Below are 112,816 nucleotides of genomic sequence, written 5' to 3'. Positions count from 1 at the left end.
TTGGTCTGGCACATACGCCAGATATCGCCTGCTTCTACCGTGTGGCTAAACACAGTTTGGCCTGAATCGTCGGTGACCACGACAGTCCCGTCGGCAGGCATTTGGAAGGTTTTATCGTGAGAGCCGTACTCTTCGGCTTTCTGCGCCATCAGGCCCACGTTAGGTACGCTGCCCATGGTGGTCGGATCGAACGCGCCGTGCTGCTTGCAGTCTTCGATCACCGCCTGGTAAATGGTGGCGTAGCAGCGGTCAGGGATAACAGCCTTCGCATCTTGCAGCTCGTCATTCGCGTTCCACATCTTGCCGGAATCACGAATCATCGCCGGCATAGAGGCATCGATGATCACGTCGCTGGGCACATGCAGGTTGGTGATGCCTTTATGGGAGTTCACCATCGCCATGGCCGGGCGAGTTTGATAAAGGGCCTCTACATCGCCTTTGATCGCCTCTTGCTGGTCGCTGGGCAGCTTCTCAATAGCGCTGTAAAGGTCGCCGATACCGCTGTTCGGATTGAAGCCAGCGCTCTTCAGCACGTCAGCGTGCTTCTCCAGCACCTCTTTATAGAACTCTTCTACCACGATACCGAACATGATCGGGTCGGAGACCTTCATCATGGTAGCTTTCAAGTGCAGCGAGAACAGCACGCCGCTCTCTTTGGCATCGCTGATTTGGCTGTCAATAAAGCTGCGCAGACGGCGGCTACTCATGCTGGCGGCGTCAATGACTTCGCCTGCTTGTACCGCAAGGCCCTCTTTTAGCACCACGTTGGTGCCATCTTTTTGCTGCAGCTCAATCTTCAGCGTGCCGGCTTTTTCCATCACCGCCGACTGTTCGCTGCCGTAGAAGTCGCCTTCGCTCATATGAGCCACATGGGACTTAGAGTCAGCGCTCCACTCACCCATGCGGTGCGGGTATTTGCGAGCGTAGTTCTTGACCGACTTCGGCGCGCGGCGGTCGGAGTTACCTTCGCGCAGCACCGGGTTTACCGCACTGCCCTTGGCTTTGTCGTAACGCGCTTTAACGGAGGCTTCTTCGTCGTTTTTCGGCTCTTCCGGGTAGTCAGGCAGCGGGTAGCCCTGGCTTTGCAGCTCTTTGATGGTTGCTTTTAGCTGCGGGCCAGAGGCGCTGATATTAGGTAGTTTGATAATATTGGCTTCAGGCGTCTTCGCCAGCTGACCAAGCTCCGCCAAGTCATCGCTCACGCGCTGCTCGTCGCTCAGAATATCCGGGAATTGTGCCAATACGCGGGCAGCAAGAGAAATATCGCGGGTCTCTACTTCGACACCGGCAGAGTCGGTAAAGGCATCAATGATGGGTAACAAAGAGTAGGTAGCGAGCGCAGGAGCTTCATCGGTGAGCGTATAAATGATCTTCGGCGTTTTAGACATTTTTGCGTTAACCTCTTTTTTTTCGGTCGCTGTGATTATAAAGAATCCTGAGCTACGCGGCTCATTCAACGATTAGCCATGCCGCGAAGCGGGTGGAGCATCCTGTATGCGCTGCCCCTTTAGTCAGTCGGTGGTACTACTGGTCACTCGGTGGTTATTGCGGTAACGATGACGACAGATGAAAACGGTGGTCATCACGATGCCAACGGTTCATCTCAAACAGCTGCGCCAGATTATACCAGCGCTGCACTTTAACCGCATGAGCGATTGTCGACAAATCCTCCACCTCTAGTTCTTGGGACAGCTTGTGAGACGATGAGCACCTTATATTTACTGCACAAACCCTACCGTATGCTCTCCCAGTTTACCGATAGCCAGGGCAGAGCCACCTTGGCAGAAGTGATTCGCGCCCCAGAGGTGTACGCCGCTGGCCGCCTTGATTTTGATTCTGAAGGCCTGCTGCTACTGAGTGATGACGGGGGCCTTATTCACCGCATTGCCCACCCCAAACACAAGCAGCCAAAAACCTATTGGGTGCAGCTTGAAGGCCACATTACCGATGAGGCCATCCGCGCGCTCAAAGCAGGCATTACGTTAAAAGATGGCCCGACCCTACCCGCCAAAGCGCGCCGTATAGCGCCGCCTGCTATCGCTGAACGAGACCCGCCGATCGACCCCAAGCGCCACCCTCTCACCAGCTGGCTGGAACTCACCATTAGCGAAGGCCGCAACCGCCAGGTGCGCCGCATGACTGCCCACGTAGGCTTTCCCACGCTACGCCTGATTCGTGCGGCCATTGGCCCCTGGCAGCTTGGCCAACTAGCCCCCGGCGAATGGCGCAAAGAGACGCTGCACGCCCCGCGCCCAGACAATGCCAAGCAGCCTCGCGCCATGCCAAAAAAGGCTAAGCCAAAAAACGCCAAGCCGAAAAGCGCCTCACCAAAAGGCTCAGGTACCAATAAAGCGCGTGCCGCAAAAGCAGCCCCCAAACGAAGCACCAAATCCAGAGGCCCTAAAAAATGAAGACGTCTTCTCCTACTGTTCGGCCAACCATTCGCAGCACGGTGGCCTGTGTGATTCAGCAGGGCGAGCATTTTTTAATGGTGGAAGAGGATAAAGGCGGTGCCCACACGCTCTTTAATCAGCCAGCCGGGCACGTAGAACTTGGCGAAGGGCCGGTAGCCGCCATACAGCGCGAGGTGCAAGAGGAAACGGCGTGGCAGGTATCGCTCACCGGCTATTTAGGGCTGTACGTTTTTCACACCCCAGAGGGAGAAACGTTTCATAGTCATGGATTTACCGGCGTCCCTGAACAGCCGCTCACCACGGCGATTGATCCGGCCATTGTGGCTACCCATTGGTTAACACGTGATGAGATCGTCGCACTCGCGGCCGCGCAGCGGTTAAGAAGCCCGCTGGTGCTGAAACGCATTGACGATGCCCTGAACCACCGTCACTTCCCGCTTTCGGTGATCCAAGAGTGAAGCACTCGAAGCATCGAGCCCCCATCGTGTATAATCGCCGCCCAATTGCACACCACTTCAACTGAGGATGCCAATGACATCCACCGATGGCACAGCCACCCAGGACGCGTCAGACACCTACACCGCTGCCACCGGCAAAGTGATTGTCGGCATGTCTGGCGGCGTCGACTCCTCCGTTTCTGCTCTCCTTCTGCTCCAACAGGGGTACGAGGTCGAGGGCCTGTTTATGAAAAACTGGGATGAAGACGACGGCACCGAATACTGCACGGCGAAGGAGGATCTGGCCGATGCGGAAGCCGTGTGCGCCAAACTGGGCATCAAGCTGCACACGGCTAACTTCGCTGCCGAGTATTGGGACAACGTATTCGAGCACTTCTTGGCAGAGTACAAAGCAGGCCGTACGCCTAATCCTGACATCCTTTGTAACCGGGAGATCAAGTTCAAGGTCTTCTTGGAGTATGCCGAGATGCTGGGTGCCGATAAAATCGCCACCGGTCACTACGTGCGCCAAGGCATCCGCGACGGTCACCCGCGCCTGCTGAAAGGCCTGGATGGCAATAAAGACCAAAGCTACTTCCTGCACGCGGTGCCAGAAGCGGCGATTGCCCGCACGCTGTTCCCGGTCGGTGAGCTTGAAAAACCTGAAGTGCGCGCGCTGGCGGAGCAGCACGACCTCGTCACCGCGAAGAAAAAGGACTCCACTGGTATCTGCTTTATCGGTGAGCGTCGTTTCCGCGACTTCCTGCAGCAGTACCTGCCCGCCCAGCCGGGCACCATCGAGACCCCTGAAGGCGATGAAATTGGCCAGCACATGGGCTTGATGTACTACACCCTGGGGCAGCGTCAAGGGTTAGGTATTGGCGGTTTGGCCAACTACTCCGAAGACCCCTGGTACGTGGCGGCAAAAGATCTCGAGCGCAACGTGCTGATCGTGGTGCAAGGCAAGCATCATCCGCTGCTTTACACCAATGCACTCGCCACCGAGGCGATGGACTGGGTCGCCGGAAAGCCGCCGGTTCAGCAAGGCCGCTTTACCGCCAAAACCCGCTACCGCCAAAGCGACTGCCCCTGCGAAATTGTCGCCCAGGCTGATGGCAGCGTTGAAGTAATTTTTAACGACCCGCAGTGGGCGGTCACGCCCGGCCAGTCGCTGGTGCTTTACGATAACGACATCTGCTTAGGCGGCGGCGTTATTCGCGCCACCTGGAATGCCTCGGAGACCGCTGCATGAGCGCAACCCCTATTCACCGCGCGCCCGATACCCCCGCTGCCCGTCAAGCCCTCGCGCTAGCGGGGGTCTTTCAAGCAGCAAGCCTCGTCGATGAACTCGCCCGTACAGGACAAGTTGATACACGCGCGTGGGAAACGCTGATCAACGCGACGGTAGACACCAACCCGGAAAGTTTTGAAGCCATCTACGGCGGCCACCCCAACAACCTGCGCCGCGGGCTGGATACGCTGGAAGCACTCGTTGGCCGTAAGCAGGCCAACCCGGTGGTATTGCGCTACGGATTTTCGCTGCTGCTGCTAATGAATAAGCTGCGCACCGACCGCCAGATGATGGACGTGTTAGGCCAAAAGCTGACCCATGTTCAAGGGCAAGCAGAGCACTTTGGCACCACCCACGAAAACGTCATTGCCAGCCTTGGTGAAACTTACCAAGAGACCATTTCGACGTTTAAAACGCGCATTGTGGTGCAGGGCGACCCCTCGCTACTGCAAACCCGCATGATGCCGGAACGAGTACGCGCTTGCTTAATGGCCGGTATTCGCTTTGCGCTGTTGTGGCATCAGCAGGGCGGCCGCCGCTGGAAGCTGGTGTTTCAACGCAAGGCGCTACGCCGAGCGCTGGATAACTTTAGCTAGCCGCCAAGATACCTTACTTTCGACCTCCGACTTTGACCACTCTGGAAACCAAGCCATGCAACTCTCTGCTCTGACCGCCCTTTCTCCCGTTGACGGCCGCTACGGCGCCAAAGCCGCCGCGCTACGTGAACACTTCAGCGAATTCGGCCTGATCCGTGCGCGCGTGATCGTGGAAGTGCGCTGGCTGCAGCGCCTTGCTGAGCACGGCCAGATTGTCGAAGTCCCGCCGCTTTCCGCAGAAGCCACCGCGTTTCTAGAGCAGCTTATTCGTGACTTCTCAGTCGATGACGCGGAGCGTATCAAAGAGATTGAGCGCACCACCAATCACGACGTTAAAGCGGTGGAGTACTTCCTAAAAGAGAAGATTGCAGGCCAAGCCGAGCTAAACGCCGTTACCGAATTTATCCACTTCGCCTGCACCAGTGAAGACATCAACAACCTCTCTTACGGCGTGATGCTGGCAGATGGCCTAAAAGCTATGCTGCCAACAATGCACGAAGTCGCCGATGAGATTGCCAAGCTGGCGATTGCCCATGCAGGCCAGCCGATGCTGTCACGCACCCATGGCCAAACGGCTAGCCCCACCACGCTAGGTAAAGAGATGGCTAACGTGGCGTATCGCCTCAAGCGCCAGCTCAAGCAGATCGAAAGCGTGGAGATTCTGGGCAAAATCAACGGTGCGGTCGGCAACTACAACGCCCACCTGACCACCTACCCAGATATCGACTGGGAAGCCAACGCGCGCACCTTTGTTGAAGGCTTGGGCTTAAGCTTTAACCCCTATACCACGCAAATCGAACCCCACGACTACATTGCCGAACTGTTCGATGCGATCTGCCGCTACAACACGATCCTGATCGACTTTGACCGCGACGTATGGGGCTATATTTCCCTGGGCTACTTCAAGCAGCGCACCGTAGAGGGCGAAATTGGCTCTTCCACCATGCCGCACAAGGTCAACCCGATTGACTTTGAAAACTCAGAAGGCAACCTGGGCCTCGCCAACGCGGTGATGAGCCACCTAGCACAGAAACTACCGATTTCTCGCTGGCAGCGCGACCTGACCGACTCCACCGTACTGCGTAACCTAGGCGTTGGCTTGGCCTATGGCCTGATTGGCTACCACGCCAGCCTTAAGGGCATCAGCAAGCTGGAAGCTAACCCGTCGCGCTTGGCAGAAGACCTGGATAACAGCTGGGAAGTACTGGCCGAGCCGATCCAAACCGTGATGCGTCGCTACGGCATTGAAAAGCCCTACGAGAAGCTCAAAGAACTTACTCGCGGCAAGCGTATTGACCAAGCGGGCTTTGCGGCCTTTATTGATACCCTTGAGCTGCCCGAGACGGTGAAAAATGAGCTGAAGGCGCTCTCGCCCGCCAGCTATATTGGTAATGCGAAGGCCCAGGCCGAAGCACTCAACCAGCGGCTTGCTGCACTCTAAACGACGCCCTGCGACACTAACGTAGCGCTCACTTGAACTAGGATAACGCCATGAGTCATCACGATAAGCCACTCACCCTGCTGGGCGATTTAACGCCCGCAGACTTCTTGGCCAACTACTGGCAACAGAAGCCACTGCTGATTCGTGGCGCTATCCCTGATTTCGTCAGCCCCATCGACCCCGACGAGCTGGCAGGTCTTGCCTGCGAACCGGGCGTCGAAGCGCGGCTGGTCGAAGAGAACGGCCCCGACGGCCCCTGGCAGGTCTCGCACGGGCCGTTCGACGACGCCACTTTCGAGCGGCTGTCGGAAGGTCACTGGAGCCTGCTAGTACAAGCGGTCGACCACTATGTGCCCTCTATCGCTGCGCTGATGGATGAGTTTGATTTCCTACCCCGCTGGCGGCTGGACGACATCATGGTGAGCTATGCACCGCCCGGCGGCAGTGTTGGCCCGCATATCGACCAGTATGATGTGTTTTTACTGCAGGCAAGCGGCCACCGTCGTTGGCAGCTTGGCGGCAAGCAGCCAGGTAATGCTCCCATCATTCAGGGCATTGACTTGCGCATTCTGCAGTCTTTCGAGATTGAAGCAGATTCCGACTGGACCCTGGCACCCGGCGACATGTTGTATTTGCCCCCCGGCTGGGCACACCACGGCGTCAGCCAAACCGACGACTGCATGACGATTTCGGTGGGTTTCCGGGCGCCCTCGGCCGACGAAGCCATCACCTCGTATGCCGATTATGTCGGCGAACAAATGTCGGACTCCCAGCGTTATAGCGATGCGGGCATGGCCCCTGCCGAGGAGGTAGGCGAGCTCGACGATGCCGCTGTTGAGCGTATGCGCCAGTTTATTCTCTCCACCCTGGATAACCCTGAACAGGTTGCCCAGTGGTTTGGCCGAGTGATGACCCAGCCAAAATATATCGATCAAGTCGTGGCCCTTGAGGAGCCGATGAGCGAAGCCGACCTTGTTGCTCAACTACAAGACGGTGAGCCACTGTTCCATATGCCGGGTTCTCGCTTTGCATGGCGCAGCGATGCGTCAGGCACCACGCTATTTGTCGATGGCGACGGGCATACCTGCTCAGAGACTCTGGCAAAACGCCTCGCTGACCCAACGCCGATGTACGAAGAGGTGCTGGAAATTGACGGCGCTAAAGCGCTGATTACACAGCTCATCAACAGCGGCAGCCTTGGTTTTATGGGCGAAGGCGACGACGAGGAGTAAGGCGTGGAAGCGGTAACGGTAAAAAGTGGTAGTTGGGCATTACTGGGTGAGCCAGCCTCGCTGATTCGCCGAATCGTCTTTATCGACGAGCAGCAAGTTCCTCAAGAAGAGGAGTGGGATGGCCGCGATACGGAGTGCCTGCACTTTTTAGCCACTCTCAATGGCGAGCCGGTAGGCACCGCGCGACTGCTGCCCGATGGCCACATTGGCCGCGTTGCGGTACTTAGCAGCGCCCGAGGCACGGGCATTGGCTACCAGCTAATGGAGGCGGCCATTAAAGCCGCCCGCGAGGCCGGCCACTCTCATGCAGCGCTTAGCGCCCAGTTACATGCCCTCGCTTTCTATGAACGCCTGGGGTTTGTTGCCCACGGCGACGTGTTTATGGATGCAGGCATTCCCCATCGTGAGATGACGCTGTTTTTGTAGTGATTCAGTGCCAATGTCGCCAAGCGCCACCCCGTGTGGCGCTTTTTTTTGTGTTCGTAGTCAAAGCCATGACGAAAAACGACTACACAAACAGGGCGTTTGGCGTAGTCGCTGTCGTCGGACTACAACGCCGCATGCCCCCAAGTGACAATTGTTGGATCTCCTTGCCTAGTCGATAGTTATTGCACTGCAGCGTTAAGGACTCTCCTCTTCGGAGACACCGACACTGTGAAACGCAAAGCGCCACACCGCGACGTTTTATTAAGAGACGATGGGTGTAGAGACAGCGCCGCGAATTTGAATAATGCTGGAATCTATCTCGCAGGTGCAGCATAAGAACAAGCTAACGTGCGAACGACGACAACTCTGGAGGAATCAGCTCATGACAGGACTGCTCGACGATATCAAAGCCATGGCCCACCTTCGCGAAGCCCAAGGCGGCAAGTGGTCAGCCATCAAACCTGAATATGCTGCCCGTATGCGCGCTCAAAACCGTTTCCATACCGGTTTGGACATCGCTCGCTACACGGCCAAGATCATGCGCGACGACATGGCCGCCTACGATGCCGACACTTCTCAGTACACCCAATCGCTGGGTTGCTGGCACGGCTTCATCGGCCAGCAGAAGCTGATTTCCATCAAGAAGCATTTTGGCACCACCAAGCGTCGCTACCTGTACCTTTCAGGCTGGATGGTGGCCGCGCTGCGCTCCGAGTTCGGCCCGCTTCCCGACCAATCCATGCACGAGAAAACCTCGGTCTCGCACCTGATCGAAGAGCTCTATACCTTCTTGAAGCAAGCGGATGCCTGGGAACTCAACCACCTGTTCCGCGCCCTGGACGACGCCAAGGCGGCAGGCGATAGCGCTAAAGAGCAAGAGCTGATCAGCAAGATCGACAACTACGAAACGCATATCGTGCCGATTATTGCCGATATCGACGCCGGTTTCGGTAACGCCGAAGCCACCTACCTACTGGCCAAAAAATTCATTCAAGCGGGCGCTTGCTGTATCCAGCTCGAAAACCAGGTCTCCGACGAGAAGCAGTGCGGCCACCAGGATGGCAAGGTCACCGTTCCCCACGAAGACTTCCTGGCGAAGATCAACGCCGTGCGCTATGCCTTCTTGGAGCTGGGCGTAGAAGATGGCGTGATTGTAGCCCGCACCGACTCTCTGGGCGCTGGCCTGACCCAGAAGATCGCCGTCACCAACGAGCCGGGCGACCTGGGCGACCAGTACAACAGCTTCTTGGACGGGGACGTCATCGAGAACGCGGCAGACATCAACAACGGTGACGTCGTCATCAAGCAAAACGGCAAGCTGGTCAAGCCCAAGCGTTTAGCCTCGGGTCTCTACCAGTTCAAGCCGGGCACGGGGGAAGATCGCGTGGTGCTGGACTGCATCACCAGCCTGCAAAACGGTGCCGACCTGCTGTGGATCGAGACCGAAAAGCCCCACGTTGGCCAAATTGCTAGCATGGTGAACCGTATCCGCGAAGTGGTGCCGGATGCCAAGCTGGTGTACAACAACTCGCCTTCCTTCAACTGGACGCTGAACTTCCGCCAGCAGGTCTTCGATGCCTGGGAGAAAGAGGGCAAGGACGTGTCGGCTTACCAGCGCGACAAGCTGATGAGCGTGGAGTATGACAACACCGAACTTGGTCAATTGGCTGACGAGTGGACGCGTAACTTCCAGCGCGATAGCTCTCGCGAAGCAGGTATCTTCCACCACCTGATTACACTGCCCACGTACCACACCGCAGCGCTCTCTACCGACAACCTGGCTAAGGGCTACTTTGGCGACGAAGGTATGCTGGCCTATGTGGAAGGTGTGCAGCGTCAAGAGATCCGCCAAGGTATCGCCACTGTTAAGCACCAGGACATGGCAGGTTCTAACATCGGTGACGACCATAAAGAGTTCTTCCATGGCGACGCAGCGCTGAAAGCGGGCGGCAAAGACAACACCATGAATCAGTTCGGTTAATCAACCTTACTCGCAATACCTCCAGGAGGCTTCGGCCTCCTGTTTTTTGCCTTCCGTTTAATACTTTGCAATTAACCCAAACGCGTGCAAAATTTTTGCACACTGCTTTCTTAATGCCTGCCTACACTCTACCTTGTGACCTTTTTTTTCCAAATGGCTGGTCAAAAGCGTACGCTTTGGTTATCTTTTAGCGAACGCCGTTCTATAATGATACGCACGCATTGATCTGCGGGCGTTCACAGCCATATGGGCTGATTCTTACTGGAGGTTTTAATGAAACGTTTACTACCTGTTGCCGCGTTAAGCATTCTCACACTGGCTGGCTGCGCCAACACTGCCCCCTACTCAGGCGATGTCTACCGTGGTAACCAAGCGCAAACGGGGCAAAGCGTCAGCTATGGCACCATCGTGGCCGTCCGCCCCGTCCAAATTCAAGCCGATAGCCGTACTGGCAACCTGCTGGGCGGTGGCGGTGGCGCCGTCATCGGCGGTTTGCTGGGTAGCCAAATCGGCGGTGGCTCTGGTCGCCAGCTCGCGACCGTGGCAGGGGCGCTAGGTGGCGCGGTGGCGGGTACCGCTGCTGAAGATCGCGCTAACCGTGTGAATGCACTGGAAATGGAAATCCGTCGTGATGATGGTACCGATGTAGTGGTAGTGCAAAGTGCTGATCGTCAGTTCCAGGCAGGTCAGCGGGTTCGCCTAATTGGTAGTGGTGCTAATCTGAGCGTAGCGCCGTACTAAATCGCAGCCTACTAAGGTCTAGCTCGTTAAGTAAAAGCACTATCTACGCAGCTGACACTATGACAGTTGCCAAACACACAGCCGCCCGGCCAATTTGGCCGGGCGGCTGTGTGTTTGGAGCAACAAATCGCGTTTAGTGAGCGACTTTACTGCTTGCCCAGTTGGCAAGTTTCATCACTACCAATGCAATCACCGCGAGCAAAATCGCCACCAGCAGCACATCTACAGGGCGAATCAAAGTTGTAGCACCCAATACGGCCAACGCAACCACCCACAAATAGCGGTTGTCGCCATGGCTTTTCAGCACGCTTGGCAGCATTTTATCTAGCCCCTGGCTAACGCCGCTTTCCCAACGCTTATTAGCAAAATAAGCAATCAGTACAAAGGCGATAACCCAAATTAAGAAGATAGTCATAACAGGCTCCGGTGAGTGTTATTTCAAGAGAAAAATTAATTGCTGTAGGGTATCCCTGCACACCCCCCGGCGCAATAGCGCTAAAGGCGTGGAAGTGGAAAAAGCCCGCTTACCCCCTGACAAGCTGGCCCACACGCGTTACCATGTTGGGACATGCACTCACCGAAAGGTTATTCAATGCAAATTGCGCAAAACTCGGTTGTCGCGTTCCACTACACCCTGACCAACGATGCAGGTGAGGTGCTAGACAGTTCTGAAGGCCGCGAGCCGCTGACGTATCTCCACGGCGCTGGCAACATCATTCCGGGCCTGGAAAAAGAGCTTGAAGGTCGTGTTGCTGGGGACAAACTGAACGTTAAAGTTTCCCCTGAAGAGGGTTACGGCGAAGTTCAAGAGCAGCTGCTGCAAGAAGTACCGCGTGATGCCTTCCAAGGTGTTGAAAGCATTGAGCCAGGTATGCAGTTCCAAGCGCAAACCCAAGGCGGCCCGCTCATGGTTACCGTCAAGAAAGTTGAAGGCGACACCGTTGTGGTTGATGGCAACCACCCGCTGGCGGGTCAGCACCTCAACTTTGACGTTGAAATTGCGACCGTACGCGAAGCAAGCCAGGAAGAAGCCGAGCACGGCCACGTTCACGGCGAAGGCGGCGTAGAGCACTAAGCTCTTGCATGCCACAAAGGGCGGCCATTGGAGGCTGTTTTCATACGGCCTCCAATGGGCCGCCCTTTTTATTTTAATGGCCGCTATGTGATGCTGACTCTTCTGGAATCAACACAAGTTGGCCATAACGCACGCTACGCGACGATGTCACCTCATCGGCAAACTGCTTCAGTGCACTCCCCTGCCCCTTTAAGAGTGCGACTTCCAAGCAGCTATCGTGATTGATATGCACATGCAGCGTTGAGAGCGTTAAATCGTGATGGTCATGAGAGTGACGAGTCAGGCGCTTAGAGAGATCTCGCGCCGCGTGGTCATACACATACACCAGCGCTCCCATACACGGCGCATTGGGCGCAACCTCCTCTTTCACCTGCTTTAACCCGTTGCGGGTCAAGTCACGAATGGCCTCTGAGCGATTTTGATAGCCGCGCAGCGCCATCAGCGCATCGACCTCGCTTAACAGCTCCTCATCCAGCGTTACCGTTACCCGCTGCATACCCTCTCCTTCGCCGATCTGATGTTGTGCGTTGCCGCAACTTCCAGCGCTATTAGTATGATGTTATTGTAAAAACATCATACTAATAGCACTGAAAAAGGTGTCCCATGCGTCGCCCTATCATACTGGCTCTCGCAGCCACATGCGTAGCGCTAAGCGCGCCAGCGTTGGCCAAAGACCAGCTAGTGCTTGCCATTGGTGGTGAGCCGGAGCAAGGGTTTGATCCGCTATTGGGCTGGGGTCAGTACGGCAGCCCTCTATTTCAGTCTACGCTGCTTACCCGTGGTCAGGACTTAACCCCGCAATCAGGCCTAGCCACAGCATGGTCCCTTTCTGAAGATCGCCTTACCTGGACTCTCACCTTACGCACGGACGTGCGCTTTTCAGACAACACCCCGCTAACCGCAGAAGACGTTGCCTTTACGTTCACCGCCGCCGCCGAGGCAGGCGGTAGAGCGGATCTCAGCGCATTAGCGAGTGCCCGTGCGGTCGACGGCAACACCGTCGAATTCACCCTCAAAGCACCGCGCATCACTTTTATCGACCAGTTGATGACGCTGGGTATCGTGCCCAACGCCGAGCGAGAAAACGGCTATGGCGACGAGTATGGCAGGCAGCCGCTGGGTTCAGGCCCTTACCGGTTAGTGGAGTGGCAAGAGGGTGAGCAGCTGATTGTTGAGCGGAACCCCTATTTTTACGGCCCCACGCCGGTCTTCGAGCGTCTGGTGTTTCTGTTTACCGATGAAGCCGCCACCCTAAGTGCAGCTCACGCAGGCCAGGTGGATCTCGCTGCGGTGCCACCAGCGCTGGCAGAGAACATCCCTGAGCAGATGCATCGGGTGATTATGAAGAGCGTTGATAACCGAGGCATTCTGTTCCCTATGCAGCCCGCCACGGGCGAAAAAGCTGACAACGGCGCGCCGATTGGTAATAACGTCACTGCCGACCTCGCCATTCGCCAGGCGGTCAATTTAGCCCTTGATCGTGAGACGCTGGTGGACGTTGCGCTAAACGGCTTTGGTCGCCCCGCTTTTGGCCCTGCCGATGGTCTTCCCTGGAGCCATAAGGATGAGAAGCTCGCGACGCCCAACCTTTCCCGCGCTAACGCCCTGCTAGATGAAGCAGGCTGGGTACGCAAAGAAGAGGATGGACTGCGCTATAAAAACGGCCAACCTGCACGCTTTCGTCTCACATACCCCACCAGCGACACCACCCGCCAACAGCTCGCCCAGGTGAGTGCCGAGATGGTGCGCCCACTCGGCATCGAGATGCAGCCCACCGGCCGCCACTGGGACGAGATCCAACGTGAGGCGCTTCACCAAGACGCCATCGTGTTTGGCTTTGGCAGCCAAAGTCCGCAGGAAGTGTACTATCTCTTCCATAGCGAGCATGCCGGGTTCGGTTTTTACAACAGTGGTTACTACGCCAACGAGGCGGTCGACCAACACCTGGATGCCGCCCAAGCGGCGGCTAACACCGAAGAAGCCAATCAGCATTGGCAAGCCGCCCAATGGGACGGCGATACCGGCTATGGGGTACAGGGAGACACCAGCTGGGCCTGGATGGTCAACCTTGCCCACGTGTATGCCACCAACCGCTGCCTCGACCTGGGCGAACTGGGCGTTGCCCCTCACGGCCACGGCTGGCCGGTCACCGCCAACTTGCTTGAGTGGCGCTGGACGTGCGATTAACGGTTTGGCTAGCGAGCCGCCTACTTCGGCTGTTGCTGGTACTGCTAAGTGTCGCAGCGGTCTCTTTTGGGCTAATGATGCTATCTCCCATCGACCCGGTGGATGCCTACCTTGGCCCGCAAATGGCCCAGGTCAGCCCTGAGCAGCGCACGCTGATTGCCGAACGCTGGGGGTTTAACACCCCGGCCAGTGTGCAGTTTCACCACTGGCTGCAACAGTTGCTTAGCGGAGAGCTGGGCTGGAGCCATATCTACAACCAGCCGGTGAGCGACGTCATTAACCAGCGCTTCCAGCGCTCGTTTTTTCTGCTGTTGAGCGCTTGGCTGCTCTCGCTGATACTTGGCGTAGTACTCGGCATCGCCGCAGGAAGCAAAGAGGGCTCCCTGCTGGACCGCTTGATCAGCGGCTATGCTTATATCACTGCTTCGATGCCCACGTTTTGGCTCGCCATGCTGGCGTTGCTACTTTTCTCCGTCACCTTGGGCTGGACCCCCACCTGCTGCGCAGGGCCCACGGGCGTGCTGAGCCAAGAAGTAACGCTGCTCACGCAGCTGCACCATCTTCTTTTACCTACTCTCACCCTCGCTCTGTTAGGCGTTGCCACCATCACGCTACATACCCGGGCCAAGATGGCGGCGTTTATGCGCTCGGATACCGCGTTGCACGCCTTTTCCCAAGGCGCCAGCCGTTTCGATATCGCCTGGCGCCACGGTCTGCGCCACGCCAGCCTGCCAGCGATCACTTTGGCGTTTGCCTCTCTCGGCGAGCTATTTGGCGGCTCCCTTCTGGTTGAGCAAGTCTTTGCTTACCCTGGACTTGGGCAGGCGACCGTCGCCGCTGGCTTGCGAAGCGATGTGCCGCTACTGCTCGCCATAGCGCTATTTACCGCGCTATTTGTGAGTGTTGGCAACCTCATCGCCGATGGCCTTTACCAGTGGGCCGACCCACGTATCGCACGGGACCGCACTAATGAATAGCCAGCCGCGCCTGGTCGCAGCAGGCTATGCAGGTGTGTTTGGCCTGCTGGTATTACTGTTGCTTAGCAGTTCTCTATGGCTGGGAGATAGCCCACTGCACATGCAGTTCGGGGCCCGCCTCATGCCTCCCAGCGCCGAGCACTGGCTGGGCACTGATGCCCTAGGGCGTGAGCTTTGGGCCCGCACGCTGGCGGGGCTTGCCTTGAGTTTTGGGGTAGGGCTGAGCGCGGCACTGTTGGGCACGCTGATTGCTTTAAGCTTGGCGAGTCTCGCCATGCTCTCGCCCATACTGGATGCGCTGGTGAGCTTACTGATTGATACGCTGCTGAGCGTGCCACACCTGATTTTACTATTGCTGATCGCCTTTGCCCTGGGCGGCGGCACCCAGGCTGTCATTATCGCTGTTGCGCTGACCCACTGGCCAAGCCTTGCCCGCTTGCTCAGAGCCGAGCTACTCAGCTTGCGAAACGCCCCTTATGTGGCGATTTCGAAAGGGTTTGGCAAACGCCAAGGATTTATTGTTTGGCACCACTTGCTGCCCCATGTACTGCCTCACTGCTTGGTCGGCGCACTGCTGCTGTTTCCCCACGCCATTTTGCATGAAGCGGCCCTGACCTTTTTAGGCGTTGGCTTAGACCCTACCCAGCCCGCCATCGGCGTATTACTGGCCGACGCCATGCGCTACCTTACCGGCGGCTACTGGTGGCTAGGGGTGTTTCCTGGGCTGGGTTTACTGCTGATGGTACTGGCGATTGAACGCTTCGCCTCGATGCTGCGCAAAGCGCTGTAAAGATCGCGATTTTTAACAAGGAGCTTGCCATGCTGACCATTGACCGGCTAACCCTGCAACTCCCCTACTACCCCCGCTGGTGGCGACGGGAGTGGACCACCTGTATCGAGTCGCTCTCGCTGCACCTTCAGCCGGGCGAAGTGCATGCTGTGGTGGGTGCGTCAGGCGCAGGTAAAAGCCTGCTGGCCTACGCCATTATGGGGCTACTGCCCCAAGCGGCACGGGTCGCAGGAGAGCTGCGCTTCCAGGGGGAGGACTTAACACCAGCGCGCCAGCGGCAGCTGAGGGGGCATCAGTTGGCGCTCATTCCTCAATCGTTGAATGCTCTTGACCCGCTCGCCCGCAGCCAGCATCAGGTACGCTGGGCGGCCCAACGGGCAGGATTTGGTCCCTCAGCCGCCCATCAGCGCGCCGATGAGCTATTGAGCCGCTATCAGCTTAGCCACGCGTCTACCCACTACCCTCACGAGCTGTCAGGCGGCATGGCGCGGCGGGTGCTCATCGCTATGGCCCAGGTGAGCAACGCACGTCTGGTGATTGCCGATGAGCCCAGCGTAGGCCTTGACCCCAACCAGCGCGACCGTGTGCTGGCAGCACTAAAAGCTATCGCCCTAGAGGGCAAAGCGGTGATGCTGATTACCCACGATCTGCGCCATGCTCTTACCATTGCCGACAGGGTTTCCGTGATTCGCCAGGGCCAAGCGCTGGAAACCGCACCGGCCCAGGCTTTCCAAGGCCAGGGCGAGCAGCTTATGAGTTGCTATGCGCGAGACTTGTGGCAGGCGCTACCGGATAACGCGTTCAGCACACACCCCTTCCATCCGACGCATCAGGAGCCAGCGCTTGCTTGAAACCCACCAGCTATCGTTCCACTTTGCGGCAGGCACTCCGCTGTTGGCGGATATCTCCCTACGCCTTGCGCCCGGTGAGTGGTTAGGAATCAGCGGTGACTCTGGATCGGGGAAATCAACGCTTGGCAAGCTATTGTCAGGCCAGCTAACGCCTTCCCAAGGCAGTGTTCAGGTAGATGGTTCGCCGCTGCCCACACGCGGGCGGCGGCCAGTGCAGTGGCTGCCCCAGTCGCCGGAGCTCGCGGTGAACCCGCGCTGGCGGGTAGGAAAGATATTGAGGGAAGCGTGGACACCGCCAAATACGCTGATGGAGGCGTTTGGCATTGAAAATGAATGGCTAAAGCGCTTTCCCAGCGCACTCTCCGGCGGCGAGCTACAACGGGTGTGCGTGCTGCGCGCCCTCGCCCCCGGCGTCCGCTATGTGGTGGCCGATGAGATCTCCACCATGCTGGATCCCATCACTCAGCTGTCGCTGTGGCAGGCGCTTAAAGCGCACGCTGAACACCATCAGCTTGGCGTCATCGTGATTAGTCACGACACAGCACTGCTCAACCGGCTGTGCCATCAACAGTGGCATCTGACAGGTGGCAGCTTACGTATTAGCAGCACGGCGCTCAAAGCGCCATAAGCCAACACCAATGGCCAACGTCACGCACAGCAGCAGCCACGAGCCTATCGCCACACCCTGCCACTGTGTCCAGCGCCAGAAAGGCTCCAGCCAAAAACCGCCAATGCTGGCACCGAGATAGTAAAACACTAGGTAGAGCGCCGAGGCGCTGCCCCGTGCCCCTTGGGCGTAGCGCCCCACCCAGCTAGACGCCAATGAGTGCGCCATAAAGAAGCCGAAGGCGTTAATGGTTAAGCCGAGGATGATGAGCGCCAGCGAGTCCGCCAGGGTGATGGCGGTGCCTAACATGAGAATCACAATGCCCGCACTTATGCAGCGGGCGGGGGAAAAGCGCCCCGCCAACTTGCCCGACACTGTCGAGCCAAAGGTGCCACCTAGGTAGGTGAGAAAGATCAGCCCCAGGCCACTGGCCGCCAGTTGATATGGCGCATCCGCCAAACGGAAAGTAATATAGCTGTACTGATTAATAAAAATCAGAAAGTTAATGCCGCCAAGGAAGTAGGCAGCGAGCAGCACCGGCGAGCGTAAATGGCCGAGCAGGTCCCCCACCGCTTGGCGTAATTGAAAGCGCTTAGGCGTAAAGGCTTGGCTATTGGGCAGTAGCCGCCAAAAAATGATACAGCCCACCACGGTCATGGCACCCACCGCGAGAAACGCAGCGCTAGGCCCACCGATGGCCGCCGCCCCGCCCCCAATAATACGCCCGCTAATACCGCCTAACGAATTGGCCCCAATATAAAGCCCCACGGCACTCAGCAAGGCGGTTTTATCGAACTCGTCGCCCATCCAGGCAATCGCTACGGCGGGCAAGCCGCCGAGCACGAAGCCTTGCAGCAAGCGCAGAAACAATAAACTCTCGAAGGTAGGCGCAAAAGCTAAAGCGAGCGACAAACCACCCGCCAGGAGCAGTGTGATACGCATAATCCCTTCGCGGCCAATGGCATCGGAGAGCGGCCCAAACACCAAAAGCGCCAAGGCCAAAGAGAGCGTAGATACCGACATCAACAGGCTGACGCCTAAGGTGGAAACCCCGTAAGCCTCTTTCAGGCCCGGCAATAACGGTTGCGGCACATACAGGTTAATAAACACCAAAAACGACCCTAAACATAGGGCCGCCGTCGCGCGCCACCAGGCGCGCGTTTTTGCTTCAATCATTGATGGCCTTTCCAATGTTGACCGACGCGCACGGCCGACACTTACGGCGTATAACGACTGCTGAGCTGGGCCAGATTGGTCGGCTCTAGGGCACGACGCGACTGCCAGTAGTAGCGCTGCCAGTAGCTATTATCCAGGCTGGAAATAATCACGCCTTTCGACGTGGACGCATGGAGAAAATAGCCATTGCCTACGTAAATGCCCACGTGGTTGTAGCGTCCGGGTGGGCGGAAGAAGACCAGATCGCCCGCCTGCAGCTCTTGGCGGTCGATCGGGCGTCCCTCATGCACTTGATCTTGGGTAGAACGGGGTAACTCAACGTCAAAGGTATCGCGGAAAACGTTTCTTACCAAGGCAGAGCAGTCGATCCCTCGATCCGTCGTCCCCCCAATCCGATAAGGCGTTCCTGCCCACCGCTGATGCTGCTCTAACAGCGCTTGGCGAACGACCGTTGGCGGGGGCGTCTGCAGGTTACGCAGGTGAGCACTGATAGGATCAACGGGCGACATTTGGGGAGTGACTCCCTCCATACCGGGAAGCGACATCGAGAAATAATCCTCGGGGGCTTCCATGTCCTGGCGTGAGGCAGAGCCTGCACAGCCAGCTAACAAAGCAACGACGACACAAACACTTACAACACGGACAGCGGTCACAGCGGGGTGTGGCGACGCAACCATGCGATTAACCTCGTAACAAAATGGAAATTGAAAAAACCCAAGCATGAGAAAACTCATTTTTTACAACCCCTGGACTATAAGCTAGTTATCCTATGCTTGGCGAGTCTAATGTAAGATTCGTTGATCACCCGGCAGCGTATCGATATGCAGCGGCGCAAAATGCCGCGGCTTGTTACCCGGAAAATCCAGGCTTGCCCAGGGGCCGGCCAGCACTGGCGCGCCGCATAGCCACGCCACTAACGCCTGGCGGAAACCGGCTAAAAAGCTTTCACGCTCAGGGGTTTCGCCCATAAAAAACGAAAAGCCTGCGTACATACCCGCCGCATACTCTTGCCAACCAGAGTAGTGGTCTGCTGCTAGCTGGTAGGCACGATCTAATACTTCTGCAAACGCTGGTTTATCGAGCCAGCCTAACTGCCGTGCCGCAATCGCAAGGTCTACCAACTGGGCAATATCCCAGGCGGCCATGTCGACCTCGTTACAGCCGTCTTCATTGGTGCTGACCCGGCGCAGACGCAACAGGTGATGACGCTCATCCTCGGCGCAGTCACCGGATTCCAAAATAGCGATTTCTGCTGCTAGGCGCTCTGGATTTAGCGTGTAGGGCGCGTAGTTGATCTGATACTCCTGCCGGTCACCTGCTTCCAGCATGAAGGTTAAAAACTCTTGCATATCGTCGGCGCTGGTGAGGTGGTAGTGGCTCTCGACCCATTCGCGAATGTCGGCGCACTCGCGCGGACTTTCCAACTGCGGCTCGCTCCACACTGCACTGTTCAGCGGCCCCACCAGTGACATCGCCGTAAAGTGGCTCAGCGTCGGCCGCTCACCAGGCTCGCACCACGCATCTGGCCGCCAATCTAACCAGTGAAACAGGCTGCCGTGGTCTTCCAGATGCCAGGAAATTTCATTAATGAGCGAGTCGTGCTCTGGCTCCGGCAGGCAGCTCTCCCAGGCAAACCAGGCTTCTAGCAGGCGCTTGGGAGTCGCATAAAAACGGCATAGGCAGCTCCGTAGGGCGCTGGCGTGCTGCATGAGCGGTTCGCGCTCGAACAGGCCGCTATCGAGGGCCATGTGCAGGTAGAAGGCAAACTTCTCGGCCATGTGAATCGTCGCGGCGTGGCGGCTCACGCCTTTTACCGCGTTGCGCTGTTTGAGCTCACCGGGGGTCGGCTGACCAAAGCGCGTCTGCGACGGTGGCAATACGCCATGGGCGGCATCCGCAGCCAGCTGGTTGAGATGGTGCGCCTGGGCGGGTAGCCAATAGCGCGCCAGCACTTGATGGCCTTCATCCGCATGCAGGCCAAGTGAATCCTGTAGGTAGACGGCGGCATCAGCGCGGCGCTGCTCGGCAATCGGGGCCGAGGGATTGAGCTGGCGCAGCATGACATCCGGCTCGCGTACGCCAGCCAGGGCAAGCAGCCAATGGTGCGGCGTGTTGCGCCACGCTTTGATACGCGTACGCGAGGCTTGGCGAGTCGGCTCGTCCAGTAACGCACCCAGCGAGTGCTTCCAGGGGCTATGGGCAGCGTGCATTAACAGCTTATGGCGGGCGCTGGGTGTCATCCCCCGGCGATCAACGCCCTCGAACAGGCTTTGCCCGCGCATGTAGGCTTTCAGTACTGCGTGCCAGCCGTGGTAACGGCGCCCGACGAGGTCAGCCGCATGGGCCGCTAGGTCGTCCGCTTCCGCCTGGCTTAGCCAGCCGCAGCAAGCACCAGCCCAGGCGAGCTCTACTAACCGCAGCCAATCCCAGGCGGCCCACTCCAACGGCTCGCCCTGATTGACGAACGCAGTGAGCACGGGCGCGTAGGGAGCATCGTTCACCGCACCCCGCTGCCACTCTTGGCGCTGGGCGCGATCCATGGTCAGCAGCTCGCGGGCTTCAATATCCCAGCGCTGGCGCTCACCCTGGGCGCTTAGCCATAGCATCACCTCTAATAGTTGCTCGCGGTCATACACTTGCCAGATGTGCCCTAACCACTCGCTGGCATCGGGCCAGTCGGCGGCGCTAGCCGGGTAGCTCACCACTGGGCGAAACAGCGCGCCCAACCGCCAAGGCTGAGCTTCTGGCGCTTGCGGCCATAGCGAAGCCGGTGCAGGGCGTTGCGCTAGCTCAGTATCCAGGGTTTGCCATGTGACACCTTCACCTTCACTCTCTAGATCCGACAACGCTTGGCAGGCATCGATAAAACGGTCATCGGCACCGGTTTCCCAACCTTTGGCCCCTAGCGCACGACGTAGATCCGACAGCCACGCTCGCTGATCGCTGTAGTCAGAAGTGATGCGCCGTGTTAAGTGGTGTGCCCAGTTCGTCGCCTGAGCCTGGCTTAGCCAACCCGCCGCCCCGGCGAGTGCTGCCCACTCCAGCGCGCCCAACAGCTGATCGGCGCTGCCTGACGGTGCGCCGAGTGCAAAAAACAGCTGGTCTGCCAACGCGCCACGATCTGTAATACCCAGTTCTAGCAGGCGTTGCTCCGCCGCGACCGCATCCACCGCCAGTGGGTGCGGTGTAAAAGCCCAATCACACAGCACCAGCTGTTGAGCCCACCAGGCATTTAGTGCGTCGAACAAAAGACACCTCGAAGAAACAGAAAGCGATCAATAAAAGCCATAACCAACCAGAACAGACCAACGAGGCCGCCAAAAGCGGCATAGTGTAACGGAATCTGCTGCCAAGACCGATAGCAGCCGCACAAAACAGCGCTGCCCGGCACAAAGGCCGGGCAGCGATTACCGCAAAGAGCAGCGTGCGCTAAGCGCTTTTGACTTTACTAATGACCCATAGCAAGACCACCGCCCCCACGGTTGCCGTGACCAGCGAGCCGATAAAGCCACCCGCCTGTAAACCCAGCAAACTAAATAAGAAGCCCCCGACGAGCGCGCCAACCACACCCACGCCGATGTTGCCTAAAATACCAAAACCACCGCCACGCATGATGTTGCCAGCAATCCAGCCAGCTAAACCACCAATGATTAACCACGCAATAAAGCCCATACTACCTCCTTGGTTTCACTCAGCTTGGGGTTTTACCTTCCACCTATGCTTGTCCTACCATAGCACACGGCGCTACTGTTCTGCCCATTTGTTGCCTTTTCCCACAAGGATCCTCTTATGATTCCCGACTCCCTTAAACAGCTACTTAGCCATGTTGATGGTCATCAACGCGCCACCTGGGAAGGCCGTGACGTCGCACTCTTCAACATGGCCTGGGGGGAAATGGCGATCAGCCTGCAGGGCGCTCAAGTGCTGCACTTTCAGCCCACCGATGACACCGGCTGGCTATGGGTAACGCCAACGCCGCAGGCGCTGCCGGGCGCGATTCGTGGCGGCATTCCGCTCTGCTGGCCCTGGTTTGCCGACGAGCGCTACGCTGACGAAAGCCCCGAGCGTAACGGCCCCTTCCATGGGCTTGCCCGCCACGCCATGTGGCGTCTGGACGCCGTTGACGACCACGCCGAAGGCATCGAGGTCCATCTCTCGCCGGAAGAGTGTCTGCATAGCCAGCTCACCGCCCGCGTGGTCATTCAAGCCAACGCCCAGCGGCTAAACGTTGAGATCATCAGCGAAAACATTGGCGATGCTCCGATCAAAACCAGCGGCGCACTGCATACCTACCTGGCCGTTAATGAGGTGCATCAATGCCGCTTAGAAGGCCTAGCAGGCGCGCGCTATTTGGATAAGCTGCGTGACTTTGCGGAATCTGAGCAACAGGGCACGCTGGCGATTCGTGGCCCGGTCGACCGTATTTATCACACCAATGAAGCGGTGCTGCTCAACGACGGCCAGCGCACGCTGCGCATCGGTAAGCAGTCCAGCGACTCCACGGTGGTCTGGCACCCGGATAGCGACCTGCCCAGCGACACACCCGCCGACGCCGCCAAACACTTTTTATGCGTTGAAGCCGCCAATACTCGCCTTGACCCCGTTTGGTTAGTACCAGGGGCACAGCACCTGCTAGGGACGACAATAAGCCGCGGTTAATGATCGGTTCATCAAGGCTTTGCTATGATCAAGCCATTGATACACCCCCAAGGAGCGACGATGGATCCACAACAATGGCTGGAAGCAGCCACGCTTGCCTTTAACCTGATCGGTATGGTGGTGTGCTTGGTTGGCTTAACGCTTGCACAAAAAATGCAGCGCCGCTGGCCCGGCTATAGCCTCGCGGTCGTCGGTTTTATCATTGCGACCCTGCCCATGCTCTCTCAACTTGTCTTGATGTGGCAGCGCTAACGTTCCACCACCTCGCCAAGATGCCCCACCCGATGAAGGAAGCGACAGGATGCGCCAGCCGTTAAGCCGCGAATTGAGCAATATGTTAGAGCGAAGCCGAGACCGGCAGCTGCGGCTGGCGGTGACAGGCCTTTCGCAAGCGGGTAAAACGGCGTTTTTAACCTCGCTGGTGAACCAACTACGCCATGCAGGCGTAGAAGCACAGTTAGACCTACTACCGGTTGCCCGTGAAGGTCGACTGTTAGGCGCGCAGCGTTTAAATCAGCCGGACTTAGGCGTGCCACGCTTCCCTTATGACCCCGGCATGGCATCGCTGAGAGATACACCGCCGCGCTGGCCAGAGCCCACTCGTGGCATTAGCGAGCTGCGTTTACAGCTGCGCTACCGCCCTGCCCAGCAGGGCTGGTTCACTCCGGATATCGCTCACCTGACGCTGGATCTGTTCGACTACCCCGGCGAATGGCTGCTGGATTTGCCGCTGCTGCAGCACGACTTCTACAGCTGGAGCCAGAGCCAAGCCCAGCACGAAGGCCCCCATCGCCGAGCGCTGTTTAGCGAATGGCTGACCGAGGCAGAGCAGCTAGACCCTACGACAGAAGCCGATGAAGCGCAGCTCGCCACGCTTGCCGAGGCCTACGCATTGGGCCTGCGTCGCGCCAAGCAGGCGGGCTTCTCTGACCTGCAGCCGGGGCGTTTTTTGCTGCCCGGCGAGCTAGATGGTGCACCGGTGCTGCAGTTCTTCCCGCTGCCCGGATTAGATACGCCCAAAGAACCCCTCGACGCGCTGCCCGAGTCGAGCCTCTACGCCACCCTGGCGGCGCGTTTTCGCTACTACCAGCAGCAGGTGGTGCGCCCTTTCTACCGCGACCACTTCCGCCGCTTTGACCGCCAGATTGTGCTGGTGGACGTGCTGGGCGCGCTCAACGCCGGGCCGGAGCGCTTTGAGGATCTTTCCCGCGCGCTGCAACAGCTGATGAAGAGCTTTGATTACGGCAAGCGCAGCCTGCTGACCCGTCTGTTCGCTCCTAAAATTGACCGCCTCGCCATTGCCGCTACCAAAGCGGACCACGTCACCCCCGACCAGCACACCCACGTGGTGCAGCTGTTAGAAGCGCTGCTGGCGGAGCCATTGAAAGACTTACGCTTTGCCGATATCCCGGTGAAAGCGCTGTCGCTGGCGGCCATTCGCGCCACCGAGGCCCGCGAAGTGCTTCATGATGGCAAGCGAACGCCAGCGCTGAAAGGCACCACGTTAGAAGGTGAAGACGTGCTGGTGTACCCCGGCGATGTGCCCAGCCGCCTGCCCAAAGCCGATTTCTGGCAGCAGCAAGGATTTGATTTCCCCAGCTTCCGCCCGCTGCCCGCCGATAGCGAGGCACTGCCCCACATCCGTATGGACGCCGCGATTGACTGGCTGATTGGAGACAAACTGACATGAGCAACCCTCAGCCCCGCCGCGACTTCCAAACCGAAGCGCCGCCCGAGCCTACCCAGGAAACCCTGCGCCAGCACGAACGCTTTGCAGCGACTGAATCGCACCAGCCGCTGGCGACCCAAGCCGAACTCAAAGCGCTGCCGGAAGAGACTCTAGGCGCGCCTCGCAAGCGCCGCTGGGGGCTGATGTTCGCCTTGGCAGGCGGTGCCACACTCGGCACGGTAGAGCTGGCAACCGGCATTCCTGACGCGCTGTCCCAGTCCCAGTGGATGGCGATGGCGTGGCAGCTATTTGGGATTAGCCTGATTGGCTTGGGCGGCGTATCGCTCCTCAAGGAGCTGGGCCGTTTGCGGCGCTTAAAGCGGCACGATCAGCTACGGGCCAACCTAGCCGAGCTTCCCCAGCGCTCCAGCCAGCAGGCCCAGGCGATGGCCGTTCAGTTAAAACAGCAGCTGGCACTGAGCAACGACGACCCGCACTGGCTGGCCTTTCAGCGGGCGTGCCAGCCGCACCATAGCGGGGAAGAGATTCAAACCCTGCTGCGCTACCACCTGCTCGCCCCCCGTGACCGGGAAGCCCAGCGGTTGATTACCCGGATGTCGGGGGAAACCGCCATCATGGTGGCGGTTTCCCCGCTAACCCTGGTGGATATGGCGCTGGTGGCGTGGCGCAGCCTGGCCATGGTGGATCGGCTGAGCCGTCTGTACGGCCTGGAGCTTGGCTACGCCAGCCGCCTGCGGCTATTTCGCCATGTGTTGCACAACATGGCGTTTGCAGGCGCCAGCGAACTAGCCACCGATGCCAGCATGGACATGCTCTCGCTGGATTTGGCAGGCCGCCTTTCAGCAAGAGCCGGCCAGGGCTTAGCGACGGGGCTGCTGAGCGCCCGCCTGGGTATGCGCGCTCAGCGACTGTGCCGCCCGGTGGCGTTTACCCCAGAAGAGCAGCCCAAACTAGCCGACCTTCGCCAAGACCTCTGGCGGCAGATCAAGCGGCTTGATAAAGAGCCCGCCCCCGCCGCACGCAACAGCGATTAATACCGTTCAGCCGCACATCCTCTTCGCTGAAGTGCTCGGGCCGTAGACCCAGAACCACCGGCTGTAACAGGTCGTTCCAGCCTTCGGCATCCGCCACTTCATTTAAGTCACCTAGCAGGCCAAGCTCGCCCCACTCCTGAAGGTTATTATCGTTTTAGGGGCTAGATGATGGTGGAGCGCTCCGCCTACCGCAAGCGGCTATCGACTAAGGTGGCAGAGCAATAATGACAGCAACAAATGCTAAAGCCCAAAGCGCTGCTTCAGGAATAACGCCACCGCTGCTTCGCCGTGGTGGCCGATCCGCCGGGCTTCTGGCACGCGATCGAACAGCGCCGGATGAGCGTTGGCCATCACCTGGGCCTCGCCTGCCAAGGTGAGCATTTCGGTGTCGTTGAGGTTATCGCCAAAGGCTAGGCAATCGGCGGCAGTGAGCCCAAGCGACTCCAGCAACGCCGCGAGCGCCACGCCTTTATTCACTCCGCCCGCCATGATCTCTAGCGAGTCCACCGTGGAGTAGGTAATGTGCAGCCCATCGCCATGCGCCGCTTGGGCCTGAGCTTCCAGCTCTGCCAGCGCATCCGGGTCGCCCAAATAGAGCACTTTACCTACGCCGTTGACGTCCATCTGCTCCGGTGGCACGACCTCATAGCGAAAGCCCGTCGAGGCGTGCAGTGAAAGCAGGTGTGGCGCTTCGGCGTCCACATGCCAGCCCGCTTCGCGGTAAAGGTTGAGGCGCACCTGTGGCGGCCGGGGTAAATGAATCAGCGCGTGAGCGTGATCCGGGTTAAGGTGCGACGCGCTAACCAAGCCATCGTCTGGGTCGTGGGTGTAAGCCCCGTTGGTGCTAATCAGGTGAGCAGGCACGCCCAGCTCATCGCGGAAGACGCGCATATCGTGGTAGTGGCGGCCCGAGGCCAGCGCCAGGTGGTGCCCCTGCCGAACCAACTCTTGGAGCACCTCAATGGTGCTGTCATGTAACCGGTGGTCGCTGCCTAACAGGGTACCGTCAAGGTCGGAAACGATCAGGCGAGGGGTCATCAAAGCGCTCCTTGTGCGTTAGCAGAGTAACGTTGCAGTTCGCTCAGCTTAACCGATTCAGCCAACCGTAAGTAAGTCATTGACTTGCCGTCGCCGTCGCCACTTCCCCAGGGGCAACGATTGGCGCAGCCAGTGGGAATCCGTATAGTGGCAACCTACTCTCGCCAACTGATTGAACACATGCTTCAAAACAACTCCCTGCTTGCCCAGCTCAAGCAACAGATCCGTGAAACCACCCCGCGCGCTGAAGGGGTGATCAAAGCCACAGAAAAAGGCTTTGGTTTTCTTGAAACTGATAGCGGCGAATCCTATTTCGTGCCGCCCCCCGCCATGAAACAGGTGCTGCACGGCGACCGTGTGGAAGCCGTGATTCACGAGAACGGCGATAAAAAATCGGTTGAGCCTGAAAAGCTTATTGAAGCCGGTTTAGACCGCTTCGTTGCTCGCGTTCAAAAGCGCGAAGGCCGCCTCGCGGTGGTGCCGGATCACCCCTCGATTCGCAACGTTCTAAAAGCACGCATCAAAAATAGCCTGGATGAAGACTCCATTGCCGACGGCGATTGGGTCGTGGCGCGTTTGGTGCGTCACCCGCTAAAAGAGAACGACCGCGGCTTCTTCTCCCAGATCGATGAGTTGGTGGCCAAAGCCGACGACCCCGCCGTGCCGTGGCGCGTGACGCTTGCTCGCCACGCGCTGGAGCAAGAGTGCCCGGATGCCGGCAGCGACTGGCCGCTGCACGATGAAGGCCTCACCCGTGAAGACCTCACCGAGCAGCCGTACTTCACGATCGACGGTGAAAAAACCCGCGATATGGATGACGCGCTGCACGTAGTGGCACGCCCGGAAGGCGGCTGGCAGCTGAGCGTGGCGATTGCCGACCCCACCGCTTATGTGGAAGAGGGCCACGCTGCTGACCTGGAAGCCCGCGTCCGTGCATTTACCGTGTACCTGCCGGGCCAGAACGTGACCATGTTGCCCGAGCAGTTGGCGGATGATCTTTGCTCGCTGCGGGAAGGCCAAGAGCGCCCTGTCCTGGCCTGCACGCTGAACATTAACGCCGACGGCAGCCTGGGCGACTACCGCTTCTTCGCGGCCAACGTGAAGTCCCACGCTAAGCTGGTGTACGAGCGCGTCTCTGATTGGATTGAAGGCCAAGGCGACTGGGCTCCGGCAGATAATATTGCCGAGCAGCTACACGCCCTGCGTGAGCTGACCGAAGCGCGTACCGCGTGGCGCAACGAGCACGCGCTGGTATTTAAAGATCGTCCTGATTACGTGTTTGATCTGGATGAAGCGGGCAACGTGCTGGGGATTCATACCGAAGACCGCCGCATTGCCAACCGTATGATCGAAGAGTCGATGATTGCTGCCAACGCCTGCTGCGCGGATTTCCTGGCTAGCCATATCGGCCACGGCATCTTCAACGTACACCGCGCTTTCGAGCCGGAAAAAGCCGAAGCGGCACAAGAGTTCCTGGCGACTCAGGACATCGAAGTGGCTCAGGAAGCGCTCACCGAGCTTGCCCACTATAAAGAGCTGAAGCGTGCGCTTGAAAGCCGCGACGACGCTTGGCTGGATGCGCGCCTGCGCCGTTTCCAGGGCTTCACCAGCATGTCGGCCCAGCCTGGCCCGCACTTCGGCCTGGGGCTGCCCGCCTACGCCACCTGGACCTCGCCGATTCGTAAGTATGGCGATATGGTCAACCACCGCTTGATCAAGCGCGTGCTGAAGGGTGAGCAGGCTCCGGCAGAAGCCAGCCAGCAGCTCACCGAGCAGCTCACCGAGCGCCGCCGCTTGAACCGTATGGCCGAGCGCGACGTGAAAGATTGGCTTTACGTGCGCTACCTGACCCCGGCGGCGCAGAATCAGGACACCTTCGACGCCGAAATCATGGCAATCAACCGTGGCGGCATGCGGGTTCGCCTGATAGAAAACGGCGCGACGGCGTTCGTGCCTGCCCCCTTGATGCACAGTGACCGCGATAAAGTGGTCATCGATGACAAAGAGGGCCGCATTCAGATCGAAGGCGAAGAGCGCTTCAAGCTGGGCGATAGCCTGCGCGTATCACTCACGGAAGCCCGTGAAGAGACACGCTCGCTGGTCGCCAAACCTGCTGACTAAACGCAGCCAACACGTGTTCGCGCCACGGCTTTGCCGTGGCGTTTTTATTTCTGCTCCACGGTGACGTTGTCGCAGAACTGACTTATTTCTACCCTAAGGTAATTCGATGACACTCATGTGGCTCGGAGGTTACCTTGCATATCGCCGATGTGACCATGTTCCACGCCCCGGCAAGTGGCGGCGTTCGCACCTATTTACAGGCCAAGCACCGCGTCCTCTCGCGCACACCCAACCTCCGTACCAGCCTGCTGGTGCCAGGGGCTGAGCGTGATAGTTTGGGCGACCACCACACGCTACCGGCGCTGCACCTGCCCCTTGGGCAGGGCTATCGATTCCCGCTGCGCCGCCGCCCTTGGCGTGACGCCTTGGTAGACCTCTCCCCCACGTTAATCGAAGCAGGCGACCCTTACGTTACCGCTTGGGCAGCGCTGGAGGCTGGCCAGCGCTTGGGCGTGCCGGTGGTGGGTTTCTACCACTCCGATTTACCCCACTTGATGGGCGACCGCTTTGGCCGCCATGTTCGCCAACGGCTAATTCGCTACGTGGTGGACCTGTACCAGCGCTTTGATAGCGTGCTAGCTCCCTGCCACGCGATGGCCAACCGACTCACCGAGTGGGGCGTGCCCAACGTGCGCGTGCAGTCGTTAGGGGTTGATTTAGAGCAGTTTCACCCTTCACGGCGCGACCCCGGCTTCCGTGCGGCCATGGGTATTCCCGCGGATAAAAAGCTGCTGATCTTTGTCGGCCGTTTCTCGCGAGAAAAGAATATCGACGTGCTACTCGCCACCATGCGGGCGCTTGGCAGCGACTACCACCTGCTGCTGATGGGGCCGGGCATGCCGACTCAAGTGCCTAGCAATGTCACTGTGGTCAACCGCTGCTGCGGTAGCCATGAAGTGGCCCGCGCGCTTGCCAGTAGCGATGCGCTACTGCATGCGGGCACCCGCGAAACCTTTGGGCTGGTGGCCCAGGAAGCGATGGCCAGCGGCCTACCGGTGATTGGCGCGCGGGCAGGCGCGCTGATCGAGAACGTACCGCTGGGCGCGGGCGTGCTCTGCCAGCCGCTTGACCCTGACGCGATGGCGGACGCCTGCTCCGCGCTGTTTAGCAACGATATTGCCGCCAGCGGACGCTACGCGCGCCATTTTGTTGAGCGCCAGTTCAGCTGGGACAGCGTCATTGGCTCGCTGCTCACGCACTATGTCGAACTCTGTGGACTCGAACAGCCTGATGCCCGTGCCGTCCGCCGCTAAACCTCAACGGCTGCTGCGCTTTCGTCCGCTACACGGCGTTCTACTGCTGGCTGCCTTGGTAGCGCCGCTGGTGCTCACATCGCTTGCAGGGGGCAGCAAAGCGTTTGAACATGTGGCGCAGTTTCCCATTGGCCTACTGGTTCTAATGATCGCCATGGCGGCGCTATGCTGGAATTTAAATGCTGCCCGTCTGCGCCTGATGCTGAACGGCCGCGCTGGCCAGCTTGGGCAGCGCGGCGCGCTGGGCATCGAGCTGGCGGCGAAGTGCGCGCTCTGCGCAACGCCAGGCGGTAGCGGCGGCCCGGCCACTCTGCTGTTATTACTTGCCCAGCGGGGATTTTCGCCCTCAAAAGGCACCGCCGTGTTTCTCATCGACCAGGGGTGCGACCTGCTGTTCTTTCTGCTGATGCTGAGCGGTTTGGTGGCGATGTCGGTTTTCGGGGATGCCCAGTGGCCACACCAGGGGCTGGTACAGCTCTCGTTACTGGGATTGGCGCTGTTAGCGGTGGGCGTCTCGCTGATGATGGGGTACTTACCCAAGCTGCTGCGTACTCAACGCCAGTGGCTAGCCTGGATACGCCCTAGCCGCAGGCGCTGGCTGGTTAGGCGACTGTTACGCTGTCGCCATGCGCTGCGTATGACGCTGGCACTACCCAAAGCCACGTTGGCAGCGATGCTGGCACTCACGACCCTACACTGGCTGCTGCGCTACAGCTTGCTGTACCTAGCGGTGATTGGCATCGGGGGGCATGCCGACTGGCTCTGGACGTTTTTAACTCAGATGCTAGCTATGGCCGCCAGCCAATTCAGCTTTCTCCCTGGCGGCGCAGGGGCGGCTGAAGTGGGGGTGGGAAGCCTGTTGCTGCCCTTGATGGGCCGGGAGCAGACCGCGGCCGCCGTGCTGGTCTGGCGGCTGATTAGCTACCACTTGTATCTTGCCGCCGGTGCGCCGCTGCTACTGCTCTACAGCGCGCGACTGCTGCGTCAGCGCTAGCCGCCTCACCGCTTTACTTAACCTCCTCAAACGCAAAAAGGGCACCCAAGGTGCCCTTTTCAGCGTCACGAAGAAAGTGCGCGGCTTACCAGCCGGTTACTTCTTTCAGCGCGTCGCCAATTTGCGCCAAAGAACGAACGGTTTTCACACCGGCGTCTTCAAGAGCCGCAAATTTCTCATCGGCAGTACCTTTACCGCCAGAGATGATGGCGCCCGCGTGGCCCATGCGCTTGCCAGGAGGTGCAGTGACACCGGCAATGTAGGAAACCACCGGCTTGGAAACGTTGGCTTTGATGTAAGCCGCGGCTTCTTCTTCGGCGGTGCCGCCGATTTCGCCGATCATCACGATCGCTTCGGTTTTCGGGTCCTTCTCGAACATTTCCAGGATGTCGATGAAGTTAGAACCCGGAATCGGGTCGCCGCCGATACCGACACAGGTAGACTGACCGAAACCGTGGTCAGTGGTCTGCTTAACGGCTTCGTAAGTCAGGGTACCAGAGCGGGAAACGATACCAACGCGGCCCGGCTGGTGGATGTGACCCGGCATGATACCGATTTTGCACTCACCGGGAGTGATCACGCCCGGGCAGTTCGGGCCGATCAGGCGTACGCCCAGCTCGTCGCATTTTACTTTTGCGTCGAGCATATCGAGGGTCGCGATGCCTTCGGTGATGCACACGATCAGCTTGATGCCAGCGTTCGCAGCTTCAAGGATCGAGTCTTTGCAGAACGGTGCCGGTACGTAGATCACGCTGGCTTCTGCGCCGGTTTTCTCGACCGCTTCTTTCACGGTGTTGAAAACAGGCAGGCCCAGGTGCGTCTGGCCGCCTTTGCCCGGCGTCACACCACCGACCATTTGCGTGCCATAGGCAATCGCCTGCTCGGAGTGGAACGTGCCCTGGCCACCGGTGAAACCTTGGCAGATGACCTTGGTGTTCTTATCGATCAGGATGCTCATTACTTGCCCTCCGCTGCTTTTACAACCTGCTGAGCCGCGTCGGTCAGACTGGTAGCAGCGATGATGTTCAGACCGCTAGACGCCAGTTTTTCAGCGCCCAATTCAGCGTTGTTACCTTCCAGGCGAACGACCACCGGGACGTTAACGCCCACTTGCTCAACGGCACCGATGATGCCTTCAGCAATCATGTCGCAACGAACGATGCCGCCGAAGATGTTCACCAGAACAGCTTTCACGTTGTCGTCAGACAGGATGATCTTGAACGCTTCTGCGACGCGCTCTTTGGTCGCGCCGCCGCCAACGTCCAGGAAGTTAGCGGGTTTGCCGCCACTCAGGTTGACGATGTCCATGGTGCCCATAGCCAGGCCTGCGCCGTTCACCATGCAACCAATGTTACCGTCGAGGGCGACGTAGTTAAGTTCCCACTTCGCCGCGTCGGCTTCACGCTGATCTTCCTGGGAAGGATCGCGCATGGCCTGCAGGTCCGGGTGACGGTACAGGGCGTTGCTATCCAGGCCCAGTTTGGCATCCAAGCAGTGCAGGTTGCCTTCGTCAGTGATGACCAGCGGGTTGATCTCAAGAAGTGCCAAATCTTTGTCATGGAACAGCTTAGACAGACCCAGGAAGATCTTGGTGAACTGCTTCACCTGATCGCCTTCCAGACCCAGCGCAAAGGCCAGCTCGCGAGCTTGGTAGGGCTGTGCGCCGACCAGCGGATCGATTTCAGCTTTTAGAATTTTTTCCGGCGTCTCTTCGGCGACGGTTTCGATCTCAACACCGCCTTCGGTAGAGGCCATGAAGACCACACGGCGGGTAGTACGGTCAACGACCGCGCCCAGGTAGAGCTCGTCGGCGATGTTGGTGCAGGTCTCTACCAGAATCTTGGCAACCGGCTGACCTTTTTCGTCAGTCTGGTAAGTGACCAGGTTCTTGCCCAGCCACTGCTCGGCGAAGGTTTTGGCTTCTGCCGGGTCCTTGATCAGCTTGACGCCGCCCGCTTTACCGCGGCCGCCAGCGTGAACCTGGGCTTTGACGACCCACATGTCGCCGCCGATTTTTTTGCACGCTTCTACTGCTTCTTCGGGAGTGTCCACGGCAAAGCCTTTGGACACTGGCAGACCATAATCAGCAAACAGCTGTTTGCCTTGATACTCGTGAAGGTTCATCGATTCATGCCATTGGTTGCATGTGACTCGAACGATGATCAGTCGCCCTGAAGAACATCTTGCAGGTGCTGGTCATCCCCGTACTTTCATGACGACGAGTTGCCACGCCGCCATGAAAGTGTTGCGCCACCTGACGGTGGCGCTTGGTTGTTGCTTAGCGAATTACTTGCGCTTCTTGCGGTTGGCCATGTGAATGGCATGACCTTCTACCGCCAGAGCAGCTTCGTGCACGGCTTCCGACATAGTCGGGTGCGCGTAGCAGGTCAATGCCAGGTCTTCGGCGCTGGAGCCGAATTCCATGGCGATCACGCCCTGGGCGATCATCTCACCGGCGTGCTGACCCACGATGTGCATACCGAGAATACGGTCGGTTTCCGCATCGGCAATGATCTTGGCGCTGCCTTCGGTGGCGTTGTTGGCCATGGCACGGCCGCTGGCTGCGAAGGGGAAGCTACCGGTCTTGACTTCGATACCCTTGGCCTTGGCGTCCTGCTCGGTCATGCCGACCCAGGCCACTTCCGGGAAGGTATAGATGACGCTGGGGATGGTGTCGTAGTTCATCTCGGCCTTGTGGCCAGCGATGATGTCCGCCACCATGATGCCCTCTTCAGACGCTTTGTGCGCCAGCATCGGACCGCGTACACAGTCACCGATGGCGTAGACGCCCGGCACGTTGGTGCGGCACTGGTCGTCCACGAAGATGAAGCCACGCTCGTCCAGCTCGACGCCCACGCCATCGGCCACAACGCCTTTGGTGTAAGGACGACGGCCGACACATACGATCAGCTTGTCGAAGGTCATCTCTTGATCGCCGTTGGCATCGGTGTACTTGACGACGACTTCGTCACCGTTCGCTTCCGAACCGGTCACACGGGCACCCAATTTGATGTCCAGCCCCTGCTTCTTGAGCAGTTTCTGGGTCTCTTTGGCAATCGCGGTGTCGACCATCGGCAGGAAGGAGTCCATCGCTTCCAGCACGGTGACTTCAGAACCCAGACGGTTCCATACGCTGCCCAGCTCCAGGCCGATGACGCCCGCGCCAATGACACCAAGACGCTTCGGCGTTTCCTGGAATTCCAGGGCGCCGGTGGAATCGACGATTAGGCCTTCGGTCAGCGGCGTGGGCGGGATTTCCACCGGCACGGAACCTGCTGCGATGACGATGTTGTCGGCGTCGTAAGTGGTGGTGTTGCCGTCGAGGTCGGTCACCTCAACCTGCTTGCCAGACACCACTTTACCGGTACCTTCGATGGCGGTCACGCCGTTGGCCTTGAACAGGCCAGAGATGCCGCCGGTCAAGTTCTTAACGATCTTGTCCTTGCGCGCCATCATCTTCTTGACGTCCATGGTCACGTCGCCGGCTTCGATACCCATGTCGTCGAAATCGTGCTTGGCTTCGACGAACTTGTGCGAGGCTTCAAGCAGCGCTTTGGACGGGATACAGCCTACGTTCAAGCAGGTACCGCCGTGAACGACGTTACCTTCTTTACCGATCCATTTTTCAACACAGGCGGCTTTCAAACCCAGCTGCGCAGCGCGGATAGCCGCTACGTAGCCACCAGGGCCTGCACCAATAACGATCACGTCAAACTTGTCAGCCATGTTGGCTCCTTTAGCTTGGTGGCCTCCTCCCGGGTGGATGACAGCGGGTAGGAGGCTGTGTGCGATTAACTCAGCGTGCTCAGCACTAGCGAAGGCGGTTCAGCGCGCTTCGTTATACGTCTAGCAGCAGACGGGCCGGGTCTTCCAGCAGCTCTTTAATCGTAACCAGGAATTGTACCGCGTCTTTGCCGTCGATCATGCGGTGGTCGTAAGAGAGTGCCAGATACATCATCGGGCGAATTTCGACCTTACCGTTCACCGCCATCGGGCGTTCCTGGATCTTGTGCATCCCCAGGATAGCGGTTTGCGGCGGGTTGATGATCGGGGTCGACATCAGCGAGCCAAAGATACCACCATTGGTGATGGTAAAGGTGCCGCCCTGCATTTCGTCGATGCCGAGCTTACCGTCACGCGCACGCTTGCCAAAGTCGACAATCGTCTTCTCGACGTCGGCAATTTTCATGTTGTCAGTGTCACGCAGAACCGGCACCACGAGACCACGATCCGTCGATACGGCAACACCGATGTCCTGGTAACCATGGTAAACGATATCGGTGCCATCGATGGAGGCGTTGACATCCGGGAAACGCTTGAGAGCTTCGGAGGCGGCTTTCACGAAGAAGCCCATGAAACCAAGCTTGGTGTCGTGGGCCTTCAGGAAGGTATCTTTGTACTGGGCACGCAGCGACATCACCGCACCCATGTCCACTTCGTTGTACGTGGTCAGCATGGCAGCGGTCTGCTGTGCCTGAACCAAGCGCTTGGCGATGGTTTGACGCAGACGGCTCATCGGTACGCGCTTCTCGGCACGCTCACCCTCGACCGCTGGCGCAGCAGCGGCTTTGGCGGGTGCAGAGGACTTGGCCGCTTTCTTGGCCGAACCATCCTTGACGGCTTTCTGAACGTCTTCTTTCAGAATGCGACCGCCTTTGCCGGTACCTTCGATCTTGGAAACGTCCAGATCGTGCTCGGCAACCATCTTGCGAGCAGCCGGTGCCAACACTTTGCCACCCACCTTCTCATCGGCGCCTTCATCGTCAGCGTCGCTGGAAGCGCTGCTGGAAGAAGAAGCGCTGGCCTGGTCACTGCCACCGCCCTCTACGAAGGTTGCCAGAATCGCTTCGGACTCAACCTGGCTGCCTTCTTCTGCCTTGATTTCCGCCAGGGCACCATCGGCAGGCGCTACGACTTCCAGCACGACCTTGTCGGTTTCGATGTCGGCCAGCACTTCGTCACGCTTGACCGCTTCGCCTACTTTCTTGTGCCAGGTCGCCACGGTGCCTTCCTGAATGGACTCGGGGAAGCTAGGCGCCTTCACGTCGTGCTGCTTGCCTCCGGCTGGCTTGGCGGCTTCTTTGGACTCGGCCTTCTCGGCGCTGTCATCGCTGGCGGCACTCTCTTTCTTGCTGCCAGCACCGCTCGCTTCGCCGATCTTGCCCAATACCTGCTCGGACTCGACGGTATCGCCTTCTTCGGCCATCACGTCGGTCAGGGTTCCCGCTTCCGGTGCGACGACTTCAAGTACCACTTTATCGGTCTCGATTTCAACGATCAGCTCGTCGCGTTCGACGCTGTCACCCGGCTTTTTGTGCCACGCGGCCACGGTGCCTTCGGCAACGGATTCCGGAAAGGTTGGCGCTTTGATCTCAGTAGCCATGTCGTTTCCCTTATGTGTTCTCTAAACCCGGTGGGCGCTTATAGGTTAAAAGCGTCTTCCACCAGCTGGCGCTGCTGTTCAGTGTGGACGGACATGTAGCCCGCTGCCGGAGCAGCCGAGGCAGGACGCCCTGCGAATTTCAACTCACGTCCAAGGCCATCTTTCAACATATCGGCCACGGTACGCATGTGGTGCTGACTGGAGTACCAGGCGCCTTGGTTCAGCGGCTCTTCCTGACACCATACGATGTCTTCCACATTGGCATACGCCTGGAGCACTTCCAGAAGCTCTTCTTTCGGGAAGGGATAGAGCTGCTCTAGACGAATGATCGCCGTGTCGTCACGCTCGTTTTCAGCGCGCCAGTTAACCAGATCGTAGTAGACCTTGCCTGCGCACATAATGACGCGGGTGACGTTGTCGGCGTCGAGATTCGCTTGATCCGGCAGTACCATGTGGAACTTGCCGTAGGCGAGATCTTCCAAGCTCGACACTGCTTCTTTGTGGCGCAGCAGCGACTTAGGCGACATGACCACTAGCGGTTTACGCAGCGGACGAATCACTTGGCGGCGCAGCAGGTGGAAAATCTGCGCTGGCGTCGTCGGTACGCACACCTGCATGTTGTGCTCGGCGCACAGCTGCAAGAAGCGCTCTAGACGGGCAGAAGAGTGCTCGGGCCCTTGGCCTTCATAGCCATGAGGCAGCAGCATGGTCAAGCCGCACAGGCGACCCCACTTGGTCTCCCCGGAAGAGATGAACTGATCCACTACCACCTGAGCGCCGTTGACGAAGTCACCAAACTGCGCTTCCCAAATAACCAAGTCATTCGGGGCGGTGGTCGAGTAGCCGTATTCGAATGCCAGCACGGCTTCTTCTGATAGGAAGGAGTCGTGGATGGTAAAGCGCGGCTGACCGTCGGCCATATTCTGCAGCGGCACATAGGTCGACCCGTCTTTCTGGTTGTGCACGACCGCGTGACGGTGGGAGAACGTCCCACGCCCCACATCCTGCCCGGTGATGCGGATAGGATGACCTTGGTCGAGCAACGTGGCGTAGGCCAGCGTTTCGGCAAAGCCCCAGTTGAGCCCCATGCCACCCGCCTGCATTTTACGTCGGTCTTCGTAGATTTTGGCGACCTGACGCTGAACATCGACACCGTCGGGGATTTCACACATCTTCGCCGCCAGCTGTTGCAGGCGTTTCATGTCGAAGGTGGTGTCGGCATTGCCGGTCCACTCATGGCCCAGGTAGGGAGCCCAGTCGACGAACAGCGACTTGTTGGGTTCCTGAACCAGCGCGTTGGCCACGTGATTGCCTGCCACGAGATCATCGCGGTAGGTTTCCACCATGGCTTTGGCGTCGTCTTCGGACAGCACGCCCTGCTCGATCAGGCGCTGCGCATACAGCGTGCGTGAGGAGGGGTGATCCTTGATCTTGGCGTACATCAGCGGCTGGGTGCCCGATGGCTCGTCGGCCTCGTTATGGCCGCGACGGCGGTAGCACACCAGGTCGATGACGACGTCTTTCTTGAACTGCTGACGGTAATCCAGGGCCACTTGGGTGGCGTGAATGACCGCGTCCGGATCATCGCCGTTGACGTGGAAGATCGGCGCCTGAACCATCTTGGCAATGTCAGTACAGTATTCGGTGGAGCGTGCATCGGCCGGGTTGGAGGTCGTGAACCCCACCTGGTTGTTGATGACGATGTGTACCGTGCCACCGGTCTTGTAGGCGCGGGTCTGAGACATCTGGAATGTCTCCATGACCACACCCTGTCCCGCGAAGGCGGCATCGCCATGAACATTGATCGGCAGCACTTTGCTTCCGTCAGCGTCATTGCGGCGATCCTGGCGGGCACGTACCGAGCCTTCCACCACCGGCGCGACGATTTCGAGATGCGACGGGTTGAACGACATGGCCAGGTGGACTTCGCCACCAGGCGACATGACGTTGGAGCTGAAGCCCTGGTGGTATTTCACGTCACCAGAACCACGCTCGATGACTTTCTTGCCATCGAACTCGTCGATCAGATCCGCAGGGTTCTTGCCCAGGATGTTGACCAGCAGATTCAAGCGGCCACGGTGGGCCATGCCGATCACGACTTCCTTGGTGCCATAGCCACCGGCGCGCTGAATCAGTTCGTCCATCATCGGTACGAACGACTCGCCACCTTCCAGGCCGAAGCGCTTGGTACCCGGGTACTTGGAGGCCAGGTAATTTTCCAGGCCTTCCGCAGCCGTCAGGCGTTCCAGTACGTGCTTGCGCACGTCATCGCTGAACTTGGGCGCGCTGCGTACCGATTCGAAACGACGCTGCAGCCAGCGCTTCTCTTCGGTATCCACGATGTGCATGATTTCGCAGCCGATGGAGCGGCAGTAGGTCTGCTCCAGCGCATCGACGATCTCGCGCAACGGTGCTTTATCAACACCCAGGAAGAAAGAACCTGTCTGGAACTCGGTATCAAGATCAGCCTTGGATAGCTGATGGAATGACAGGTCGAGGTCGGGGACGGGGGTAGGGTTACGCAGACCAAGCGGGTCGATATTGGCCTTTTGATGGCCACGGAAGCGATACGCGTTAATCAGCTGCAGGACTTTAATCTGCTTTTTGTTTTCACCGCTGTCGGACGCGGCGACTACCCGGCCTGGGCGCCTTTCACGGCCAAGCTGGTAGAACTGATCACGAATGGGGCTTAGTGGAACATCGTGGGAGGCACTGCCTTCAGCACGCGGCAACTGATCGAAATAGCTGCGCCACTCGTCTGAGACAGAATCAGGATCGGCGAGGTACTGCTCGTAAAGCGCTTCCACGTAGTGGACATTGCCACCACTAACGTGAGAGGAACGCCACATCAACTCCATTATGCCTTGTTGCATCTCTCGGTCACCCTGCACTGATGGGGTGGTATCGGCATCGCTGCATGCGTGCAACGACATCGCTATTGCCCTGCCGGCGGGGCGGGACGTTTGCCGGCGGCGCCGACCTGAGGCCGGTAGCCCTTTTTCATACACGTATGATGACGCGTTTCATTACCAGTTCATGCTCAAAAGCCGGTACTCGTCGCACCGGCTTTTAAACTTGGCTGATCCATGGTGCGGCGCGTCGCCGCACCATGACAGCCCCTATGATAACAAGCGAAGCGCCACGATTTAAGTAGCTTTGTGATGCAACTTATGTGGTAGTCGCTTTTTTTCACAGGATTAATGAGTTACGTCGCATCTGCGAGCAACATTTCACGAATTTTACCAATTGCACGGGTCGGATTCAGACCTTTCGGGCATACCGCCACGCAGTTCATGATGCCACGGCAACGGAACACCGAGAACGGGTCTTCCAGGCTGGTCAGACGCTCACGCGTGGCGGTATCGCGACTGTCGGCCAGGAAGCGGTATGACTGCAGCAGACCCGCCGGGCCCACGAACTTGTCCGGGTTCCACCAGAACGACGGGCATGAAGTCGAGCAGCACGCACACAGAATACACTCGTACAGACCATCCAGTTTGTCGCGCTCTTCCGGCGACTGCAGACGCTCAATGGCTGGCGCTGGCGTATCGTTCTGCAGGTACGGCTGAATACGCTCGTACTGCTTATAGAACAGACCCATGTCAACCACCATATCACGGATGACCGGGAGGCCAGGCAGCGGGCGCAGCGTCAGTTTGTTGTTTTTCACAACATCGGACAGCGGCGTGATGCATGCCAAGCCGTTTTTGCCGTTCATGTTCATGCCATCGGAACCGCATACACCTTCACGGCAGCTACGGCGATAGGCTAAACCGCTGTCTTGCTCTTTCATCAGGTGCAAAACATCCAGCACCATCAGATCACGGCCTTTGGTATCGACCTGAAACTCCTGCATATAAGGCGCGGAGTCGGTTTCCGGATTGTAGCGGTATACGGATACCTGAAGATTGGACATGGTGACTCCCTCTCGTCAGTGCGGAGATTAGTAGGTACGAACCTTAGGCTCGAACGTATCAACAGTTTTCGGCTTGAAGTTAACGTCGCGCTTCTTCAGCTCTTTAGTTGCTGGGAAGTAGAGCGAGTGTTTCAGCCAGTTGACATCATCACGGTCTGGGTAGTCGTAGCGCGAGTGGGCACCACGGCTCTCTTTACGCTCAAGGGCAGCAATCGCCGTTGCTTCTGCCACTTCCATCAGGTTGTCCAGCTCCAGCGCCTCAACACGAGCAGTGTTGAATACATTGGATTTGTCCGGCAGGTGCGCATTGGCAATACGGCCACGCAGTTCCGCTAGCTTTTTGACACCTTCCTGCATGTTTTTCTCTTCACGGAATACACCGAAAGAGTTCTGCATGATGTCTTGAAGCTCGGCTTTCAGCTCAGGGATGCTTTCGCCGCCCTCTTCAGACTCGTTCCAGCGCGTAATACGCTTCATGGCGAATTCGATGTCTGACTCGGAAGCGTCCAGATACTCGATACCTTCGTTCAGCGCGCCTTCGATGAACATACCGGCAGCGCGACCAAAGACGACCAAGTCCAGCAGCGAGTTACCGCCCAGGCGGTTAGCACCGTGTACTGATACACATGCCGCTTCACCACAGGCAAACAGACCGTTAACGATATGGTCGTTGCCATTTTCGTCTTGGGTAATTGCTTGGCCATGAATGTTGGTCGGAATACCGCCCATCATATAGTGGCAGGTCGGGACGACTGGAATCGGGTCTTTCGCCGGATCAACGTGGGCGAAGGTTTTAGACAGCTCTACGATACCCGGCAGACGCTTACCAAGAACTTCTTCACCCAGATGATCTAGCTTCAGGAAGACGTGGTCGCCCTTATCACCACAGCCGCGGCCTTCGAGAATTTCCATCACCATGGAGCGCGCAACGACGTCGCGGCCTGCCAGGTCTTTGGCGTTGGGCGCGTAGCGCTCCATGAAACGCTCGCCATCCTTGTTGACCAGGTAGCCACCTTCACCACGGCAACCTTCGGTGACCAGCGTGCCCGCACCGTAAATACCGGTCGGGTGGAACTGCCACATTTCCATGTCCTGCATCGGGAAGCCGGCGCGTAGCGCCATGCCGATACCGTCACCGGTGTTGATCAGGGCGTTAGTGGTCGACGCGTAGATGCGTCCGGCACCGCCGGTCGCCAGCACGGTGGCTTTCGACTTGACGTGCACCACTTCGCCGGTTTCGATACACATGGCGATACAGCCCACCACGTCACCGTTGGCGTTCTTGACCAGATCCACCGCGTACCACTCGTTCAGGAACGTGGTGTTGTTCTTCAGGTTGTTCTGGTAAAGGGTGTGCAGCAGCGCGTGACCGGTACGGTCGGCGGCGGCGCAGGTACGTGCGGCCTGACCACCTTCACCAAAGTTCTTGGACTGACCACCGAACGGACGCTGATAGATGCGGCCATTGTCGAAACGCGAGAACGGTAGGCCCATGTGCTCGAGTTCGAAGACGGCCTTGGGGCCTTCCGAACACATGTACTCGGCAGCGTCTTGGTCAGCGATATAGTCGCCGCCCTTGACGGTGTCATACATGTGCCAGCGCCAGTCGTCGTTCGGGTCGGCGGAGGCAATCGCACAGGTAATACCGCCTTGAGCAGAAACCGTGTGAGAGCGTGTCGGGAACACTTTGGACAGTACGGCTGTCTTCTTACCAGATTTTGCCAGTTCAAGCGCAGCACGCAGGCCAGAGCCACCACCACCGATGATAATGGCGTCGAATGTCAGGCTACGAAGGTTAGACATGTATCAAGCTCCCCACAGAATTTGAATGCCCCACACCAGGTACACGAAGATGGCCAGAATGATCAGCGTCTGGGCACCCACGCGCAGGCGAGTGGACTTGAGGTAATCGGTGGTGACGGTCCACAAACCGATCCAGGCGTGCGCAGCGATAGAGACAAACGCCAGCAGCGAGAAAATGCGCATCCACGTTTGCTCGAACAGCCCGCTCCAGGTGTAGTAGTCCAGGTTCGGATTAAACAGCAGGTAGGCAACAACGAAAACCGTGTAAAGGGCCAGGATGACCGCAGAAACGCGCTGCATCAGCCAGTCGGACAGCCCGCTACGGCCAAAACTTGTGATATTGGTTACCATACCCAAACTCCTGCCAGAATAATCAGAACTGCACTCACTACCACAGTAGCCTGTGCTTTTTTAACGCCACCTTCTAAGGTCACCCCAATATTGGCGTCCATCAGCAGGTGCTTGATGCCTGCCACAAAGTGGAATGCCAAGGCAGACAGCAGCCCCCACGCAACGAGCTTGGCAAAGAAGTTGTTGGCTAAGGCACTGCTGACAGCATCGAAGCCAGCCGGAGATGACAGGGATTTACCCAACGCCCAAAAAGCGAAAATCAGGCCAACGAACAGGATCACACCCGTGATACGGTGTGTAATCGACGTTAGCGCCGGTAGTGGGAAATGTATCGTCGTTAGATCTAGGTTTACGGGTCGTTTGCTATTCACGGCGTTATACACACTCTCTTGGCCCGCTCAGCGACAGGTCGGGCATAGCCCGAGCGGGCAGTGGTTGCTGGAAGGGGCTCGGCCGTTGCCAAGTCGGGCACGACCACCTACCTGCCGGTCGCGCGCCGTGGATTATAAGAACCTTAGCCCCTGCTGACAAACCGAACTCAGACTGAACTCGACCATGGTGCAAGAAAATAGCCAATGGTCTGAGTCGATTTTGCGATGCAGCATGGTTATAGTGACATTAGATGGACGGCTTGATAAGCCTGTTAACGTATCGTCAACCCTCTGTCACTTCGGTACTATAGATCCTAGTTAATCATATACAATTATTATCCAAAACCGCACATCCCGTACAAGCATGTCTAGCATTACGGCTAATTGACAAAATGTCGCACGCTTCTATAGTGGGCAAGCCTTTTCGCCGGCGCGGCATGCGAAACAACGACTTTACGTCCCAAACCGAACTCGAAAGGAGGCCATCATGGCTGACAGGAAAGCGACATTGACGGTAGACGGTCTCGACAAGACGATCGAACTACCCATGTATTCCGGCACACTTGGCCCCGACGTCATCGACGTGCGCGGCCTAGGTGCTGAAGGCCTGTTTACCTACGATCCCGGCTTCATGGCCACCTCTTCCTGCCAGTCCGCAATCACCTATATCGATGGCGGCAAGGGCGTACTGCTGCACCGCGGCTACCCCATTGAACAACTGGCGAAAGAGTCGAACTTTGTAGAAGTTTGTTACACCCTGCTGTTTGGCGAGCTTCCCAATGATGAGCAGTATGCTGATTTCGAATCTCGCATTCGCAATCACACCATGGTGCATGACCAGATCAACAACTTCTTCAAAGGGTTCCGCCGCGATGCGCACCCGATGTCGATTCTGTGTGGTGTGGTAGGCGGCCTTGCCGCTTTCTACCATGATCACATGGACATTACTCAGGAAGAAGATCGGGTGATCAGCGCTATTCGCCTCATTGCTAAAATGCCGACCCTGGCAGCAATGTCGCACAAGTACAACGTTGGCCAACCCTTCAACTACCCGCGCAACGACCTGAGCTATGCAGAGAACTTCCTCTACATGATGTTCAGCAACCCTTGCGAAGAGTACAAGATCAACCCGGTGTACGCGAAAGCCATGGACCGCATCTTTATGCTGCATGCGGACCACGAGCAAAACGCCTCTACCTCGACCGTTCGTCTGGCAGGCTCAACTGGCGCCAACCCGTTTGCCTGTATCAGCGCGGGCATTGCGGCCTTGTGGGGTCCGGCGCATGGCGGTGCCAATGAGGCCGTGCTGAACATGCTCGACGAGATCGGCGACGACTCAGAAGAGAACATTCAGCGCTTCGTCGACAAAGCGAAAGACAAGAACGACCCGTTCAAACTGATGGGCTTCGGTCATCGCGTCTACCGCAACTTCGACCCACGTGCCAAAGTGATGAAAGAGACCTGCGACGAAGTACTGGCCGAACTCGGTATGGCCGATGACCCGCAGCTCAAAATTGCCAAGCGCCTGGAGCAGATCGCCCTGGAAGATGAATACTTCATCGAGCGTAAACTGTACCCGAACGTTGACTTCTATTCAGGCATCATCCTGAAAGCCATGGGTATTCCGACCAATATGTTCACTGTGATCTTTGCAGTATCGCGCACCATTGGCTGGATCTCCCATTGGCACGAAATGCTCAGCGAAAGCTACAAGATCGGTCGTCCACGCCAGCTTTACACTGGTCGTGACCAGCGTGACTACCCCAAGAAGTAATCGGCGGCTTGTACGGCGATAACTGAGCGACACAAAGGCCACCCACGGGTGGCCTTTTGCGTGCAGCCTACCCCTTCATGACACCACTCCCCCATCAACAACAAAGGTGCTTTATGTCTTCTATCACTACCGTTGCCTTTATCGGCCTGGGCGTCATGGGCTATCCCATGGCAGGACACCTGGCCAGGCAGGGCCTGACCACCCGCGTTTATAACCGCACGGCCGCCAAAGCCCAGGCATGGGCCGATCAGTTTGGCGGCACGGCCCACGCCACGCCCGCCGAAGCGGCCCAGGGCGCCGACCTGGTGCTGGTGTGCGTAGGCAATGACGACGACGTGCGCCAAGTCACCACCGGCGAACACGGCGTGCTGCAGGCCATGGCCCCCGGCAGCTATCTGGTGGACCACACCACGGCCTCAGCCGACCTGGCACTGGAGCTGGATGCCGCCTGCCGCCAGCAGAGCCTTCATTTTATCGACGCCCCGGTATCCGGCGGCCAGCAGGGCGCAGAAAACGGCGCGCTGACCATCATGTGCGGCGGTGAACAGGCCCCTTTCGATGCCGTCGCCCCCGTGCTTGACCACTACGCTCGCGCTGTCACGCTCATGGGCCCCGCCAGCAGCGGCCAGCTCACCAAAATGGTCAACCAGATCTGCATCGCCGGCCTGGTACAAGGGTTGGCGGAGGGTCTGCACTTTGCCGAACAGGCAGGACTGGATCAGCATCAAGTGATCGAGGTGATTTCGAAAGGTGCCGCAGGATCCTGGCAGATGGAAAACCGCCACAAGACCATGATCGCCGATGAGTATCAGCACGGCTTTGCCGTCGACTGGATGCGCAAGGATCTGGGTATCTGCCTGGAGCAAGCGCGCAGACTGGACGCCACGCTACCCGTCACCGCACTGGTGGATCAGTTCTATGCCGACGTGCAGCGCATGCAGGGTGGCCGATGGGACACCTCTTCGCTGTTAAAGCGTCTCCGCAAAGGCGAATAGCGCTTGACATTTTGGCGCTGACAGTCGGATCAGGGTTTTCCACACTATCTGTGGATAACCCTGTTCACAACCACTACAAAAACGTCCTCTAATCGCCATGGACAGTGACCCAGCCTTAAATTGGTCATTTTTTGATCTAATATAAGACATTGATTTTAAAGGAATTAAGCCAAGACACTGATTTCTTGGGACGTCTTCACGAGACTGTACACAACCCTTTACCCAGACGAGCAAAAGTGGACAAGTCAAGCACAATATTGACAAAAAAAGCGATAAATTGGCTAAAACGCCAAATAGGAAGCAGCCGAAAAAGCAACGCGACATTGGGTTGCTATCGAGACTTTTTGAAGGGGGAAAATACAAAAAACCAGAAGAAGGTGGCGTCCCATAGGGGGTTCGAACCCCTGTTACCGCCGTGAAAGGGCGGTGTCCTAGACCACTAGACGAATGGGACGTATCTAACCTGGAAGCATCTTTGACAAGGCAACATCAGTGCTACTGATATTGGTGGAGCCTAGCGGGATCGAACCGCTGACCTCAACACTGCCAGTGTTGCGCTCTCCCAGCTGAGCTAAGGCCCCACATGTCGCGAAGACGGAGCGTATATTACTGATTCGCCTGATCTTCGTCAAGCCTATTTCCCGAAGAAAACGCCACGCGTTCATAACTAGACCGCGCGACGCTCTCTCCATTTTCATAGCAGGGGTCAATTACAGATCGCGGTACTCTTTTTCAAACCGCTTCGCCTGCTTTTTGGACACGCCACCCAATACGGCAATCGCATGGCGAAGCCGTGCACGCGTCACGTCAGAGCCAAGAATAGCCATCGCATCCATCACCGAGGTGCTTGAGGTACTGCCTGTAATGGCAATAAACACTGGTGCCAGGAAGGCCTTCATTTTTAGCTCAAAGTGCTCTGCCAGACTTTTGACTTCCTCCAGCAACGCTTCTTTATGCCAAGCAGAGACGCCTTCAAAGCGCCATACCAGGAACTGCAGCAGCTTCACTAGCTCTTCGTTGTCCAGCTTCACGCTGTCAAAATCATCTTTAGTGATTGTGGGCAAGCCAGAGAAAAAGTGGCCCGCCAGCGGAACAACCTGGGAGAGCGTTTCTACCCGAGGGCGGACTTGCGGCAAAATCTGCTTCACGTAGGCATCATTGAACGCCCACTCACGCAGCGCTTGCAGCAGTGCGTCGTCGTCCAAGTCTTCACGGATATAGACACCGTTCAACCACGTCAATTTCTCTAGGTCGAACACGGGCCCGCCGAGTGAGACACGCTGAATATCAAATTCTGCCATCATCTCTGACAAGCTGAATTTTTCACGCTCATCAGGCATCGACCAACCCATACGGCCCAGGTAGTTGGTCACGGCCTGGGGTAAAAAGCCCATGCGGCGATAGTAATTGATCGACGTTGGGTTTTTACGCTTGGAGAGCTTGGACTTATCCGGGTTACGCAGCAGCGGCATATGACAAAGCTGCGGCATTTCCCAACCAAAGTACTCATACAGCAGTTGATGCTTCGGCGCGGAATTGATCCACTCTTCACCACGCAGCACGTGGGTAATGCCCATTAAATGATCGTCCACCACGTTAGCTAAGTGGTACGTAGGCATACCGTCTGATTTCATCAGAATCTGAGCATCAACCTGCGCCCAATCCACTTCAATCGTACCGCGCAGCATATCGCTAACCACGCACACGCCTTCGCTGGGCACGTTCATACGAATCACATAGGGCCAGCTTTCCTGCTCACGACGTGATTGCTCTTCTGCGTCCAGGGCTAAGTCAGTTGGCTTCAATGCCAAATGCAGGCCTGCCTCTTTGCGTGACTCGCGTAGCTCATCAAGCTCTTCGCTGGTGCGGTAACACTTAAAGGCATGCCCGGCGTCTAGCAACTGCTGGGCATACTTCGCATAAATATCGCCCCGCTCGCTTTGCCGATACGGCCCGTGGGGACCACCTACATCCGGGCCTTCATCCCACTCAAGCCCCAACCAACGCAATGAGTCGAGAATCATCTGTTCTGACTCAGGAGTGGAGCGTACTTGATCGGTGTCTTCAATACGCAAAATGAACTGACCGCCGTGCTGGCGAGCAAAGCAGAGATTAAACAGTGCAATATAGGCCGTGCCTACATGAGGGTCTCCAGTAGGAGAAGGCGCGATACGAGTACGTACGGTCATCAACAGTTCCCTTTAGCAGTTAAGCGTGGCGCCATTATACGCACCCTAAGAACAACCAACAGCATTGGAAAGGGAACGAGTTTGACTTAAAAGCGTCTGATCGAAAGCTCTCAGAACATAGATAGGAAGATGCGCGTTAAAGCACAATCGCTTAGTATGTTGTAGTACCTATGATTCGTGTTCATGCATGAGAATGAATCTCACTATCTTCAGCATGTTCAGAGCACCACCTATCAAGGTGGAAGTACATTCAACGAGCTGATTTAGCTCATCGACAGGAAAATGAAATGGAATCGCTAGGCTCACGTATCAAGCAACTGCGACTTCGGGCCAAGCTCAACAAAGCTGCCCTTGCACGTAAAGTTGGCGTGTCAGATGTCACCATTTCTTATTGGGAGTCCGGGGCGATCAAGCAGATCGGTCATGAACGCTTAGTAGCGCTCGCCGATGCCCTTGATTGCTCGCTGGCGACCCTTTTGGAAGGTGACAGTGCGCCTCAACTGTTGACCCTGACCCATACTGGTCCCCTCCCCTGGGAACAGGTTCAGGCAACGACCATTACCGTACCGCATCATCTGCCGTTGAAGATTGACTGGAAAGCACCTTGCGTGATGGCCACCCCTGGCAAAGAAACGGATTTTTCACCAGTAGCCTCTGGTGATTTGCTGTTGCTTGGCCCAACGCATGTGTTTCATAAAGCAGGCCACTATCTCATCCAGCGTGATGGCCGATTTGTCATTGAGCACTTCTCCAAAGCGCCCACTGACACCTCGATTCATGCGGTGTTGTTAGCACACTGGTGTCCTGCCTAAAGCATCTACCTCCCCATCCCTACTTGTCCTCAATAACGTCCACCTGGTCGCGGGTCCGTCTTGGTTCACTGCCTACCAAGAAACGGCGCGAGTAGGTGGCTACCTGCCCTAACCCATGGCGGGACTGGCTGATGAGCTCTCCCGCCAAGTATTCACCCTGGGTACCAATGCGCGCCTGCACGCTTTCTGGCTGAACGGCAGCCTCACCTAACTGCACGGTGACAAGATAATTGCCATCCGGTAAGCCACTGCCAGAGCCTAGTGGGCCAGCTTCAAATTTACCATTCACCACACGTGTACGCTCTTGCCAGCGTACGCGGCTAATTTCTCGCTCTACCACTACTTGTAGCTGGGCATCATTTGGCAGATTGGTTTCGCCTTCCACCATCAAACGCCGGTCTGGACGTAAAAAAGCAGCGGTTGAAATCATTACATTGAGCGGCTCAACCTGTTGTGCAGACGGCTCAGGTTCAGAAGCACGCTCTTCGGCCACTGAGTGTGGCTGGTGCTGTGCGACCTCTTCCTCAGGCCCACTACAGCCGGACAGCAGCAGGGTACCCACTAGCGCCACGCCAACATAACCTAGCGTTTTCCCCATAACGACTCCTCATCTTCTGTAATAGGCGTAATGCTGCCTCTCTCGGGCTCTCACCATACCGCTTTTGACCGCAAAATACGCAATGTGATGCAGGGGTTGTGCAATATCAAATCAGCTTACGCTGGCCTCGAATTAAGCTAGCCACTGCTGCCCCCACTGATATAAAGATGAGCAATTTTATTTCCTAATGCCATTGAGCGAGGCGACGAGTGCCACACCTATGGTTTAGTGGTGTCCGGCTGCCATTCAGCAGGCGACACCTTCGAAAACACCTAGCAAGGATGATGAACACCAGCGATGTCGGAAGGAATTTTTGAGCCTCCCCTTCCCCGTCAACACACTGCATCAAGGCGCAGCGACTTATTTTGTGCTGCCTACCCTTTCTTGCGTACAATTGCCCGCCAACGCGCCCACCACTTCTGATAGGTCACCATGTAGACCATGGTGTTGCTGTTCGTTTAGCGAATAGCCGCGATCAGAGGGCAATAGATGTGTGTACTTACATCGCATACCAAGTATGCAAGTGATTAATATGACGAAACAAAACCCAGCAGAAGCGGCCCGCCGATTTTCTGTAGCTCCGATGATGGATTGGACTACCCGAGACTACCGCGCCTTCGCCCGCACGCTCACCAAGCGGGCGCTGCTATATACCGAGATGGTGACCACCGGTGCGGTGCTGCACGGCTCTCCCCGGGAGCGCTTTTTGGGCTATAGCGAGGTGGAGCATCCGATTGCTTTGCAGTTGGGGGGCAGCGATGCGGGTGAGCTGGCGGAGTGCGCAGCGATTGCGCAGGCGTGGGGCTATGATGAGGTCAACTTAAACGTTGGCTGCCCCAGCGACCGGGTGCAGAACAATATGATTGGCGCGTGCCTGATGGGCCATCCCGAAAAAGTGGCGGCGGCGGTGAAGGCCATGCAGGCGGCGGTGTCGATTCCGGTCACGGTGAAGTGCCGTATTGGTATTGATGACCAGGATGAAGACGCGGATTTAGCGCGGTTTATTGATATTGTGGCCTCAGCAGGCTGTGAAGTATTTACCGTGCACGCCCGAAAGGCGTGGCTTCAGGGGCTATCGCCGAAAGAGAATCGCGATATTCCGCCGCTGAATTACCCAAGAGTGCACCGGCTAAAGCAGAGCCATCCTGAGCTGCATATTGGTATCAACGGCGGGATTAAAACCCTGGCGGAGTGCCAAGCGCAACTTGAGCAGGTGGATAGCGTGATGGTGGGTCGTGAGGCGTACCAAAATCCGTGGTTATTGGCAGGCGTGGATGAGCAGCTCTTTGGCGAGCCGGGCCCGGTGCGTACACGCTTGGAAGCGGCCACGGCGTTTCGCCCATACATTCAGCAGCGGTTGGATGAAGGTGCCAAGCTGAACCATATCACTCGCCACTTGCTGGGGCTTTTTCAGGGCTGCCCTGGCGGGCGTCGGTTCCGTCGTCATCTCTCGGAGCACGCACATAAAGAGGGTGCAGGCTTACGCTTGTTTGATGACGCGCTCGGCTTGGTTCGTGAGCCTGAGTTCGAAGCGGAGCCTCTCGACGAGCAAACAAACCGCCAGCCCGTGACCTAACGACCAACAGGCTGGCGGTTTAACGAACGCCCAGCGATTTTATCGTTGGGCGTTTTCTTTTGGGAGGCTACTGCGCGCGAACGCCTTGCTCAATACGCTCGCCTACTTCTTGATCGATGTTGCGCCAATACTCAAACGCGCGCTCCAACACCGGCTCGGTGACGCCACCGGAAAGGAGCCCCACCACGTTGGAAACCAACCGGTCACGCTGGGCATCGTCCATCACCTCACGCACCAGGGTGTGCGCTTGGCTCCAGTCGTCGTCATCTTTGCGCAGCGTGTACGCGGTGCGTACGAATTGCCCATCCGTCGACCACACCGCATCTTCCGGGTAGCGCTGCCCATCTGCCTTGGGGCCGCCTTTGCTATTGGGCGTGTACACCGGGTCGGTAGAGTGACGAATGCGCATCGCGCCGCCCTGGGTATAGCTATGCACGGGGCTCTTGGGCGTATTAACCGGAATATGCTTGTAGTTCACCCCTAACCGCGCACGGTGGGCATCGGCGTAGGAAATAGAACGAGCCAAGAGCATTTTATCCGGCGACAGCCCGGTGCCGGGCACCATGTTGTTGGGTTCGAACGCGGCCTGCTCGATTTCGCTATGGAAATCGGTAGGGTTACGGTCGAGCGTCAGTTTACCCACTTCGATCAAGGGGTAATCTTTGTGTGACCACACCTTGGTCAGATCGAAGGGATTAACGCGGTAGGTCTTGGCATCCTCAAACGGCATGATCTGCATGTGCAGCGTCCAGGTGGGGTAATCCCCGCGCTTGATCGCCTCAAATAGGTCGCGGCGGTGGTAATCCGCATCGCTGCCGGCCATCTGGTCAGCCTGTTCCTGGGTCATGCACTTGATACCTTGATCGGTTTTAAAGTGATACTTCACCCAAAACCGCTCGCCTTCTGCGTTTACCCACATATAGGTATGGCTGGAGTAGCCGTTCATGTGCCGCCAGGTGGCGGGAACGCCGCGGTCGCCCATAAGCCAAGCCACTTGGTGAGCAGATTCAGGCACCAGCGTCCAAAAATCCCACTGCATGTCGTGGTCGCGCAAGCCATTATCGGCGCGACGCTTTTGGGAATGGATAAAGTGCTGGAACTTCATTGGGTCGCGAACAAAGAACACGGGGGTGTTGTTACCCACCATGTCGAAGTTACCTTCTTCGGTGTAGAACTTGATCGAGAAGCCGCGCGGATCGCGCCATGTATCCGGGCTACCGCTCTCCCCTGCTACAGTGGAAAAGCGAATGAGGACATCGGTCTTCGCGCCTGGCTGCAGAAATTTTGCTTTGGTGTATTGGCTAACGTCTTGAGTGATTTCAAAGTGACCAAAAGCGCCACTGCCTTTCGCATGGGGCTGCCGGTCGGGAATCATTTCCCGGTTAAACGCTGCCATTTGCTCCATCAGGTAGTGATCGTGCATCACGATCGGACCATCCGCGCCTACCGACAGCGAATGCTCATCGCTCGCTACCGGAATACCTGACTCATTAGTGGTGGGATGCTGGCTACCACTGCTCATTGCTCTTCCTCCTTGTCACACTCGACATGGCACGGTCTGCACCACTGGAAATGACCGCTTTTGCAACACTATTTAATGTAAGCTAAAGCGGCCCCCACACAGGTATAGTCAACAAGGAGGTATTGCGCCATCCATGGCACCAGATACTTGGCTATTAGAGCAATAGCTTTTGTTTATTAGCTGCGCTGGATGTTAGTACATCGCATCCGGTGGCGGGGTCAGGCTAGATTGGAAGCTCTCAATGGCCGTTTCAGCTTCTTCAATTTCGTCAAAACGGGCAATGTGATAAAGCGCTTCACCTTCATTAGCCAGCGGTAAACGGCTCATGCCAATCACAATACCGTCCGCCATGGCGAGCACTTCGCCTTCGTCATTACCAAATGGGTCAGCCACTTTGCCAAGCACCTCGCCTTTGGCCACTCGCGCCCCCAAGCGCACCTTGGGGCGCAAGATACCGTCGATGGGTGCGCGCGCCCAGCTTGAGCCATTGGCCAGCTCGGCGGGGGCAGGGGTACGGCGGCGCTGCTCGCCACTCAGCATGCCCAGTCGGCGCATGACCCTGAGGATGCCCTTGACGCCAGGCGCAATCGCCCACTCGTCGAAACGTAATGCCTCACCGGCTTCATAGGTCAGCACGGGAATGCCCAGGTTCTGGGCGTAGTGGCGCAGGCTGCCTTCGCGCAGTTCCGCGTTCAAAATGACCGGCGCGCCAAAAGCGTCGGCCATACGCTCGGTTTCGCTGCCCGCACTCAACTGTGCACGGATTTGCGGCAAGTTAGTGCGGTGAATCGCTCCCGTATGCAAATCGATGATATGAGTGGCATGATCGACGATCTCCTCCCGGAACAGCGCCGCGATACGGCCCCCCAGCGAGCCCTTTTCGCTGCCCGGAAAACAGCGGTTCAAATCCCGGCGATCAGGGAGGTAGCGGGTCTGCTGAAGAAAGCCAAAGACATTCACCACCGGTACTGCAATCAGCGTACCGCGCAGGCTGTTGGTCGCTTTGGATCGCAGCAAGCGGCGGACGATCTCCACACCATTGATCTCATCGCCATGAATCCCGCCGCACACCAGCATCACCGGCCCCTCTTTGCGACCGTGAACCACTTCGACCGGAATATGCAGCGGCGTATGGGTATACAGGCGTGCCACCGGCACGTCGATCTGTAAACGTTGTCCGGGCATCACAGTATGCCCAGCTAGAGAGAAAGGTGCTCGCGCCATTGCCATTCCTTACACGTACGTTGAGACGGAGCCTGACACGCCAAAACACGGTGCCTCAGGGTTTTAAAACAGCGTTTCTAAATCGTTCTTATACGCTTTTCAGCATCAAGTAACGCGCTTGATAACCTACATTATCAACTTAACCCCCTATCCATACAGTTTTGAATGTAAAAAAGCCGTCACATCAGATAAAATAGCGCCATTCTGTGTCGATATTGAGGTAATGGTTTCATGGCAAGAAAAACCAAAGCGGAGGCTGCTGCAACTCGCGAAGCGCTGTTGGATGCTGCTGAAGAGGTGTTTTTCGCAAAAGGCGTTGCACGCACGTCGTTAGAGCAAATCGCTCGCCATGCTGGCCTTACCCGAGGCGCCGTTTATTGGCACTTCAAGAACAAAGGCGACCTGTTCATGGCCCTGGTGCAGCGAGTGCGCATGCCGTTCCAGTCGCTGATGGAAGAGGTCAATAACGCCGACCCAACCGTATCGCCGCTCGATGCCATTCGTCTTGCCTGCCACGCGGGGTTGAACCGTTTGGAGCAGCCCTCCCACCAGCGCATTCTTTCCATTTTGCTGCATCGCTGTGAATTCTTTAGTGATATCAATCCCATCGAAATGCAGGACGAAATTGCGGAAGAGTGCTTCGACGAGATGCTCGTGGTGTTTCAGCTCGCTCAACAGCAACAGCTTTTACGCGACGATGTCACGCCGGAGGTGGCCACGCGGCTCATGCAGTCCACGCTGGGCGGCCTGTTCCACGACTGGCTGCGCAACCCGGATGCCTTTTCGCTTCGCGAACGAGGCGGCGAATTGATCGATGCCCTGATGGCCATGCTACACCGCTGAGCTGACTCTTCCTATTGCGCTGCAGCATAGCGGACTATACTGAGCGTATCCGTTTTGACAGGTACCCCGTATGGATGCGTTAGAGTTTGTTCGCGTGCGCGAACTGGACATTGCCGTTCGTATCTGGAACCCAGATGCACCACGCACGTTGATCGCCTGGCACGGGCTTGCCCGTCACGGCGGCGACTTTGCTGCGCTGGCAAGAGAGCTGGGCAGTGAATGGCGAATCCTCGCGCCCGATACCCCCGGACGAGGGTTATCGAGCTGGTCGCTGTTTCCCGCTCACGACTATCTCTACAGTCACTACCTCACCATCGCGATCGCACTACTGGATCACTATCAGCTCGAACAGGTGGACTGGCTCGGCACGTCGATGGGCGGCCTGTTAGGGATACTCATCGCGGCTAACGAGCAGCATCGCGCGCGTATTTCACGGTTGATCCTCAACGACGTAGGGCCAGAATTGAACATAGAGGGATTGATCGCTCTGTCGAGCTACTTTGGCGTGACGCATCGGTTCAACAACTTTGCCGACTTAAAAGCGGAACTCACCAAGCATTACGCTAGCTTCGGCATTACTCGCGCCGAGGAGTGGCGAGAGCTTGCCCTTCATAGTGCCCGCCGCCTGCCCGATGGCAGTTGGACCTACCACTTCGACCCACGCATCGGCGAGCAGTTTATCCACGACACGCCCAGGGACACCTGGGCGGACTGGGCCAATATACGCTGCCCGATCATGGTGATTCGAGGGGAGACATCGACCCTGCTCGACGCCGAGACGCTTCCCAAGATGGCGGAGGCACAGCCTACGTTGACGACGTTGACCGCAGCGGGCTGTGGTCACGCGCCGATGCTCAATACGCCTGAGCAGGTTACGCCCATTCGCCACTTCCTCAACGAACCGGCACGTGCACATCGCGCAGCGGCCCCCAGCACCGCCGTTTCGTCCTCATTACTGAGTTGGCTGACGAAGCAGTGGCGGCGCTGGTTTCATTAACCCAAACAGAAGTCAGGTAGAGTAGCCGTTAGGGTGATGCTTGTGCTGCAAACGAAGCTTATTGATACGCACGCGCGTGTCCAAGTAGTGCTGCTCTAAAACGCTTCGGTACGCACCCTCCTCAGCAAGATATTTCACCAGCACACGGCGCTCCCCTGGCTGCGGGCAGTCCCCGGCTTTGCAGTGCAATTTGACCGTACTGCTGGGCTCATTGAGCAGCGTAGCGCTGGCAGATTCATCGTTTTGGCGCTCTGCCACCACGACGGTAGCGCCCAGCAGGCAGCGACGTTTGAAGGGTTGATAACGGTGCAGCCCACGCTGCAACACATGGCATACAGCGGCGGCCATGGGAGAAGCCACCGCGAGCGCAGCCCACACCACCAGTACCCCCACCGGCACCCTAAGCATGCCCAGCGCCATCCAGCGCAGGGCCAAAAGCTCAACGGCAAGCGACAGCGCCCCAGCAAAGAGCACTAAGACGCTGAGCGCTAGCGTGGCGGGCACGCCAGCAAACCCTAGCGAAACGAGCGTGCTGGCCATGTGATCATCGCGCAAGCTGTCGCGTTCGAATAGCTCCAACGGCGCTAGCCGAATGAGCACCAGCAGCCAATAGAGCGCAATGAGCGCTAATAAAAAGGTAAAAACGATGGTAGGAAACTGCAGAGCAGCAGAGATAAGCGTTTGCATGGCGTGTTCTCCTCTGAGCGCGTTGCCCAGTCTTGTTTTCGCCTGACCCAAGCTCTATTTATTGGCGTTTATTAGTACAAGCTGAAAACGGTGGTCACTACTAGCGTAGCTCATCTTAATCGCTTATGAAGCGGCAGATTTGACCCGCATCATAACGCTGGCAAAAAAAACGGGCGCCCCGTAAAGGGGGCGCCCGTGGTAGGCCTGGCCAGATAGGTTACGCCTTATCGTGGCCGAGCTCCGCTTGCTCTTGACGCTCCTGGTTCGGATGGCGCTTGCGGTAGAGCCAATCCGATACTGCGGCAATCATGGCGTAGAAACTGGGAATGAACAGACTCCCCAGAATCGCTACGGATGCCATCCCCACGGCGACCGTGGTACCGATATGGTGACTACTTACGTCACTGGCACCGGTCGCCAAGGCCAAGGGCAAAGTACCGAAGACAAACGCCAGCGACGTCATGACGATCGGACGGAAGCGCAGTTCTGCTGCGGTAATCGCCGCTTCGCGAATCGATTTACCCAGCTCTTTACGCTGCAGCTCGGCAAACTCGACGATCAGGATGGCGTTCTTCGCCGCCAGACCGACCACCACTAGCATGCCGATCTGCACATAGACACTGGTATCCAAACCACGCAGCACGATCCCCCCAATACCGCCAAGGAATGCGAAAGGCGTGGCGGTCAGTACCGCCAGCGGCAACGACCAGCTTTCGTACTGCGCCGCTAGGATCAGGAACACCATCAGGATACCGAACACGATCGCAAGCGTTGCCGTATTCCCCAGGTTGGATTCCTGATACGCCGTACCGGTCCAGCCCATGCCCCAGTTATCGCCCAGCGTCTCCTGCACCACTTCTTCCATGGCTTCGATGGCCTGAGCCGAGCTGTAGCCCGGTGCCGGGTTACCCTGGAACTGCGCCCCTGCGTAGACCCCAAAACGCGACACCACCGCAGGCCCCGTCTGGCGTTCGAGGGTGACGAACTCAGAGAGCGGGATACGCTCGCCATTACCGCCGCGCACGTAGACGTTGTTGACATCTTCCGGCGTTTTACGGAACTCGTCTTCGTTCTGCAAGTACACCTGGAAGTTACGGTTTTGGTAGCTGAAGTAGTTCACGAACCCGTTACCAAAGGTGTTCGCCAGCGCCGAATTGATATTCTCAAGCGCGACGCCGTAGCTGAGCGCTTTTTGCTGGTCGATCTCCGCCCGGTACGAGGGCACGTTTACGTTGAACGTCGTGAACACTCGGTTCAATACAGGGTGCTGGTTCGCGGTCTGCATGATTTGCAGCGAGGCTTCATACAGTTCCCGAGTAGACGCCCCGTCGAACGACTGCAGGTAACCGGTGAAACCACCGGTGGTAGACAGTCCCATGATCGGCGGCACGTTGAAGGCCATCGCCGAACCGCCATCGATACTGGCACCCAGCTGCATGATGCGGCCAACCAGCTCATTGGCAGTGAGCTCACGCTCCGCCCATGGCTTCATGTTGATGAACATGATGCCGCGTGCGGTATTCACCGCGCTGGACAGAATGTCATACCCTGCCACCGCCGAGGAGTACTGCACGCCAGGGATATCTTCAATGGCAGCACTTAGCTCGGCCATGTAGTTCTGGGTACGATCCAGCGAAGCGGCGTCCGGCAGCGACACGCTGACCAGCACGATCCCCTGGTCCGTTTCGGGCACCAGCGTGGAGGGCGTATTGGCATACAGCCAATAAGAGCCCGCCCCTACTGCCACAGTCAGCGCCAGCGCCAGCACCCAGAAGCGCACCAGCTTCTTCACGAACCACATGTAGAGCGCCGTGAAGCCTGCGAAGAAACGATCGAACAGGCGCAGCGGCGTGGTAATCGCACGCTTGAAAGCGGACTGACGGGTCTTGTGCAGGTTGTGCTTGATGAAGATCGCGGACAGCGCCGGGGTGAAGGTCAGTGCCATCAGCGCCGACAATGCCACCGAGATCGCCACGGTAATCGCGAACTGCTGGTAGATCTGGCCCGTGAAGCCGCCCATGAAGGCGACCGGCACGAACACCGCCGCCATGATCAACGACGTGGCGATGACCGGCCCACCGACCTCTTTCATGGCGCGAATGGTGGCATCGCGAACGCTGATATCGTCCTCTTCGCTGAGCACCCGCTCGACGTTCTCCACCACCAGAATCGCGTCATCCACCACGATACCGATCGACAGCACCAGCGCGAACAGCGTCAACAGGTTGATCGAGAAATCGAACAGATAGAAGCCCGCAAAGGTACCAATCACCGACACCGGCACCACCGACATCGCGATGACGGTAAAGCGCCAGTTCTGCAGGAAGATAAACAGAATCACGATAACGATCAGAAACGCTTCGATGAACGTCTTGAGCACCGTCTCGACGGACGCATCGATGAACAGCGTCGTATCGTAAGGCGTCACGTACTCGAGCCCCGGCGGGAAGCGTTCAGCCAGATCTTCCATGGTCGCCCGAACCGAGTTGGCCGTCTCCAGCGCGTTGGCCCCCGGCTGCTGGTTGATGATGATCGGCGTCATGGCATCGCCGTTCAAACGCGCATCGACACCATAAAAGGAGGCACCCAGCTCGATCCGTGCGACGTCTTCCAGACGCAGCGATGAGCCATCGGGGTTGGTACGCAGGAAGATTTCGCGGAAGTCGTCAGTGCTCGTGAGACGTCCACCGGCGGTAATCGTATAGGTATAGGCGCGCGGCTCGCTTTGTGGCGTAGCGGCCAAGTTACCGGCGGGGATTTCGGTGTTCTGAGCACGAATGGCACTGGCCACTTCGCTAGGCGTAAGGTCGTACTGCGCTAGCTTGTCAGGGTCCATCCAGATACGCATGGCAAACTCGCCACCGCCAAGTACCTCGGCATTACCCACCCCAGGCACTTGGCGCAGCTCATCGAGAATATTGAGCGTAGCGTAGTTCTGCATATAGATCTTGTCATAATCACCGCTCTGGGAGGTCAAGGCCACCAGCATCAGGATCGAGTCTGACCGCAGCTCGACGGTCACCCCCTGAGACTGGACGGCCTCGGGCAGCTGCGATAGCGCCCCCTGAACACGGTTATTGACGTTGATCGTATTGATGTCGCCATCCGTGCCGATGTTGAACGCCACGCTCAGGCTCATGGTGCCATTATCGGCGCTGTTGGAGGTCATGTAGAGCATGTCCTCCACGCCGTTGATGGCTTCCGCCAGGGGCGCGGCCACGGTTTGTGCCACGGTCTCCGCATCGGCACCGGGGAACTGCGCCTGTACCGAGACCGTAGGCGGCACCACGCTGGGATACTGCTCGATGGGCAATATCCGCATCGCCATCGCGCCTACCAGCGTCAGGATAATCGCCAGCACCGTGGCGAATATCGGACGACTGATAAAGAAGTTAGAGAAATTCATTATTGGGCACCCTCTTCCCCTTCCGCGGGCGCATCACCGGCGCCTTCGGACATCTCGGCAGCCGCTTCGGCCTGCTCCTGCTGCTCCTGCGCTTCGGCTTCTTCCACGTCATCGACCAGCTGTTCTGCATCGCCATCGAAACGCACCGGGTCGATCTCCATGCCCGGCTCGATACCCGCCGGGTCACCTACCACAACGCGCTCGCCAGGCTCCAGGCCATCCAGGATGATCTGCCAGGGACCAGCCACATCGCCCAGTTGAACCGTCCGCTCACGCGCCTTGCTTTCGTCGTCCAGCACGAAGACACGAGGGCCCATCAACCCTTGGGTAACGGCAATTTCAGGCACCGCCATGACGTCGAAGCGCTTCAGGCCTTCAAGGCGTACGCGCACGAACTGGCCCGGCAGTACTTCCCCGTCAGGGTTGTCGAACGTGGCCGATGCTTGCACCGTACTGGTGCCGGTATCCACGCGGGAACCGAGGAAATTCAGGCGGCCCGCCAGCTCACCACCGGCGCTACCCGCTAACCCGGGCACGCTGAGATGGGCGGTAATGGAGGACATGTCACCGGCGCTGTCGGCCAGCTGACGACGCAGCTCGAAGGCATCACGCTGGGGTAGCTGAAAGCGCACTTCCAGCGGATCCAGAGGCGTGATCGTGGCAAGCTCGGTGCCCGACGTCACCAAGTTGCCCACGTTGATCTGGCTCAAGCTGATCATGCCCGACACGGGCGCGGTGACGTTGGAGTATCCCAGGTCCAGATTGGCACTGGTGAGTGCGGCTTCCGCCTGTGCCACGCTGGCCTGCGCAACCCGCTGCTCTGCCAGCGCCTGGTCGTACTGCTGGCGGCTGACCGAGTTCTGGCTCAGCAGCTGCTCGAAACGCTGCGCATCCCGCTGGGCGCGTGCCAGCTCTGCCCGGGCGCTCTGCAGGTCTGCTTCACGCTGGTTCACCGTGGCCTGGTACAAGTCCGGCTCGATGGTATACAGACGGTCGCCCTGCTCGACCATTTGACCAGGTTCGAAGTGGCGCTCTTCCAAAAAGCCGCTGACGCGTGCCACGAGCGTCACTTCAATATCGCTGCGCAACAGCGAGGGGTAGGATTTATCCAGCGGTATGTCCCGACGCGCTATCTCAGTGACCTCCACCGGGTGGGGCGGCGCTTCCTGCTGCTGGCTTTGCTGCTCCTGTGGCTGCTCCTGTCCACATGCCGTGAGCGCTAATGCGGCGATCAGCGTCACTAGACTCGCTCTACCTAAGTGAATCACTCTTTTCATGCGTCGAATTCCCATTCATTTTTCTAAACATTGACTGATCGCCAAGAAGGCATGCACAGCGTACGTCAAGCACCTGGAGTGGGCGGTGCACCAATATCCATTGCACGCTGATACGCGTCGGGCTCATTGCTTTCCGGTAGGATAAAGTGGATGTCCTCGCCCGTGAGCCACGCGTTCACTTCTTCGATGGCCTCGACATCGAGCAGCCCTGCCTGCTGACGCAGCGACAGCAGATTCACGACATAGTCGTAACGCGCCTCGGCATAATTGGCGATGGCGTTATAGAGGCTTTGCTCGGCATTGAGCACATCGACGATATTGCGGGTACCCACCTCGTAGCCGGAGCGAGTCGCTTCCAAGGCGCTGCGGTTGGACACGATCGCTTGGCGCCGCGCCGCCACGGTGGTGACGTCGTTGACGACCTGGGTATAGAGCGAACGCACCTGCTGGGTGGTATCGCGGCGCTGAGCCTCGAAGTCGTACTGACTGGCCTCCAGGCTATAGGTGCTTTGGCGGATCTGCGCGGAGGTGGTACCCCCGGTGTAGAGCGGCATGGAAGCACGCAGCCCCAATTGGCTATTGGAGTCATTGCCGATCAGTTGGTCCTGATCACTTTCGAAATACTGGTAGTTAGCGAAGGCTTCCAGCAGCGGCAGACGCTCGGCACGCGACAGCTCAACCTCGCTATGCGCCACCTCGACCCCGGCGTCGGCCAACAATACCTGAGGGCTATTGTCCATGGCCAGCGCGACCCAGGCGCCGCGCTCCCTGGCCTTGGGCACATCGATGAGCAACTCCCCGGCCAGGCCCTCGATGCTTGCGTAGCGGCGCCCGGTGAGCTGCTCCAGGGCCTCGAAGTTGACCTGCATGGCACTCTCGGCGGCGATACGCTGGGCGCGGGCCAGATCAAACGAGGCCTCCGCCTCGTGAACCTCGGTGATGGCGATCAGGCCTACATTGAAGCGCTCGCGCGCCTGCTCGAACTGGCGACCGATGGCAGCCTCCTGGGCACGCCGTGCCTCCAGGATATCGTAGGCCCGCAGAATCTCGAAGTAGGCCTCGGACACGTCGAACAGCAGTTGCTGGCGGGTCACCTCCAGCGACAGTGTCTGCTGATCGAGCTGACGCCGGGCGCGGTTGAGCCGCGCGCTGCTGGTGGCATCGAACAACGCCTGCGAGGCATCGAGATTCAGCCTGGTGCTACTGTAATTATTGTCGGTGCCGAAGCTGCTAGCACCGATGCTATTACCACCAAAGTTGAAAAGCTGACGGGAATAGATGCGAGTATTGCTGACGCTGGCGTCGGTGTTGACCTGGGGCAGCAGGGCGCCACGCTCGACGTCAGTGCCGGCCTCGGCGGCCAGCAGCTGGGCACGCGCCGCGGCCAGAGTGGCATCGTTTTGCAGCGCATCGCGGGCGATGGTCACAAGATCCGCCGCTTGAGCTGGCAGGATAAAAGAAGACGTGAGCACTGCTAACAACAGGGGGCGAAAGGGGGCATTGACTGCCCAGTGTGCTAGTCGCATGGGATTGCCTCTAGGTGTCAACGTAAGACGGCGCAGCACGGCACCATTATGAAAGAGTGGCATTATAGTTACATTCATGTATGTATGCTAGACTTGAAGTTGCCTGATTTGTGTGTACAACACTGATGTCAAGCAGATCACCATCGACTTCACCATGGAAGTGGACAAAATCGAAGACCCCAAGGGCGACCGCGTGCTGCTCACCTTGAACGGCAAGTTCCTGCCTTATAAATCCTGGTAAGCAGCCTGCATAAAACACGCTAATACACGAACGCCAGCACCCTTCGATGATCAAGGTGCTGGCGTTGTTATTTATAGAGTTATTTCTAAAGCGAGTGGCGCTGCCCTAGCGCGGCCAAATAGCGCTGATAGGCTCCTTCATAGGCGGCCACACGCTCGGCATCAGGCTCCGCTAGCGATGCCGCATCCAGATGCACTAAACGCTCGCAGAGTGATGCCAGGCTAACGCCCTCGGGTTGTAAATCGCACCAGGCCGCTTGAATGGCTGCTCCTAGCGCGGCGGCATCGGTAATCTCGGGGCAAATCACCTGGGTGTTGGTAATATCAGCGACCATTTGCCGCCACACCGGGCTTTTCGCCCCGCCGCCAATCAATCGAATCTGGCTGGTGCCCGCCGCCAGCTCGCCTAGCAGCTCCAGCCCATAGCGTAGGCCAAAGGTCGCACCCTCCATCACGCCTCGGCAGAGGTTGGCCTGGGTCATATTCAGGCTGGTCAACCCGAGAAAATCGCCGGTGGCATCGGGCAGCATGGGCACCCGTTCGCCGTTAAAGAACGGCAGCACGGTGACGCCATCGGCACCAATCGGGGCGCTGGCGACCTGTTCGCCAAAGGTAGCCAAGTCCAACCCAAACAGCTCACGCACGCGAGTCGTTGCCGAGGTCACGTTCATGGTGCAGATCAGCGGCAGCCACCCCCCGTGGCTGGCGCAAAAATTCGCCACCATGGCGCTGTCACACACCACGGAATTAGGTGAGTAAGCACACACCGTGCCGGAAGTGCCCAAACTGAGCGTGACCAGTCCCTGGGTAATATTTCCGGTGCCAATCGCCCCCATCATGTTGTCGCCACCGCCGGAGGAGACCACCACGTTATCGCCTAGCCCCAGCTCCTGAGCCACTAACGGGCGAACGCGGCCAGCGGGTTCATGGGCGTCAATGATCCGAGGCAGTACACGGTCAGGGTCGAGCTCCGGCGCAATGGCGGCAAACACCTCTTTTTGCCAGCACTGGGCGCGGGTATCAAAGTAACCGGTGCCCGAGGCGTCGCCTGCCTCGGTAACCCGTTCGCCGGTCAGCCAGAAATTCAGGTAGTCATGGGGCAGCAAGAGCGTAGCAATACGCTGGTAGGCATCCGGCTGATGCTCGCGTAACCAAGCCACTTTGGAAGCGGTATAGCCCGTTTGCAGCACCAGGCCCAGCTTCTCCAGGCAGCCCGCCTCGCCCCCCAGCGTTTCTACCAACGCGCTATTTTGAGCGCTGGTTTCGGTATCGCACCACAGCTTGGCGGGATACACCGGCACGCCATCGGCATCGAGTGCCACCATGCCGTGCTGCTGGCCAGACACACCAATACCGCGCACCTGCTTGGCATCGATCCCGGCGCGCTCAATCGCTTGAAAGAACGCGCCCTTGAGCGCCGCCAGCCACTCTGCCGGTGCCTGCTCCCGGCGGCCATGCTCCCCTTCATCCAGGCGATGCGGGCGGCTGCCCTCGCCCAGAATGACGCCCCGCTCTACATCCACCACCACGACTTTGGTACTTTGCGTACCGCAATCCACCCCGATATACATCACAACGTTCCTTTGGACGCGACCAGAGCCTCAAGAGTAGCCCGTGCGCCCCGTTCATGCAGCGACTTCAGCGCCTCCAGGTAGGCGTTAAGGAAGCGAGGCTGGTCCGCCAAGTCGCCAAACAGCTCCCGGTTTTCCACGAAGGCCGCTGGATGGGTGCGGTTATTGGTGGCAATGGCCATTAACGGCTCGCGCAAGCGGTCCACGATCTCAATGGTCTGCCCCTGCTCATCGACGCCTTCGGCGTAGCGTGCCCAGCTGGCCACCACGGCGGCGCTGCGCTCAATCTCACCGCCCTGGGCAAGCTGCTGGCGAATCACCGGCACTAACCATTTAGGAATGCGATCCGAGCTTTCGGCGCACAGCCGCGCCAAGGTATCTCTGATTTGTGGGTTCGCAAAGCGCTCGATCAGCGTCAGCCGGTAGGCTTCTAGATCCACCCCCGGCACGGGGGCCAGCGTCGGCGTGCCCTCTTCGCGCATGTAGCCGAGCAAGAACTCGACAAACAGCGGGTCTTGGCACACCTCATGGGCGTAGCGGTAGCCCGCCAGATAGCCAAAGTAGGTCAGCGCTTGGTGGCTGGCATTGAGCAGGCGCAGCTTCATGAGTTCGTACGGTTCGACATCCTCGACAACCTGCACGCCGACCTTCTCGAAGGCCGGGCGGCCCAAGGGGAAGTGATCTTCCAACACCCACTGGGTAAAAGGCTCGCACACCACGGGCCAGGCATCTTCAACGCCAAAGCGCTGGGAGAGCTCTTCGATATCCGTGGGCGCGGTCACTGGCGTGATGCGGTCTACCATGGCGTTGGGGAACGCCACCTCGGCGGCCAGCCAGTCGCCCAGCTCCGCACTGCGGGCGCGGGCGTAGGCGCTGAACATACGCTTGGCGACATCGCCGTTGCCTTGAATGTTATCGCAGGACATCACCGTAAACGGCGCAATACCCCGTGCCCGGCGGCGTACCAGGGCTTCCACCACCAAGCCAAAGCTGGTGGAGGGGCGCTCAGGATGGGCGAGATCGTCGCGCACCTGGGGGGCGTCCAGGTTGAATTCTCCGGACACCGGATGAAAGTTGTAGCCGCCCTCCGTAACGGTGAGCGAGACAATTTTGATGGCGGGGTCGGCCATGGTTTCGATCACCGCCTCGGGGTCTTCCGGGGCAAACAGGTAGTTCACCATGCTGCCAATCACCCGAGGCTGATATTCACCGTTAGGGTGCTTGACCACGAGGGTGTAAAGGTAGTCTTGTGCGGCGAGGGCCTGCTGCATGCGTTTGTCGCCGGGCATGACCCCCACGCCCACAATGCCCCAATCCAGCGCTTCGCCTTGGTTCATCAGCGCATCTACGTACATCGCCTGATGGGCACGATGAAAACCACCGACGCCAATATGGACGATGCCAGGCGTCACGGCCTGACGATCATAGGTCGGCGTCTCAACCGCCGCGCTGAGGGAACCCACATTGTGGTTATTAAGCTGGGTCATCGTCACTCTCCGGGTTATTGGCTGGGCAAGCGCGTCCTAGCGCCAGCGCTGGTCAGGTGGCACGCTGCTGGTTTTTACCAGCGCGGCGTTCAGCATGTCTTTTTGGTGGGTGCGCTCAAGCGCGCCGCTGTGGTCTTGGCCCATACAGAGCCAGCGGTTCACCAACCGCTCTACGAGCACTGCGTCGTCGACGTCGATCATTAGCGTCCAGTCGAACAGCGCGTGCAGTGAACGCCACGGATCTTGGTTCAATAGCAGATAATTGCCTTCCACAATCACAATGCGATGCGCGGGGGTGATTAACCGCCCACCGGCACGGGCAAGGTCCAGCGGCCGATCAAAGACCGGCACGGCCACCGGCTTATCCGCCCGACGGATGCGCATTAAATCGTGATGCAAGCCCTCCACATCGAAGGTGTGGGGCGCACCTTTCACAGGCAGCTGCTCATCGCCCAGTACGGCGTTATCGAAGTGGTAGCCATCCATCGGCACCACCGCCGCGTGCCCTGGGCGCAGTTGATTAATCGCTTCACAGAGCAGCGCGCTGCGGTAGGATTTTCCGGCCCCCGGCGGCCCCGCCAGGGCAACCATAAAGCGCGGCTTGCCTTCGGCGGCATCCAGCAGTTGGTGGCTTAACGAAACAAGATCAGGGCTCATAGGCGTCTTAGCTCATCCAGTTGCCGCCATCGACGTTGAGCGTCTGGGCGACGACGTAATCGCCATCCTGGCTGGCAAGAAACACGGCGGCGCCGGTGTGATCTTCCGGCAGCCCCATACGGCCATAGGGCACCGCCTCGCCCACTAGGCGCTTTTTCTCGCCTAATGGGCGGTTCTCGTAGCGAGCAAACAGCGCATCGACCTCTTCCCACATCGGGGTATCCACCACACCGGGGGCAATGCCGTTGACGTTAATGCGGTGTTTGATCAAATCGAGCCCGCAGGACTGGGTCAGGCTAATCACGGCGGCTTTGCTGGCGCAGTAAACACTCACTAGCGGTTCGCCACGTCGGCCCGCCTGGGAGGCCATATTGATAATTTTGCCTCCCTGACCTTGGGCCACCATGGCGCGGGCCACGGCCTGCAGGGTGAAAAACATGCCTTTGGTGTTCACCGCAAACTGTTTGTCAAAGCTGGCCTGGGTCACTTCCAGCACCGGCGCCATATCGAACACCGCCGCGTTATTGACCAAAATATCAATGCCACCAAAGCGCTCGGTGACGCTCTCCACCATGGCATCGATAGAGCCTTGGTCGCACACGTTCAGCACTACGCCCATAACCCGCTCGGCGCTGGCATCCTGCTGCAGCGTGGTGAGCGCGTCTTCGATGGCCTTGGCATCGATATCGGCCACCACGACACTGGCCCCTTCGGCCAAATAGCGCTGGGCAATGGCGAGTCCGATGCCACGGGCACCACCGGTAATCACGGCACGTTTATTGAGCAGTTTCATTGTTATCTTGTCCTTGCAGATGTAGTTGCCACTCGTCCACTAAGGCGCGGAGCCCGCGCATATGAGGCAAAATTCGCCAAGCACCCGCCGCGAGCAGGCGGTTAGGCTGCTCGTCGTCGATATGGCTGGCGCCCACAAAACCAATCACCCGCATGCCGGCGGCATGGGCAGCGGTAACGCCTGCCACGCTATCCTCAACCACTAGGCAGCGGCTGGGCGGGCAGCCAAGCTCATGCGCCGCCAAGCGGTAAATCGCCGGGTCCGGTTTAGGGTTATCGACCTGCTCGGCCGTGAAAATCGGCACATCGCCCAACGCCTCTTCCAACTGCGTTGTTGCAAGCGATGCCAATACGCGGCAGCGGCGGCTGTTGGAGACCACGGCCTTAGGTAAATCGAGACTACTAACGGCGTCGTGGACCCCTGCAATCGCGGTGAGCTCTCGTGCCAGACGCGCTTCTATGGCGCTATCGACCCGCTCGGAGGCATCAGGCGGCAACTGATGGCGGCTTAACTGCGCCAAGTGCTTAAGGATGTCGGCGGTCGTCATGCCCAGGGCTTGGCTGAGCAGCGTGGGAATATCCAGATCCGGCAGCCACTGCCCAAGGTGAGTTTCCAGGGTCTCTTCAGCCAGGGCTTCGCTATCCACCAGGACGCCGTCACAATCAAAAATTAGCGCTTTCATACCTGCGCCCCTGGCGCAGCAGGCTCGGTAGCCGCACGGTTATCCTGGCGGGTCAGGCTGGCCAGCGGGTGCTGTGACAGGCTCTCTAGCGCCAAGCCTTGGGCATCGAACAGGTGAGCACGCTCGGCGGCAAAGCTAAACTGCACGGTATCGTTCACCCGATAGGCTACATCGCCATCGGCCATAATGGTGATCAGTAGCTCGCCCATCTGCACGTACAGCGAGGTCTGCCCGCCTAAGCGCTCCAACACTTTAATCTGCCCACTCAGCGGGCCGTTTTCATCCAGCTGTAGATGCTCAGGACGAATACCCAGCTCCAGCGCTTCATCGCTGGCGAGCTGTTCGCCCGCCACAGGGATAGTGCAGGGCCGCCCGCCGGGCAGGCGCACGGTGACGCCATCATCGCCAATGGACTGCTGCTCGACGGTGAAGAAATTCATCTTCGGCGAGCCGATAAAGCCTGCCACAAAGCGGTTACGCGGGTGGTGATAGAGCGCCATGGGCGAGCCCACCTGCTCCACCACGCCATCGTGTAGCACGACGATTTTATCGGCCATGGTCATGGCTTCTATCTGGTCGTGGGTCACGTAAATCATCGTGGCATCCAGCTCTTCATGCAGCCGCGCCAGCTCGATACGCATCTGCACCCGCAACGCCGCGTCTAGGTTGGAGAGCGGCTCATCAAACAGGAAGATGCTGGGGTTGCGCACAATCGCTCGGCCAATCGCCACCCGCTGGCGCTGCCCGCCGGACAGCGCTTTGGGCTTGCGATCCAGCAGCGGCTCAAGCTGAAGGATCTTGGCAGCTTCCAGCACCTTGGCGCGGCGCTCCTCTTTGGGCACCCCAGCCAAGCGCATGCTGAAGCCCATGTTGCCCTCAACGGTCATGTGCGGGTAAAGCGCGTAGCTTTGAAACACCATCGCCAAACCGCGGTCGGCGGGGCCCACCTCGTTCATGCGCTTGCCATCGATGAGAATATCGCCGTCGCTGGCGCTCTCCAGGCCCGCGATCATGCGCATCAGCGTGGATTTACCGCAGCCCGAGGGGCCAACGAACACCACGAACTCACGATCATTAACGTCGAGATCAATGCCCTTGATGACCTTGGTGTCGCCAAACTGCTTGGTAATGTTCTTGAGTTGTAAGGTTGCCATGGGGAACTCCTTTACTTGACGGCGCCAAAGGTCAGGCCGCGCACCATTTGTTTTTGGGTCATCCAGCCGAGAATTAGGATGGGGGCGATGGCCATGGTAGAAGCCGCCGACAGCTTGGCCCAGAACAGCCCTTCGGGGCTTGAGAACGAGGCAATGTAGGCGGTCAACGGCGCGGCTTTCGACGAGGTGAGGTTGAGACTCCAGAACGCTTCGTTCCAGCTCAAAATCACCGAGAGCAGCCCGGTCGACGCAATCCCTGGCAGGGTCAGCGGCAGTAGCAGGAAGAACACTTCCTGCAGAGTGGAGGCACCGTCCATCCGGCCCGCTTCGAGAATGTCTTTGGGCATATCTTTAAAGAAGGTGTAGAGCATCCACACCACAATGGGCAGATTCATCAAGGTATAAATAATGATCAGCCCGGTACGGGTATCCAGCAGCCCGACATCTCGGAAAATCAGATAGATAGGCACCAGAACACCCACCGGTGGCAGCATTTTGGTGGAGAGCATCCACAGCAGCGTGCCCTTGGTGCGTTTAGTGGGCAAAAAGGCCATGGCGTAAGCGAGGGAATGGCGATGAGCAGCGCTAACAACGTGGAGCCAAATGCAACGGCAACGCTGTTTAACGCAAAGCGGGCGTAGCCCGAGCGGGCCTGAACAGCTTGATAACTTTCCAGCGTGGGTGAAAAAATAAAGCTGGGATCGGCAATGGCTGCCGTTTCGGTTTTAAATCCCGTCAGCACCATCCACAGGATGGGAAAGAAGATAATCAGCGCGATGGACCAGCCCAACAGAGTTAACACCAGTTGCCGGATGGGCAACGAGCGAGTGTGTGCTGGCGCGCTATTATGATGCGTTGTCATTGAAATACTCCCAAGACGCCCTGGTGCTGGGGTCAGTCTTCTAAGTTCTTAGCGACCATACGGACAAGGAAAATCGCGACGATATTGGCCAGAATGATGGCGATCACCCCACCCGCCGAGGCCATGCCCACATCGAAATCCAGCAGCGCTTGGATGTAGATCAAATAAGCCAAGTTGGTGGTGGCGAGCCCAGGCCCACCGGAGGTAGTGACAAAGATCTCGGCAAAAATCGTCAGCAGGAAGATCATTTCAATCATGATCACCACGCTAATCGCCCGCTTTAGGTGCGGTAGCGTGATAAAGAAGAAAATCGCCAGCGGCCCCGCGCCATCCATCCGTGCGGCTTCCACTTGGTCTTCATCCAGCGATTGCATCGCCGTCAGCAGGATCAGTAGCGCAAACGGCAGCCACTGCCACGAGACGATGATGATGATGGAGGTCAGCGGTAGCGATGAGAACCAGTCCAGCGCAGGAAGCCCCAGCGACTGTGCTAACCACGCCAACACCCCGTTAGAGGGGTGCATCATCATGTTTTTCCATACCAGCGCGCTCACCGTTGGCATGACAAAGAAGGGAGAGATCGCCAACACACGGGCAATCCCCCGCCCTGCGAAATCCTGCTGAAACAGTACCGCCAGTAACGTGCCGCCAATGACCGTAATCGCCAGTACTGACCCGACCAGCAGCAGCGTGTTGCCCATAGCCCGCCACAGTGCGGGGTCAGTTAGCAGATATTCGTAGTTTTCCACCCCGGCAAACCCGGCCATGTCGGGCATTAGCAGGTTGTAGTACTGGAAGGAGAACCATATCGTCATGCCTAACGGCACAATCATCCATAGCAGCAGTAGCGTGACGGCGGGCGCTTGAAGCGAAAGCGTTCTCAGCCCGCCGACCGTACGGCCAGAAGCACGTGTTCTATTCATGGAAATACCTGCAAGAAAACAGACCTGCGAGAACCACCGAAAACGCCTGCCCGTGGCCGGGCAGGCGCAGGAGTACATTAACGTTCGATGTAGCCCGCCCGCTGCATCGTGCGCTCAGTAGCACGCTGGGCGCTATCTAGCGCCTGCTCAACCGACGTATCACCGGTCAGCGCCGCCGCAATGGTTTGGCCTACCTGAGTGCCAATCGATTGGAACTCAGGAATACCCACAAACTGCACGCCCACATAGGGGTTCGGCTCTAAGCTAGAGTCGGTGGGGTCGGCCTCTTTAATGGCGTTAAGTACGAAGCCAGCAAACGGCGCGGCTGAGGTGTACTGCTCATTAGCGTAGGTGGATTCACGAGTGCCCGGCGGTACGCTGGTCCAGCCGTTAGTCTCACCGACAAGCTCGATATACTCTTCAGAAGTGGCCCAGGTAATAAACTCTTGAGCTGCCTCTTTATGCTCAGAGGAGGCTGGGATAGCCAGTGCCCAAGACCACAGCCAGTGGGAACCTTTGGGAGTTTCGGCGATGGGCGCAGGTGCAAAGCCAAGCGTACCGACTACGTCGGATTCGCTCTCATCGTAGAGCTTGCCTGCCGCCGAGGTAGCATCGACCCACATGGCGCAGTTACCGCGTGAGAAGAGCGCTAAGTTCTCGTTAAAGCCGTTGGAGCTGGCGCCAGGCGGGCCGTAGTTGCTGAGCAGGTCTACGTAGAACGAAATCGCGTTATTCCACGCCTCAGAGTTCAGCTCCGGGTTCCACTGCTCATCAAACCAGCGGCCGCCGAAGGTGTTCACCAGCGTCGAGACAAAGGCCATGTTCTCGCCCCAGCCCGGCTTGCCGCGCAAACAGATACCCGCCAGGCCCTCTTCGCTACCGTGGAGCTGTTCGGCCCAGTCGCGCACCTGCGCCCAGGTGGGCTGCTCGGGCATCTCAATGCCTGCCTGCTCAAACAGATCGGTGCGGTAATACATCATCGAGCTTTCCGCATAGAACGGCAGGGCGTGCAGCGTGCCGTCCAGGCTTAAGCCGTCGCGTACCGATGCCAGCAGATCGTCTTCGTTGTAGTCATCGGGCAGGCTGTCCAGCGGCTCAAGCCAGCCGCGTTCCGCCCAAATGGGCACTTCATAAGTACCGATGGTCATCACGTCGAACTGCCCACCGCCGGTGGCAATATCCGTGGTCATGCGCTGACGCAGCACGTTCTCCTCAAGTACCACCCAGTCCAGCGTGATATCCGGGTGCGCTTGCTCAAAGGCATCGGTCAGGCTCTGCATAATGACCATGTCATTATTGTTCACCGTGGCGACGGTGATCTCAGTTTGAGCCTGGGCTTGGCCAGCTACCGCAATAGCAGCTGCTAGGGTCGTGACGGGCAAATGACGCACGAGACGCATACAGCACTCCTCTTGGCAAATATTGGCATTGTTGTTGCCTTGATCTTATTGATCACCAACCGAACAAAAGATCGCACGCAAGCCAAAAAAAAGCAAAGCCTGGAGCGTTAGACTTTACGCTAATTTATTCAATTGCTTGCATGTTGCAACCGCGAAGATAGCGCTCACTCCATCGCCTCGAGGATATGCCGCGCAGCGATCTCGTCGGTGATCAAGCCCTTCAGCCAGCCACCGCGCAGTGCGGCTAAAATGGCAGGCGCTTTATCACGGCCACCGGCAATCCCCACCATGAGGTGCTTCCCAAAACGCTCCAGCGGCAAGCTGGTGACCCGTCGGGTAATCGAGCAATCGATCACCTCTCCACGCCGGTTCAGCGGCCAACCTAGTAGCTCCCCTACCGCTTCGCGGCCCAGCAGCTCATCTAGCTCGCTTTCGCTAATGAAGTGGTCTTGAAAAAGCGTGGCCTGGCGGTCAATACGGCCAATGCCGATAAACGCCGCCTCTGACTCTCGCGCTACATCGGCTATCGCTTTGAACAAGCGCTGGGACAGCATGGCCTCTTTTTCCGCCAGCGACTCCGCCACTACGGGGGCAGGCAATAAAAAGCGCTCGCCGCCGGTTTTATCCGCCAGCACCATCACGGCGTCGTAGCGGTTGGCGGAGCCATCCCGTGCCACGTTGCCCACCAGCGAGACAAAGCGATGCTGCGGCCGCTCCACACGGCTAAGCGCTTCCACTGCCGCACGCACCGAGCGCCCGGTCCCCAGCGAGAGCGTCAGCGGCTCGCTGCGCTCCACCAGCCGCGCAATGCGCTCGGCCCCCGCCACGGCCAGATAGTACGCGCCGCTTTCGGGGGCCTGGGTGTCCACAGGCACCACGTCGCAGTAGGCCAGCTGGAAGCGCTCCCGCAGCGCGCTGCCCAGCGCCATACAGGTGGAAATGGGGTGATCGATATGCACTTTCACCAACCCCTCTTGGCGCGCCAGGGCTAGTAAGCGTTGGACGCCAGGGCGTGAGACGCCAAGCTGAGTGGCAATCTCATCCTGGGTCATGCCGCCCACATAGGACATCCAGGCGGCCCTGGCTGCTTGGTCGAGCTTTACTTCAAACTTATCCATGGGTTGGTTCGCCGCTTATATTGAAAAACGCCATCATACAAAGCCTGCGCCAAGACCAGTAGTGTGCTATCCGCTAACATTGGCAGTACAGCGTTACGTCATTACCCAAGGGAGGCCTCTGATTATGTATAAGCTCGCGTTTTTTGTTCCCATTGAAAGTGCTGAAAGCGTTAAAAACGCCGTATTTGAAACCGGCGCGGGGCGGATTGGCGATTACGAACACACCTGCTTTCAAACGCGTGGTACTGGCCAGTTTCGTCCCCTTGATGGTGCAGAGCCACATATTGGTCAGGTCGGCACGCTAGAAACCGTCGAGGAGTTCAAGGTCGAGCTGGTCTGCGCCGACGAGCATATTCAGGCCGCTATTGCCGCGCTCAAACTGGCGCATCCCTATGAAGAAGTCGCCTACGACGTATGGCAGCTTGCCGACCTATAGAACAAGCTAGGCGCTACCCACATAGCGCTCGCGATCTTCAGGCGTGATTTTGCTGATATGCAGCGGATACGCAGCGTTTTCACGGTCGGCAAAGTAGTGGCGCAGCGTGCGCTCAATAGTAGGAAAAGCCAGCGCATTCCAAGGGATCTCGTGCTCCTCAAACAGCTCCACTTCCAAGCTCTCTGGCCCGGGGCCAAAGTCACCTATCAAGTCGGCAAGAAAAATCATATACACTTGGTTGATATGCGGTAGATCAATCAGCGTGTATAGACCGCCTAAAGTGACCTCGGCAAACGCCTCTTCCCAGGTTTCCCGCGTGGCGGCCTGCTGGGTGGTCTCAGCGTTTTCCATGTACCCCGCCGGTAGCGTCCAGTACCCTTTTCGAGGGGAGATCGCGCGCCTGCAGAGCAGTACTTTGGAGCCGCTCACCGGCAGCGTACCCGCCACGATACGGGGGTTTTGGTAGTGGATCGTGCCGCAGCCGTCGCACAGGTAGCGGGGGCGGTCGTCCCCCTCGGGAACGGCAAACCGGACTTTCTCACCACACTGACTACAAAAGTTCATCGCGTTTTCTCTACGGCTGGTGGGTCGAGGCATCAACGTGCTTGACGATGATCACCGTGGCTGGGTAAAAGAGAGCAAAGTAAAGAGACACCTATGTTAGAGAAACTGCGCAAACAGCTGCAACAGCATACCCCTCAACGGCTAGACCACATAGCGCTGCCGGAGGCGGCCGTGCTTATGCCCATCGTCGAGCGTCCTGCTCCTACCCTGCTGTTCACACGCCGGGCCAGCCACTTGACGACCCACCGAGGTCAGGTCGCTTTTCCAGGCGGCAAACGCGAACCGGACGATGCCGACCTATACGCCACCGCCTTGAGAGAAGCAGAAGAAGAGATTGCGCTGGCGCCTGGCCAAGTGCAACCGCTCGGGCGACTGTCGGATGTGATTTCGCTTCACGGCATTCGCGTGACGCCCTGGGTGGGTATTATTCCACCGGATCTACCGCTGGTGGCAGACCCAGCGGAGCTGGACGCTATTTTTGAAGTCCCGCTCAGCCACTTTTTAGACGACCAGCGCACCCATACCGATGTGATTACCGTCGATGGCGTCGCCCACTATGTGCCCAGCTATCACGTCGATGGTCACGTGATTTGGGGATTATCTGCCATGATGTTGGTGGAGCTGTTGGCCGAGGGTTTTGGAATGGAGATTGACCTTTATCAGCGCCCGCCCGGCGCCCTACGCCACTACCCCGAACGCCACACCCCTACAAGCAGTCGCTCGGCCAAAGCCGAACGCGCGCCCGTTACGAGAATCACGAAATGATCGCTTTATCTGAACTGGACTCTCCCGCCCTTGACCCGCAAGCCCATTTGGAGCTGGTCGACGCGCTGGTGGAACAAGGTTGGTATGTGGGGAAAGGGGTGATCGACTCGGCTCTGTGTCAAGCGCTGCACCGGGAGATTCATCAGCTGGCCGAGCTGGACGCGCTGGATGAGGCTGGCATTGGCCGAGGCCAGCAGCACCACTTACGTAAAGATATCCGGGGTGATGCTATCCATTGGCTAGACCGAGAGAGCGACGCTCAGCGCCGATACCTGGATGCTATGGCAGAGCTACAGCAGTCTCTCAACCAAGCGCTATTTCTTGGCCTGTTTGAGTACGAAGCCCACTTTGCTCACTACCCTGCCGGAGCCTTCTACCAGCGCCACTTGGACAGCTTTCGCGGGCGGGCCAACCGCGTGATTTCCACCGTCGGCTATTTGAACCCCGACTGGCCGAGCGACGGCGGCGGTGAAATGGTGATTTATCACCCGGACGACCCAACCCTGGAAGTGGCCCGCGTGGTGCCCGAAGCCGGTACGTTTGCCTGCTTTTTATCGGAAACCATTCCCCACGAAGTGCTACCCACCCGCCAGCCTCGCGCTAGCATTGCGGGCTGGTTCCGCCGCAACGCATCCATGGGCGGCGTATTAGATCCTGCCCGCTAATTTATGAGCAATAAGAGAGAGGCAACCCTAGCAGCAAAATTGGCCACCTTAGAAGCGCGCAACGCCGCACTCGAGGAGGAAAAGCGCCACTATCAGTGGCTGGCCGAGAGCACCACCGACCTGATCTCCCGCCACGCCCGAGACGGCACGTTTTTGTATGCCTCTCAGGCCGCGCGGGAGCTGCTGGGCTATGAACCCGACGAACTCATCGGCGTCTCCGCGTATCAGCTTTTTCACCCAGCGGATTTGAACGACCTGCTCAACAAGTCACCGCGGGTTTACTACCACGACGGTTTCTATCAGCAAACCTACCGTTTCCGCGCCAAAGCGGGCCATTACGTATGGTTTGAAACCACCAGCCGCACCCGGCGGGATACAGAGACCGGCGAATTGATCGATATCCTGTGCGTCTCCCGAGACGTTGGACGTCGTATTGAGGCTGAAGCCACTCGCGAGCGTTTGGCGCAGGTGGTCGAATCCACCACCGACTACGTGCTGTTTTTAGGGCCAAACCAGCAGGTATTCAGCGCTAACGAAGCCGCTCGCCGCTGCTTTGCCTTGCCCAACGAAGCGTCTACTGCACTCAGTGAGCTATACCAAGCCGACTCGCTGCGCTTATTAAATGAGGTGGTATTTCCCGCCGTGGAGCGTTACGGCTCATGGAGCGGTGAGCTGGAGATGCGCACCGCAAGCGGCAGCGTGCCGGTGCTCAGTGTGGTACTGGCCCACCGCAGCAGGGGGGCAGAGCCTGGTCACTTTGCCTTGGTGAATCGCGATATTAGCGCCCGCAAAGCCGCAGAAGCCCAGGCGCGTCGCCACCAAGAGCAGATTGCCCACGCTAACCGGCTAGCTGCCGCAGGCGAACTTGCCTCCAATATCGCCCACGAGCTGAATCAACCCTTAGGCGCCATTGCCAACTACACCAGCGGCGCGTTGCTAAAGTGCCAGCAGCAACCCACGCCCCTCGCCAGCGAGCTTCAACTACCTCTAGAGCGCATCGACGAGCAGGTACAGCGCCTCGCCCAGCGTCTGCGGCATCTGCGCAGCTTCGTCCGAAAGCGTAGCCATCAAGTACGCCCACTGGTGTTGGCTGACGTAGTGACGGCCGCCTGCGGGCTCTGCGACTGGCAGTACCAACAGGCAGCGGTGGGTCTAACGGTAGAGCTTCCCGCTGGGCTGCCGCGGATCTACGGCGACGCGATTGCCTTGGAACAGGTCATCGTTAATTTATTGCTGAATGCGCTGACTGCCAGCCGTCGAGTGGTTGATGCCAAAACAGTGCGCGTCAGCGCACGGCGAAGCGGCCAGCGACAAATCACGCTAAGCGTGGAGGACGAAGGGCCGGGGGTCGACCCGAGGTATCAGCCCATGATTTTTGACGCTTTTTTTACCACCCGTGATGAAGGGCTTGGCATGGGGCTAGCCATTAGCCGCACACTGGTGGAAAGTATGGGAGGCGCCCTCTCCCTGCGCACCGACAGCGCTAAAGGTGCCTGTTTTGACGTATTTCTACGCACGGAGACCGACGTTTGATGCCCTCGGCTAATGCGCCTACGACTGCCTCTTCGCCCAAGACTAGCGCCATCGCGGTGGTCGATGACGACGACGCGCTTCGGGAATCGCTGGTGTGGCTATTGGAATCGGTAGGGCTCACCTCCCGCGCTTTCGCCAGCGGTGACGCCTTTTTAACCACGGAGCACGAAACCTTTGGCGCGCTACTGCTGGACGTTCGCATGCCGGGTATGAGTGGTCTTCAGGTGCAACAACAGCTCGTTGACCAGGGCAGCCGCCTGCCCCTCATCATGATGACCGGTCACGGCGACGTTCCCATGGCGGTGGCAGCATTGAAGAACGGCGCATTCGACTTTATCGAGAAGCCCTTCAATCATCAGCAGCTCATCGATGTAGTGCAGCAAGCACTCAGCCATACCGAACAGCAGCATCAACAGACCCAGGCACTGGCACGATTACAAACAGAGTTCGACGCCCTGCGCCCCAAAGAGCAGCGCATCGTGCAGCATGTTGCAGAGGGCATGACCAGCCGTGAAATCGCCGATCACATGGGCATCAGCGCCAAAACCGTCGAGGTGTATCGACTGCGGGCGATGAAGGCGATGGGAGCGGCCAATGTGGCCGCCTTAGTGCGTCAGGCGGTAGCGCTCTCGCTGGTCCCCGCGTTGCCGCCTGATGCCGAGTGAACATTGGTTAGCTAAGTGGCACGATCTGGCCGCTGGCTTCTTTCAACACGCGGCTCACCTGCTCGTAGTTGGCACGACCTTCCCCTTTATGCTCTTCGATCAGGCTCACCACGTTCAACAGCGTTTCCATGCCAAAGGCCTGCTCATCGGTCGCCGTGAACGCCTGAATGTAGGCCTCGCCGTCGGCTCCCCACCCCAGCTTGATCGGCGCATCGATGATGTTCACCTGTGTGCCCACTGGCACACGCCAGAAGACTGACTCGATATCCTCGGGGTACATGCGAATACAGCCGCGACTGGCGCGCATACCAATCCCGTCAGGTTGATTGGTGCCATGAATCAGATAACCGGGAATATCCAACAAAATGGCATATTGACCCAGCGGGTTATCCGGTCCAGGCGGTACGACCGCAGGCGGCGGGTCACCACGCTCGGCGGCCTCGCGGCGGATCGACTCAGGCGGGTACCATGCCGGATTTTCCAAGCGCATGGTGGTTTCGGTGATACCCAACGGCGTATTGTAGGCATCGCGGCCAATGCCGATGGGATAGGTTTCGACACGGGGAGCATGGCCATCTTCGGCCTCGGGGTAGTAATACATGCGCAGCTCGGCAACGTTGATCACGATACCAGTGCGAGGCTCGTCAGGAAGGATGAACTGCCCCGGAATGGTGACCTCGGTGCCTTCGCCAGGCACCCACAGACTCACGTCCGGGTTAGCCATGCGGATCTCTTCGTAGCCCACGTTATGCGCTCGGGCAATATCCAGTAGCGTGTCCTCTTCACTCGCAGTGACGGTATACACTTCGCCCACCATATTGCCCGACTCGGGCAGTAAAAAATGGCCTTTCGGCAGCTCAGTATCGTTGGCGATCGCGCTGGCTGTCATCAGCCAAGCGCCTAATGCCACAACACCGCCAGCCAAGCGCTGTTTCAATGGCTGAAACAGCCATGAAGGGTCTGTCAGGGTCATTGGAAAATCTCTCTATGTCGCTATCGCTCTACGGCGATCTTGATGACGATGAAAATGAATATGCACAGCCATAGGCAGCGGGTCAATTCGCCAGACTGTCGCAGCCGTTTAACCTTTATCTAGCATTTTCTTGATAACGATGATCTTCGCACCGAGCTCGACACCGAGATGAACAATAGCGAAGACAACGCTAACGAGATGCGCGACACAGAGCTAAGCAGTACTTTAACGAGTACATAGCAGCCATTGCTCGCAAAAAGGGCCTTGCCATTCGGCAAGGACCTTCTCGTATGTGAGTGGCGACAACGGTATACAACACGCTGCCAAGCGCTGCCCTAAGGCAGTGCCAGATATTAGCCTTTCAACTTGGCAGACATCGTGATATCGGCCTTGAGGACTTTAGATACTGGACAGTTGGCCTTGGCGGTTTCGGCGGCTTCCTGAAAAGCAGCGTCGTCGGCACCGCTCACGCTGGCTTCCACGTCCAGGTGAATGCTGGAGATATCAAAACCGGCATCGCTTTGCGACAGCGTGACTTTTGCCTGGGTATCGATGGCGTCGGCGGTGTAGCCTTTCTCACCAAGGATCATCGATAGGGCCATCGAGAAACAGCTGGCGTGTGCGGCGCCGATCAACTCTTCTGGGTTGGTGCCGGGCTCGCCTTCGAAACGCTGCTTGAAGGAGTAACCTGCATCCAGTACGCCGCTTTCCGTGGCGACTTTGCCTTGGCCATCTTTCAAACCACCTTCCCAATGTGCGCTTGCTTTACTATCCATTCTGTTCTCCTTTCCTAGGGTAGTGTGCTTCTCGCAGGATGAACGCAGGGTTACGTTCGGTGCTCATTCAGCGTAGCTGATTCTTAGCAGTGATTCTATGTGGCTGTCGAAACCTCTAAACCCCGACGATAAAACTGCTGGCGCTCACTGCGGACAATAAAAAGGATTCGCTGGCTTGGCTTACTGGCAAGCGCGGGCGCAACGGCGGCCTCGACGGTGACGTTTCTCGTCCCCGTTAGCGCCCTGCTGTGGGGCTATGTGCTGCTGGAGGAAACGCTGAGCCTACAGGTCATTGCTGGCATGGTGATTACCCTACTGGGCACTGCCATTGCCACGAAAATGCTACGCTTTAGGCCTAGCGGGGCGTTACGGAGACCACTTCCCCCACACGAATGACGCCACCTTCCCCCGCCGTCAACGTGGCGTTTTGGCCAAAGTGCGCGCCCTTCAAGTGGGGTTGGGTATTCAGTGCCAGCAGCGTTTTCAGTGGCTCGGCTTGAGTAGGAATCGTGCCGGTCTGCTGGTCGACGGTGGTGATTTTGCAGCGCTGGCAGGGTTTGCGCAGGGTGAGCTGATAGCTGCCGCTCTCGATCGTCGCCCAACCATCCTCTTGCCAAGCCTCGTCGCAATCCACCACGATATTGGGCCGAAACCGATTCATGGGCACCGGTGTATTGCCGCCCGCCACCAGCGCGTTGTTCAACGCATCCAGCGAACCGGTAGTGGTGATCAAAAAGGGATAACCATCGGCAAAGTAGGTGTGCGCCTCGCCACCGGCCAGAAAATCGTCCTCCACCGCCCGTGTAAAGGTAGTGGCGAAACGCACCAGACTCACACCCTTGGCCGGTTCACCCAATGCCGCCTCTAGCCACTCGGACACTGCCTCGCTCTCCGGCAGCGCTTTGCAGTGATCACTCCACACCGATACCAGCCGCAAGTTGCCCTTGGGCTCTTCCAGTGAAATGGAAATTGGCTCGACGGTGGGGTGAGAGAGCACCAGAGCATCGGAGGTCAACGCCACGGAGATCGTGGCCAGCGCAGGTAGCTGGCGCTGGGTGACGAAGCGTTGCTGGGCATCCACCAGCATCCAACGGCGATCCCAAGCGAGGCCATGGGCATGGATCTCGCTTTGGGACACATCAATCCCCTGCAGGGATTTCACCGGATAAACCGTTAATTGGGTAATCTTCACAGCGGCCTCGCACGCTCGGGCGTAACAGGATAAAACGCTAACCTAACGAGGTTATCGTAAGCAGCCAAACAGTTTTTAGGATGGACGCTATAGCGTTTTACCCGCTTCGATACGATACCCCAAATCCACCACTTTCTGCTCCAGCGCTTCGCCACGGATCCGCGCCAGCAGGGCCTTTGCGGCGGCTTCGCCAATCGCCTTACGGGGCGTGACAACGCTGGCAAGGCGGGGCGTCATTGCCTGACCAACATCGTGGCCGTGAAACCCGGCAATCGCTATGTGTTCGGGCACACCGATGCCTTGGCGTAGACACTCGAAGTAAGCGCCCACGGCCACGTCGTCATTGGTACAAAAAATAGCGTCTGTTTCGGGGTAGTTACGCTGAATTTCCTGCATCAACGCAGCCCCCACGGTATAGGAGGAGCGCTGGCTACTCTGCAGCGTTACGGGGGGTAGCCCATGCTCTTCCATGGCTTGACGATAGCCCAGCTCACGCTGGCGGGTACGTTCATCCAAACGCACGGCCAAGTAGATAACTTGGCGGCGACCACGGCGCATCATCTCACTCACCATATCATAGGCGGCACGGACGTTATCGTAGCCCACTGCCTGCTGCAGCGGCGGGCGGTGGGTATCCATAATCTCCACAATGGGAATGCCAGCGGTTTCTAACATACGCAGGCTGCGCGGCGTGTGATCATGGTCAGAGAGAATCACCCCATCTACATTATACGACAGTAGCGAGGCAAGGCTGCGCTCCTCGAGCTCCTGACTATAGCCGTAGTGGGAGAGCATCAAGTGATAGCCTGCCGGTTCGGTATGGGCTTCGATCCCCACGATGACGTCGGCAAATACTTGGTTGGTCAACGAGGGGACCAGTACGCCTATCGAGTGACTGGTCGCGCGGGAGAGCAGATCCGGGGCGCGATTGGGTATATAACCAAGCTGCTCGGCGATGCCGAAGATGCGCTCTCGAAGCCCTTCCGATACCGTTTCCGGGTCGCGTAAACAGCGGCTAACGGTCATCTTGGTGGCACCAACGCGATCAGCAATATCTTGTAATGTAGGGCGTTTTTTCTTCAATGGCGTCGCTGCCTTGTACAATGGATGGCGCTCGAACCCTACCATAACGAATAGTAGAGCCCGCCGCCTATCCCTTCCTTTAGCCTAATGAGCGGCGCTGTTCGGGCACCAGCGTGGCGCTAAAACGCTCGACGATCACCGCCGGTGTTAGGCTGATGGAGAGCGTCACCGCCTCATCTGCTGCCGGTGGTTCTAGGTCGGCTAGCTGGCTGGCTAACATACTGTCGCCCTTAAAGAAGTGCCCGGCACGAGTTTCTAAGCGCTCGCGCAGCAGCCCATGCGTGCCTTCTAGGTAAAGAATACGCAGCGCGCTATCCCCCTCTCTCAGGCGGTCGCGGTAGCGCCGCTTCAGGCCAGAGCAGGCAATCACCACCGACTCACCCCGCGCCTTATACTCGGCAAATAGCCCAGCCAGGGTTGCTAGCCAGTCGCGACGGTCATCGTCGTTCAGCGGTGTACCGCTGGCCATCTTGGCTACGTTGGCTGGCGAGTGGTGGTCATCGCCATCAATAAAGGTGGCTTCCATACTGGCCGCTAGCTGCTGACCAATATGCGACTTCCCCGAACCTGACACCCCCATGACGAGAATGCGATATGAGCCGTTATGATTTGAATCAGTCGTCACACGCGGCTCCTATCAGTTACCGCGCACGGCGGTGAGGTCGGGCAACCAAGTCACGATGCTTGGGAAGGCGATGAGCAGCACCAGCACCACAAGCAGCGCGGCATAATAAGGCAACATGGCCTTGACCAAAGACTCCATGGAGACTTTACCCACGCCACAGCCCACGTAAAGACAGGTGCCCACCGGCGGCGTGAGTAGCCCAATCCCCAGAATGAAGGCCATCAGTACGCCAAAGTAAGCGGCATCCACGCCGACCGATGTGACGATAGGGGCCAGCATGGGTGCCATGATCACCATGGCCGGCGTGAGGTCCATTACAAAGCCCACCAGCAGCAACAGTGCCGCCACAATCAGCAGCAGAAGGAACGGCTCCTGGGTAATCGCCTGTACCTGACGTACCAACGTTTGCGGAACCATATTGATGGTCAAGAACCACGCAATAACGGTGGCAAAGGCCAACAGCATCATTACCATCCCGGTCAGCCTGGCGGTACGAATCAGCATACCCATGAGTTCGCTGAGCTTGAACTCGCGGTAAACCAGCAGTGAAATCGCCAGCGAGTAAAGCAGTGCCGCGACCGCCGCTTCTGTGGCGGTGAACACGCCGCCAATAATACCGCCAATGACAATCACCGGTAACACCAGGGCCAGCCAGGCGTCTTTAAAGGCTTTCCACAGCACGTCCCAGCGGAACTGGCGCACGCCGCCGCCCTGCTTATTGGCCAGAATATAGGTGGTGACCATCAGGGCAGCGCCAATCAGTAGCCCAGGCACAATGCCGGAAATGAACAGGCGGCTGATGGAGGTTTCGGTGACGATGCCGTACAGAATCAGCGGAATAGAAGGCGGAATAATAATCCCGATCACCGATGAGACCGTATTGATGGCCGTGGCGTTGGCCGCGGTATAGCCCTGCTGCTTCATGGAAGGAATCATCATCGAGCCGGTGGCCGCCGTATCGGCAACGGCAGAGCCGCTGATACCGCCGAAAAACATAGACCCGGTAATGGCCACTTGGCCCAGGCCGCCACGCATAAAGCCGACCAGCGCCCCCGCAAGCTCCATCAAACGACGCGCAATGCCGCCGTTACTCATTACTTCACCGACCAGAATAAAGAACGGAATGGCCAGCAGCGGAAAACTGTTCACTCCACGGATGGACTGCTCAATCATAATCGAGAGCGGAATATCTGAGAGCACCGCCATGACCAGCGCCGCCACTCCCAAACCAAACGCGATGGGCAAGCCGATCACAATCGACACTAATAAAATGGCTAGGAAAATCCACAGCATGGTGATCACTCCCCTTGCGCGTCAGCCGACTGGCCGTGTGGTTGAACAATCACGCGTACGCTCATCCATACCCGCCAAAGCGAGACGGCGGCAATAAAGATGACGCACAGCACTAGGGAAAGACTCACGAGGCTCAAGGGCACGCCCATAATCGCAGAGCGCCCGCTGGAGCGTGACAGCACTTGATAGCCGCCAAACACCATGACCAGCATAAGACCGGCAATAATTAGGTGCTGTAAGCAGTACAGCATATGCGCAAAGCGCAGTGGCAAACGCCGCACCAAGGCATCCACGGCAATGTGCTCATAGCGGGCAAACGCAGCGGCCGCGCCAATAAACACCAGCCAAATAAACAGCATGCGCGCCAGCTCATCGACCCAAGGCAGCGAGTGGTTAAATAGCGAACGGCCCACCACATTGCTGGACACCGCCACAATCAGCGCCACTAAAATGGCGCCGATCAAATACTCCATGCCAAGCGTTAACCAGCGAAACAGCGCGGGGCCTTGACGCGTTTCAGTATCAATTTCCAGCAGCTTGCGATTGGGGTCGTCTAAATAGACCGACGGATCTTCAATCGTAGGCGTTCTCAAAGAGGATTCAGCGTTGGGAGGTGTTGAGGAGGATGTCATAAGAACTCCAGGGGCACTGACAAGTCGGGCAGGCACAATGGCCTGCCCGATGGCGCGCTTAATGGTGCGTATTAGTTGCTAGCATCTTCAACGATCTGTTGAATTTCAGCGATCAGATCTTCGCCAATGCGCGGCGCCCACTCTTCATAAACGGGCTGCACGGCGTCTTGGAACGCGGCCAGTTGCTCATCGCTCAAGCGAGTGATCTGCATACCGCGGGCTTCTAACTGCTCACGGGACCAGTCGTCATACTCAGCAGAGAGTTGAATTTCGTACTCGGCGGATTGACGCGCGGCTTCCAGCACCAGCTCTTGGTACTCGGGTGCCATACGGTCCCAGGTACGCTCGGAAAGCATCATGATGAACGGTGTGTAGACGTGGCGGGTTTCGGTGCCGTAATCCTGAACTTCGTTGAAGTTAGAGGTCAGGATGGTGCTCCAGGGGTTTTCCTGGCCATCGACCACGCCCTGCTCTAGGGCAGAGAACAGCTCACCAAACGCCATCGGCGTGGGGTTAGCACCTAATGCTTCCCAAATCGCCAGGTGCACCGGGTTCTGCATGGTACGTACGCTCAAACCGCGAACATCCTGGCCTGCGACATCTTCTGGCGTTTCAACGGGGCGCGCGCTGTTAGAGAGCTGGCGGTAGCCGTTTTCAGAGAAAGTGAGTGCCTTTAAGCCAGTGCCTTCAAAGCCATCTAGCATCTCTTGGGCAACGTCGCTCTGCATCACTGCAATGGCGGCTTCACGGCTGGGCAGCAGGAACGGTAGGTCGAACGCCGACAGCGCTTGCACATAGCCTGTGGTTGCGGAGCTAGATGGGTACGTCATATCCAGCGTGCCGGTCTGCAGCATTTCCATCATCTGAACATCGTCGCCCAACTGGCTGTTGGGGAACACGTTGACCGTGATACGGCCTTCGGTACGCTGCTCTAGAATCTCGCCAAAGTATTGGCTAGAGAGAAACTGCGGAGAGGTTTCAGAAAGGCCAATGCCCATGCGAAGCGTATGGCTACCGTGGTCCGCCACGACATCCCCTTCAATGGCCGGCGGGTCGGAAAGCTCGGGGCTTTGGGCATGCGCCATGCCAAAAGTAAGGGTGGTTGCACCAACTAAGGTAAGCGTGTTGCGCCAAATCGCTGTCATGACGTTATCTCCAAACATTCATTGTTGTTGAGTGCTGAACTGCTAATTGCTAAGCGGTTATGAACGCTGCCGTGCTATCGCGCCTGTTACGCCGCAGTGTTACCGGTAACATCCAATAAGCGAAGGCTAGTGACCATTCGGCTGGGTGTCAAAGCAAAACTGCCAACTTACGACCAACGTCTAGGGATAGCCACTCACCGCCTAGCGCGCTACATTACCCGATATGCATCCTGTCCTGGAGTCCACATGCCTGCGTTAGACACTTGCAGCGAACTAGAGCTAGACCATCAGCTCTGCTTCGCCCTCTATTCAACATCGTTGATGATGACAAAAGTTTATAAACCGCTTTTGAAAAAGTTAGGGCTTACTTACCCGCAATACCTAGTCATGCTGGTACTTTGGCAAGAAGATGGCATTACTGCAGGGACGCTCAGTAAGCGCTTACTGACAGACCCTGGCTCGCTGACTCCTCTCCTAAAGCGTTTAGAAGCCGACCAGCTATTGCGCCGCCAGCGTAGCGTGCAAGATGAGCGCGTGGTGGAGCTATTTCTGACCGATAAAGGCCGTTCCCTGCGCGAGCAGGCGCGTCATATTCCCAGTTGTATGGTGAATGCCAGCGAGAAGTCTATGGAGGCCTTAACGCAGTTGAAAGAGGATTTGGTTCAACTGCGCGATAGCCTGCAAAAAGCCAAGTAGTGCGACTCTCGTCCGTGGCACTACAAACTTTCTGATCATCTAGCTTGCGCACAAAATAAAGCCGCACTAAATTAATAGCGAATGCGTAATTAACCTGATGTACCAGTCACTATCCAACCATAACGACTGAGCCCCATAAACAGGAGAGACTCAATGTCGATTGAAACGATTGCTTACCGCGCACATGCTCATGCCACGGGTGGCCGTGAAGGTTACGTCCCCATAAAGTAGGGATAACTCAGTAAGCTAGGCTAGGCGATTGCACTGTTTTTTTCTTACCTGATGAACAGCGAGGCTATGATGACCGATACGACCTATACACCACCGAGCGTATGGAAATGGGAGCCGGGCAACGGCGGTAAGTTTGCAAACATCAATCGTCCGGTAGCGGGCGCCACCCATGATAAAGCGCTGCCGGTAGGCAAACATCCGCTACAGCTCTACTCCCTCGCCACGCCCAACGGTGTGAAAGTCACGGTAATGCTAGAAGAGCTGCTGGAAAAAGGTATTGAGGCAGCCGAGTACGATGCGCACCTGATTCAAATCGGCGAAGGCGACCAGTTTGGCAGCGGCTTCGTTGAGGCTAACCCTAACTCCAAGATCCCGGTGCTGGTGGATCACAGTATGAACCCGCCCCAACGGGTGTTTGAGTCAGGGGCTATTTTGCTCTATCTCGCCGAGAAATTCGGTGAATTTCTGCCTACAGACCCGGCCAAACGCACCGAGTGCCTCTCTTGGCTGTTCTGGCAAATGGGCAGCGCTCCCATACTGGGCGGCGGCTTTGGTCACTTCTACGCCTACGCGCCAGAGAAGTACCAGTACCCGATTGACCGCTACACCATGGAAGTCAAACGTCAGCTAGACGTACTGGATCGTCACTTGGCCGACAACCGCTTTATGGCAGGCGATGAGTACACCATTGCCGATATAGCGATTCACCCCTGGTACGGCGCGCTGGTGAAAAACCGCGTGTATGAGGCCGCTGAGTTCCTCGAGGCACACACCTACACCAACGTGCTGCGCTGGACCGAAGAGATTGATGCCCGCCCTGCGGTACAGCGGGGCCGCATGGTAAACCGCACCTGGGGCGAACCCAACGAGCAGCTTCACGAGCGCCACGACGCCAGCGACTTCACCGAGAAAACCGAAGATAAGCGTTAATTCGCGTATTAGGAAAACGTACGATGTTCGATCCGAAATACGCCCAGCTGATATTTTCATGCCTGATGGCACTGTTTATGTCATGCATTATGTCGCTGGTCATAACGCTGTATAACGTGGGACTTGTGGAAGGGATTGTAGTGATTTGGCTCAAGGCGTGGCTGTTTGCCTTTGCCGTCGCGCTGCCGGTGATCAACTTGGTCGCCCCAATCGTGCGGCGTTTGGTGAAGCCACTGGTCAAGCAGCCGCACTAACGCCGCTCACGCATTGAGTCCCATTAACCAAACGGGGCCTGCTCATCGCAGGCCCCGTTTGTTATATCATGATGCGTTAAAACTGATAGCGCACGTTGGCCGTGACGCTGCGACGGTCGCCGTAGCCACAGTCACCGACGTCATAGCGGCACCAGGAGACATACTCTTCATCAGTGGCGTTTTTCAAGTCTACGGAGAAGCCCCACTCACCCAGGGTGTAACCCACCATCGCATCATACAGCGTGCTGGAAGGCACTACCGGCGCGCCGCCAGAGCCAACGTTGTCGCCGACATAACGAACGCCCGCCCCAATACGCCAGTTATTACCAACATACAGGCGGTTCCACCAGGAAGCCTGCTCTTCAGCCACATACGGCAAGCGAATACCGGTACCGTCGTTAGTGGCGTTCAAGTTGGTATACGCGACTTGGGTTTCAAACTGCTGCCAGCGCTTATTTACCTGTAGCTCCCAGCCATCGACCACGGCACCCACTTGCTCGACGCCGCCCGGAGTAACGCCATCGCTAATGCGGTTTTGCTGAGTAATATCAAAGTAGGCCGCGCTCACGGCCAGGGATTGATCTGGAGATACGTACTTAAAGCCAATCTCCTCCTGGTCGCCGGTGGTGGGCTTCAAGGGGCTTGGGTTAGCTGTGCCGTCGTTACCCAGGTTCATGACGAACGCTTCGGAGTAGCTGACATAGGGTGAGAAGCCGTTATCAAAGCGGTACATCAGCCCCAGCCGGCCGGTGGTCTCACCTTCATCACTGACCGTATCTGGGCCAGATAGCGCCAGCGTGCGGTTCTCTGCCCAGTCACGGCGCAGGCCCGCTGAGACGACCACAGGGCCTACTTCGATATGATCCGCCAGATACACGCCGACTTGTTCAATCTCATTATCCGGGCGGTCAGTGGGGTTCAGCGAATCCAGCTGAAGATTGCCATACTGAGGGTTATAGACGTTGAACTGCCCGCCACCACTGGCCACCGAACTATAATTATCCTGAGACCAGCGAGCGTCCTGACGGTCAATACCTGCCACCAGCGTATGTTGGGTATTGCCGAGCGCAAACTCGCCTTCCAGGCGCGCATCCATATTGAGAATGCGCGTTTGAGCATCCGCCATAAAGATGGTCCGATTCACATTGCCGTTAGCATCGGGCACGCTGGGGATATCCACCCAGTGCTCGCGGGTTTCGGTGCTGGAATCGGTATAGCGGGCGGTGGCAGCAAACGCCCAGCTGTCGTTGAGCTGGTGATCAACAAACAGCGTTGTTTCGATCTTTTCCCGGTCGTAGCGGTCCCAACCCGGCTCGCCAACAAATCGCTCCGAGCCAATAAAGCCCAGTGAACCCGACTCTAACGTGCCCGCCTGGGGAAGGAACTGCGCCGATACCTGGCCTTTGTTTTCCTGGCGGTTCAGTAGCAGCGTAATGTTGGTGGCGTCGCTGGGGCGCCACGTAAACGATGGCGCAAACAGGTAGCCATCATCTTCAACGTGATCGACTTGTGTATCGCTATCGCGGGTTAACGCCACTAAGCGATAAAGAAACTCGCCCTCTTCATCGGCCGCCCCGGTCACATCCAACGCCAGCTGCTTGCGGTCATAGGAGCCGTACTGCGCCCAAACCTCACCGCTGCGCTCCTCTTGGGGTAGTTTAGAGACGCCGTTGATGATGCCGCCCAAATCAGCTTGGCCATACAGCATGGAAGATGGCCCGCGTAACACCTCCACACTCTCCAGCGCGTAGACGTTGGTGCGCACGGTGTTGTAGGAGCCATACACTTGGCGCAAACCATCCAAATAGCGGCCTGCATCTAGCCCGCGCACTTTAGCGCTGTCGCCACGAGTGTCGAATCCAAAGTTGCCCGCATACACGCCGGGGGTATACAGCAGCGCATCCTGAATGTTTTTGGCACCGCTCTCCTGAATAAACTCTTGGTCGATCACTGACATGGAGTAAGGCTGTTCGGCCAGCGGCACATCCAGCTTGCCTACTGAGGGCTCCCGCTCAGCATCGCTGTACCCATAAAGACCGGCCGATTCAGCGGTGACTTCAACCGTATCCAGATTGACGCTGCTCTCTTGTGCATAAACTACCGGCACAGCAGCAGCCGAGGCTAAGGCAACCGCGACGCTCAGCGTGCGCAGGCGAAAGGTAGGTACAGGTTTCATCGTGAAAGATCCCAGAGCGAATATTAATGTTAATGATAGTAATTTTTATTCGCGAAAATATAGGAGGCTATACAAAGGATGTCAACGGAGGCGAAAGGTGAGTTGAGTCGGACAGGAAGATGCGTTAATGCAAATATTTCTCAAAAAATGACTGCCTGCCGAAGGTCGGCAGGCAGTACAAGGGGCTCTTCGCTTGCGAGGGGGCTGACATTACTGCAGGCGAGAGTTATTCAACGCGTAGTTCCACACCCGGTAAAAGTAGAAAATATAGCCAAGCCCCAGGGTCAGAAATGAGATCACCATCCACAGAATAATATGGCCAACATTGCTGAAGATATTGATATCGCAAACCATTTTCCGCTCTACGCCGGTTGCGTTATCCACCACGCTGGTGCGGTTGATCACGAAGCGAGCGAAGGAGTAAGGAAAGAAAAACAGCGCAATGCCAAAGGTAATAATGGTGAGCAACACCCAGATGAGCAGGTGGCCAATAATATCTAGAATCGAGAGGTCAGCTTTAATGTTCACAGGTCGCCCTTACGCGTTAAGAAAGGGGCGAAGATTACCACTGTGCTCGCTGCCCGTGAACGGCCAGCAGGTGAAGCCTGCGCTTTAAGGGCCGCCCACCCCTGCTAAGCTGGATTCACCTTTTCCTTCCCCGCGCTTTACCACACTTAGCGAACCGTCGGTTTCCAGCACCACCGCCTGAGCAGCCTCTAAACGTAAAAGCCCGCTGCTGCGTACGGCAGAACGCACTTCATCCTGCGTTACCCTCGCCTTCCTTAGCGACGCTTGCAATAACTCCCCGTCATACAGCAGCAGTATCGGTTCCCCCGTGACGAGCCGCTTTACCCAGCTGACACGCACGCTCAGCCACGTAATGATGAACTGCAGGGAAATCAACAGCCCTAGTGCCAGCGCACCCTCTGCCAACGCCACGTCTTTCGATAGCAGTACGGTGGCAAGCGTAGAACCCAAAGCCACGGTCACAATAAGATCAAAGGCGTTCATTTTGGATAGCGTGCGATTACCCGAGATACGTAAAAACACGATCAGCACCGTGTAGGCAAGTAACCCCACCACCAGGGTACGGGCCAAACTTTCCCAACCGCTAAAAAAGACCATTTCCATTGGCGCTCACCCCTGAGTGACGAAAGACAGATGCCTTCCACCACCCAAGGTAGCAACCATAGTGCCTGGGTGCGATGCTATCCGCTGGATTTAGGCTTCATCAAAAATTAAAATTGCTTGGTAAGCGTCAACGCACCAAATTTATCCTGTTCATCCTGGCCATCGAACTCGCGGGTGCGCTGCACGGCTGCGAAGGTTACCTGCCACTCTTCCCAAGCCAATGCCAGCCCGGTAGAAACATCAGCCACCCACTCGTTACGGTCTACTGAGTGACTATTTCTAAAGGTGTTGCCATCCAGCGTCAGGTTCTGTGCCATGTAATATCCCTCCACGTTTGCGAACAGGTACCACTGCCAGCCACTGCTGCCATTTAGCTGATGGCGGCTGCCAGGATTAGGCGTTAACGTAGGAATACCCTGGGCATCGTCGCCCCAACGAACGCTGTAACCAGCGCTGGCATAGGTATACAGGTTGCCAAGCGCCATCCCGACACCGGGGCCGTGGGAAAACTGTTTACTTGCCAGAGGCGTGTCATACCACCACTGGCGGCGCATGGTCAGGTTGACGATTGCCTCATCGCCCAATTGGTTTTGCCAACCGCGCGGCCGGTCACTATCGGTAACACGGTGAACCTCCCGCTGAATGCTATCCGCCTGGGAGGAAGGGCCTACCAAGCCAACATCCAAATGCAGGTCGGTGGCCTGCTGCCAACGGCCCATCGGCTTATCTTCATAAAGCGACACACCGCCATACACTAACCCCGCGTAAGGGCGGTCATCCTCAATCAGCTCGCGGCGCTCAATCACATTAGGCGTATAAATTTGATGCACTAGGCGGTAGGAGGCGCGATCAGCTTGACTGATGATACTATCCGGCAACGCAGCCGCTAAACGCTGGGGCCAGCTTTGTGGTTCGGGGGTAAACATCCAATTCAACTCGAAGCCACTGGTAAAGTGGCCATCATCACTGCTGGCAAGTCCATCGTTTGCATGCTTAATGGAAAGCGAACTATCGTCGGCGGACGCGATAGCGGGCAGCAGGCTGAACGGTAGTACAAACAGCAGCACGGCTTTACATAAAAAAGCTGCCGGGGCTTGGGTTTTGCGATAGTAAACAGACGGCGTCATGGCTCATTCCTTGAGTTGAGAGCTGGGCAGGTAGACAAAACATACTCGGGGTGGGGAACAAACATTGTTGATTGTATGTAATCATGCAAATAGATAGCAAGCTACTTTCTGTTATGCATGTCACACGCAATGCCTACCCACCCTGAGGTACTTCCTTGTTATAACGAACTGGCAACCAGTCCGTTATTTAACGCTAGCACATGAATACCTATCGCTCCCGTAATAGCCACTGCGGGGTGATTTCATGCTGGCCGTTTTCATCAGTGATAAACAGCGAACCGTCACTAATCATGACGGCCCAGTTAATCGCCCTCGGTAGGTTTGCTGCCACGGTGGCCAGTGCCTCTTGGGGCAATCCAGCGACGTGCACATTTTTCAAGGAAGCGACGGCGGGCAGCACTTTGCTTTCCCAAATATCCACGCGGCCATACGCCAGCAGCGAGACCCGCTCAGCGCGGCGCGAACACCAGGTTAAGCGCTCGGCGTCGGGCAAACCGACCTCTATCCAGTGCAGCACTCGGCCATCCAGGCTTTTTTCCCACAAGGCGGGCTCATCCACATTGGACAGCCCACGCCCGAATGCCAGCGATTCGCTGTACCAGAGAATATAAGCGATCAGCCGCGCGCACAGCCGCTCTTCCGTTTCAGAGGGATGGCGGGCCACCGTGAAACGCAACGTTTCATAGACGTTGCGATCCAGGTCAGTCAGGTTAACGTCGACTTTGTAGGGGGTAGCACTTAGCGCCATAACATGAATCTCAACATTCTCTAATGATATGCGCGCCAGTGTAGCGGATTTGAGTGATCATCGCGCAGCCATCCACGCACTACGCACTAGCCTATCGCGCGTTCGTCGCTCAACAGAGTGGCATACTTCACTGTTTCTGCTTCATGCATCGGCTCACGCCATGTCTCTTTCAACGCAGCGGCATACCAATCTTGCATGGCGGGTAGGTCTAACAGGCGCTGCACATAAGCAAGGGAGACTTCACTCAGCGTCAAGTTGAAGGTTTGTATACGAAACGCCACGGGGGCATAAAACGCATCCACCGCAGTGAAGCGGTCTCCTGCTAGAAACGGGCCGCCAAAACGCGCAAGCCCCTCCTGCCACAGCGCATCTAACCGTGCCATATTGCTTTTCAGCCCTGGGGAAAGCTCGTTCATCGCCACGCGGACGCCACAGTTCATGGAACACTCATCCCGCAACGCACCAAAGCTGCTATGCATCTCGGCACTGGCGGAGCGCGCCCAGGCCCGTGCCTCACGCTCTTGCGGCCATACGTTCGGGTGTGTTTCCGCCACGTACTCTACAATCGCCAGCGAGTCCCACACGGCGACATTGTGATCGTTATCCACTAGGCACGGCACCAAGCCGGACGGCGAAAAGCGCTTGAACGTGGTGTAGCTATCCCCAAAGCCACCTTCAAAGGGCATCAGATGCTCATTAAAGGGAATTTCCAGCGCTTTCAGCAGCACCCAAGGGCGCAGCGACCAGGAAGAGTAGTTCTTATTGGCGATATATAGATCAAACATGCCGCGCTCCTTATGGTGAAAATAAAATTAGCTAGCCCTATCTTGCTGCCTGCACCAGTGTATTACCTCCGAGCCCCATTAATACGCCTCCGCCAATCCGTTGAATCAACCGGGAAGAGCCATGAGACGTTTGCAGCCATGCGCGAAGCGGGCTGGCCAATAGCACCACCACCACATCCGCTGACGAGAACAGCACGTTGGTGGCAATGCCTAACCAAAGCAATTGCCATGCGACCGGCATGGCAATATCGGGCTGCACAAATTGCGGCAGAAACGCCACGAAGAAAAGCGCCGTTTTAGGGTTAAGCACTTCCACCAGAAAGCTATCGCGCAGTACCCGCTTGGTTGAAGCGAGCGGGAGTTCGTCACTGCTCGTGCGAATGCCTTGTTGCCATAAACGCACGCCCATCCAGAGCAAATAGAGTCCACCGATGATTTTCATCGCGAGATAGGCAGGTGGAATGGCCGCAAACAGCAGCGCTAACCCCAGTGCGGCGGCGATAACATGCACATAGCAACCAAGATGCACCCCAGCCACCGCCAACCAGCCCGCCCGTCGGCCACGTCCCAGCGTTTGTGCTGCGGTGTATAACATCGCAGGCCCGGGTAAATAGGCAAACCCCAGCGCGGCAAGAAGAAAGGCGGCCCACTGCATCGCGGTCACTCCGGCATAGTAAGAAATAGTAAGCCTGAGAATAAAATAAGGGGTGACGCGTGCGCCACCCCTCAAATAAGTAAAACTCGAAAAAAGAGAGCTTAGAAAAAAGAGAGCTTAGAAATTGGGTTTGCGCTTCTCGACAAAGGCGCTCATGCCCTCTTTCTGCTCCTGGCCTGCAAAGCAGAAGGCGAACAGGCTGGTTTCCAGCGCCAGGGCGCTATCGAGGTCCTGATCCATGCCGTCATGCACGGCCTGCTTGGCGCCGCGTACCGACTGCGGCCCGTTACCCTTCAGCTGCTTGGTAAGCTCTTCAACATAGCTCTCAAGCTCGGCCTGGGGCATTACCCGGTTGACCAGGCCAATGCGCAGCGCTTCCTGAGCATCGATCTTGCGCCCGGTCGTCACCAGGTCGATGGCCATGGCGGGACCGACTCGGCGCGGCAAACGCTGGGTGCCGCCAAAGCCGGGAATGACGCCTAGCAGGACTTCCGGCTGGCCGAAGATGGCGTTGTCGCTGGCGACGGCCCAGTCGCAGGCCAGCGCCAGTTCGCAGCCGCCGCCAAGGCAAAACCCGTTCACCAGCGCGACCACCGGCACGGGCAGTGTTTCCAGGCGCTTGATGGTACGCAGTGCCTGGCTGGCAAATGCGCGGGCCTCTTCGGGGGTTTTATCACGCATTTCAGTGATGTCTGCCCCGGCCACAAAGGATTTTTCCCCAGCGCCGGTAATCAATACCGCCCGCAGGTTGGGGTGCGCTTCAAGCTCGACTAAATGCGCTTCCAAAGCGCTGAGCACGTCGCTATTCAGCGCGTTCAGGGCTTTGGGGCGATTAATGGTCAGGCGCACTACACCGTCGTTATCAACCTTCTCGATCACTGCGTCGCTCATGATGGCTCCTTGATTGTTATTGCGCTTGTAAGTGATGACCACTCAACCCTAGCGAACGCTTGGTTGGGTGGCAATCACTTCTTTTGTCGCGCTTCAATCCGGTAGTTGGCTACTCGTAGATATAGAACCCACGGCCGCTCTTACGGCCCAGGTAGCCTGCGGCCACCATACGCTTGAGCAGCGGGCAGGGGCGGTACTTGGGATCGCCAAAACCTTCCTGCAGCACCTCCATGATCGCCAAGCACACATCCAGGCCAATCAAATCCGCCAGCGCCAGCGGCCCCATGGGGTGGGCGGCACCTAGTTTCATAGCGTCATCGATGGCTTCCGGCGTGGCGGTGCCTTCCTGCACGATAAACGCGGCCTCATTGATCATCGGCACCAGCAAACGGTTCACGGCAAAGCCCGGCGCATCGCCCACCGGCACTGCGGTTTTGCCCAGCGCTTTGGTCAGCGCTTCGATGCGCTCTACGGTGGCATCCGAGGTCTGCTCGGCGCGGATCACCTCGACCAACTTGAGTACCGGCACCGGGTTGAAGAAGTGCATGCCTACCACCCGCTCAGGGCGCTCGCAGACCGCCGCCAGTCGAGTCAGTGATAGAGACGACGTGTTCGACGCCAGAATAGCGTCGCTGCTCAAATGGCTGAGATCCCGAAACAGCTTCTCTTTCAATGCGGGCTGCTCGGGGGCAGCTTCGATGATCACGCTGCAGTCGCTGAGCGCATCCAGCGCCGTGGTGGTCGAAAGCCGAGCCAGCGCTTCCTGCTTGCCCTCTGCCGTCATCTTCTCTTTAGCAACGAGCTTCTCGAGCCCTTTATCGATCGCATTTTTGGCGCGGGTGAGCTGCTCATCGGCGACATCGTACAGCCGCACATTAAAGCCACTGGCGGCCACCACTTGAGCAATCCCCTGCCCCATGGTGCCTGCGCCTACCACGCCAATCCGCTGTTCGCTCATTGCTGTTCCCCTGACTGGTGCTGTCTGGCTTCTTCACGCAGCACGAATTTTTGAATTTTGCCCGTGGACGTTTTGGGCAGTTCGCTAAAAACCACCGTTTTCGGCACTTTAAAGCTCGCAAGATGCTTACGGCAGTGGGCAATGATATCCGCCTCGGTGACTTCGCCGTAGCCTATTTTCAGTTTGACGAACGCGCAGGGCGTTTCGCCCCACTTTTCATCCGGCTTCGCGACCACGGCGGCCTCTTCCACCGCTGGATGGCTGTAAATGGCATCTTCGACTTCAATGGTGGAGATGTTTTCACCGCCCGAGATGATGATATCTTTCGAGCGGTCTTTAATCTCGATATAGCCGTCGGCGTGCCATACCGCCAAGTCACCCGTGTGGTACCAGCCGCCCTCCAGCGCTTTTTCCGTGGCCTCGGCGTTTTTGAGATATCCCTTCATCACGTTGTTGCCGCGCATCAGGATTTCGCCGATGGTTTGGCCATCCTTGGCAACGGGTTCCAGCGTGACTGGATCGGCGACGCAGAGCGCTTCCAGCATGTGGTAGCGCACCCCTTGGCGGGCCTTGATTTTGGCACGGGTCTCCAGTGGCAGCTCGTTCCACGCCTCGCGCCAAGCACATACCGTGACCGGGCCGTACACCTCGGTAAGCCCGTAAACGTGGGTCACTTCGATGCCCAGCTTTTCCACCCCTGCAATCACCGAGGCGGGCGGCGCGGCACCGGCGGTGGTCACTTTTACCGGATGATCAAACACCCGCTTTTGATCGGCCGGTAGGTTCACCAACCCATTGAGCACAATCGGCGCGCCGCTGAAGTGGGTGACGCCCTCTTCGGCGATCAGGTCGGTGATGCGTTTGGGATCCACCTTGCGCAGGCACACGCTAACGCCCGCATTGGCGGCAATGGTCCAGGGGAAGCACCAGCCGTTGCAGTGGAACATCGGCAGCGTCCACAGATACACCGGGTGGTGGGGCATGGCCCACTCGAGAATATTACTCACCGCGTTCAGGTAGGCACCGCGATGGTGATACACCACGCCCTTGGGCTTGCCAGTGGTGCCGGAGGTGTAGTTCAGCGAAATCGCCTGCCACTCGTCGCTGGGCAGCCGGTAGGCGTAATCAGGGTCGCCCTCGGCCAGCAGCGCCTCGTACTCCAACTCGCCAATGCCTTGGGTCTCACCCAAAAACTCCGGGTCGGCCACGTCGATGATCAGCGGCTTGCTCTCCAACGTGGCCACCGCCGCTTGAATCACCTCGGCAAACTCAGGATCCACCAGAATCACCTTGGCTTCGCCGTGGGCCAGCATATAGCTAATGGCGTCGGCATCGAGGCGAATATTGAGCGTATTCAGCACGCATCCCGCCAGCGGCACGCCGAAGTGGGCCTCGAACATCGCCGGAATATTGGGCAGCATGGCGGCCACCGTTTGCCCGGGTTGAATGCCACGCTTTTCCAGCGCCGAGGCTAACTGGCGGCAGCGTGCCCAGGTCTCTGCCCAAGTACGGCGCGTCTGGCCATGCACCACGGCCGGGTAATCTGGATAAATAGCCGCCGAGCGCTCAATAAACGTGAGCGGTGAGAGCGCCACATGGTTGGCAGCGGTCGGCGGTAAGTCTTGTTCAAAGATGGAGGTCATGATCGGTTCCTGCACTCTCGGTTTTATTATTGACGATTTTATTATGAGCGACGCTCGCGAATAGGCGATGCCTAATGAACACCGCCGCCTAAGAGGCGGCGGTACGGCTAGTGAGCGGCGCGGCTGTCAAACTGGCTAAAACAGTGCCAGCCGGCCTCAATCACGGCATGCTGGGCGCGGCCAACCGGCAGCCATTGGTGAATGGCAAACTCGGCGCTGCACAGTTTGGCGCGGTAAAACGGCTCATCGCTGCCGCCGTCTACAGCCTGTTGGGCATGCAGCGCTGCAATGCCCATTTGCCAAGCGCACAGTACGTGCCCGGCAAGGTTCAACAGCGGCGTGGCGTACGCCTGTACGGCATCGGGGCCGTGCTCAGGGTCGCTGCCCTGCTCCAGTACCAAGGCCATGGCGGCGCGCAAGTCGTCAGCGCCCGCCGCGAGTGCACTGCCCATGCTGGCCAGCGACGCTTCACCCCGCAGCGCTTCGGCCGTTTTATGCACATCATCGATCAGCGCAGAGAGTGCCGCCCCCCCGTCTCGCTGCAGTTTTCGGCCGGCCAAGTCCAGCGCTTGAATGCCGTTGGTGCCTTCATAGATAGGCGCAATGCGCGCATCCCGCAATAGCTGGGCCGCTCCGGTCTCTTCCACGTAGCCCATGCCGCCGTGCACCTGCACGCCCATAGAGGCAATATCCACCGCTTGGTCGGTCGAGAAGCTCTTCACAATCGGGATCAGAACATCGGCGCAGGCCTGAGCGGCTTGGCGTTCGGCGTCGCTCTCTGCACGGCGAGCGATATCTAACTGCCCGGCACAGTAGAGCGCCAGGGCACGCAGCGCATCGGTACGGGCACGCATGGAGAGCAGCATCCGGCGCACGTCAAAGTGATCGCTAATGGTGCACTCGCTGCCGCCCCGCTGTTTGGGGGAGCGGCCCTGAGTGCGGTCATTCGCGTAGGCCAAGGCGTGCTGGCAGGCGCGTTCGGCCACGCCAATCCCTTGGATCCCGACCTTATGGCGCGCCTCGTTCATCATGGTGAACATGTGGTTGAGCCCGCGCCCCTCCTCCCCCACCAGATAGCCTACGGCACCGCCGTTTTCCCCAAAGCTCAGCGTGCAAGTGGGCGAGCCGTGAATGCCGAGCTTGTGCTCGATGGAGGCGCAGGTGACGTCGTTACGCTCGCCAAGCGAGCCATCGTCGTTCACCAGAAATTTGGGAACCAGGAACAGCGAAATACCCTTATTACCTTCCGGGGCATCGGGCTTGCGGGCAAGGACGAGGTGAATGATGTTCTCGGCAGCGTCGTGCTCGCCCCAGGTGATGTAGATTTTTTGGCCGCTGATGCGGTAGTGATCGCCTTCCGGAACGGCTTTGGTGCGCACTTTGGAGAGGTCCGACCCCGCCTGGGGTTCGGTGAGGTTCATGGTGCCGGTCCAGGAGCCCTCAACCAGCTTGGGCAGGTAGGTCGCTTTTAAGGCATCGCTGCCGTGATGGGCCAGCGCCTCGATGGCACCGGCGGTGAGCATCGGGCATAGCCCTAACGCCATGTTCGCGCCGTGGAGCATCTCCTGCACCGCACTGGCAACCACTTCGGGTAGGTTCTGCCCGCCCAGCTCTTCAGACACGCCAATACCGTTCCAGCCGCCCTCCACATACGCTTGATAGGCGGCGGCAAAGCCTTCAGGAGTGGTGACGCTGCCATCAGTATGGCGCTTAGCCCCCTGGCGGTCGCCCGTGCTGTTGAGCGGGCCCCAGACATCGCCCGCCAGTTTCGCAGCCTCTTCCAGCACAGCCTCGACGAGATCAGGCGTCGCCTCTTCAAACCCCGGCAACGCCAAGGAGCGGTGCGCTAACATCTCTTCGAGCACAAAGCGCAGATCTCGGACCGGCGCGGCGTAATAATTCATGGCAAAACCCCAGGCAAATGCGGTGAAATAGTAAAAACACTATCGCTGATAGTAGTTTCCCTACTTTCGCCACACCATTAGCCCAAGGTCTCACCTTACTCGATATTGCAGTTCACCTACCGACGCACCTCGGTTTCTACATCGTCGTAATAGGTAATATGGCTCTCGTCTTCCTGAGGCGGCCCTACTACGGGTTCGGCCACGTCGACCTCAGGCACAACGTCAGACAGGTCTTCCAGGTGCTCGTGCTCAAGCGCCCCTTGTACCAGCTCCTCGGTCACCACCAGCTCAGCACCTGCGGCGGTCATCGGCGCAGTGGCCGTAAACGGTGCCACCGGTACCGGTGCCGGGCGAACACTACGACGCCAGCCGAAGAACAGCACGAAGAATAGACTCAGTGAGCCAAACGCCCAGAACAAGCCAGCATCGCCCATGGCGGTCATCACCGGCGAGATCATCAGCGGGCTGATGGTGGCACCAATCGAGTTAATCAACAAAAGGCCTTGGCTCATGCGCACCAGTGCACCGGCAGGCGCGCGGTCGGCGGCATGACTAACGGCCACCGGGTAAAGCGCAAAGACGCCGCCGCCCAGCAAAAAGAGCAGCACGGCGAGCAGCGGCGTGGAGAGCGGCAACCACAGCATGGCCGCTGAAATCACTACGCAGAAGGCGCTGATACCAATCAGCACCATTTGGCGATCATGGCGATCCGACCAGCGGCCAATGGGGTACTGCAGCAACATCGCGCCAAGGACGAGCACGGCCATCATCTGACCTACCTCGTTTACGCTCATACCAATGCGCTGTAGATAAAGCGGCAGCAGCGTATAAGCAGCGGCCACCACCATGCCGGAACCTAGACTGCCCATCACGCCGGTGGGTGTCATGGTAATCAAGCGGAGAGGCGGTAGCGGCTCGGCGTGTTCGATGAGCGGCGACACGCGGGGAATCATCGCCATCGGCAGTACCGAGAGCGACGCCAACAGGCCAATCACCATAAAGGGCGCGGTGTCGCCCATGGCGCTGGTGACACCGAGCATAAGCTGCCCCAGCACCCCAGCGGCGTAAAGGGAGATCATGTACAGTGCCAGCAGGCGGCCACGCACTTTCTGGTCGCCCGCGGTCAACAGCCAGCTCTCGATGACCAGATAGACGCCTACCGTGGCCCAACCGCCCACCAGGCGCAGGGCAAACCACGCCCAAGGGTCGAAGAACAACCCCTGCAACAGCACGGTGACGGCCACCAGCGATGCAAAACTGCCGTAAGCACGAATATGGCCAATGCGCAGCAACAGGCGATCATTAAACATGGCCCCCAGGGCCAGGCCGATGAAATAGGCTGACGAGACAATCCCGATCACCGTCGCCGATTCACCTGCTGCGTCTAAGCGCACGGTAATCAGCGTGGCGAGAAAGCCATTGCCAATCCCAAGAATAAACAGCCCTAGTAGGGGCGCTAACGCCATGGCCAGCAGTTGCCGCGACATGCGTACCTCACCTTGCTCAATGGATGAATCGTTGCCGTTAACACGCCATCACATCAAACAGGCAAGAAAACGGGCGCGCAATTATTGCTTCCATAGGCGCAAAGTCAATGCTTTTTCGCCCTTATAGCAAGCAGATTAGTGTTTTCTAAAAATTACCACGTCGTTGCCAGTAAATTCGACTGTTAAACCCTGTTCAGCCGCCCACCAGCGGAAGGTCGCTTCACTAAAAAAGCACACGTGGGTTGGGTCGTTAATATAGTGCCAGCGGGCGAAGGCTTGCTGGCTCGTCACTCGCTTGGTCATCAGCCCAAGATAGCCTCCGGGTAGCAGTTGCGCGACCCGCTGGTTCAGCGCCTCGCCCGGTGCCGCCAAGTGCTCCACTACTTCGGTGGCGGTAATGAAGTCATACTGGCGAGTCAGATTCGCGGCATGGGGCGCGTAAAAGATGTCATACACATCCATATCAAAGCCCGCTTCCTCAAACATCACCGAGAGCGTTGGCCCAGGGCCGCAGCCAAAATCCAGCCCTCTTGCGCCAGGAGCTAGCTTTGTTGCCAACGGATTAAATAAACGCCCCAAAAAGCGCCGATATCCCGTATCCTGCGGCGAGTTTTGGTGCTGGTCGTACTCGGCTTTTTCGGCGGCAGCGGTTAAATGCTGCTCGCTAGGCACAAACACTAGCGCACACGTGGCACACTGGTAGTAATCACGGCGACGGTCTTGGTGGTACAGCGCAGACTCCTGCGCGTGGCATAGCGGACAGCGTCGCATCATCGTATTCTCTGGTTTTACGTTTGTATTAAGGAAAGAGGCATGCTCTCAGGTCTGGATCATCTTGTGGTTACCGTGACCGATATGGGTCGCGCAGTGGATTTTTACTCTCGTGTATTAGGCCTGGATGTACGCTATCGGGACGCTCAGCGCGTTGACTTGATGCTGGGTGACACGGCCCTGCGCTTGCACCAAACCGATACCGATATCGCGCCCATTTCAGCCACGCCGACACCGGGCAGCCTGGATTTATGCCTGCGCTGCCAGCTACCGCTGGACGAGTTTAAGCAGCACCTGGATGCACTGGCCATCGAGGTCGAGCTTGGCCCCGTGGCCCGCCAGGGTGCCAGCGGCCCCATCGAGTCGCTTTACCTGCGCGACCCCGACGGCAACCTGCTGGAAATCTGCCGCCCGGCAGCGCGTTAAGCGCTCAACCCTAGGCGTGGGTGGCCTGCGGGTGATAAGTCGCACTGCCCACGCTATCATAGCGCGCAGAGAAGGTGTCCGCAGGATGCTCGAATTAAACTGAATAGAAAAGGTACGCCCATGCGTGATGACGCCCCATTGGAAGGCGAAGTGGTTAACCACCACACTTCGTCGGAAGAGACCTCCCCCGCCCCAGACACCACCATGGCCATGGTGATTTACGCTCTCTACCTGGCAAGCTTTGTGTTGGGTTTTACGTCACTAATCGGCGTGATTATTGCTTATGTCTACCGCGGCAAAGGTCCAGTATGGCTAGATGAGCACTACCGCTATCAGATCCGCACCTTCTGGATTGGCCTGCTCTACGGCAGTATCGCTACGCTGCTTACCCTGATTCTTGTTGGCTTCCCCATGCTGTTGGCGTTGGTCGTGTGGTTTATCGTGCGCTGCGTAAAGGGCTTTAAAGGGCTGCAGGAGAAGCGCGCGCCCTCCAATGTCGATAGCTGGCTACTGTAACCCATGACCGAACAGGCAACTCCCCCTGCATCGCGCTTTCAAGCCCGTGCCATTGCAACGCTATGGCGCACGCTCTCCCGCTGGCCGGTGCGCTGGCTCTGGCGCATTGCGGCTCTGGTCGGCCCGCAGGTGTATCGCTTTAGCAAACGCGAGCGCAAGGTAACCGAGATCAATCTGAAGGTGGTCTACCCCGACGCGCCTGCCAATCAACGGCAATCCCTGGCCAAACAGAGCCTACAGCACTCCACCGCGACGATGCTGGAACTCGGTCACGCCTGGATGGCCCCGCCCGAGAAGGTAGAAGCCAGCATTCTAGCGGTACATGGCCGCGACAAGCTGGATAGCGCCCGGGCCGAGGGGCGCGGCGTGATCGTGCTTGCTCCTCACTTTGGAAACTGGGAAGTGCTGAACTTTTGGCTTTCCAGCCACTTTCCGTTTACCGCTATGTACGAGCCGCCCAAAATCACAGAGCTGGAGCCGATTATCCGCCATGGCCGCGAGCGCATGGGGGCAAAGCTCGTGCCCACTAACCCACGGGGCGTGGCGGCGCTGCTCAAAGCGCTGAAACGTAGCGAGGCCATTGGTATTTTGCCGGACCAAGAGCCGGACTGGGGTAGCGGCGTGTTTGCGCCGTTCTATGGCCGCGATTCCTATACCGCGACGCTGTTACCCAAGCTGGTGGCGCGCACACAGGCACGGGTGGTCACCGGTGTGGCCCTGCGTATTCCTGGCAAAGGCTTCGAGATCCACTTCCTAGACGCTGACGAGCGGGTGTATAGCGCTGATGATACAGAGTCAGCTACCGGCGTGAATGCCAGCGTTGAAGCCTCCATTGCCCTGGATCCGGCGCAGTATCAGTGGGAGTACAAACGCTACCGCAAAGTGGTGGAAGAGCAGCAAGGGCTGCCTAACGCCAACGATTTCCGTCTCTATTAAGTGAGGATGGGCATGACTGAGCAGTACCTCCCCAAACAGGATACGCGTCCCACGCAAATTATTTATGCCCTCTATTTAGCAGGGCTGGTCACGGCTAATGTCACGCTATTGATCGGTGTGATTATCGCCTATGTCTATCGCAAAGAAGCAGCGCCTTGGCTACAGGCCCACTACCGCTACCTCATCCGCACGTTCTGGATCGGCAGCCTCTACTTTATCGTCACGTTTACCCTGAGCCTGATCTTTATCGGGACGCTACTCTGGCCGCTGCTGGTGGTATGGCTAGGCGTGCGCTGCATTATCGGTTGGGTGGCGGTGCGTAAAGGCCAGCCACCGGCACGGCCCGGTAGCTGGCTCTGGTAAGTGCACTCAATTACTCATCGCTGTGGCGAGCGTACACGTCATCCAACCGTTCGATATCATCCTCGCCCAGGTAACTGCCGGACTGTACCTCGATCAGCTCCAGTGGGATTTTGCCCGGGTTCTCCAAACGGTGCAGTGCGCCAATGGGGATGTAAGTGGACTGGTTCTCGCTGACCAAAAACGTGCGTTCATCCAGCGTCACCTTAGCCGTGCCGCTGACCACCACCCAGTGCTCCGCGCGGTGGTGGTGGCGCTGTAGCGAAAGCCGCGCCCCAGGGCGCACGGTAATATGCTTCACTTGGTAGCGCTCGCCGCTGTTCATGGCTTGAAAGCTGCCCCAAGGGCGGTGTACCTGCGGCGAGGTATGCGGCTCGCTGCGCCCAGCCTGGGTCAGCGCCGCGACGAGCTGCTTAACGCCCTGCGCCTTGTCGCGATGGGCCACCAGTACACTGTCCGAGGTTTCCACCACGATCAGGTCTTCAACGCCAAGTGTGGCCACCAATCGGTGGTTCGCTACCACTAACGAGCGCTGAGTATCGCTCAACACCCCATCCCCGGTGACCACATTGCCCGCTGTATCAGGCGTATGGGTCGCCATCAGCGCATCGAAGCTGCCTATATCGCCCCATTGGGCATCCAAAGGCACCACGGCAGCCTGGGAGCAGTGCTCCATGACCGCGTAATCGATCGATTCGCTGGGGCAGCGCTGGAACGCCTGCTCGTCCAAGCGCAGAAAATCCAAATCACGGTGGGCGCGGGCTACGGCTTCTTGGCAGGCGGCCAGCATGTCTGGCTGAAGCCGTTCAAGTTCCGCCAAATAGCGGGAGGCACGCAGCAAGAACATACCGCTATTCCAAAGCGTATCGCCCTGCTCAAGCAATGCTTTGGCGCGCTCTAGCGCGGGTTTTTCGATGAACGCCTCCAGATGGTGCCCTGCCCCCAGCGCATTGCCACAGGCAATGTAGCCGTAGCCGGTTTCTGGGTGCGTCGGCACCACGCCAAAGGTGACCAAATAGCCCTGCTCCGCGAGCGGTTCAGCACGCTGCACGCTATCGGTAAACGCTAGCGCATCGCCTATCACGTGGTCTGCAGGTAATACCAGCAGCAGCGGGTCTTCGCCCGTTTGCCTTGCCAGCAGTGCCGCGCAGGCAATCGCCGGGGCGGTATTGCGCCCTGCTGGCTCTAGTACGATCTGGCCCTTTTGCTGAACTTCGCGAAGTTGCTCGGCCATTAAGAACCGGTGCGAGTGGTGGCCTATCAGCATCGGCGGTAGCGTCGTCAAGCCCTCAAGGCGGGTGAGCGTTTGCTGAAGCAGGCTCTGCTCGCCGGTTAAGTGCAAAAACTGTTTGGGCATCTGCTCGCGGGAGAGCGGCCAAAGCCGGGTGCCGCTGCCACCGCTCAGAATAACCGGTTGAATCATGGCGTCGTCCTTGGTGATGGTGCTGAAGGGCCAAAGTCTTGCTGCAGCCAGTGGCGCAGCTGGCTCATATGCAGCGCATCCTGCGGGCGAGCCAGTATTTCGCCTTTGTCAATCGGCGCAAGACTCAGATGAAGATGCTGTATTTTACCGCCACCGGTTATTGCCTGTGGGCCAAGCGCTTGGAGCAGGGGCACTTCCGGGTGCCGTTATCCGCCTCCCGGATCACGCGCCGGTTTGGAGCCGCAAAGCGGCGAAAAATCGGTCGCTGTGCAGCTGATTGTTAAACCTTTCTGTGTACAGTATCCTGACCATGGTCAACATCCTGTACAGGAGCAACCTTATGGATGCCATTAGCTACACAGCCGCTAGAACCAATCTAGCAAAAACCATGGAGCAGGTCTGTGAAGACCATTCCCCTGTGATCATCACCCGGAACAAGTCGCAGTCCGTGGTAATGATCTCCCTAGAGGACTACGAGGCGCTGCAAGAGACTGCATACCTTCTGCGCGCACCAAAAAACGCACGGCGTTTGCTGGAATCCGTTGCCGAGCTGGAGCAAGGCGGTGGTCAAGAAAAGGAACTTCTTGAATGAAACTCATCTTCTCCGAGAACGCCTGGGAAGACTATCTGTACTGGCAGAAAACCGACAAAAAGATACTTAACCGAATCAACAAACTGATCAAAGAGACCAAACGAGAACCGTTCGAAGGTGTTGGCAAACCAGAGCCCCTCAAACACAGCCTCGCCGGGTACTGGTCTCGCCGGATCAACGAAGAACACCGAATAGTTTACAAAGTCACGGATGACGCTTTGCTTATCGCCCAGCTCCGGTATCACTACTGATTATGCATTAATCGTAGTGGCTCCAGAGTCTGAGGACTTTCACCACTTGCTCGTCCTCCAGTACTTGGTAGACCAGGCGATGCTGAATATTAATGCGGCGCGAATAGGTCCCCGCAAGATCACCAATTAGCTTCTCAAACGGAGGCGGCTTGTGATAAGGATCTTCCGCTATTAACGCTAACAGTTCCTGGGCTTTTGGTTTGAGGCCGCTGGAGGCCAACTTTTTTGCATCTTTCTGGGCTTGCTTGGTGTAAACCAACTTCCATGTCACCAGTCCAGCTCCTCATCGCATTCCTCGACCGGGGTATCCATCCCCTCACGAATAGACTCCCGCATACCTGGCACGGAGAGCAGGTAAAGTGTTTCCTGAATGGCAGACCAGTCCTCTTCGGATACCAGAACAGCTTTATTCCGCTTACCCATAATGACGATTGGTTGGTGGGACTCGGCGGTCTCGTCAATCAACCGATAAAGGTTGCTGCGCGCCTCAGTTGCTGTGATTCCGGCCATGACGCACCTCTTGCGTGTTTAACTTTTCACCAAGTGTACGCCTATAGGTACGTACGTCAAGACGAGCGCCCTGGCTAACGCCAGCCAGCATGCGCGGCTACGGAATGTAGGCGAAGCCGGAATGTAGTAGCCGTCGCCGTGCCTGGTCTTGTTAGGGCCTTTGAATAGGGATAGCATAATCGTATCGTCATTTGCGGAGGCTCCATGGCTACCGAAACATTAGACCACCTACGCTCCCAGATTTCGACTCTCTCCGAGTCGGAACGTGCAGCGTTGGCTCGGGAGCTCATAATGAGTCTGGACGGCCCCCGTGACGACTCGGTAGAACAGGCGTGGAACGATGAAATTGTTCGCCGTGTGTCCAATGTCAAAAGCGGAAAAGCCACGCTGCTCAGCCGTGAAGAATTTCGATCAAAGATGAGAGCGAGGTTGGGCCAGTAACAGTGCGAAAGGTAAGGATACTGGAAGAGGCCTCGCAGGAAGCGATAGAGGCAGCAGCATGGTATGAATATGAGCAGCCTGGACTCGGAGCCGAGTTTTTCGCTGCTGTTGATGCAGCTATCGACGTTATTGAAGAAGACTTCCTCCCTTTATCACCTCTCCCCAAAGAAGCCGGCGATACCGGTGCAAGACGCCTGATTCTGGAGCGCTTCCCATACGATATAGTCGCCATTGAACTGCCAGAAGAGGCTATAGTCATTGCGGTTGCTCACCATTCCCGAAAACCTGGCTATTGGCTGGGACGCAGTAAGCCCTAACGCTGAGGTAACCGGCGCCGGAGCGCAACGGAGGGAACCAAAAGCGGCACGCTTTTGGGGTCCGGTTGACCGCTTGGTTAACTGATTAATCTGCCCGAATTATCGCCGTAACTGCTGACTCTGGAACCTTTATCTTGCCTCCATAGGACCAGCCTTGGTATTCCCATCTGGGATCTGGGCCAATACCCACTAGTTCACCGCTAACGAGATCGGGGGCGCATTCTTCGACAAGGATATAGAAGTCTATGGAATCTCCCGCCCGAATCGTCACGGTGTCATTTGGTCTCGGCGGCCCCTGGTTCAATTTCGCATCGTTGCCGACAAACATTCGGCCGAATTTAGGCGGAAGCGGATTTTCAAACTCCTTGTACATGGCATATTCCTTTTGGCAGTTAACACCTGAGTTAAGCCGGACCGCGCACGCGGCCGAGGCGGGTGCAACGATACCACGGCACCAAGCCGAGGCCGCGAAGCGGTCTCGGCTTGAACGAATTGTTAGGCTTGCTAGCCAGGTAGCTTTGCCGCAAGTACATCAACGTTTTCTATGGACGGGGGCTCGGAGAACAACTCACCTGCCTTTTCCATCAACGCGGCTGCGACCTTGCCGGAGAGATGGGCCTGCCGACCCGCTTCATCCGGGAAAGCATCAAAGATTCCGAAAGTGCTTGGTCCAAGGCGAATGCCAAACCACGCAGTGGTGTCAGGCTCCTCATTGACGATGGGAAGGCCACTCACAAGGAAGTTCTCAACCTCTTTCTCTTTTCCGGGTTTCGCTTCAAGGCGAACGAACAAGGCTACTTTGACCATGGCATGTCTCCGGTTGTTAAAACGACATCACGATGCGCGATGTTCTCTTGCAAGTCTAACGCGAAGCTTTGCGGCAGGTTTGGAACCGCGCAGCGGTGGAAAAACTGTCCGACAACAGCGGCTGATTAAATTGCTATCGTTCACCTTCCAGCTCGTGCCATACCCTTAGAATAATGATGGCGCTCACATGTACGGAATAGCGAACAACGTATTTGCCAAAGACCATGTCGCGGATGGAATCCGGTACCGGTGCCATTTCAACCGGTGTTCCCATTCTGGGGAAGCCTGGTAGTAATTCGATTTTGCTAACCAGTTCTGTGGCTATCCTGCCTGCCGCAGAGGGGCTGTGAACGGCGATAAACTCCCTTAGGCGCTTCAAGTCTTCAACGGCTTCGTCGGTGTAAACCAGTTTCACTTACCTGACCTCGGCGCATCTTGCTCGTTTTCGGTTCCCCAGCTATTAAGCCAACTGTGGACCTCGCTGGCATCAACAACCTTGCCTTGGGCAGCAGACTCCATTGCCTCTAACGTTTGTTTCCACCGCTCTTGCTCAAGCTGCTGCTTTTCTATGTATTCCGACAATGCCTGGTTAATTACCCAGCCTTTGCTACGGTGTAGCCTGCTGGCGATTGCTTCCAGATGCTGTTCAACTTCTGCTTGAAGGCGAACTGTGGTGACGCTCATGACTATGCCCCTCATACCTAGTGACTACAACGTATTACAGCATAGTCTGCGAGGTTAGGCAAAAAATTTTACGCCCGGCTCTGCGGCAGGGCAAAGTGGAGGCCGTTTTTTGGCCGGAGCTTTGGCCTGTCCGCCAGAAGCCGCTTGTTAACAGTTCACTTCCACTCAATTTTCAGATCTTTGTGTGACTGAGCGCAATCACGTAGGTAGAGGTTGATAAGACTCTGATAAGGTAGGTCTTTTTGCTCAGCAAGATTCTTAAAGTACGCAACGGTATCTTCATCCAGCCGGATCGTAACCTGCTTCTTGAGCTTCTTGGCGTATGGACTCTTGACGGATTCGGAAAAATCGTAATGATCACGCATGTCTGTACCCTTCATAAGTATTTCGTTCTCGCCTATTTGCCTTACGGGCGGAGATAATTCGAATAACCTCACCGTCCCTAACGCAGTGGCACACCACCAGTAAGCGAGAATGAATGCTTGTACCGAGGAGAATGAACCGGTCCTCCTCTTCAGAATGGTCTGGGTCAGCTATGAGACGTGCGAACTCATCCGTAAAGGCAGTTTTGGCCTCCTGGAACGAGACGTCATGCTTCTTGCGATTAGCGGCATCCTTGCGAGGATCCCAGTCAAAGGAATAATGGCTCATAACTACATTGTAGTTACATAATAATTATTGTCAAGGCACCAGCCTAGATACTGTTAACGGTTCATGATAACCGGCGGCGACGAACGGCCCGAACACCACCGCAATTTGGTTTTGCTTTTCAATTTAGCACAGACGTATTTTCCGTCCGGTTGATTAGTTTGTTATGTGCCTGTTCTTATTGGTTCGCTATTTTTAGTAGAGTTTCTTTTCCTGTTCCAAACTTACAGATTGCTTCGCAATTTTCTTTCAGGACTGAAAATTTAATATAGTGAATTTTAGTTCCGTTGGATTTAATTGATGGCCTGCTTAACTGTAGCAACAGCTCTTTTTCTCTATTGTCAGGTATTATTAAAAATAAAGAGGAAGGGTTTTCTGGAAACGAGTGATATAGGTCAGTCAGCCTGAGTATTCCCGAATAGATTGAGGTACTTTTTTCAACTTCAAAAGCGCAAACAATATTCTTTGTATTATTTTCAAACCAAATTACATCGATTAATGCAATTGTATTTTTTGTTTCTTTTTCTACATTAATTTCAGGGAAACAAGGGAGGCACAAGGATGAAAAGTTTTTTCCTTGAAAATTTCTAGAACGATCATTAGAAGCACTAATTACTTGATACCCTAAAGCTTTTCCGATCTTCAATAAATGGTATTGCATTTCAGTATGCAAGTTTTCTTGCTCTCTTTCACTGGTTACTTCTTTGTGCCTTTTTTTTGAGAAGGTTTTCAATCTTTGCTTTTTCTTTTTCCGAAAGACTTCCTTCGTCGCCAACCATTATTTTTTTTTACACCAATGTCAAACAGCAAGCCTGAAATTGCACCTAAATCTTTTGACAGTGATTTTTTATGCTTATTGTTTTTTTGTAAAATGACCTCACGCATACGAAGGTATTCAGTCCAGGAACCAAGTTTAACTTTTTCTTTGAATAAATGATTAAAACCATTGACTATTGCTGTATTAAATGGAGGGATTATTTCAGGATGAAGGAAATATAAAATGTTTGCCACTGCCGGACCAAGACCCTTTATTTTCTTCTCATCTAGGTTGATTATTTCCTTTAGGATTTGCTCTTCATTTTTGGCTGCGAAGCAATTTTCAAGAAATTGACCAAAAGACATTTTATTTTCTTCATTTTCATAAATGTCTGGAATTCTTAACTTTGGTTTCCAGTAAAAAGCATGCGATGCTCCAATGAAAACTTGTTTTTGTTCTGTGATACAGTTTAAAACAAACTCTAACGATGAACCTTTGTAGTCATTCCCAAATTCCTTATTTTTAATATCATTGATTACACTTTGAACACCACGGCGTATTGAACGAAAGGCTTTTAGTCTTTCGTCATTATTAATAAACCACGTATTGAATACGGATTCATTGTCAGACCGGTACTTGTCAATTAAGTCGTTTAAGTCACTATTCATATTTTCCTCATTTTTGGCACATAACGCCCACAGCAGAGGCAAACATGGAGCGCAGCGGAATGTTTGTCCTGCTGGCTGTGCTTGTTAGCTGATTGCTGAATCATGGACCTGCGGCACAAAACCGTTGCTTAACAACTCTACAATTGACGGCGGTGTAAGTAATGTGACCACCTCATCTTTTGCTGGTAGGGAAATGCTACTAACATAGCCGTCAAATGACCATTCCTTAAGCTTACCTTTCCAAAACAGGAATGCCTCGCCACCTATTTCAATAAATGCGCCATCGGGAAGCTTTTCGAAAGCGCAAGAATGTTTGACCTTTACTCCTCCGCGAGCTGCTCGCTCCGCATGTAACTGCTTATCGATTTCTGAAACGGATATAGACTTAAGATCAGTTTTGCATTTAAGCCACAAGTTTTTAAATTCGTTATATCTCTGACGCCTACAATGAGCACAAGGCCGATGCCCCGCTGCAAGTGCCGTTGCCTCATCCAAGAAAAATAGTTCAGAGTAACTATTTTGTCCGAATAACTTGCGCTTTATCCCTTTAAAACTGAGTTCACAAGTTACCCAATTTTTGTGTGCCCAAGGCTTAACAATATTCTTGTCGTTATCATGTAGGATTCCCCTGTTTCCAAGAAACTCACCTCTTGCTTTGACAGCAACCAAATTTCCCCAAGGGTCTATTCTATTTTGTAGAGTCATTCACTCTTCTCCGACAGCTAACGCCCCCAATCAGGGGCATATTTTTGCGCTTTGAGCGCAGCGAAGCAAAAATATGTCCCACTGCCTTGGTTTGTTAGTTGTAACTATCGCCGAGAACTGGGATCAAGGCCCAGCATTCGCAAACCAATATTGATACCGAAACCTACGATGAGTGGCCACCAGTGAACAAGGACTATCGCCAGGACCGAAAATCCTATAGATACGATTGACGACAGCAACAGCCCTATATGCTTAGTTTTCGCATATGCAGACAAACCGCCTAAAGCCAACAAAATTGAGATGCCTGCCAAAACATAAATTACTATTGCCATTTGGTCACCACTCTCCTCTACGTACCGTGTGCTAGCGCGGTACAGACCCGTACTTAGGCTCTAAAAGCTGCCATACAACTAACGCCCGGCTTTGCGGCGTGCCGGAGCGCAGCGTAGGCGCGTCCGACAACAGCCGCTTGTTAACCCCGTAGCTCGAGGCCTTCTCGAATGACCTCGGGATGACGGGAAGCAATCTCAATGAGCGCTTTTGCTGGACCAGAGGGTTCACGTCGACCTTGCTCCCACTCCTGCAGGGTTCGCGCGGAAATATGCAGTACCTCAGCAAACTCGACCTGAGTCAGTCCGGTTTTGCCTCGAGCCTCTGCCACCTCGTTAGGCTCAACACGACTGACTCGTGCAGTTTTGCCCGCTTTCATTTCTTTAACAGACTGAAGCAACTTGTTGCCAAGCTCCTCAGCACTTAGTGTCTCGTCACTCATTTTCCAATACCTCACGAATCGACTTCAGGATATGAGCGGGTATATTGCCCCTGACGGCTTTCTTGTAGATCACCAATAACCAGATCTCACCATTTGCCAACTTGGTGAAGTAAATGACTCG

At 57.4% G+C, this 112,816-nt stretch carries 115 protein-coding genes, 2 tRNA genes and 3 pseudogenes (1 of these 120 cut by a window edge); 47 read left to right on the top strand and 73 right to left on the bottom strand.

The features are described from left to right. Together A3220_RS05260 and A3220_RS18150 are read right to left on the bottom strand one after the other, a co-directional pair. On the bottom strand, window positions 1-1,388 hold the 5' portion of the coding sequence (locus A3220_RS05260) for an NADP-dependent isocitrate dehydrogenase (RefSeq protein WP_062373639.1). Its footprint begins 847 nt before the window's first position; only the first 1,388 of its 2,235 coding nucleotides appear in the window; its start codon is at window positions 1,386-1,388; its stop codon lies off the left edge, out of view. Window positions 1,389-1,542: 154 nt separating this feature from the next. After that, window positions 1,543-1,665 carry a hypothetical protein gene (locus tag A3220_RS18150; RefSeq protein ID WP_266100062.1) on the bottom strand — a complete coding sequence of 41 codons (123 nt, stop codon included), beginning with the start codon at window positions 1,663-1,665 and terminating at the stop codon, window positions 1,543-1,545. Window positions 1,666-1,703: 38 nt separating this feature from the next. Here A3220_RS18150 and A3220_RS05255 point away from each other — a divergent pair, with 38 nt between their 5' ends. From A3220_RS05255 to A3220_RS05215, 9 genes are all read left to right on the top strand, one after another. Beyond that, window positions 1,704-2,411 carry a pseudouridine synthase gene (locus A3220_RS05255; RefSeq protein ID WP_084812749.1) on the top strand — a complete coding sequence of 236 codons (708 nt, stop codon included), beginning with the start codon at window positions 1,704-1,706 and terminating at the stop codon, window positions 2,409-2,411. Then, window positions 2,408-2,872, top strand: a complete 465-nt coding sequence (locus tag A3220_RS05250; protein WP_062373636.1) for an NUDIX domain-containing protein — start codon at window positions 2,408-2,410, stop codon at window positions 2,870-2,872. Before A3220_RS05255 ends, A3220_RS05250 begins: the two co-directional genes overlap by 4 nt. A 73-nt stretch (window positions 2,873-2,945) precedes the next feature. Further along, complete coding sequence (mnmA, locus tag A3220_RS05245; RefSeq protein ID WP_062373632.1) at window positions 2,946-4,103, top strand: tRNA 2-thiouridine(34) synthase MnmA; 1,158 nt, start codon at window positions 2,946-2,948, stop codon at window positions 4,101-4,103. Continuing rightward, window positions 4,100-4,738: a high frequency lysogenization protein HflD gene (gene hflD / locus A3220_RS05240; RefSeq protein WP_062373629.1), complete on the top strand. Its 639-nt coding sequence runs from the start codon at window positions 4,100-4,102 to the stop codon at window positions 4,736-4,738. Before mnmA ends, hflD begins: the two co-directional genes overlap by 4 nt. A 55-nt stretch (window positions 4,739-4,793) precedes the next feature. Beyond that, entirely contained in the window at window positions 4,794-6,179 is a 1,386-nt protein-coding gene (purB, locus tag A3220_RS05235) for an adenylosuccinate lyase (protein ID WP_044627804.1), read from the top strand. A gap of 50 nt (window positions 6,180-6,229) precedes the next feature. After that, window positions 6,230-7,411: a cupin domain-containing protein gene (locus A3220_RS05230; RefSeq protein ID WP_062373627.1), complete on the top strand. Its 1,182-nt coding sequence runs from the start codon at window positions 6,230-6,232 to the stop codon at window positions 7,409-7,411. A gap of 3 nt (window positions 7,412-7,414) precedes the next feature. Beyond that, on the top strand, window positions 7,415-7,837 hold the full coding sequence (locus A3220_RS05225) for a GNAT family N-acetyltransferase (protein ID WP_062373624.1): 423 nt from the start codon (window positions 7,415-7,417) through the stop codon (window positions 7,835-7,837). A gap of 382 nt (window positions 7,838-8,219) precedes the next feature. Then, window positions 8,220-9,818, top strand: coding sequence for an isocitrate lyase (locus A3220_RS05220; RefSeq protein ID WP_044627807.1), 1,599 nt, complete (start codon window positions 8,220-8,222; stop codon window positions 9,816-9,818). Window positions 9,819-10,091: 273 nt separating this feature from the next. Then, window positions 10,092-10,559, top strand: a complete 468-nt coding sequence (locus A3220_RS05215) for a glycine zipper 2TM domain-containing protein (RefSeq protein ID WP_062373622.1) — start codon at window positions 10,092-10,094, stop codon at window positions 10,557-10,559. A gap of 133 nt (window positions 10,560-10,692) precedes the next feature. Here the strand turns inward: A3220_RS05215 and A3220_RS05210 are convergent, their stop codons facing one another. Further along, a complete protein-coding gene (locus tag A3220_RS05210) occupies window positions 10,693-10,974 on the bottom strand; it encodes a hypothetical protein (RefSeq protein ID WP_062373619.1) in 282 nt (93 codons plus the stop codon). Window positions 10,975-11,151: 177 nt separating this feature from the next. Here A3220_RS05210 and A3220_RS05205 point away from each other — a divergent pair, with 177 nt between their 5' ends. Next, on the top strand, window positions 11,152-11,634 hold the full coding sequence (locus tag A3220_RS05205) for a peptidylprolyl isomerase (protein WP_044627810.1): 483 nt from the start codon (window positions 11,152-11,154) through the stop codon (window positions 11,632-11,634). Between the two features lie 73 nt (window positions 11,635-11,707). Here the strand turns inward: A3220_RS05205 and nikR are convergent, their stop codons facing one another. Then, window positions 11,708-12,130: a nickel-responsive transcriptional regulator NikR gene (gene nikR / locus A3220_RS05200; protein ID WP_044627811.1), complete on the bottom strand. Its 423-nt coding sequence runs from the start codon at window positions 12,128-12,130 to the stop codon at window positions 11,708-11,710. 107 nt (window positions 12,131-12,237) lie between these two features. On the opposite strand from nikR, the gene A3220_RS05195 reads away from it, so the two are divergent. From A3220_RS05195 to A3220_RS05175, 5 genes are read left to right on the top strand one after another with little or no spacing between them, the layout of a single operon-like run. Next, a complete protein-coding gene (locus A3220_RS05195; protein WP_062373616.1) occupies window positions 12,238-13,821 on the top strand; it encodes an ABC transporter substrate-binding protein in 1,584 nt (527 codons plus the stop codon). Then, complete coding sequence (locus A3220_RS05190) at window positions 13,812-14,798, top strand: ABC transporter permease (protein WP_062373614.1); 987 nt, start codon at window positions 13,812-13,814, stop codon at window positions 14,796-14,798. The genes A3220_RS05195 and A3220_RS05190 overlap by 10 nt, the downstream gene beginning before the upstream one ends. Continuing rightward, window positions 14,791-15,588 carry an ABC transporter permease gene (locus A3220_RS05185; RefSeq protein WP_044627814.1) on the top strand — a complete coding sequence of 266 codons (798 nt, stop codon included), beginning with the start codon at window positions 14,791-14,793 and terminating at the stop codon, window positions 15,586-15,588. The genes A3220_RS05190 and A3220_RS05185 overlap by 8 nt, the downstream gene beginning before the upstream one ends. A gap of 29 nt (window positions 15,589-15,617) precedes the next feature. After that, window positions 15,618-16,439 carry an ATP-binding cassette domain-containing protein gene (locus tag A3220_RS05180; protein WP_044627815.1) on the top strand — a complete coding sequence of 274 codons (822 nt, stop codon included), beginning with the start codon at window positions 15,618-15,620 and terminating at the stop codon, window positions 16,437-16,439. Further along, a complete protein-coding gene (locus tag A3220_RS05175) occupies window positions 16,432-17,067 on the top strand; it encodes an ATP-binding cassette domain-containing protein (protein WP_062373611.1) in 636 nt (211 codons plus the stop codon). The genes A3220_RS05180 and A3220_RS05175 overlap by 8 nt, the downstream gene beginning before the upstream one ends. Here A3220_RS05175 and A3220_RS05170 read toward each other — a convergent pair. The 4 genes from A3220_RS05170 to A3220_RS05155 all read right to left on the bottom strand — a co-directional run bounded on the left by A3220_RS05170 (window position 17,032) and on the right by A3220_RS05155 (window position 21,894). Further along, the gene (locus A3220_RS05170; RefSeq protein ID WP_062373608.1) at window positions 17,032-18,222 is read right to left on the bottom strand and encodes an MFS transporter; all 1,191 of its coding nucleotides are present in this window, start codon (window positions 18,220-18,222) and stop codon (window positions 17,032-17,034) included. The genes A3220_RS05175 and A3220_RS05170 overlap by 36 nt on opposite strands. A 41-nt stretch (window positions 18,223-18,263) precedes the next feature. Continuing rightward, window positions 18,264-18,899, bottom strand: coding sequence for an NlpC/P60 family protein (locus A3220_RS05165; protein ID WP_084354485.1), 636 nt, complete (start codon window positions 18,897-18,899; stop codon window positions 18,264-18,266). A 105-nt stretch (window positions 18,900-19,004) separates the two neighbouring features. Beyond that, window positions 19,005-21,470, bottom strand: a complete 2,466-nt coding sequence (locus A3220_RS05160; protein WP_062373605.1) for a YbeU/YbeR family protein — start codon at window positions 21,468-21,470, stop codon at window positions 19,005-19,007. Window positions 21,471-21,651: 181 nt separating this feature from the next. Further along, window positions 21,652-21,894 (bottom strand): GlsB/YeaQ/YmgE family stress response membrane protein, encoded by a 243-nt coding sequence (locus A3220_RS05155; RefSeq protein WP_044627819.1) that lies wholly within the window; start codon window positions 21,892-21,894, stop codon window positions 21,652-21,654. 117 nt (window positions 21,895-22,011) lie between these two features. Here A3220_RS05155 and A3220_RS05150 point away from each other — a divergent pair, with 117 nt between their 5' ends. Genes A3220_RS05150 through A3220_RS05135 form a run of 4 tightly spaced genes read left to right on the top strand, consistent with a single transcriptional unit; the run spans window position 22,012 to window position 25,605 of the window. After that, the gene (locus tag A3220_RS05150; RefSeq protein ID WP_062373602.1) at window positions 22,012-22,881 is read left to right on the top strand and encodes a D-hexose-6-phosphate mutarotase; all 870 of its coding nucleotides are present in this window, start codon (window positions 22,012-22,014) and stop codon (window positions 22,879-22,881) included. A 60-nt stretch (window positions 22,882-22,941) separates the two neighbouring features. Then, a complete protein-coding gene (locus A3220_RS05145) occupies window positions 22,942-23,133 on the top strand; it encodes a hypothetical protein (protein ID WP_058576924.1) in 192 nt (63 codons plus the stop codon). A gap of 49 nt (window positions 23,134-23,182) precedes the next feature. Next, window positions 23,183-24,571 carry a YcjX family protein gene (locus A3220_RS05140; RefSeq protein ID WP_062373599.1) on the top strand — a complete coding sequence of 463 codons (1,389 nt, stop codon included), beginning with the start codon at window positions 23,183-23,185 and terminating at the stop codon, window positions 24,569-24,571. After that, window positions 24,568-25,605, top strand: coding sequence for a TIGR01620 family protein (locus A3220_RS05135; RefSeq protein ID WP_062373596.1), 1,038 nt, complete (start codon window positions 24,568-24,570; stop codon window positions 25,603-25,605). Before A3220_RS05140 ends, A3220_RS05135 begins: the two co-directional genes overlap by 4 nt. 240 nt (window positions 25,606-25,845) lie before the next feature. Here A3220_RS05135 and A3220_RS05130 read toward each other — a convergent pair whose 3' ends face one another. Continuing rightward, entirely contained in the window at window positions 25,846-26,643 is a 798-nt protein-coding gene (locus A3220_RS05130; RefSeq protein ID WP_062359300.1) for a Cof-type HAD-IIB family hydrolase, read from the bottom strand. A 180-nt stretch (window positions 26,644-26,823) separates the two neighbouring features. Here A3220_RS05130 and A3220_RS05125 point away from each other — a divergent pair, with 180 nt between their 5' ends. The 3 genes from A3220_RS05125 (at window position 26,824) to A3220_RS05115 (ending at window position 31,011) form a co-directional block, all read left to right on the top strand. Beyond that, window positions 26,824-28,764: an exoribonuclease II gene (locus tag A3220_RS05125; protein ID WP_062373673.1), complete on the top strand. Its 1,941-nt coding sequence runs from the start codon at window positions 26,824-26,826 to the stop codon at window positions 28,762-28,764. A 134-nt stretch (window positions 28,765-28,898) separates the two neighbouring features. Continuing rightward, entirely contained in the window at window positions 28,899-30,017 is a 1,119-nt protein-coding gene (locus A3220_RS05120; protein ID WP_062373593.1) for a glycosyltransferase family 1 protein, read from the top strand. After that, a complete protein-coding gene (locus A3220_RS05115; RefSeq protein ID WP_062373591.1) occupies window positions 29,995-31,011 on the top strand; it encodes a lysylphosphatidylglycerol synthase transmembrane domain-containing protein in 1,017 nt (338 codons plus the stop codon). Before A3220_RS05120 ends, A3220_RS05115 begins: the two co-directional genes overlap by 23 nt. Window positions 31,012-31,096: 85 nt before the next feature. On the opposite strand, the gene sucD is transcribed toward A3220_RS05115, so the two are convergent. The 9 genes from sucD to sdhC form a co-directional block, all read right to left on the bottom strand. After that, window positions 31,097-31,969, bottom strand: coding sequence for a succinate--CoA ligase subunit alpha (sucD, locus tag A3220_RS05110; protein ID WP_044627828.1), 873 nt, complete (start codon window positions 31,967-31,969; stop codon window positions 31,097-31,099). Beyond that, window positions 31,969-33,135, bottom strand: coding sequence for an ADP-forming succinate--CoA ligase subunit beta (gene sucC, locus A3220_RS05105; protein ID WP_016914526.1), 1,167 nt, complete (start codon window positions 33,133-33,135; stop codon window positions 31,969-31,971). Before sucC ends, sucD begins: the two co-directional genes overlap by 1 nt. Window positions 33,136-33,297: 162 nt before the next feature. After that, window positions 33,298-34,737 (bottom strand): dihydrolipoyl dehydrogenase, encoded by a 1,440-nt coding sequence (gene lpdA, locus A3220_RS05100; protein ID WP_044627829.1) that lies wholly within the window; start codon window positions 34,735-34,737, stop codon window positions 33,298-33,300. 112 nt (window positions 34,738-34,849) lie between these two features. Further along, window positions 34,850-36,394, bottom strand: coding sequence for a 2-oxoglutarate dehydrogenase complex dihydrolipoyllysine-residue succinyltransferase (gene odhB, locus A3220_RS05095; protein ID WP_044627830.1), 1,545 nt, complete (start codon window positions 36,392-36,394; stop codon window positions 34,850-34,852). 38 nt (window positions 36,395-36,432) lie between these two features. Beyond that, entirely contained in the window at window positions 36,433-39,267 is a 2,835-nt protein-coding gene (locus A3220_RS05090) for a 2-oxoglutarate dehydrogenase E1 component (RefSeq protein WP_062359350.1), read from the bottom strand. A 332-nt stretch (window positions 39,268-39,599) separates the two neighbouring features. Then, the gene (locus A3220_RS05085; RefSeq protein ID WP_016914530.1) at window positions 39,600-40,310 is read right to left on the bottom strand and encodes a succinate dehydrogenase iron-sulfur subunit; all 711 of its coding nucleotides are present in this window, start codon (window positions 40,308-40,310) and stop codon (window positions 39,600-39,602) included. Window positions 40,311-40,337: 27 nt separating this feature from the next. Then, the gene (gene sdhA / locus A3220_RS05080; protein WP_062373588.1) at window positions 40,338-42,113 is read right to left on the bottom strand and encodes a succinate dehydrogenase flavoprotein subunit; all 1,776 of its coding nucleotides are present in this window, start codon (window positions 42,111-42,113) and stop codon (window positions 40,338-40,340) included. A 3-nt stretch (window positions 42,114-42,116) separates the two neighbouring features. After that, on the bottom strand, window positions 42,117-42,464 hold the full coding sequence (gene sdhD / locus A3220_RS05075; protein WP_062373586.1) for a succinate dehydrogenase, hydrophobic membrane anchor protein: 348 nt from the start codon (window positions 42,462-42,464) through the stop codon (window positions 42,117-42,119). Further along, window positions 42,458-42,835 carry a succinate dehydrogenase, cytochrome b556 subunit gene (gene sdhC, locus A3220_RS05070; protein ID WP_196781579.1) on the bottom strand — a complete coding sequence of 126 codons (378 nt, stop codon included), beginning with the start codon at window positions 42,833-42,835 and terminating at the stop codon, window positions 42,458-42,460. The genes sdhD and sdhC overlap by 7 nt, the downstream gene beginning before the upstream one ends. A 487-nt stretch (window positions 42,836-43,322) precedes the next feature. Between sdhC and gltA the strand changes: the two genes are divergently transcribed. Beyond that, window positions 43,323-44,609, top strand: a complete 1,287-nt coding sequence (gene gltA / locus A3220_RS05065) for a citrate synthase (protein WP_062373583.1) — start codon at window positions 43,323-43,325, stop codon at window positions 44,607-44,609. A 113-nt stretch (window positions 44,610-44,722) separates the two neighbouring features. Continuing rightward, window positions 44,723-45,604, top strand: a complete 882-nt coding sequence (locus A3220_RS05060; RefSeq protein ID WP_062373579.1) for an NAD(P)-dependent oxidoreductase — start codon at window positions 44,723-44,725, stop codon at window positions 45,602-45,604. A gap of 378 nt (window positions 45,605-45,982) precedes the next feature. Here A3220_RS05060 and A3220_RS05055 read toward each other — a convergent pair. The 3 genes from A3220_RS05055 to gltX all read right to left on the bottom strand — a co-directional run bounded on the left by A3220_RS05055 (window position 45,983) and on the right by gltX (window position 47,793). Continuing rightward, window positions 45,983-46,058 (bottom strand) — tRNA-Glu (locus A3220_RS05055). A gap of 51 nt (window positions 46,059-46,109) precedes the next feature. After that, a tRNA-Ala gene (locus A3220_RS05050) sits at window positions 46,110-46,185 on the bottom strand. A gap of 129 nt (window positions 46,186-46,314) precedes the next feature. Beyond that, window positions 46,315-47,793 (bottom strand): glutamate--tRNA ligase, encoded by a 1,479-nt coding sequence (gltX, locus tag A3220_RS05045; RefSeq protein WP_062359306.1) that lies wholly within the window; start codon window positions 47,791-47,793, stop codon window positions 46,315-46,317. A 287-nt stretch (window positions 47,794-48,080) separates the two neighbouring features. Here gltX and A3220_RS05040 point away from each other — a divergent pair, with 287 nt between their 5' ends. Continuing rightward, on the top strand, window positions 48,081-48,605 hold the full coding sequence (locus tag A3220_RS05040; RefSeq protein ID WP_044627838.1) for a helix-turn-helix domain-containing protein: 525 nt from the start codon (window positions 48,081-48,083) through the stop codon (window positions 48,603-48,605). A 19-nt stretch (window positions 48,606-48,624) separates the two neighbouring features. Here the strand turns inward: A3220_RS05040 and A3220_RS05035 are convergent, their stop codons facing one another. After that, a complete protein-coding gene (locus A3220_RS05035; protein ID WP_062359307.1) occupies window positions 48,625-49,203 on the bottom strand; it encodes a hypothetical protein in 579 nt (192 codons plus the stop codon). A gap of 532 nt (window positions 49,204-49,735) precedes the next feature. Between A3220_RS05035 and dusA the strand changes: the two genes are divergently transcribed. After that, window positions 49,736-50,779: a tRNA dihydrouridine(20/20a) synthase DusA gene (dusA, locus tag A3220_RS05030; protein WP_062373670.1), complete on the top strand. Its 1,044-nt coding sequence runs from the start codon at window positions 49,736-49,738 to the stop codon at window positions 50,777-50,779. 67 nt (window positions 50,780-50,846) lie between these two features. Here dusA and A3220_RS05025 read toward each other — a convergent pair whose 3' ends face one another. Together A3220_RS05025 and A3220_RS05020 are read right to left on the bottom strand one after the other, a co-directional pair. Further along, a complete protein-coding gene (locus A3220_RS05025; protein ID WP_062373577.1) occupies window positions 50,847-52,301 on the bottom strand; it encodes a catalase in 1,455 nt (484 codons plus the stop codon). A gap of 192 nt (window positions 52,302-52,493) precedes the next feature. Then, window positions 52,494-53,525, bottom strand: coding sequence for a succinylglutamate desuccinylase/aspartoacylase family protein (locus A3220_RS05020; protein WP_062373574.1), 1,032 nt, complete (start codon window positions 53,523-53,525; stop codon window positions 52,494-52,496). Window positions 53,526-53,756: 231 nt separating this feature from the next. Here A3220_RS05020 and A3220_RS05015 point away from each other — a divergent pair, with 231 nt between their 5' ends. Next, window positions 53,757-54,368, top strand: a complete 612-nt coding sequence (locus A3220_RS05015) for a TetR family transcriptional regulator (RefSeq protein WP_062373572.1) — start codon at window positions 53,757-53,759, stop codon at window positions 54,366-54,368. Between the two features lie 70 nt (window positions 54,369-54,438). Beyond that, window positions 54,439-55,365: an alpha/beta hydrolase gene (locus A3220_RS05010; protein WP_062373568.1), complete on the top strand. Its 927-nt coding sequence runs from the start codon at window positions 54,439-54,441 to the stop codon at window positions 55,363-55,365. A gap of 12 nt (window positions 55,366-55,377) precedes the next feature. On the opposite strand, the gene A3220_RS05005 is transcribed toward A3220_RS05010, so the two are convergent. From A3220_RS05005 to A3220_RS04990, 4 genes are all read right to left on the bottom strand, one after another. Further along, entirely contained in the window at window positions 55,378-56,052 is a 675-nt protein-coding gene (locus A3220_RS05005; protein WP_062373565.1) for a hypothetical protein, read from the bottom strand. A 217-nt stretch (window positions 56,053-56,269) separates the two neighbouring features. Beyond that, the gene (locus A3220_RS05000; protein ID WP_062373562.1) at window positions 56,270-59,458 is read right to left on the bottom strand and encodes an efflux RND transporter permease subunit; all 3,189 of its coding nucleotides are present in this window, start codon (window positions 59,456-59,458) and stop codon (window positions 56,270-56,272) included. Beyond that, window positions 59,458-60,735, bottom strand: a complete 1,278-nt coding sequence (locus A3220_RS04995; RefSeq protein WP_062373559.1) for an efflux RND transporter periplasmic adaptor subunit — start codon at window positions 60,733-60,735, stop codon at window positions 59,458-59,460. The genes A3220_RS05000 and A3220_RS04995 overlap by 1 nt, the downstream gene beginning before the upstream one ends. A gap of 65 nt (window positions 60,736-60,800) precedes the next feature. Continuing rightward, window positions 60,801-62,261 (bottom strand): TolC family outer membrane protein, encoded by a 1,461-nt coding sequence (locus A3220_RS04990; protein WP_062373556.1) that lies wholly within the window; start codon window positions 62,259-62,261, stop codon window positions 60,801-60,803. A gap of 142 nt (window positions 62,262-62,403) precedes the next feature. On the opposite strand from A3220_RS04990, the pseudogene A3220_RS16790 reads away from it, so the two are divergent. Then, window positions 62,404-62,502 (top strand): annotated as a pseudogene (locus A3220_RS16790) (cyanate hydratase); the annotation flags it as partial. A gap of 85 nt (window positions 62,503-62,587) precedes the next feature. Here A3220_RS16790 and xylB read toward each other — a convergent pair. From xylB to A3220_RS04940, 10 genes and pseudogenes are all read right to left on the bottom strand, one after another. After that, on the bottom strand, window positions 62,588-64,072 hold the full coding sequence (gene xylB, locus A3220_RS04985; protein WP_062373553.1) for a xylulokinase: 1,485 nt from the start codon (window positions 64,070-64,072) through the stop codon (window positions 62,588-62,590). After that, window positions 64,072-65,559, bottom strand: coding sequence for a mannitol dehydrogenase family protein (locus tag A3220_RS04980; RefSeq protein WP_062373549.1), 1,488 nt, complete (start codon window positions 65,557-65,559; stop codon window positions 64,072-64,074). The genes xylB and A3220_RS04980 overlap by 1 nt, the downstream gene beginning before the upstream one ends. A 36-nt stretch (window positions 65,560-65,595) precedes the next feature. Continuing rightward, on the bottom strand, window positions 65,596-66,216 hold the full coding sequence (locus tag A3220_RS04975) for a nucleoside/nucleotide kinase family protein (protein WP_062373545.1): 621 nt from the start codon (window positions 66,214-66,216) through the stop codon (window positions 65,596-65,598). Window positions 66,217-66,223: 7 nt separating this feature from the next. Beyond that, complete coding sequence (locus A3220_RS04970) at window positions 66,224-67,009, bottom strand: L-iditol 2-dehydrogenase (protein WP_062373543.1); 786 nt, start codon at window positions 67,007-67,009, stop codon at window positions 66,224-66,226. Beyond that, the gene (locus A3220_RS04965; RefSeq protein ID WP_062359319.1) at window positions 66,993-67,691 is read right to left on the bottom strand and encodes an HAD-IA family hydrolase; all 699 of its coding nucleotides are present in this window, start codon (window positions 67,689-67,691) and stop codon (window positions 66,993-66,995) included. Before A3220_RS04965 ends, A3220_RS04970 begins: the two co-directional genes overlap by 17 nt. Next, window positions 67,688-68,845 carry a sn-glycerol-3-phosphate ABC transporter ATP-binding protein UgpC gene (ugpC, locus tag A3220_RS04960; RefSeq protein WP_062373542.1) on the bottom strand — a complete coding sequence of 386 codons (1,158 nt, stop codon included), beginning with the start codon at window positions 68,843-68,845 and terminating at the stop codon, window positions 67,688-67,690. Before ugpC ends, A3220_RS04965 begins: the two co-directional genes overlap by 4 nt. Before the next feature lie 11 nt (window positions 68,846-68,856). Beyond that, window positions 68,857-69,707: pseudogene (locus A3220_RS04955) on the bottom strand (carbohydrate ABC transporter permease). A gap of 32 nt (window positions 69,708-69,739) precedes the next feature. Beyond that, window positions 69,740-70,630: a sugar ABC transporter permease gene (locus tag A3220_RS04950; protein ID WP_062373539.1), complete on the bottom strand. Its 891-nt coding sequence runs from the start codon at window positions 70,628-70,630 to the stop codon at window positions 69,740-69,742. 77 nt (window positions 70,631-70,707) lie between these two features. Continuing rightward, window positions 70,708-72,030, bottom strand: a complete 1,323-nt coding sequence (locus tag A3220_RS04945) for a sugar ABC transporter substrate-binding protein (protein WP_062359323.1) — start codon at window positions 72,028-72,030, stop codon at window positions 70,708-70,710. A gap of 164 nt (window positions 72,031-72,194) precedes the next feature. Beyond that, entirely contained in the window at window positions 72,195-73,148 is a 954-nt protein-coding gene (locus tag A3220_RS04940; RefSeq protein WP_062373537.1) for a sugar-binding transcriptional regulator, read from the bottom strand. A gap of 124 nt (window positions 73,149-73,272) precedes the next feature. Here A3220_RS04940 and A3220_RS04935 point away from each other — a divergent pair, with 124 nt between their 5' ends. After that, entirely contained in the window at window positions 73,273-73,584 is a 312-nt protein-coding gene (locus tag A3220_RS04935; protein ID WP_062359325.1) for a hypothetical protein, read from the top strand. Between the two features lie 6 nt (window positions 73,585-73,590). On the opposite strand, the gene A3220_RS04930 is transcribed toward A3220_RS04935, so the two are convergent. Then, entirely contained in the window at window positions 73,591-74,148 is a 558-nt protein-coding gene (locus A3220_RS04930) for an NUDIX hydrolase (RefSeq protein WP_062373535.1), read from the bottom strand. A gap of 93 nt (window positions 74,149-74,241) precedes the next feature. Between A3220_RS04930 and A3220_RS04925 the strand changes: the two genes are divergently transcribed. From A3220_RS04925 to A3220_RS04910, 4 genes are read left to right on the top strand one after another with little or no spacing between them, the layout of a single operon-like run. Further along, window positions 74,242-74,913 (top strand): CoA pyrophosphatase, encoded by a 672-nt coding sequence (locus A3220_RS04925; RefSeq protein WP_062373532.1) that lies wholly within the window; start codon window positions 74,242-74,244, stop codon window positions 74,911-74,913. Continuing rightward, window positions 74,910-75,578 (top strand): 2OG-Fe(II) oxygenase, encoded by a 669-nt coding sequence (locus A3220_RS04920; RefSeq protein WP_062373530.1) that lies wholly within the window; start codon window positions 74,910-74,912, stop codon window positions 75,576-75,578. Before A3220_RS04925 ends, A3220_RS04920 begins: the two co-directional genes overlap by 4 nt. 39 nt (window positions 75,579-75,617) lie before the next feature. After that, window positions 75,618-77,111: an ATP-binding protein gene (locus A3220_RS04915; protein WP_252860416.1), complete on the top strand. Its 1,494-nt coding sequence runs from the start codon at window positions 75,618-75,620 to the stop codon at window positions 77,109-77,111. Continuing rightward, window positions 77,111-77,776, top strand: coding sequence for a sigma-70 family RNA polymerase sigma factor (locus tag A3220_RS04910; RefSeq protein ID WP_058576940.1), 666 nt, complete (start codon window positions 77,111-77,113; stop codon window positions 77,774-77,776). Before A3220_RS04915 ends, A3220_RS04910 begins: the two co-directional genes overlap by 1 nt. Window positions 77,777-77,783: 7 nt before the next feature. On the opposite strand, the gene A3220_RS04905 is transcribed toward A3220_RS04910, so the two are convergent. Then, entirely contained in the window at window positions 77,784-78,665 is an 882-nt protein-coding gene (locus A3220_RS04905; RefSeq protein ID WP_244891609.1) for a L,D-transpeptidase family protein, read from the bottom strand. Window positions 78,666-79,102: 437 nt separating this feature from the next. Next, window positions 79,103-79,525, bottom strand: coding sequence for an OsmC family protein (locus A3220_RS04900; protein ID WP_044627904.1), 423 nt, complete (start codon window positions 79,523-79,525; stop codon window positions 79,103-79,105). A 177-nt stretch (window positions 79,526-79,702) separates the two neighbouring features. Between A3220_RS04900 and A3220_RS16785 the strand changes: the two are divergent. Beyond that, window positions 79,703-79,921, top strand: a pseudogene (locus A3220_RS16785) (EamA family transporter); the annotation flags it as partial. Here A3220_RS16785 and A3220_RS04895 read toward each other — a convergent pair. The 6 genes from A3220_RS04895 to A3220_RS04870 all read right to left on the bottom strand — a co-directional run bounded on the left by A3220_RS04895 (window position 79,881) and on the right by A3220_RS04870 (window position 85,495). Next, window positions 79,881-80,717: an MOSC N-terminal beta barrel domain-containing protein gene (locus A3220_RS04895; protein ID WP_062359328.1), complete on the bottom strand. Its 837-nt coding sequence runs from the start codon at window positions 80,715-80,717 to the stop codon at window positions 79,881-79,883. The pseudogene A3220_RS16785 and the gene A3220_RS04895 sit on opposite strands and share 41 nt — an antisense overlap. An 87-nt stretch (window positions 80,718-80,804) precedes the next feature. Continuing rightward, on the bottom strand, window positions 80,805-81,800 hold the full coding sequence (gntR, locus tag A3220_RS04890) for a gluconate operon transcriptional repressor GntR (protein ID WP_062359352.1): 996 nt from the start codon (window positions 81,798-81,800) through the stop codon (window positions 80,805-80,807). Window positions 81,801-81,879: 79 nt separating this feature from the next. Continuing rightward, window positions 81,880-82,380 carry a gluconokinase gene (locus tag A3220_RS04885; protein WP_062359353.1) on the bottom strand — a complete coding sequence of 167 codons (501 nt, stop codon included), beginning with the start codon at window positions 82,378-82,380 and terminating at the stop codon, window positions 81,880-81,882. Between the two features lie 57 nt (window positions 82,381-82,437). After that, on the bottom strand, window positions 82,438-83,718 hold the full coding sequence (locus tag A3220_RS04880; RefSeq protein WP_044627905.1) for a TRAP transporter large permease: 1,281 nt from the start codon (window positions 83,716-83,718) through the stop codon (window positions 82,438-82,440). Window positions 83,719-83,723: 5 nt separating this feature from the next. Further along, the gene (locus tag A3220_RS04875; protein ID WP_062373525.1) at window positions 83,724-84,350 is read right to left on the bottom strand and encodes a TRAP transporter small permease; all 627 of its coding nucleotides are present in this window, start codon (window positions 84,348-84,350) and stop codon (window positions 83,724-83,726) included. Window positions 84,351-84,421: 71 nt separating this feature from the next. Beyond that, complete coding sequence (locus A3220_RS04870; protein WP_044627907.1) at window positions 84,422-85,495, bottom strand: TRAP transporter substrate-binding protein; 1,074 nt, start codon at window positions 85,493-85,495, stop codon at window positions 84,422-84,424. 246 nt (window positions 85,496-85,741) lie between these two features. Here A3220_RS04870 and A3220_RS04865 point away from each other — a divergent pair, with 246 nt between their 5' ends. From A3220_RS04865 to A3220_RS04855, 3 genes are all read left to right on the top strand, one after another. Next, window positions 85,742-86,191: a MarR family transcriptional regulator gene (locus A3220_RS04865; RefSeq protein WP_062359330.1), complete on the top strand. Its 450-nt coding sequence runs from the start codon at window positions 85,742-85,744 to the stop codon at window positions 86,189-86,191. Window positions 86,192-86,491: 300 nt separating this feature from the next. Next, on the top strand, window positions 86,492-87,352 hold the full coding sequence (yghU, locus tag A3220_RS04860; protein ID WP_062359354.1) for a glutathione-dependent disulfide-bond oxidoreductase: 861 nt from the start codon (window positions 86,492-86,494) through the stop codon (window positions 87,350-87,352). A gap of 23 nt (window positions 87,353-87,375) precedes the next feature. After that, entirely contained in the window at window positions 87,376-87,606 is a 231-nt protein-coding gene (locus A3220_RS04855) for a DUF2798 domain-containing protein (RefSeq protein WP_044627909.1), read from the top strand. A gap of 76 nt (window positions 87,607-87,682) precedes the next feature. Here the strand turns inward: A3220_RS04855 and A3220_RS04850 are convergent, their stop codons facing one another. From A3220_RS04850 to A3220_RS04790, 13 genes are all read right to left on the bottom strand, one after another. Beyond that, window positions 87,683-89,782, bottom strand: a complete 2,100-nt coding sequence (locus tag A3220_RS04850) for a TonB-dependent siderophore receptor (RefSeq protein ID WP_062373522.1) — start codon at window positions 89,780-89,782, stop codon at window positions 87,683-87,685. Window positions 89,783-89,992: 210 nt separating this feature from the next. Beyond that, the gene (locus tag A3220_RS04845) at window positions 89,993-90,310 is read right to left on the bottom strand and encodes a DUF6693 family protein (RefSeq protein ID WP_044627911.1); all 318 of its coding nucleotides are present in this window, start codon (window positions 90,308-90,310) and stop codon (window positions 89,993-89,995) included. Window positions 90,311-90,394: 84 nt separating this feature from the next. Then, window positions 90,395-90,913 carry a YetF domain-containing protein gene (locus A3220_RS04840; protein ID WP_062359331.1) on the bottom strand — a complete coding sequence of 173 codons (519 nt, stop codon included), beginning with the start codon at window positions 90,911-90,913 and terminating at the stop codon, window positions 90,395-90,397. Window positions 90,914-91,020: 107 nt separating this feature from the next. Beyond that, window positions 91,021-92,040 carry a lipid A deacylase LpxR family protein gene (locus A3220_RS04835; RefSeq protein WP_084812748.1) on the bottom strand — a complete coding sequence of 340 codons (1,020 nt, stop codon included), beginning with the start codon at window positions 92,038-92,040 and terminating at the stop codon, window positions 91,021-91,023. Between the two features lie 208 nt (window positions 92,041-92,248). Then, window positions 92,249-92,788, bottom strand: coding sequence for a YaeQ family protein (locus tag A3220_RS04830; RefSeq protein WP_054645038.1), 540 nt, complete (start codon window positions 92,786-92,788; stop codon window positions 92,249-92,251). Window positions 92,789-92,874: 86 nt separating this feature from the next. Next, window positions 92,875-93,573, bottom strand: coding sequence for a glutathione S-transferase family protein (locus A3220_RS04825; RefSeq protein ID WP_044627914.1), 699 nt, complete (start codon window positions 93,571-93,573; stop codon window positions 92,875-92,877). 37 nt (window positions 93,574-93,610) lie between these two features. Beyond that, entirely contained in the window at window positions 93,611-94,228 is a 618-nt protein-coding gene (locus A3220_RS04820; RefSeq protein WP_044627915.1) for a LysE family translocator, read from the bottom strand. 117 nt (window positions 94,229-94,345) lie between these two features. After that, on the bottom strand, window positions 94,346-95,119 hold the full coding sequence (locus A3220_RS04815; protein ID WP_044627916.1) for an enoyl-CoA hydratase-related protein: 774 nt from the start codon (window positions 95,117-95,119) through the stop codon (window positions 94,346-94,348). Window positions 95,120-95,228: 109 nt separating this feature from the next. Further along, window positions 95,229-96,077: a 3-hydroxybutyryl-CoA dehydrogenase gene (locus A3220_RS04810; RefSeq protein ID WP_039176547.1), complete on the bottom strand. Its 849-nt coding sequence runs from the start codon at window positions 96,075-96,077 to the stop codon at window positions 95,229-95,231. Continuing rightward, on the bottom strand, window positions 96,074-97,720 hold the full coding sequence (locus tag A3220_RS04805) for an acyl-CoA synthetase (protein ID WP_062373520.1): 1,647 nt from the start codon (window positions 97,718-97,720) through the stop codon (window positions 96,074-96,076). The genes A3220_RS04810 and A3220_RS04805 overlap by 4 nt, the downstream gene beginning before the upstream one ends. A 107-nt stretch (window positions 97,721-97,827) precedes the next feature. Beyond that, complete coding sequence (locus A3220_RS04800; protein ID WP_062373516.1) at window positions 97,828-99,624, bottom strand: acyl-CoA dehydrogenase; 1,797 nt, start codon at window positions 99,622-99,624, stop codon at window positions 97,828-97,830. A 116-nt stretch (window positions 99,625-99,740) separates the two neighbouring features. Then, complete coding sequence (locus tag A3220_RS04795; RefSeq protein ID WP_062373503.1) at window positions 99,741-101,111, bottom strand: MFS transporter; 1,371 nt, start codon at window positions 101,109-101,111, stop codon at window positions 99,741-99,743. A gap of 135 nt (window positions 101,112-101,246) precedes the next feature. After that, window positions 101,247-101,885: a class I SAM-dependent methyltransferase gene (locus tag A3220_RS04790; RefSeq protein WP_062373500.1), complete on the bottom strand. Its 639-nt coding sequence runs from the start codon at window positions 101,883-101,885 to the stop codon at window positions 101,247-101,249. Window positions 101,886-101,924: 39 nt separating this feature from the next. On the opposite strand from A3220_RS04790, the gene A3220_RS04785 reads away from it, so the two are divergent. The 4 genes from A3220_RS04785 to A3220_RS04770 all read left to right on the top strand — a co-directional run bounded on the left by A3220_RS04785 (window position 101,925) and on the right by A3220_RS04770 (window position 104,123). Then, window positions 101,925-102,308, top strand: a complete 384-nt coding sequence (locus tag A3220_RS04785; RefSeq protein ID WP_062373496.1) for a glyoxalase/bleomycin resistance/extradiol dioxygenase family protein — start codon at window positions 101,925-101,927, stop codon at window positions 102,306-102,308. A 120-nt stretch (window positions 102,309-102,428) separates the two neighbouring features. Next, window positions 102,429-102,824, top strand: coding sequence for a DUF4870 domain-containing protein (locus tag A3220_RS04780; RefSeq protein WP_044627923.1), 396 nt, complete (start codon window positions 102,429-102,431; stop codon window positions 102,822-102,824). Between the two features lie 3 nt (window positions 102,825-102,827). Continuing rightward, window positions 102,828-103,760 carry a lysophospholipid acyltransferase family protein gene (locus tag A3220_RS04775; RefSeq protein WP_058576949.1) on the top strand — a complete coding sequence of 311 codons (933 nt, stop codon included), beginning with the start codon at window positions 102,828-102,830 and terminating at the stop codon, window positions 103,758-103,760. A gap of 12 nt (window positions 103,761-103,772) precedes the next feature. After that, the gene (locus A3220_RS04770; RefSeq protein ID WP_044627925.1) at window positions 103,773-104,123 is read left to right on the top strand and encodes a DUF4870 domain-containing protein; all 351 of its coding nucleotides are present in this window, start codon (window positions 103,773-103,775) and stop codon (window positions 104,121-104,123) included. Window positions 104,124-104,133: 10 nt separating this feature from the next. Here the strand turns inward: A3220_RS04770 and A3220_RS04765 are convergent, their stop codons facing one another. Beyond that, entirely contained in the window at window positions 104,134-105,543 is a 1,410-nt protein-coding gene (locus A3220_RS04765; protein WP_062373493.1) for a mannose-1-phosphate guanylyltransferase/mannose-6-phosphate isomerase, read from the bottom strand. 38 nt (window positions 105,544-105,581) lie between these two features. On the opposite strand from A3220_RS04765, the gene tnpB reads away from it, so the two are divergent. Genes tnpB through A3220_RS04750 form a run of 3 tightly spaced genes read left to right on the top strand, consistent with a single transcriptional unit; the run spans window position 105,582 to window position 106,386 of the window. Further along, window positions 105,582-105,827, top strand: a complete 246-nt coding sequence (gene tnpB / locus A3220_RS16780; protein ID WP_074211298.1) for an IS66 family insertion sequence element accessory protein TnpB — start codon at window positions 105,582-105,584, stop codon at window positions 105,825-105,827. Between the two features lie 56 nt (window positions 105,828-105,883). Further along, window positions 105,884-106,135 (top strand): type II toxin-antitoxin system prevent-host-death family antitoxin, encoded by a 252-nt coding sequence (locus tag A3220_RS04755; protein ID WP_044627927.1) that lies wholly within the window; start codon window positions 105,884-105,886, stop codon window positions 106,133-106,135. Continuing rightward, a complete protein-coding gene (locus A3220_RS04750) occupies window positions 106,132-106,386 on the top strand; it encodes a Txe/YoeB family addiction module toxin (protein ID WP_008938367.1) in 255 nt (84 codons plus the stop codon). Before A3220_RS04755 ends, A3220_RS04750 begins: the two co-directional genes overlap by 4 nt. Window positions 106,387-106,393: 7 nt before the next feature. Here the strand turns inward: A3220_RS04750 and A3220_RS04745 are convergent, their stop codons facing one another. Both A3220_RS04745 and A3220_RS04740 read right to left on the bottom strand, forming a co-directional pair. Beyond that, on the bottom strand, window positions 106,394-106,657 hold the full coding sequence (locus A3220_RS04745; RefSeq protein ID WP_062373491.1) for a Txe/YoeB family addiction module toxin: 264 nt from the start codon (window positions 106,655-106,657) through the stop codon (window positions 106,394-106,396). After that, a complete protein-coding gene (locus tag A3220_RS04740; protein ID WP_044627930.1) occupies window positions 106,654-106,896 on the bottom strand; it encodes a type II toxin-antitoxin system Phd/YefM family antitoxin in 243 nt (80 codons plus the stop codon). The genes A3220_RS04745 and A3220_RS04740 overlap by 4 nt, the downstream gene beginning before the upstream one ends. Before the next feature lie 204 nt (window positions 106,897-107,100). Here A3220_RS04740 and A3220_RS18145 point away from each other — a divergent pair, with 204 nt between their 5' ends. Both A3220_RS18145 and A3220_RS04730 read left to right on the top strand, forming a co-directional pair. Further along, window positions 107,101-107,337: an addiction module protein gene (locus A3220_RS18145; RefSeq protein WP_054640924.1), complete on the top strand. Its 237-nt coding sequence runs from the start codon at window positions 107,101-107,103 to the stop codon at window positions 107,335-107,337. Window positions 107,338-107,339: 2 nt separating this feature from the next. Continuing rightward, window positions 107,340-107,654: a type II toxin-antitoxin system RelE/ParE family toxin gene (locus A3220_RS04730; protein ID WP_044630801.1), complete on the top strand. Its 315-nt coding sequence runs from the start codon at window positions 107,340-107,342 to the stop codon at window positions 107,652-107,654. 85 nt (window positions 107,655-107,739) lie between these two features. Here A3220_RS04730 and A3220_RS04725 read toward each other — a convergent pair whose 3' ends face one another. From A3220_RS04725 to A3220_RS04685, 10 genes are all read right to left on the bottom strand, one after another. Further along, entirely contained in the window at window positions 107,740-108,027 is a 288-nt protein-coding gene (locus tag A3220_RS04725) for a hypothetical protein (protein ID WP_062359341.1), read from the bottom strand. 131 nt (window positions 108,028-108,158) lie between these two features. Continuing rightward, window positions 108,159-108,461 (bottom strand): hypothetical protein, encoded by a 303-nt coding sequence (locus A3220_RS04720; protein WP_054640923.1) that lies wholly within the window; start codon window positions 108,459-108,461, stop codon window positions 108,159-108,161. Between the two features lie 133 nt (window positions 108,462-108,594). Beyond that, window positions 108,595-108,876: a type II toxin-antitoxin system RelE/ParE family toxin gene (locus A3220_RS04715; protein ID WP_054640922.1), complete on the bottom strand. Its 282-nt coding sequence runs from the start codon at window positions 108,874-108,876 to the stop codon at window positions 108,595-108,597. Next, window positions 108,873-109,145, bottom strand: a complete 273-nt coding sequence (locus A3220_RS04710) for a ribbon-helix-helix protein, CopG family (RefSeq protein ID WP_054640921.1) — start codon at window positions 109,143-109,145, stop codon at window positions 108,873-108,875. The genes A3220_RS04715 and A3220_RS04710 overlap by 4 nt, the downstream gene beginning before the upstream one ends. A 155-nt stretch (window positions 109,146-109,300) precedes the next feature. Next, window positions 109,301-109,525, bottom strand: coding sequence for a BrnA antitoxin family protein (locus A3220_RS04705; protein WP_074210914.1), 225 nt, complete (start codon window positions 109,523-109,525; stop codon window positions 109,301-109,303). Next, window positions 109,503-109,796, bottom strand: a complete 294-nt coding sequence (locus A3220_RS16775; protein ID WP_074210915.1) for a BrnT family toxin — start codon at window positions 109,794-109,796, stop codon at window positions 109,503-109,505. Before A3220_RS16775 ends, A3220_RS04705 begins: the two co-directional genes overlap by 23 nt. 175 nt (window positions 109,797-109,971) lie before the next feature. Then, window positions 109,972-110,526, bottom strand: coding sequence for a hypothetical protein (locus A3220_RS17515; protein WP_217284267.1), 555 nt, complete (start codon window positions 110,524-110,526; stop codon window positions 109,972-109,974). Beyond that, entirely contained in the window at window positions 110,523-111,218 is a 696-nt protein-coding gene (locus A3220_RS17510) for a hypothetical protein (protein WP_217284266.1), read from the bottom strand. Before A3220_RS17510 ends, A3220_RS17515 begins: the two co-directional genes overlap by 4 nt. Before the next feature lie 84 nt (window positions 111,219-111,302). Further along, complete coding sequence (locus A3220_RS04690) at window positions 111,303-111,923, bottom strand: hypothetical protein (RefSeq protein WP_062359347.1); 621 nt, start codon at window positions 111,921-111,923, stop codon at window positions 111,303-111,305. Window positions 111,924-112,395: 472 nt separating this feature from the next. Continuing rightward, complete coding sequence (locus tag A3220_RS04685; RefSeq protein ID WP_062373489.1) at window positions 112,396-112,695, bottom strand: helix-turn-helix domain-containing protein; 300 nt, start codon at window positions 112,693-112,695, stop codon at window positions 112,396-112,398. Window positions 112,696-112,816: the final 121 nt, after the last annotated feature.

The sequence above is a fragment of the Halomonas sp. KX33721 genome (genome assembly GCF_001596805.1).
Lineage (GTDB): Bacteria > Pseudomonadota > Gammaproteobacteria > Pseudomonadales > Halomonadaceae > Vreelandella > Vreelandella aquamarina.
The sequence above is the reverse complement of the archived record's forward strand: the minus strand, read 5'-3'. Positions and strand labels throughout refer to the sequence as shown.

Coding starts and splice junctions, on each gene's coding strand:
- A3220_RS05255 (WP_084812749.1), top strand. CDS start 1,704: ATGAGCACCTTATATTTACTGCACAAACCCTACCGTATGCTCTCCCAG.
- A3220_RS05250 (WP_062373636.1), top strand. CDS start 2,408: ATGAAGACGTCTTCTCCTACTGTTCGGCCAACCATTCGCAGCACGGTG.
- mnmA (WP_062373632.1), top strand. CDS start 2,946: ATGACATCCACCGATGGCACAGCCACCCAGGACGCGTCAGACACCTAC.
- hflD (WP_062373629.1), top strand. CDS start 4,100: ATGAGCGCAACCCCTATTCACCGCGCGCCCGATACCCCCGCTGCCCGT.
- purB (WP_044627804.1), top strand. CDS start 4,794: ATGCAACTCTCTGCTCTGACCGCCCTTTCTCCCGTTGACGGCCGCTAC.
- A3220_RS05230 (WP_062373627.1), top strand. CDS start 6,230: ATGAGTCATCACGATAAGCCACTCACCCTGCTGGGCGATTTAACGCCC.
- A3220_RS05220 (WP_044627807.1), top strand. CDS start 8,220: ATGACAGGACTGCTCGACGATATCAAAGCCATGGCCCACCTTCGCGAA.
- A3220_RS05215 (WP_062373622.1), top strand. CDS start 10,092: ATGAAACGTTTACTACCTGTTGCCGCGTTAAGCATTCTCACACTGGCT.
- A3220_RS05210 (WP_062373619.1), bottom strand. CDS start 10,974: ATGACTATCTTCTTAATTTGGGTTATCGCCTTTGTACTGATTGCTTAT.
- A3220_RS05205 (WP_044627810.1), top strand. CDS start 11,152: ATGCAAATTGCGCAAAACTCGGTTGTCGCGTTCCACTACACCCTGACC.
- nikR (WP_044627811.1), bottom strand. CDS start 12,130: ATGCAGCGGGTAACGGTAACGCTGGATGAGGAGCTGTTAAGCGAGGTC.
- A3220_RS05195 (WP_062373616.1), top strand. CDS start 12,238: ATGCGTCGCCCTATCATACTGGCTCTCGCAGCCACATGCGTAGCGCTA.
- A3220_RS05185 (WP_044627814.1), top strand. CDS start 14,791: ATGAATAGCCAGCCGCGCCTGGTCGCAGCAGGCTATGCAGGTGTGTTT.
- A3220_RS05180 (WP_044627815.1), top strand. CDS start 15,618: ATGCTGACCATTGACCGGCTAACCCTGCAACTCCCCTACTACCCCCGC.
- A3220_RS05170 (WP_062373608.1), bottom strand. CDS start 18,222: ATGATTGAAGCAAAAACGCGCGCCTGGTGGCGCGCGACGGCGGCCCTA.
- A3220_RS05165 (WP_084354485.1), bottom strand. CDS start 18,899: ATGGTTGCGTCGCCACACCCCGCTGTGACCGCTGTCCGTGTTGTAAGT.
- A3220_RS05155 (WP_044627819.1), bottom strand. CDS start 21,894: ATGGGCTTTATTGCGTGGTTAATCATTGGTGGTTTAGCTGGCTGGATT.
- A3220_RS05150 (WP_062373602.1), top strand. CDS start 22,012: ATGATTCCCGACTCCCTTAAACAGCTACTTAGCCATGTTGATGGTCAT.
- A3220_RS05145 (WP_058576924.1), top strand. CDS start 22,942: ATGGATCCACAACAATGGCTGGAAGCAGCCACGCTTGCCTTTAACCTG.
- A3220_RS05140 (WP_062373599.1), top strand. CDS start 23,183: ATGCGCCAGCCGTTAAGCCGCGAATTGAGCAATATGTTAGAGCGAAGC.
- A3220_RS05135 (WP_062373596.1), top strand. CDS start 24,568: ATGAGCAACCCTCAGCCCCGCCGCGACTTCCAAACCGAAGCGCCGCCC.
- A3220_RS05130 (WP_062359300.1), bottom strand. CDS start 26,643: ATGACCCCTCGCCTGATCGTTTCCGACCTTGACGGTACCCTGTTAGGC.
- A3220_RS05125 (WP_062373673.1), top strand. CDS start 26,824: ATGCTTCAAAACAACTCCCTGCTTGCCCAGCTCAAGCAACAGATCCGT.
- A3220_RS05115 (WP_062373591.1), top strand. CDS start 29,995: ATGCCCGTGCCGTCCGCCGCTAAACCTCAACGGCTGCTGCGCTTTCGT.
- sucD (WP_044627828.1), bottom strand. CDS start 31,969: ATGAGCATCCTGATCGATAAGAACACCAAGGTCATCTGCCAAGGTTTC.
- sucC (WP_016914526.1), bottom strand. CDS start 33,135: ATGAACCTTCACGAGTATCAAGGCAAACAGCTGTTTGCTGATTATGGT.
- lpdA (WP_044627829.1), bottom strand. CDS start 34,737: ATGGCTGACAAGTTTGACGTGATCGTTATTGGTGCAGGCCCTGGTGGC.
- odhB (WP_044627830.1), bottom strand. CDS start 36,394: ATGGCTACTGAGATCAAAGCGCCAACCTTTCCGGAATCCGTTGCCGAA.
- A3220_RS05090 (WP_062359350.1), bottom strand. CDS start 39,267: ATGCAACAAGGCATAATGGAGTTGATGTGGCGTTCCTCTCACGTTAGT.
- A3220_RS05085 (WP_016914530.1), bottom strand. CDS start 40,310: ATGTCCAATCTTCAGGTATCCGTATACCGCTACAATCCGGAAACCGAC.
- sdhA (WP_062373588.1), bottom strand. CDS start 42,113: ATGTCTAACCTTCGTAGCCTGACATTCGACGCCATTATCATCGGTGGT.
- sdhD (WP_062373586.1), bottom strand. CDS start 42,464: ATGGTAACCAATATCACAAGTTTTGGCCGTAGCGGGCTGTCCGACTGG.
- gltA (WP_062373583.1), top strand. CDS start 43,323: ATGGCTGACAGGAAAGCGACATTGACGGTAGACGGTCTCGACAAGACG.
- A3220_RS05060 (WP_062373579.1), top strand. CDS start 44,723: ATGTCTTCTATCACTACCGTTGCCTTTATCGGCCTGGGCGTCATGGGC.
- gltX (WP_062359306.1), bottom strand. CDS start 47,793: ATGACCGTACGTACTCGTATCGCGCCTTCTCCTACTGGAGACCCTCAT.
- A3220_RS05040 (WP_044627838.1), top strand. CDS start 48,081: ATGGAATCGCTAGGCTCACGTATCAAGCAACTGCGACTTCGGGCCAAG.
- A3220_RS05035 (WP_062359307.1), bottom strand. CDS start 49,203: ATGGGGAAAACGCTAGGTTATGTTGGCGTGGCGCTAGTGGGTACCCTG.
- dusA (WP_062373670.1), top strand. CDS start 49,736: ATGACGAAACAAAACCCAGCAGAAGCGGCCCGCCGATTTTCTGTAGCT.
- A3220_RS05025 (WP_062373577.1), bottom strand. CDS start 52,301: ATGAGCAGTGGTAGCCAGCATCCCACCACTAATGAGTCAGGTATTCCG.
- A3220_RS05020 (WP_062373574.1), bottom strand. CDS start 53,525: ATGGCGCGAGCACCTTTCTCTCTAGCTGGGCATACTGTGATGCCCGGA.
- A3220_RS05015 (WP_062373572.1), top strand. CDS start 53,757: ATGGCAAGAAAAACCAAAGCGGAGGCTGCTGCAACTCGCGAAGCGCTG.
- A3220_RS05010 (WP_062373568.1), top strand. CDS start 54,439: ATGGATGCGTTAGAGTTTGTTCGCGTGCGCGAACTGGACATTGCCGTT.
- A3220_RS05005 (WP_062373565.1), bottom strand. CDS start 56,052: ATGCAAACGCTTATCTCTGCTGCTCTGCAGTTTCCTACCATCGTTTTT.
- A3220_RS05000 (WP_062373562.1), bottom strand. CDS start 59,458: ATGAATTTCTCTAACTTCTTTATCAGTCGTCCGATATTCGCCACGGTG.
- A3220_RS04995 (WP_062373559.1), bottom strand. CDS start 60,735: ATGAAAAGAGTGATTCACTTAGGTAGAGCGAGTCTAGTGACGCTGATC.
- A3220_RS04990 (WP_062373556.1), bottom strand. CDS start 62,261: ATGCGACTAGCACACTGGGCAGTCAATGCCCCCTTTCGCCCCCTGTTG.
- xylB (WP_062373553.1), bottom strand. CDS start 64,072: ATGTATATCGGGGTGGATTGCGGTACGCAAAGTACCAAAGTCGTGGTG.
- A3220_RS04980 (WP_062373549.1), bottom strand. CDS start 65,559: ATGACCCAGCTTAATAACCACAATGTGGGTTCCCTCAGCGCGGCGGTT.
- A3220_RS04975 (WP_062373545.1), bottom strand. CDS start 66,216: ATGAGCCCTGATCTTGTTTCGTTAAGCCACCAACTGCTGGATGCCGCC.
- A3220_RS04970 (WP_062373543.1), bottom strand. CDS start 67,009: ATGAAACTGCTCAATAAACGTGCCGTGATTACCGGTGGTGCCCGTGGC.
- A3220_RS04965 (WP_062359319.1), bottom strand. CDS start 67,691: ATGAAAGCGCTAATTTTTGATTGTGACGGCGTCCTGGTGGATAGCGAA.
- ugpC (WP_062373542.1), bottom strand. CDS start 68,845: ATGGCAACCTTACAACTCAAGAACATTACCAAGCAGTTTGGCGACACC.
- A3220_RS04950 (WP_062373539.1), bottom strand. CDS start 70,630: ATGAATAGAACACGTGCTTCTGGCCGTACGGTCGGCGGGCTGAGAACG.
- A3220_RS04945 (WP_062359323.1), bottom strand. CDS start 72,030: ATGCGTCTCGTGCGTCATTTGCCCGTCACGACCCTAGCAGCTGCTATT.
- A3220_RS04940 (WP_062373537.1), bottom strand. CDS start 73,148: ATGGATAAGTTTGAAGTAAAGCTCGACCAAGCAGCCAGGGCCGCCTGG.
- A3220_RS04935 (WP_062359325.1), top strand. CDS start 73,273: ATGTATAAGCTCGCGTTTTTTGTTCCCATTGAAAGTGCTGAAAGCGTT.
- A3220_RS04930 (WP_062373535.1), bottom strand. CDS start 74,148: ATGAACTTTTGTAGTCAGTGTGGTGAGAAAGTCCGGTTTGCCGTTCCC.
- A3220_RS04925 (WP_062373532.1), top strand. CDS start 74,242: ATGTTAGAGAAACTGCGCAAACAGCTGCAACAGCATACCCCTCAACGG.
- A3220_RS04920 (WP_062373530.1), top strand. CDS start 74,910: ATGATCGCTTTATCTGAACTGGACTCTCCCGCCCTTGACCCGCAAGCC.
- A3220_RS04910 (WP_058576940.1), top strand. CDS start 77,111: ATGCCCTCGGCTAATGCGCCTACGACTGCCTCTTCGCCCAAGACTAGC.
- A3220_RS04905 (WP_244891609.1), bottom strand. CDS start 78,665: ATGACAGCCAGCGCGATCGCCAACGATACTGAGCTGCCGAAAGGCCAT.
- A3220_RS04900 (WP_044627904.1), bottom strand. CDS start 79,525: ATGGATAGTAAAGCAAGCGCACATTGGGAAGGTGGTTTGAAAGATGGC.
- A3220_RS04885 (WP_062359353.1), bottom strand. CDS start 82,380: ATGGGGGTGTCAGGTTCGGGGAAGTCGCATATTGGTCAGCAGCTAGCG.
- A3220_RS04880 (WP_044627905.1), bottom strand. CDS start 83,718: ATGCTGTGGATTTTCCTAGCCATTTTATTAGTGTCGATTGTGATCGGC.
- A3220_RS04875 (WP_062373525.1), bottom strand. CDS start 84,350: ATGACATCCTCCTCAACACCTCCCAACGCTGAATCCTCTTTGAGAACG.
- A3220_RS04870 (WP_044627907.1), bottom strand. CDS start 85,495: ATGACAGCGATTTGGCGCAACACGCTTACCTTAGTTGGTGCAACCACC.
- A3220_RS04865 (WP_062359330.1), top strand. CDS start 85,742: ATGCCTGCGTTAGACACTTGCAGCGAACTAGAGCTAGACCATCAGCTC.
- yghU (WP_062359354.1), top strand. CDS start 86,492: ATGACCGATACGACCTATACACCACCGAGCGTATGGAAATGGGAGCCG.
- A3220_RS04855 (WP_044627909.1), top strand. CDS start 87,376: ATGTTCGATCCGAAATACGCCCAGCTGATATTTTCATGCCTGATGGCA.
- A3220_RS04850 (WP_062373522.1), bottom strand. CDS start 89,782: ATGAAACCTGTACCTACCTTTCGCCTGCGCACGCTGAGCGTCGCGGTT.
- A3220_RS04840 (WP_062359331.1), bottom strand. CDS start 90,913: ATGGAAATGGTCTTTTTTAGCGGTTGGGAAAGTTTGGCCCGTACCCTG.
- A3220_RS04835 (WP_084812748.1), bottom strand. CDS start 92,040: ATGACGCCGTCTGTTTACTATCGCAAAACCCAAGCCCCGGCAGCTTTT.
- A3220_RS04830 (WP_054645038.1), bottom strand. CDS start 92,788: ATGGCGCTAAGTGCTACCCCCTACAAAGTCGACGTTAACCTGACTGAC.
- A3220_RS04825 (WP_044627914.1), bottom strand. CDS start 93,573: ATGTTTGATCTATATATCGCCAATAAGAACTACTCTTCCTGGTCGCTG.
- A3220_RS04820 (WP_044627915.1), bottom strand. CDS start 94,228: ATGCAGTGGGCCGCCTTTCTTCTTGCCGCGCTGGGGTTTGCCTATTTA.
- A3220_RS04815 (WP_044627916.1), bottom strand. CDS start 95,119: ATGAGCGACGCAGTGATCGAGAAGGTTGATAACGACGGTGTAGTGCGC.
- A3220_RS04810 (WP_039176547.1), bottom strand. CDS start 96,077: ATGAGCGAACAGCGGATTGGCGTGGTAGGCGCAGGCACCATGGGGCAG.
- A3220_RS04805 (WP_062373520.1), bottom strand. CDS start 97,720: ATGACCTCCATCTTTGAACAAGACTTACCGCCGACCGCTGCCAACCAT.
- A3220_RS04800 (WP_062373516.1), bottom strand. CDS start 99,624: ATGAATTATTACGCCGCGCCGGTCCGAGATCTGCGCTTTGTGCTCGAA.
- A3220_RS04795 (WP_062373503.1), bottom strand. CDS start 101,111: ATGTCGCGGCAACTGCTGGCCATGGCGTTAGCGCCCCTACTAGGGCTG.
- A3220_RS04790 (WP_062373500.1), bottom strand. CDS start 101,885: ATGATGCGACGCTGTCCGCTATGCCACGCGCAGGAGTCTGCGCTGTAC.
- A3220_RS04785 (WP_062373496.1), top strand. CDS start 101,925: ATGCTCTCAGGTCTGGATCATCTTGTGGTTACCGTGACCGATATGGGT.
- A3220_RS04780 (WP_044627923.1), top strand. CDS start 102,429: ATGCGTGATGACGCCCCATTGGAAGGCGAAGTGGTTAACCACCACACT.
- A3220_RS04775 (WP_058576949.1), top strand. CDS start 102,828: ATGACCGAACAGGCAACTCCCCCTGCATCGCGCTTTCAAGCCCGTGCC.
- A3220_RS04770 (WP_044627925.1), top strand. CDS start 103,773: ATGACTGAGCAGTACCTCCCCAAACAGGATACGCGTCCCACGCAAATT.
- A3220_RS04765 (WP_062373493.1), bottom strand. CDS start 105,543: ATGATTCAACCGGTTATTCTGAGCGGTGGCAGCGGCACCCGGCTTTGG.
- A3220_RS04755 (WP_044627927.1), top strand. CDS start 105,884: ATGGATGCCATTAGCTACACAGCCGCTAGAACCAATCTAGCAAAAACC.
- A3220_RS04750 (WP_008938367.1), top strand. CDS start 106,132: ATGAAACTCATCTTCTCCGAGAACGCCTGGGAAGACTATCTGTACTGG.
- A3220_RS04740 (WP_044627930.1), bottom strand. CDS start 106,896: ATGGCCGGAATCACAGCAACTGAGGCGCGCAGCAACCTTTATCGGTTG.
- A3220_RS18145 (WP_054640924.1), top strand. CDS start 107,101: ATGGCTACCGAAACATTAGACCACCTACGCTCCCAGATTTCGACTCTC.
- A3220_RS04725 (WP_062359341.1), bottom strand. CDS start 108,027: ATGTACAAGGAGTTTGAAAATCCGCTTCCGCCTAAATTCGGCCGAATG.
- A3220_RS04720 (WP_054640923.1), bottom strand. CDS start 108,461: ATGGTCAAAGTAGCCTTGTTCGTTCGCCTTGAAGCGAAACCCGGAAAA.
- A3220_RS04710 (WP_054640921.1), bottom strand. CDS start 109,145: ATGAGCGTCACCACAGTTCGCCTTCAAGCAGAAGTTGAACAGCATCTG.
- A3220_RS04705 (WP_074210914.1), bottom strand. CDS start 109,525: ATGAAGGGTACAGACATGCGTGATCATTACGATTTTTCCGAATCCGTC.
- A3220_RS16775 (WP_074210915.1), bottom strand. CDS start 109,796: ATGAGCCATTATTCCTTTGACTGGGATCCTCGCAAGGATGCCGCTAAT.
- A3220_RS17510 (WP_217284266.1), bottom strand. CDS start 111,218: ATGAATAGTGACTTAAACGACTTAATTGACAAGTACCGGTCTGACAAT.
- A3220_RS04690 (WP_062359347.1), bottom strand. CDS start 111,923: ATGACTCTACAAAATAGAATAGACCCTTGGGGAAATTTGGTTGCTGTC.
- A3220_RS04685 (WP_062373489.1), bottom strand. CDS start 112,695: ATGAGTGACGAGACACTAAGTGCTGAGGAGCTTGGCAACAAGTTGCTT.